Below are 114,043 nucleotides of genomic sequence, written 5' to 3' on the forward strand. Positions count from 1 at the left end.
GTCGAGGTAACATAGTGGCCGTTCGCATCGAACTCCCATTGCCGCCAGCTATAACCGCCGAGCAGGCGGAAATGATGCTCCGGCGCGGAACCGTTATAATAAAGCAGTGACTCCGCTTGCGCATCGTCATCCACCCGTGAGAGACTATAGCTTGCATCCCAGCGAAAGCCGTCCTTGGTACCTTTTAATTCTATTTCCCCGCCCCATCCCTGACTGTTGCCGACATTGGCAACACTGAACAGGACTGCCGGTGTTCCATTGAAATCCACAACGCCTGGAGAATAAAACGATTTCAGATCCTTATTCTGCTGGTAAAATACCGCAAACCTGGTCGTGGAAAAAATATCGGGGAGCTTCCTGTCATAGCCTAGTTCATAATTTTCAACGATAGTGGGTTCCAGCTTGGGATTGCCGATAATTTCAAACATGGAACCCGGTATGGGGTAATTCTCACCGATACCACTCTCGATCATACTGGGCTGCTGCACGCCGCGCCCATAGGACAAGCGAAATGTATCCATATCCGTCATCTGATATACCAGGCCGGAATTGGCGCTCAGCGTATTGATGTCGTGACCGTAATCGGCATAATTATAATAACTTCCCGGAGGCAATGTTCCCGTTTCCGTCATGTCCATATGATCGAACCGCGCCGCATTGGTCCACGATAATTTATCCGTGATCTGCCATAACCATGTTGCGCTCGGAGCATAATTATTTTCCTGCAATGCTGGCTGCTGCGCAAACACATTGTTAAAACTGTCATTCTCATAGGTCTTGTTACGATACTCAAACCCGATCCGGAATGTATGATGCGCCCCGATACTGAACTGATCCTCGATTTTGCTGACCGCCAGATTCGTGGTGAACGGCAGTTCTCCGCCCGAAAGCGGGGTCAGCAGAAAATCGTCATAGGAACGGTTAAAATAATTATCGTTCACGATCAGACCGTAAGGTGTCTGCCACTGAAACCCTCCACGCAGGGAGTAAGCGGTATAGCGGTCTGCCCCCTCCACATAAGTGGCGGAAGCATAATTCTCCCTGCTGAAGGAATAGGTAAGCTCGGTATTGAACTGCAAATCAGGAGAGACGCGGAAGGCCGAGCGGTTAGAGATATATCGCTTGGACGGGTTCAGCGGAGACTGGTCGATCACAGGGTCACCCGACCAGCTGTTAAACTCATGGGCATTATAACCGCCGACTGAAAATTTCGTCCCTCCCCATTCACCGTTACGGGTCACGGTGGCATCGCCTCCAAAAGTGCTTTCGCTACCCGCATAAACAGAAGCTACATTCTTGTGATCAAACTGCGGGCTATAGGTGACAATATTCACGACCCCGCCGGCGGCATTCGAACCAAATAGCGCTGAAGCTGGCCCTTTAACCACCTCGATCTGCCGGATGTCGTCAATATTGACCGGGATATTATTCCATACCGTACGCGAATAATCGTCCACGAATACCTGCCGCCCATCAACCAGCACGAGGAGCCGGGGCATGCTGGGCTGCTGATATCCGCGCACGCCGACATCGAACCCCGCATAACCCGTCTGCAGAATATCCATTCCCGGCACATACATGCCGATAATCTGGGGGATCTGGCGGCTCCCTGCCTGCCGTATCTGATCGGCAGTAATAATGGTCATATTGGCAGCCACATCGCTGACTCGCTGAGGGGTTCCCGTCGCGCTGGTGGTAACGGGCTCGCCCATAAGCGATTGCAGGGAACCATAATCCATCTCCTGTGCACGCGCGGCGTGACCCGATACGATCATCGCAGCCGTAACAAAAAGAGAAGCGGTAAATAATTTAAATGGGGAACAATGGTTCATATTTTCCTCGCCAACATGACAAACGCCGGGGCAAAACTGATGTGTGATGCTTCCGCCGCAACAGCGCTGTAATAGATGTCTACACGCGGTTTGGTCGCGATACCTATTACGCATTTATTCGCCTGCACGCATGTCATGTCGGCAGACATGGTCAATACGCCTGAAGAAGCAGCAGTTTTACTGATATTATTTAATGCTTCCGCTGAGAGTCCGGTCGCAAGAAAAGCTATTTTCGCAGCGGAAATGGCTTTCATGTCTCCGGCAGGTACAAGCGCGGAAACAACATTAAGCCCACCCGGTACACCGACTCCTGTCCCGATATCCTGCTGAATGATTTTTCCGTCCGCTTCGGAACTCGGATTGGACGGATCATAGACAACCGCTACCGTCACTTTCCCCTGCGGCCTGTCATTGACCAGCAGCCAGGTCTTCAACCCGGTAGAAATATCCAGCTGGTCGGTCGCATACGCTACAGAGCAAAAGGCACTAAGACAAAGAATGCCTATGAAAGCGCTCGCCAGTTTTCTGCAGATATTCCCAAAATGAAGCAAATCTATACTCCGGCATGACAAATCACCTGTATCACTACTATCTTGCAATATTAAACAATTCAAGATTGGGGTATAAAGCCACCGGATTTTAATGCGACGAAGTGGCATATATACTACAAATAGCACAAGAATTTTAAGCATCGACATTTTCTGACAAACATTTCTATACAGAAATCCAGTCTCTTTACACCTATACCGGGAAATCTACTGCAGCGTGTCGCGCAGCAAACTATAGCTTCCTAATAATTGAAATTACGTATATAATACAATCTCCAACATGGGCTTGAATATACGTGTGAGGTTCTCCGCCTTGGTAAGCATGTTATATGAAGTCTATGGATATTCTTACGCTGCTTATTTCCTGGCAACCACAAGGGAACATAATGTCCTATTGGGTAAGATTCTCACGGTCGTTAAATATTGCGCTTGTGTCCGCACTGGCCACCGCGATCGGATACGGATTATACGTTCAGCATAAGCAAACAGAGGACACGCAGAAATGGGTGGTGCATACGCATGAAGTCCGGGAGCATATTGAAAAATTTATTGAACGGGCAAACGATATATCGCTGAGTTATAGAGGTTATCTGTTAACCCATGACCGCAATTATCTCTTACGTTACGACAAAGCATTACAGGACGACAACAGCATTCTCGGTGTACGCCATCGCTCCATTATGCAGGAATGGCATATCTTGCATGAGCTGACCGATGACAATTCATACCAGCAATATAACCTGACGCGTCTGGAAAAGGCGACGCAGGATCTGATAGCCTATGCCGCCGCATCCATCATCGCATATGACAAAGACGGCCTGAAAGCGCTGAACGGTCCTCTCGATCTTGTACACGGCAAGCTGATCATGGATGCGATACGCCGTATCACCGAAGAGATGCTAATTGAGGAAGACAGGCTGCTGAAAAGACGCGTGGAAGCTGACGCGGAGGCATTAAAACATACCGAGTATATGACGCTAGGTAGCATTGGACTATTCTATGCCGGAATTACAATATTATTGCTGCTGCTCCACAAAAATATGAGCGAGTTAAAGCGCAAAGGCGACTCCTTATCGGTTATCGTCTCTGTTCAGCGTGAAGTAGCGCATCTGCATCACGATCTGCAGACCGCAATGGATATCATCACCCATCGTATGCAGGCCATCACCAATGCGGGCGGCGGCGTTATTGAAATGCTGGAAGGCGACGAAATGGTTTACCGTGCCGCAAGCGGTGTGGTTGCTCCTTATGTAGGCATGCGTATTAAAGCGCTAGGTAGCCTTTCCGGACTATGCGTACGGGAAAATACTACCCTCAGATGCGATAATACCGAAACGGACGAACGTGTTGATAAGGCTGCATGCCGCAAGCTTGGTGTTGCTTCAATGGTGGTCGTGCCCCTGACACGCGAACAGCAGGCTGTGGGTGTCTTAAAAGTTATGTCCTCGAAAGTGATGGCCTTCAATGAAGAACACGTAACGATACTGCAATTGATGGCAGGCGTGCTTTCCGCGGCACTGAGCGATGCGGTTATAAATGATCGCCTGCGCCAGAGTGAAGAAACATTCCGCGCCGCCATGGAGAGTGCTTCCATTGGAATGGCGCTCGTAAACCCCGATAATACATATAAAGCTGTGAATCCGGCACTGTGCAACCTGCTCGGTTTTACGGAAGAAGAATTCCTAAGCAGCACCGTTCAGGGATTAACGCACTCCGAAGATATAGCGGAAGACCTGGAAAAGACAAACCAGCTTCTGAAAGGAGAAATTTCAAGTTATGAAATGGAAAAACGCTATCTGCACAAGGATGGGCATCAGATATGGGGCCTGCTCAATGCATCTCTTGTACGCAAAGCTGATCATACTCCGCACTACCTCATAAAACAGGTTCAGGATATCACCGCCAAGAAGCAGTTGCTGGCCCAGTTAAACCAGTCTAATGCCCAGTTGAACAGGTTCGCCTATGTCGCCTCTCACGATATGCAGGAACCGCTGCGGATGATGTCGAATTTTGCCGCCCTGATTGAAAGCGAATACGGCAATAAGCTCGATGATGAAGGCAGGGAATACATAAAATTCATCACGGACTCCGCCACCCGCATGCAGAACATGGTTGCAGGATTGCTGGAGTATGCGCGCGTCGGCAAGGACGCCTTCAGGCCGCAGGAAATCAATGTGATGGAAGACCTTGCTTATATTCTCGGAAATCTCTCTCAGGCTATCAAGGATTGCGGCGCACACGTCACTTATGACATGCTTCCCAATATCCAGGGTAATCCTGTGCAGTTTACGAGCCTGCTACAGAATCTGATCAGCAATGGGCTGAAATATCAGGCGCCTGGCACGGCACCTGAGGTTCATATAGGCGTGGAAGATGCCGGAGACTTATGGCAGTTCTCTGTCCGCGATAACGGCATCGGCATGGAGGAAGAGCACACAGCGAAGATATTCGAACCGTTCGTCCGGCTCCATAGCTGGCAAGAATATAAAGGCACCGGTATCGGCCTTTCCGTCTGTAAGGAAATCGTGGAAAATCATGGAGGAAAAATCTGGGTGGAATCCAAACCCGGCGAAGGCAGCACTTTCTATTTCACCATTCCGAAGTGATCTCAGGAATAAACAGGGAAATGAGTTTATGAATCAGCAGGAGAATATATCAGGCAAAAATCGGGTGCTGGAGATATTACTAATTGAGGATAATCCAACCGATGCCTTGCTGACCCGCAAAACTCTCGGCGGTATAAAGCTCGCCAATAATGTCACAGTCGCCGAGGATGGCGATAAGGCGCTCAGTATCCTGCGCCGCGAAAAGCCATACGAATCATCTCCCTCACCAAATGTGATATTACTGGATTTGAACCTGCCTAAAAAAGGCGGCATTGCTATTTTACAGGAACTCAAATCCGATGAGAAATTAAGGCACATCCCTGTTATCATCCTGACCGGGTCGCATACAGAAGCAGATGTCACCAAAACCTATGATCTCTATGCAAGCGGCTATATCGTCAAGCCGATCAATCCGGAAAAATTCACAGATATGATTCGGACATTGATGTGGAACAGGACGATACAGCTTTTTGCCAACGGATAGTGATCAATATCAGGAGGTATGTTATGACCGAAAGACAGATAAGACCCCGTAAAAGACCTGCAGAGATTCTTCTGGTTGAGGACGACCAGAACGATGTGCTTTTGACGAAGAAAGCTTTTGAAGTCCTGGAAATGCCATATATTCTCACCGTGGCAAAAGATGGCGAACAGGCAATGCAGATACTGAATCAGGAAGGTATCTACAGCATGAATAATCCGCCCGATCTTATTCTGCTGGATCTGAGCCTGCCTAAAATGGGCGGCATGGACATATTAAAGCAGATCAAATCGGATCGCTATTTAAGGGATATCCCCGTGGTCATCCTGACAGGCTCGGGCGAGGAGCAGAAAATCTCGCAGGGCTATGATCTTCAGGCCAGCAGCTATATTGTCAAACCTGTAGATTTGAGCAGGCAGCGCATTATTGAAGACTTGATAAGAATAAGGCTATACGGCTCTTAACCTATTGCAAGGAGACTAAGGAATGACAAACATCGAACCAGTCGCAACCAAAGGCAGGCCTGTAGAAATATTGCTGGTGGAGGATAACCCCGGCGATATCCTGCTAACCAGGAAAGCGTTCAAAAGCGCTAAGATCGCCAATAACATCACCATCGCTGAAGATGGTAATAAAGCGCTGGCGATACTGAAACGCGAAGGAGAATATGCTTCGCTGCCGAAAATGGATATTGTATTTCTGGACCTGAATCTCCCCAAGAAAAGCGGCCAGGCGGTACTGGAAGAAATAAAGTCGGACGAGAATTTACGATCCATTCCCGTGGTGATCCTCACCAGTTCCAAGGCAGAACTCGACATCGTCAAAAGCTATAACCTGCATGCCAACAGCTATGTGGTAAAGCCGGTGAATCTGGACAAATTCGTTGAGATTGTACGCAGCCTGGAAGATTTCTGGTTCATGGTCGCCACCCTGCCGGAAAAGAATACAGGAACCGAAGGATAGAATTCATGGAAACCAGCCCCTCCTCACTGGACGCGGAACAACTCGCGAGGGAATTCAAGGAATTCACTTACATCATCTCGCACGACTTCAACGCTCCTTTGCGCGGCGTGGTCGAAATCTCCAAACTGCTCAGGGACGAATATGCCCACAAGCTGGATGAAGAAGGCAATCTCTATGTCAATATGATCCAGCAGGGTGGTGAGAAAATACAGGCCATGCTGGAAAGTCTGCTCGAATATTCACGCATTTCCACTGCTTCCCTTGCCTATTCCCCTGTAGACTGCAACGCACTCCTCGCCGCTTATAAAACAGAGCGTCAGACGCTTCTGGGCATAGAACAGGAAGTGCTTCAGAACGATTCCCTGCCTGCGATCTCAGCCGACGCAAATCAGATCGCCCGCCTTTTCCAGATACTGATTGATAACGGCTTCAAGTTCCACAAACCGGGTACCGTGCCCGAGGTAAAAATATCCGCGCAAAAGCAGGCGGATGCGTGGCAGTTCAGCGTGCAGGATAACGGTATAGGGATCGAGCCTGAATTCCAGCAGGCCGTCTTTCTGCTGTTCCGCAAGCTCCATAGCGATGCCCAGTATCCCGGCACCGGCAGCGGCTTAACCCTTGCAAAAAAGATTGTGGAAAGGCACGGTGGTAAGATATGGGTGGAATCAACCCCGGGAAAAGGAACTACATTCAAATTTACGCTACCGATGAGGATTAAGAGGTAAAAAAGTGCAGCAGAAAGTGAATCTATTACTTATCGACGATGCCCCGACCGACGCGCTGCTGGTGCAAAAAGCCCTGAACGCCATCTCGCCTGACGGATACCATATCCAGTATGCCGCTAACTTACGCGAGGCGCTGCAGTCTCTGTCCGAAAATACGTTCGACATTATTTTGCTGGACCTGCATTTGCCGGATACGATTGAATTCTCCGGCCTTTCCACCATCCAGAACGTGGCGCCCTCCACTCCGGTGATCATCCTGACATCGCTGAAGGATGAAGATATGGCCATGCGCGGAGTTGCCGGCGGCGCACAGGACTATTTGTTCAAAGATAATATTAATGGCCCTGGCATGAAGCGGGCAATCCAGTACGCCGTCCAGCGCAAACAGCTGGAAGGCAATCTGCTGACCAAGGCTAACTTCGATACGCTCACCGGGCTTGCCAACCGCTCATTCTTTGAAAACCGCCTGAATATGGCGTTGGAGAAAAGCAAGCGCCACACCGTAGGCATCGGCGTATTCTTTCTGGACCTCGACCGCTTCAAACAGGTCAACGATACGCTGGGGCATGCTGCCGGGGACGCATTGCTGAAAGCGGTCGCAGAAAGGCTCAAGGAATCCGTCCGCCCTTACGACACCGCAGCGCGCTTCGGCGGGGATGAATTCGCAGTGCTGATGGAAGATATCCCCACCCGGCAGGATTGCGCCACCGTAGCCCAGAAAATCATCCACAAAATCACCGAGCCGTTCAGCATCAATAATCAGGATGTGGAAATCGGCGTGAGTATCGGCATCGCTTTTTACATGAGCGGCGAGAACGAAGGCACTACCTGCGAACTTCTCATGCGTCAATCCGACCTGGCCATGTATGCAGCAAAGAAAGCGGCTGGTAATCTCTTCAGATTCTATAATGAGATAGAAAGCGCCGAATAATTCAGCGTGCTTTACCTTCCTGCATGGCCTTCAGCATCGCCCGCTCTCTTTTATAAAGCTCGGCAATACTCCGCTGTCCATAAGATTCTTCTGCTTTAATACATGCCGTGAGCGCTTCGATATGCACAGCCCTTTGCGCGCTCTCGTGAGTAATGCCAAGCTCCGCCAGCTTCACCCTGTCCTCTACGACAGCCAGCAGCAGGTAAGGATCTTTCGCATAAGCTGCACGTCTTTCCGCCTGCATTTCCTGTGACAGATCTTCCACCAATAGATCCACCAGCTGATCCGCACTTACTCTGGCCGCATAGGGCATTTCGAGTTTGAACAACTGAGCAATTTTGGGATATCCGCAATACTCCGCGTATTTCACGCAATCATCCAGCACCGCTAAATGGATAGATTTATGTTCACTGACTTTGGTAATACCCAGTTCCCTGCGCCGCACTTCATCCTCTGCGACCGGTAGCAGCGTTTCAGGATTGCTTACATAAGCCGCCCGTCTCTTTTCCTGCTCTTCCGCGCTGAATCCCTCCACCAGCAGCTCGATCAGCTTTCTGGTGCCGTCATTCAGACTCGCGTAATCGTTCCTATAGCTCATCCGCCAATACGCTCCTGAAACCACAGAATAGACGGATAAGCCGCAAGCCATATCCAGAAAAACCTGTTCAGACCAAACAGACACGCATTGGCAAAGTGAAAAGCTGCGGCAACAACCAAACCTGCAATAAGCGTAACATGCGTCAGCAATGTCAGGGGAAACGACAGCTCAAACAGCATGACCGCCCATGACATAACCAGCAGTAGCTTCGGCCGGTGTGCCCATCCTCGCAAAGATTCACTGACCGGATAGGCCGAGAACCGGAACACATCCTGAAGCGCTCGCCCCTTACGCCACTCGGGGTTCACAATCTTGACCCAGCCCGCAATGAAATAAGACAGCACGCATTGCAGCGCCAGATACCCAAACGCATATTCCTTCCATTGCAGCACCGGCATGAAATGGACGCATATCAGACAGAACAGAATAAGCAGGCTCATACGGTCGCTGCCGCCATTATAAGGCCCGTGAAAACGCCTGAGGATAAACAGCGCCAGCACACCGAGGCCAAGGCACATCCATGCAGGCTGAATCCCCAGCAGCAGCAACGCGCTCAAGACAATACGAAACAGAAACAACCGCCGCTCATCCTGCGGAGCATGCAGATGCTCAACACTCTGCTGCAGGAACGCCAGCGCGAGCAATATTTCCGTAATGCGGACAGCAAACGCCAGACTCATACGCCTCCGCCCGCCACCGGATAAACAGGCGAAACAAATGTCACTTCTTTCTGTAACCGCTCCCCTTCCCTGTGAATAAACACCAGCCTGAACTGCAGGCGATCCGCTTGCGTGCCGTCTTTTATGAATTGGGTTCTGATCCGATCGGCAATCGCTCGCGCACAATGCGCCTCACCGTCATGCAAAAGCCGCTCGGCACAACTGACCATAAATAACGACTCATTCCAGCGCGGATTCCAGAACAGGCGCTTTAACATGCTGCCCAAAGAAAGATAGGCAGGCCGTGGGCAAAACTCCCGCCACTCGCCAGCACCAGCCCTGAACTCAACACGCGGCGAAGCGGCAATCCTATCGAAAAAACGCCAGGAAGGGACAAGTGCGGGCAACAGTAATTTAACAGTCTCCAACATAGCTGTATTCGCCTAACAATCCGGAACAATTTCAGTGACGATTTTTATAATAGCGCTAAAATGACAGCAAACAAATTCACTTAGAAAAGATTTTTATGCCCATTGACCAGACAAAGGTTGAAGAATTAGTTGCTGCACTGGGAGGAGCAGATCGATTGAGGACCGTCGAGGAGGCCTCACGATATCTACCATCGGGCCCCTGGCGTACCCGAAATCAATTTGGTCAAATAAGTAGTGGGGATTTTAGCGGAAGGCCCTATACATTTCCTACAATGTGTCTCGTATCTGGCGATCATAATTATACCCGTCCTACATCTGGAGGAAATCCAGCTGACGAATTGGTACGCCTGGCACATCAGGCAGGATTAAGATGTGATCTGGTTTCTAAAGATATAGGGATACGCACAGCAGATGAACTATACAGAAGCGGAACTTGGCATTTATGTATTTACGGTGCAGAAGGTGAAGGTCGCGCTGCAATGGAAGCCTTTAAAGCCGCAGGCGTGGAAAGCGCCCAAACTGTTCTTGAAGGGCGCGGAAAAGCGTAACTATCCCGATTGGTGTGCCCTAGTGGACACGTTGCGAACTAGTCATTATCAGGATATCATTTCTCTGTCACCTACTCTACAGACAATACAACAATTCCTTGTAGCCTGATAATGAACGAAGAAATTAAGAACATTGAGTTATCGGTAGAACAACGGGATACAGCAGCTCTTATTAAAAACTTACTGGGTCAGACCATGGCTGATCGGTATGTAGATGTTTGTCGGTTATCTACCGGAGACCTTGAACTTCGTGTTTCTGCACCCATAGCCGCACAGACCGCTAAACTCAAAGAATACTGCCAGCGTAAGAATCTTGACATTTTAAAGGTGTTTGAAATTACCGAAAGCTCTACCGTAGGTAATAGGAAGAAATTCAAGGAAATGCTGGCCTTTGCTAAAGAAACCTACGCCAAAACACATAAACGCCTTGCCATTATTGTAGACGCAGTTGACAGACTAATGCGCAATTTCACTGAGCAGCCTGTACTCAATGACCTTATAAACCAAGATATAATAGAACTGCACTTCGCACGCACAGGAGGCATTGTGCATAAGGACTCCAACTCTAATGATAGACTTATGTGGAATATCCAGATCGTGATGGCTCAAAATTTTGTGGATTCACTCAAGGACAATGTAAAGCGCAGTATTGATTATAAAATCAAGAAAGGGGAATACATATCACAAGCACCAATAGGCTATCTAAATGTGCCTAAGCAGCAGCGGATGAAAGCGGATATTATTTTAGATGAGACACGTTGTTTTTTAATTAAGCGCCTGTTTCAAGAGTACGCTACAGGAGCTTATACGCTTGGTGATATGACTACCTTTGCTAAAAAATGGGGCATACGCAGTAAAAACGGTAATATCCTTCTTAAATCTCATATCCATCGCATTTTACAAGACCCTTTTTATATCGGACATATGACTATCAAAGGGCAAACCTACCCCCATAACTATCCGCACATTGTTGATGAAGGTACTTTCAATAAGTGCCAGCAAGTACGTGAAGCAGCCAACAAAAAACCTTTCAAATATGCAGATAAACCCTTCCTGTTTCGTGGCCTAGTTAAGTGCAAAGACTGTGGCTGCTCATATTCTAGCTATGCCAAAAAAGGCTACGTGTACCTACGACCTACCAAGTCGCAGGGTATATGCAAGTGCATCCCCATGCGTGAAGAAGTGGTTTTAAATCAGCTTACAAGCGTATTTAAGGCTATTCGTGTTCCTGAACTTTTGCTTACACAAATTGGAAAACATCTAAAAGCAACACATGCAGCCAAAGAAGCATATCAAGCTCAACTTATAGATGGTTTACGCAGGGAATATGACAGCATCAAAAACAAATTAGATCGGCTGGTTGATTTATTGATTGAACAGAGTATTACACAGAGCATATACGACACAAAAGTGCAGACACTCAAACAGCGACAACAGGAAATAGATTTTCAGCTTTCGGGCCACACCAAAGCGGATGAAAGCTTTTACTATACGCTGTCAGCCTTGCTTGAGCTAACCTCGCGTGCGTATGATGCTTTGAGCGTTCGCACATGGATCAAAAGCGTAAGCTTATAGGTTTTGTATTTGCGAACTTAGAAATACAAGGCACAACGCTCTGCTATTCCTTAAAAAAGCCCTTCGACATACTGGCAAAATTGCCTACATCTAAGGATTGGTGTGCCCGGCGCGATTCGAACGCGCGGCCTACAGCTTAGAAGGCTGTTGCTCTATCCAGCTGAGCTACGGGCACACATGAGCAGGCTGCAGTCGATTGATAGCGGTTCGCCTGCAGCGTCACAATATAAAAATATTATTCGGGAGTATTTTCCTGTGCGGCAGGCTGCGTAATGAACGCAGGCAGCACTTTGGAGGCATCTTCGCCATGGTGGGCTTCTTCGCCGCCATGACCGTCCGCCACTCTTTCCTGACCGTCTTCCGCATGGCCTTCGCCGTCCTGCTGGGACATATTGCGGTTATGAGGCTGGCGCACTTCTTCCGGCGGCAGCGACAGCAGCACGCGGTAATAATGCTCGGCATGCTGCAGATAGTTTTCGGCAAGCACGCGGTCGCCCATGGACATCGCGTCGCGCGCCATGTTCTGGTATTTCTCACGCGCCTGGGTCGCATTGCGGCGCACGCGTACTACGTTAGCAGAATCGTCATTCATGCGGTTGCCACCGCCGCCACCGAAACGGCGCGGGCGGTTGCTGCCGCCATGCCTCTGCTGGCCGCCCATGCCGCCACCCATGTTGTTCTGCCTGCGCTTATTGTTGTTGTTATGCATATTCAAAGTCCTAACTCCCTTAATGCGTTTTCCTGGCAATGACGCAACGCGGCGTCCCTGCCAGATCATTCTTGATTTCATCGACCGTCAGGCCCTGCTGTGCGAGGAACCCCGCAACCGCATCCGCCTGCCCTTGCCCCACTTCAAACAGGGCATACCCGCCGCTGTTAAGTCTATCCCCCACCTGCGCGGCAAGCGCACGGTAGGAATCCATGCCGTCCGTCCCGGAAAACAGGGCGGAGTGCGGTTCGTATTCTGCAACGTCCTGCATCAATTCCGGCAGGTCGCCGCTCGCAATGTAAGGCGGATTGGAAATAATGAGGTCGAATGTCTCGTTCACTGCGTCACACCAATTGCTTTTTGTGAAACCGGCACGGTCTGCTACTCCATGAGTTTGTGCATTATGGCTTGCCACCTGTAAAGCCGGTTCGCTGATATCCACCCCTAGTCCACGCGCCAGTGGCAATTCTTTTAATAGCGCAATAAGCAGACAGGCAGTACCAGTTCCTATGTCTAATATCCTAATATCCAGTAATGTTAACGGCTTAACCCGTTCTTGAGCTATCTTTTCAGCTCGTTTCAGCGCAGCTTCAACTAAAGTTTCGCTATCGGGTCTGGGAATAAGTGTATCACGTGTTACAGTAAAATCAAGGCTCCAGAACTCTTTTTTCCCTGTAATATACGCTATCGGTTCATATTTTCCCCGGCGTGTTATACACACGTCAAACGCCTCTTTCGCTGCTGCGTCCACAACCTTTCCGGGTTCCAGAAACAGCAGTTCGCGTCTTACTCCCATGGCATGCGAAAGCAGGATGGAAGAATCCAGCACGTAACTTTCCAGTCCGGCACCTGCAAGCCTTTGCGCCCCTGATTTTAGCAACCCGCCGATCGTGACCGGATTTTCCATTAAAAAATTATTGGCCCAGAACGTAAGCGAAGATCAGCGGAGCCACGATGGTCGCATCACTGTGGATAACGAATTTCGGAGTGTCGATCTCGAGCTTCCACCAGGTGATCTTTTCGTTGGGCAGCGCACCGGAATAACCGCCATAGCTTTCCTGCGCGTCCGTGATCTGGCAGAAATAGCCCCAAGCCGGAACGCCGCGCTCAAGGTCTTTATTCAGCATCGGCACGACGCAGATCGGGAAGTCGCCGGCAATGCCGCCGCCAATCTGGAAGAAGCCAATGCTCTTCTTGGCCGATTGTTCGGTATACCAGTAGGAGATATGCTCCATATACTGCAGGCCGCCCTTCATCACGCTGAATTCCAGCCCGGTTTTCAGGCGGTGCGCAACGAAGAAGTTGCCGAGTGTCGAGTCTTCCCAGCCCGGAACGTAAATCGGGATGTTCTTCTCCGCCGCCGCCAGCATCCAGCTGTTTTCCTTCGGGATCTGGAACAGTTTCTGGAATTCCGGGTTCAGCACAACTTTATAGAGATATTCATGCGGGAAGTAGGATTTCTTTTCCGCCTGCGCCTTTTCCCATTCCGCGATCACGAAACCGCCGACGAGGCGCATTGCTTCCTCTTCCGGAATGCAGGTATCGGTGACGCGGTTCATGTTGGTATCGCAGAGATTCTTTTCATCCTGCGGTGTCAGGTCGCGGTAGTTCGGAATGCGCTTATAATAATTGTGCGCAACAGCATTGAAGAGATCTTCTTCCAAATTCGCGCCCGTGCAGGAAATAGCAGCCACTTTGCCCTGACGGATCATTTCCGCCAGCGAAACGCCGAGTTCCGCCGTGCTCATCGCACCGGCGAGCGTCATGAACATAATTCCGCCATCTTCCAGATGCTTACGGTAAGCCGTAGCAGCCTCACGCAGCGTGGCAGCGTTGAAATGGCGGTAATTTTTATCAATAAACGCGGAAATAGCGGACATTACGGGCTCCCTTACAATAACAATGGCAATTGCCCCCTTTTAATGATTTATCGCAAAAAAGCAAGCCCGCGGTAAGCCTGATAACGCCGCATTCCCGAATTCACCTCGCATTATTTTTCTCGCCCGTAATAAAATCTTAATAAACTCATGATATATCTTCCAGAAATGAGGAAGATACCGATGAACGCTATAAGCTATACCGCCATAAAGAAGATTACCATGTCCGAAAACCAGTTCGATGCGCTGATCGGGCAGCTTAACAGGGGAAACCATGGCTTTGCCGTTTCGCAGGCCGCCATAGACGGGACGATCTTGACTGACCGCAATGGAACGGAAGCCCTCCATACGATGAAGTATCAGGAAAAAGTGATCATACATTATCTTGAAGGCGGAGCGATTGCCCGGGGAATAGCGCAGAACGAAGCGATTGCCCGAAGAAACGGCCGCACCTCACCTTATCAGCAGCCTGCGGACGCCTCTTCTCCAATCGCCAGAATCATTTTCTGGCGCATTCAGAAAGAATTGCAAAGCCTCTAAGCAGCTCCGCGCGAACGTTCACCGGTTTGCAGGCCCTGCGCCACTTTTTCCATATATTGCTTGGTCGTGAGCCATTTCTGGTCCTTGCCGATCAGCAGCGCCAGATCCTTGGTCATGAAACCTGCTTCCACTGCCCCGACCGTCGCCTTTTCCAGCCGCTCGGCAAAGGCAACCACTTCCGGTGTCCCGTCGAACTGACCGCGGTAACGCAACGCCGAAGTCCAGGCGAAGATGGAAGCAATCGGATTCGTGGAGGTTTCCTTGCCCTGCTGGTAATCACGGAAATGGCGTGTAACCGTGCCGTGAGCCGCCTCGGTTTCCACCGTCTTGCCATCCGGCGTAATCAGCACGGACGTCATCAACCCCAGCGAACCGAACCCTTGCGCCACAACATCGGATTCCACATCGCCGTCGTAATTCTTACACGCCCAGATGAAACCGCCCTCGGATTTGATCGCGAACGCAACCAGATCGTCGATCAGGCGATGTTCATAAGTAAGGCCCGCTTTCTCATATTGCTCCTTGAACTCAGTCTCATAAATCGACTGGAAGATATCCTTGAACCTGCCGTCATATTTCTTGAGGATCGTGTTCTTGGTGCAGAAATAGACCGGCAACTTAGACAGCAGCCCATAATTAAAACAGGTGCGCGCGAACCCGATGATGGATTCGTCCATATTATACATGGCCATCGCCACGCCGCGTCCCGGAAAATCAAATACATCGTATTCCGTAGGCTCGGCACCGCTGGAAGGAGTAAATTTAATGGTTACCCTGCCCGGTTCCTGCACGACGAAATCTGTCGCCTTGTACTGGTCGCCAAACGCATGACGGCCGACGATGATAGGTTTCGCCCACCCTTGCACATAACGCGGCACGTTGCGGCAGATAATCGGCTCGCGGAAAATCGTACCATCCAGCACATTGCGGATCGTGCCGTTGGGTGATTTCCACATCTGCTTGAGGCCAAATTCTTTCACGCGCGCTTCGTCCGGTGTGATAGTAGCGCATTTCACGCCCACACCGTATTCCTTGATCGCATGAGCGGCATCAAAAGTCACCTTGTCGTCCGTGCGATCACGATTCTGGATGCTCAGATCAAAATATTTCAAATCGATGTCGAGATATGGTAGGATGAGCATATCCTTGATGAATCTCCAGATGACATGCGTCATCTCATCACCGTCAATTTCCACTACCGGGGTTTTAACCTTAATTTTTGCCATGTCATTCTCTCCAGACGCTTCTTACGAAAAGGATAATAAAGAGACGGGTAACGGGTGGCAAGCAGCAAGTGCCGGAACTTATGCTGCAGCGCAAAAAGCAGGGCAGTGCGAAACTGCCGAAATAAAAACGAATTATACCACAAAAAGGACGGATTGTCACCCCGTTCCTCCCTCATCGCCATTACCGTGCGATGCATACCATCACCACTACCATTACCAGGCTTCTGCACAATATCTGTGGCTGGCGCATACGCTGCATCTGCTTGGCAATAAAGAGGAGGCAAAACGCGCCTACGATAAGGCTATTTTTCAGGACCACTTCAACGACTTAGCACTCACAGGCAGAAAACGGTTGCTGTCGGGAGATGCCGCTCTGGACAACATAACGGGCTATACGAAACATCCTCTTCTTGACGCAGATTTTTGCTCTGCAATAGGGGAACCAGCGACTCTTGAAACAGAAGCACATGACAAGGCCGCCATCTTTTTCGAAAAACAGGATTATGAACAGGCTTTAGAAATCGTGCCTGCCAATGAACATAGCAATAGCCGTTTCCTGAGAGGAAGATGCCTGATGCTGATGGGTCACCCTCAAGCAGCAGCAGAAGAATTTTCCCACGCTATCCGGCTCTCTCATATTAACCATGACGCCTATCACCGCTTCGCATCCGCACGGCACTGCGCCCGGGCGGAGCAATGGCTGGCGGCAGGAGATATTGAACTTGCCATTTCCGGCTTCACCAAAGCGCTGGATCTATTTTCCGGCAACCAGGATGCCCGCCGCCTGCGCGCGCAATGTTATCATAGCAAGAGCAATCAGAGATTAGCCGAAGCAGACGAAGCCTGCCTTTTCTAGTGATTTAACCGATAGTTCTTTCTTGTCCGCTGCTTTGTGCCGCTTTTTGCTGCCATTTGCCACCGCTGTTTTCTTGGGTGGAACCGGCCGGACCGGCCGGAATTGCCGAACCACCTGTCATTTGCAGGCCCGGGGCAGACTGGAGCAGACCACTCTCATCGTTGATATCCAGTATGCCGCTTTGTGGCGATACGCCCAGAGGAGGCGCTGTCTCTTGCTTGTCTGCTTCATTATTCTTAGATTTAATTCCGAACAAGGTTGCAGCTGACTGCAAAGGATGCCGCACCATATCAGTGGGGCGTTCTATGTCTTTACCTCTGATCCACCCAAGTGTTCCCAGCGCCAGCGCTCCTGCTGCAGCCGCAATCGCAGTATTTTTCTGCTTGAAGGCGCCCACGCCAGACTTAATTGCCTTCTGCAGAAAATTACCGTCAGCAGGCAATTGCTCCCTGCCCTTACCGGTCACCAGATTATAAAGCAACGGAACCCGTATCGCGAGATCAGCGCCTACGAAGGCAGCAATCCCGGCAACCGTCAGACGCGATCCTGTGCGTTGCTGATGCTCCTTCTGCTCCTGCCCATCTTGCCCTGCCCTGTTTTTCGGCGAAGCATTCCCTGCGGATGCTGTTTGGTTCGTGACCTCAGCCATGTTCTTTATCCTTATGAAATAGAACACAACTATAACACACAGGCATGCCCACGCGCATGAAGATTATATGACAATCACTGTCTCATTATGTGCCGCCCCGGAGCAATATGATCCCCCATATTCCAGAGGCTTACCGCAATCAGAACGAGCGCATTAGCATACATCAGTGCAATGACCCAAGGGTGCTGCACGGCAAGGTTCAGGAAACCGACCGAAGCTGCAAGCGCCACAACCGCAATACCGATGACCGCGCAGATCCTGCGCCACTGGCCACGGCGGTTGAACTGCCCGGTCAGCAGCACTCCCATCGACAGGAGCGTCAAGGCCAGCGGGAAAAGCGGCCAGCTCAACCTGTTATTGCCTTCCGCCACGAGCCTTGCGGCCTCAATACCCACTGCTCCCTTGGGATATAGCAGCTCCCACAGAAACATTTCCTCCGGCTGGCGCTCGCGTGCGCCTTCTGCCGAAGCGTAAAAACTGATATCGAGCGTATACTGGTCGAAATTCAAGAATGAAAGCTTGCCATTCTCCACTTCCTGGCGGTTGCCGTTATAAAGGATGAAGCGCGGCCCCTGCGCAGTCTGCTGAAGCTTCCCCTCTTCCGCCATCATGGTCACCGGCGGCTTTTTCGTATCGCGGCTGTCATGCACAATAATGCCATGCAGTATGCTGTTCTTATCGCGGTCGTGAATGTAAACGGTCAATCCGTCTACAGGAGTATTGAACACGTCTTCCTGCAGCAGCAGCGACGCATAATTATCGCGCAGAAAAGATTGCATATTCTTGAACTCGCGATAACTGACAGGCAGCAGGTAGAGTGAGATAAGGTAGCAGATCAGCGTAGCGACAACCGCAACATTAACCGCAGGCCGGGCAACCTGAAACCGGCTCAGCCCCGCCCCCGACAGTACCAGCAATTCGCTATCCATCATCAGGCGGTAATAGACGAACAGCACCGCGCACAATATGGCAAACGGAATGACAAACAGCATCAGCGACGGCACCAGCATCAGCGTCAGCTCGAGAAAACTAACGAACGATAAGCCTCGATCCACAATGAAATCGATAAAGCGAAGAGCTTGCGTAAGCCAGATTATGCTGGTAAGGCTCAAGGTTATAAGCGTTGCCGCCTGGGCAAGCTGTTTCATGATATAAATATTGTAACGATGCATAGGGGTTCAATATGATCACTGTCTCTTTCGCCGAACATACGACCGATAAGGAAAATGCAAAAGTAAAATCTTCATTCGATACGCTCGTAGCGCTGGTCGGCGATGGCGGTAAACTTCTGCCCGCCGCTGCTGCGCTGGATAAAATGACGGGCGGCGCGGTAAAAACGGCGGTCGCGGCAGGTAAATTCACCGGCAAGAAAGGCCAGACGCTTTCCATAGTAGCGCCTCACGGGCTGAGCGTGCAGCGTCTCGTGCTGCTGGGCATCGGCAAAGAAAAGGAATTCGACCTGCTGGCAGCTCAGTCCGCAGGCGGCAAGCTCACGGGCCATCTCAACAGCGCAGGCGTTAAGAAAGCCCGCCTGATTGTAGACGCTATCACGGGCGTCAAAATCAGCGCAGATTCCATCGCGGCTAATATCGCATACGGCGCAAAACTGCGCGCTTACAGCTTTGACAAATACCACACCACGAAGAAAGCTGAAGAAAAGCCGACGCTTGCAGCAATCGAAGTCGTGGTAAAAGACGCAAAATCTGCAGGCAAACAGTTTGATGTCTTTGAGAAAATCGTCGCAGGTGTTTTCTTCACGCGTGATCTGGTCAGCGAACCGGCAAACGTTATCTATCCTGAATCGCTGGCAGAACGCTGCAAGGAACTGACTGCGCTCGGCGTCACGGTGGAAGTATTGAGTGCCGCAATGATGAAAAAGCTCGGCATGGGCTCGCTGCTCGGCGTTGCCCAGGGCAGCGTACGCGAAGCGAAACTCGTCGTGATGCAGTGGAAAGGCGGCAGCAAGTCTGACGCTCCGCTCGCTTTCGTCGGCAAGGGCGTGACGTTCGACACGGGCGGCATCAGCATCAAACCCGCTGGCAATATGTGGGACATGAAATATGATATGGCAGGTGCAGGCGCAGTGATCGGTCTTATCAAAGCACTCGCAGGCCGCAAGGCGAAAGTGAACGCGGTTGGTGTTGTCGGCCTCGTGGAAAACATGCCGGATGGCAACGCGCAGCGCCCGGGCGACGTAGTGACTTCTATGTCCGGTCAGACGATTGAAGTGCTGAATACCGATGCGGAAGGCCGCCTCGTGCTGGCGGATGCGCTGTGGTACACACAGGAACGCTTCAATCCCGCTTTCGTGATCGACCTCGCAACGCTGACCGGTGCTATCGTTGTCGCACTCGGCACCAGCCGCGCAGGCCTCTTCTCCAACAACGACAAACTGGCCGATCAGCTTTTCGCTTCCGGTAAAAAAGCCGGGGAAGAAGTATGGCGCCTGCCGCTCGCAGATGTGTACGACAAGCAGATCAACTCCGACATCGCCGACATGCAGAATATTGGCAAAGACCGCGAAGCCGGCAGCATTACCGCCGCACAATTCCTGCAGCGCTTCATTAAAGACAAGAAAACCCCGTGGGTGCATCTGGACATCGCCGGTATGGCCTGGGCGCATGGCGATCTGGACGTCACCCCCAAAGGCGCGACCGGCTACGGCATCCGCCTGCTGAACCAGCTCGTAGCGGATTACTACGAGTAAGCTCAGAAAAGAGCGCATACAAAAAAGCCATCCCGGGAAACTGGGATGGCTTTTTCTTTTAAGATATTTTGCTAACGTCATCCCGCTGCTTGACAGCGGGATCTCATCCAACGACTGAGATGCCGTGGTCAAGCCACGGCATGACATCTGAGCATAATGATAGACTACTTGGAAGCTTTGGTAGCCGTACCGCTATTGGTCGCAAGATGTATCCGGCCTTCCTGCACTTCCACCGGCGGCCTGCCGACGGAGTAATAGTTCAGCCCTGCCCGCTTCATTTCGTCACGCTTATAGATATTGCGAAGATCAACAACAGTCGACAATTTCAGCAGGCTCTTCACCTTCTCCAAGTCAAGGCGCAGGAACTCATTCCACTCCGTCAGGATGACAAGTATATCCGCACCTTCCATGGTTTCATAGGCTTCGCTGCACCAGTCGATCTTACCTGTGAGCAGCTTTTTCGCCTCATTCATACCCTGCGGGTCATATACCCTGACCTTCGCCTGCCCGTTCAGCAGTTCGGGAATAATGACAAGGCTTGCACTGTCGCGCATATCGTCCGTGCCCGGCTTGAACGTAAGCCCCAGCACCGCAACGGTCTTATTGCGCAAGTTGCCGCCGCACGCTTCAATGATCTTTTCCGTCATGCGGTATTTGCGAAGATCGTTCGACAGCACGACCGCTTCCACAATGCGCGAGTTGATCCCTGCCGACTCCGCCATCTTCACGAGCGCCAGCGTATCTTTCGGGAAGCACGAGCCGCCGAAGCCCGGTCCCGGTTCCAGATAGCGCCTGCCGATGCGGCTGTCCATGCCCATGCCCTGCGCCACATCCACGATGTTCGCGCCGAGCCTTTCGCACAGATCCGCCATCTCGTTAACGAAAGCAATCTTCGTAGCCAGGAAGCTGTTAGCTGCGTATTTGATTAATTCCGAAGACTCAATCGAAGTAAATAGAATCGGCGTATTGGTAAGCTTAAGCGGGCGATACAATTCGGAAATAATATCTTCCGCACGTTTGCTTTCCACGCCTACGATTACGCGGTCGGGACGCATGAAATCTTCAATGGCCGAACCTTCACGCAGGAACTCAGGATTGGAAGCCACATCAAAATCGAGCGATGGATTCGCTTCGCGCATCACTTCCGCAATCTTTCTGCCCGTACCAGCCGGAACGGTGGATTTTGTCACGACGAGAATATATTTTTCACTTGAACGCGCGATCTCAGCCGCCGCTGCGAATACATAGGAAAGATCCGCATAGCCGTAGCTGTCATCATAACGCGTCGGCGTTCCCACTGCGATGAATACCACGTCCGCATCCTTGAGCGCACCTGCGAGATCGTCGCTGAAAAACAGCCTTCCCGCTTTAACGTTGGCATGCATCAGGCTGTCCAGGCCAGGCTCATAAATCGGCACCTGACCGGCATTAAGCTTTTCTATCTTGCTTTTGTCCTTATCGACGCAAGTTACGGTAAATCCGAATTCTGAAAAACATACACCCGATACAAGACCGACATAGCCGGTTCCGACACATACAATCTTCATTTTACGTCATCTCACTTGTTGAACTGTTTCAGAATCTCCAACACCTGGTCGCGCATATCATCATGGTTCAGCGCGAACGCGATGTTCGCCTCGATATAACCGACCTTATTACCGCAGTCATATCGCCTGCCGTCAAAACGATACCCAAAGAACGGCATATCCGGAATCATGGAGTTCATGGCATCCGTCAGCTGGATCTCGCCGCCGCTGCCTTTTTTCTGATTCTCCAGCACATCGAAAATACTGGGATCAAGAATGTAACGGCCAATGATCGACAGTGTGGACGGCGCATGCTTGGGGTCCGGCTTTTCCACCAGCCCCTTGGCGGTCACGAGCTTGCCTTCCGAGTGTTTGATATCGAGAATACCGTAGCTCTTAGTGTGCTCCCTTGGCACATCCATCACCGCAGCCATGTTGCCGCCTTTATATTCCTTCACCATCTGCGCAAGACAGGGCTTTTTGGCGAGCACCATATCGTCCGCCAGAATCACCGCGAACGGCTCATCGCCGATCAGCTGGCGCGCGCACCACACGGCGTGGCCAAGACCGAGCGGTTCCTGCTGACGCGTATAGGCAATGCTGCCTGCAGGCGGAAGCCAGTCGGAGGTCAGCTCCAGCTCTTTCTTCTTCTCGCGCTTGGAAAGATTGTGCTGCAATTCGTACGAATGGTCGAAATGATCTTCGATCGCGCTTTTGTTTCGCCCGGTAACGAAGACAAATTCTTCAATCCCGGCGGCAACCGCTTCTTCATAAGCATAATGGATAATAGGCTTATCCACAACCGGCAACATCTCTTTAGGCATGGACTTCGTGGCGGGCAGGAAACGCGTGCCAAGCCCCCCAACAGGAAATACGGCTTTGCGGACTCTCTTTTTCATATAAAGTACTAAATTAACGTTTAATTCTGCTTTGTGATCCAGCAGTTTTTCGGGCAGAACATACACGCACAGGCCGCACCCTGTCAAAAGGTTTGGTGACCCTGTCCTGGGACTCTAATCGAGCGATCCGGCCTTAATAGACGCCAAACAACATACTGTATAATAAAAATTTAATGAGATTAATAATTGTTAATTAACCTGCCTCATTATGACTCGTTTATATTTCTTATAAAAAAAGACATACGTTACTTAATCGGCCATCGCCGCACTTGCTTATCGCCCTCCCCCCCTGTAAACAGGATGTTGTGATTATCACAACAGTTAGATCGGCAGACAGTAAAAGGGCATAAACATGGCATTGACGGACGAACAGGCACAGGAAATCGAAGCAGTACGTGGCGAAGCAAATAAGACCTTCAGAGCAATCTCTCCCGAACTGGAAAATATACTGTATAAGCCCCTGCCCGTTCTTGATCATGGTTTCGTCCGCGTGATCGACTATATGGGCGACGATTCCGCCATCGTGCAGGCCGCCCGCGTTTCCTACGGCAAAGGTACCAAAAAGGTCAATGAAGATGCCGGCCTCATCAATTACCTGATGCGTCACCGCCATTCCACCCCATTCGAAATGTGCGAAATCAAGTTCCACATCAAACTACCCATTTTCGTGGCTCGCCAGTGGATCAGGCACCGCACCGCGAACGTAAACGAATACTCCGCGCGTTATTCCATTCTCGACCGCGAATTCTATATCCCAACACCGGACCAGCTTGCTGCCCAGTCGCAGAAGAACCGCCAGGGCCGCGGCGATCTCGTGGAAGGCGCGGAAGCGCAGCGCGTGTTCAGCCTGCTGAAAGACGATTCCGCACAGGTTTATGAGCATTACATTGAAATGCTGAACGAGAAGGAAGACGGCACACCGATTGATCCTTCCAAGAAAGGCCTCGCACGCGAACTCGCACGCATGAACCTGACACTTAATTATTATACGCAATGGTACTGGAAGGTCGACCTTCATAACCTGATGCACTTCCTGTCCTTACGCGCCGATCCGCATGCGCAGTATGAAATCCGCGTCTATGCGGAAGTGATGCTGGACGTGCTGAAACGCTGGCTGCCCACCACCTATGAAGCCTTCATGAATTACCGTGTCGGCGGGGCAAGCGTTTCCGCCAAAGGCATGGCCGCCATCCGCAAGATGCTGGCAGGCGAACAGGTCACGCAGGAATCCAGCGGCATGGGCAAAGGCGAATGGAACGAATTCCAGGCGATGATTAAGGGATAAGCGACCAGGCCGGACGTTCGGCCTGCAGTTTCACTCCTGCCGCCTCCAGCGGAGCACCGGATGCAACCGCATCCAGATTCAGCATTGCAAGCCCAATATTGCCGTTGCTGCTCGCCATCTGCCCCACTTCACGCTCGCCAGACATAATGGCAGTGTCGCGCGGTGGCAATGCAGTATCCGCCTGCACGCGGTGCACCATTTTATGCAATGTCGCGCGGTGTTTGGAGCGCGCCGTCACCTCCTGCCCCACATAGCAACCCTTGTTGAAGTCAATTGCATTGAGCTTGTCATACCCCCATTCCATCGGCAGGGAGCGGTTCTGCGTCAGATCCTTTGCTCCGTCAGGAATCGCCAGCGCTAGCCTGTATGCATGGTATGTTTCTTCATCACCCGCGACGGAAAGATTCCTGCCGAGCATACGCACTCCCATGGCCGGAAGTCTGGGATCGGCATAGATAACTTCACCCTGCCCTGCCGGTGGAGTCCCCCAGACGGCAGCCACCTGCCAATCGGAGAGCGGTGCAATCTCCACCTGTGCCCGCAATTTATACATGCTGAGACGCTTCACCAGTTCCGCTTCATACATGCGCTCAATATCGAGTAGTAACTTCCCCTCGTGCTCGATAATAAAGAAGTCATAGAGAAACTTGCCCTGCGGCGAGAGCAGCGCAGTAAAAATGGCCAGCTGCGGCGTAACCTGGCGCACATCATTCGTAATAAGTCCCTGCAGGAAATCACGCGCGTCATTTCCCGAAACCGCAATTACACTACGCCCGGCAAGCAGGGCTTGCCCTGAATCTGTCGACATAAACGCCTCCAAAGCAATGTTTGCAAAACACCATACAAAAACACCCACGGCAATGCCATGGGTGTTTTTAGAAATCAGCAGGAGACGTAAAGCCTAGTGCTTCACGTTTCTCCAGACATAACGCTTAGCCGCATAAAGTAGGCTGGTAAACACAATCAGGAAGCCCAGCACATGCAGGCCCATCTGTTTGCGCTGCTCCATTTCCGGTTCAGCAGCCCACTGCAGGAAGATAACGACATCTTTCGCCATCTGGTCAACAGTCGCAGGCGTGCCATCCTGATAGGTTACGACACCGTCAGACAGCGGAGGCGGCATGGAAATCCAATGGGTTGAGAAATACGGGTTGTAGAATTTGTTCGGCACCGGCTTTTCATCTGCGGGTGCAGGTTTACCGAATCCTGTGATCAGCGAATAAACATAGTTCGGACCGTCTTCACGCGCCTTGATAATAAGGCTCAGATCCGGCGGATAAGCACCGCCATGCGCTGCACGGGAAGCCTCTTCATTCGGATAAGGGGCGACGAAGGTATCCGATGCTTTGCCGGGACGCATGATCGCCTGCCCTTTATCGTTGAAGTCCGGCACGAGCTTGCTGGCAGCAACAGCCTTCACTTCTTCTTCGCTGAACCCCAGGTCCTGCAGGTTACGGTAAGCAAGATGGTTCATGGAATGGCAGGTGGAGCAAACCTGGCTATAGATTTGGAAGCCACGCTGCGCAGCTTTCTTGTCCACACGCCCTGTCATGCCGTCGAACGGCCATTCAAGATGCTTCGGTTCTTCGCCTTCCGTCGCCTGCGCAACAGCCCCTAAACCAAGCACAGCCGCCAGAGCGAAACCAGCCAAATGCGATACTTTCATCTTCTTCATGCTTAGTGCCCCTTTACCGATGCGTCGATGCTTTCCGGTAACGGCAGCGGTTTTTCAAACCGAGCGATTAAAGGCACAAGCACGAGGAAATGGAGATAGTAATAGATTGCAGCTGCGCGGCCGAGGATCACGTAAATCCCTTCCGGCGGTTTTCCCCCCAGATAGCCAAGCGCTACGCAATCCAGCAACAGTACCCAGAACGCCCATTTGAAAATGGGACGGTATTTGGCACTGCGCACCTTGGAGTAATCCAGCCACGGCAGGAAGAACAGCAGGATGATCGCACCGAACATCGCCAGTACGCCGCAGAGTTTATCCGGTACCGCACGCAGGATCGCATAGAATGGCAGGAAATACCATTCAGGCACAATATGTGCCGGGGTCACCATCGGGTTGGCCGGGATATAATTGTCCGGATCGCCCAAAGCGTTCGGGTGGAAGAACACAAGGTAGTTAAAGAAGATCAGGAAAACGCCAATCCCGAACAGATCCTTGATCGTATAGTAGGGATTGAATGGAACCGTATCCTTCTTGGTCTTCACGTCAACCCCAGTCGGGTTGTTGGAACCATGCTGGTGCAGCGCCCAGATATGCAGGATGATAATCCCGATCAGCACGAACGGCAGCAGGTAATGCAGCGCAAAAAAACGGTTTAGCGTCGGATTATCCACCGAGTAGCCGCCCCACAGCCAGGTCACGATGTGCGGACCAACAATCGGGAATGCGCTGAACAGGTTCGTGATCACTGTTGCACCCCAGAAGCTCATCTGCCCCCACGGCAATACATAACCCATGAAAGCAGTCGCCATCATCAGCAGCATGATGACAATACCGAGCCACCACAGCATTTCACGGGGGTATTTGTAAGATCCGTAATAGAGGTTACGGAAGATATGGATGTAAACCGTCACGAAGAACATGGACGCGCCAACCGCATGCATATAGCGCATGAGCCAGCCGTAATTGACGTTGCGCATGATGTTTTCGACGCTGTCGAACGCCATCGCACTGTGCGGCGTATAATGCATCGCAAGGAAAATCCCGGTCAGCAGCTGGATCACCAGCACCATTCCGGCCAGAGAGCCGAAGTTCCACAGATAGTTCAGGTTTTTCGGAGCCGGATAGCTGCCGAGCACGCCGTCCAGCAGCGAGAAGATCGGCAGACGAAATTCGATCCAGTTCTTGATGGTGGTGCCGATACCCTGCGCACCGTTTTGTTCACCCTGAACGGAAGATGTATTGTCGTTATGATGCATATCAGCCAATCCGTACTTTGGTAGGGGTTAGAAATGTGTATTCAGGCACGGCCAGGTTAAGCGGCGCAGGGCCTTTGCGGATGCGTCCGGCCGTATCGTACTGGGAGCCGTGGCACGGGCAGAACCAGCCGCCGAAATCCCCCTGATAAGCAATCGGAATGCAGCCCAGATGCGTGCATACGTCGATAACGATCAGCCATTCCTTATGACCCGGCTTCACACGCTCATCGTCTTTCTGGGGATCGCGCAGCGTTTCAACCGGTACCGCTTCCGCTTCCTCGATTTCTTTAGGCGTACGGTGGCGCACGAAAACCGGCTTGCCGCGCCATTTCACCTTGATGCCCTGACCAGGTTCGATGGGGGAAAGATCAACTTCGGTGGAGGAAAGCGCAAGTACGTCCGCGGAAGGATTCATGCTGTCAATGAAAGGCCAGGCAGTTGCCGCAGCGCCAATAGCGCCCATTGCGCCTGTGGTTGCAAGTACCAGGAAGTCTCTGCGAGTCGTTCCTTCTTGGGGCTGGTTTTCTTCTGCGTGATGCCCGCCGCAGCAGGTTTTGTCATTATGCATGGTCTGTACATTACACTGAGTGGTTGGTGATATGGCGGTATAACAAACTTATTGCATATTGCAAATATACAAAAATATTTTAGGGGGTGATTTTTATACAAAAAATCCGCAGCGGCGGCTTTTGGGTAACGGTCTGGCACGGTATACCAGAAACAAAAAAAAGCGGCATATTACTATGCCGCTTTTTAAGTAATTTATCGTCGTTAGTGCGCTTACGCAGCATCCTTGCGGGAATGTGCGCCGATAACGCGGGCAACCTGACCGCCCGGAGCCTGCAGAATGCTGGCGATACGGGTCGCCGGAGCATTGAGGAGGCCGATGATCTTGGCGCGCAGTTCGTCGAGCGAAGGCAGCTTTGCCAGTTCGGTGACACCTTTTGCGTCCAGCAGGGTCGCGCCGAAAGCGCCGCCCAGCATCACAAGCTTTTCATTGGCTTTCGCGAATTCGCTGAGTACTTTTGCAACAGCAACCGGATCGCTGGAATAAGCGATAGCGGTCGGACCGACGAACATGCCCGAAATCTGTTCGAACTGGGTTCCGGTCAGCGCACGTTGTGTCAGCTTGTTCTTGGTCACCTTGAAGCCTGCGCCGGTATTGCGGATCTTCACGCGCAGGTCAGTGATTTCAGCCACGGTAAGCCCTTTGTAATGCGCAACCAGCACGATGCTGGACTGGCTGATGGACTGATTGAGGCCTTCAATCAACTCTTTCTTTTCAGTACGGTTCATCTCAATTCCCCTTATTATGCAGCGGCCAGCAGGCTCGCAACATCCACTTTCACACCCGGTCCCATTGTCGTGGAAACCGATACTTTCTTAATATAGTTGCCCTTGCTGTTGGCAGGCTTTGCTTTGTTGACAGCATCGAAGAATGCTTTCAGGTTCTGCTCAATAGCCTGTTCGCTGAAGCTTGCCTTAGCAACGCCGGCATGCACGATGCCCGCTTTTTCAACGCGGAATTCAACCTGACCGCTCTTAGCGTTCTTTACAGCTTCAGCCACGTTCGGCGTAACGGTGCCGAGCTTCGGGTTCGGCATCAGGCCACGCGGACCGAGCACCTTACCGAGCTTGCCCACAACCGCCATCATGTCCGGGGTTGCAATGCAACGGTCGAAGTTCATTTCGCCTTTGAGGATCTTTTCCGCCAGGTCGTCAGCGCCAACCAGTTCAGCACCGGCTTTCACAGCGTCAGCAGCTTTATCGCCACGGGCGAATACGGCAACGCGGATCGTCTTGCCGATACCGTTGGGCATCGCTACCATGCCGCGCACCTGCTGGTCGGACTGCTTCACGTCGACACCGAGATTGATGGAAATATCCACCGTCTCGTCGAACTTCGTTTTAGCGCCCCCCTTGATCAGAGCAACAGCTTCTTTCAGCGTATAAGCCTTCGCACGGTCAACCTGCTTTGCAGCAGCAGCGTAACGCTTGCCGCCAATGGCTTTTTCTTTCTTAACTGCGGATTTTTCTTTCTTAGCCATATGCGCTCCTACGCCTCCCCTACAACTTGCAGACCCATCGCGAGTGCGGAACCGCGCAGCATGGCGCAAGCCGCTTCAACATCGTGAGCGTTCAAATCTTTCATTTTAACTTTTGCGATTTCGCGCAGCTGATCCCAGGTGATCTTGCCTACGGTCGCGCCTTTGCCCGGGGTGCTGGAACCTTTGGCAACACCGGAATATTTCTTCAGGTAGAACGATACCGGCGGCGTCTTCGTGATGAATGAAAACGTACGGTCGGCATAAGCGGTGATGATAACCGGAATCGGCGTACCGGGTTCGATACCCTGCGTTGCAGCGTTAAACGCCTTGCAGAATTCCATGATGTTCAGGCCGCGCTGACCGAGCGCCGGACCGATCGGGGGCGACGGGTTCGCCTTGCCGGCGGGAACTTGCAACTTAACATACCCAGTAATTTTCTTAGCCATAATAAACCGCTTTCACCTTAAAAAGAATGTGCGCCTTAATAGCGCAATTTTTGTTTTTTGCAAATAAAATTATAAAAACTGTCCTTACGCCACCTTCTCAACCTGCGTAAATTCCAGCTCCACGGGCGTAGAACGACCGAAGATGGACACCGCCACCTTGATACGGTTCTTTTCGTCGTCGATTTCTTCGACCACGCCAACGAACGACTCGAACGGCCCTTCCGTAACCTTGACCGACTCGCCGATTTCGTACACGACCGAGCTTTTCGGATGCTCGATACCGTCCTTCACCTGGCGGAAAATGGACTCGGCTTCCGCTTCGGAAATAGCCTGCGGCTTGCCGTTACCCCCCAGGAATCCCGTAACTTTCTGGGTATTTTTCACCAGATGCCAGGATTCATCCGTCAGTTCCATCTTGATAAGCACATAGCCCGGGAAGAATTTACGTTCCGCGCTGGTCTTCTTGCCGCGGCGGATTTCAACCACTTCCTCCGTCGGGACGATAATGTCCTCGAACATCTGGGTGATGCCACGCTGTGCCGCCTGTTCCTTGATCGAATTGGCAACCTTTTTCTCAAAACCGGAATGGGCGTGTATGATATACCAACGCATTGCCATAGTGAATAATCCTCTAATTATGCTCCAAGCCCAAGAATCGTGCGCACCGCGAAGGAAATGATGCTATCGACAAACCAGAAGAAGAACGCCGAAAGGAAGATAAGCACCAACACCATCATCGTGGATGTCGTCGTCTCCTTGCGGTCAGGCCAGACAACCTTGTTAACTTCCTGGCGGACTTCGCGTATAAACTTCGCAGGATTCATGGGAAACCTTTTATTGTGAACTTAAAGACCTACCCGTTAAGGATTAGGCCTTCTTGTCGCTCTTTACGTCCAGGAACGAGAACTTGTTGGTGAACTTCTCCATCTGGCCCGTTTTACGGATGTTTACACCGCCAACCCATGCCGGGTGCGTGAGCGGATCAACGTCCAGCGTCATCGTGTCACCGGCCTTACCCCAGGTGGAACGGGTTTCATAACGCGTGCCATCGCTCATTACAATCGTAATGGGGTGATAATCGGGGTGAATGCCTTCTTTCATAATACTTCTCCGGGAATTTATAAATACACAGGGGCATGTGTCTAACCCAAAGTTTTCCCTAAATCAAGGCTTTTTAGCGAAGTTTTTATACCAAAACAACCGGGGGTCACATCCCCCGCACAATCTCAATATGTTCCTTGGGCAGTTCGCTAAGGAAACGTGAGGGGATATTGGATTGCCACTGGTTATACATGCGGCGGCTTCCCGCAAAGCTAATGGTGCAGGTCTTGCGCGCACGCGTGATGCCGACGTAAGCGAGCCTGCGCTCTTCTTCCAGCCCTTCCCGTCCGCTCTCATCGACCGAGCGCTGATGCGGGAAAAGCCCCTCTTCCCAGCCCGGAAGGAACACATGATCGAACTCGAGCCCCTTGGCAGCATGCAGCGTCATGATGCTGACCATGTCGCCGTTGGAATCTTCAGCCATATCCATCACGAGCCCGACATGTTCCAGGAACGCCGTCAGCGTTTCAAATTCACCCATTGCCCGCACAAGCTCTTTCAGGTTTTCCAGGCGTCCTTGCGCATCCGGCGTGGTTTCCTGTTTCCACATCTGGCGGTAACCGGATTCATCCAGCACCAGATCCGTAATCTCGCCGATGGATTGCTGGCCGAGCAGCCCGCGCCAGCGATCAAACGAAGAAAGCAGCGCCGAAAGCGCAGCGGCAACCTTGCCTTTAAGCTTGCCGGATTCAATTAATCGCGCTGTCGCACGTGTCATGGAAATATTTTCAGCGCGGCCAAAACTATGGATAGCTTCCAGCGTTGCCGCCCCAATACCCCGGCGCGGCGTATTGATAATACGCTCAAACGCCAGATCATCATCCGGCTGGGAAACGATACGCAGATACGCTATCGCATCGCGAATTTCCTGGCGCTCGTAGAAACGCAAGCCACCGATCACACGATACCCAACCCCAATCAGCAGGAAGCGTTCTTCAAACGCACGCGTCTGGAAACCTGCGCGCACCAGCACCGCAATATCATTAAGGCCGCTGCCGGAGCGCTGGAAGGCTTCAGTCTCTTCTCCGACAAAACGTGCTTCCTCATCGCCATCCCAAAGTGAGCAGACGCGCACTTTGTCGCCTTCGTCATCCTCCGTCCACAAGGTCTTGCCCAGGCGGCCCGTATTATGGGCGATAAGCTGGGAAGCCGCGCCAAGTATATTGCCCGTAGAGCGGTAATTACGCTCAAGCCGCACGACGGTCGCTCCCGGGAAATCTTTTTCGAACTTCAAAATATTGCCGATTTCCGCCCCGCGCCAGCCATAGATGGATTGGTCATCATCGCCTACGCAGCAGATATTTTTATGTCCCACCGCCAGCAGCCGCAGCCACAGATATTGCGCAACATTAGTATCCTGATATTCATCCACCAATATATATTTAAAGCGCCCGGCTATCTCTTTATGAATTTCTGGATGTTCGGTGAATAATGTCAGGTTGTGCAGCAATAAATCGCCGAAATCCATAGCATTGAGCGTCTTCAGCCGGTCCTGATAAGCCCGGTACAGCAACAGCGCTTTTGCGCCGGCACCGTGCCCCACATCCGCGACGCTGATTTTCTCAGGCACAAGCCCCTGGTCTTTCCAGCTCTGAATGATCCCCAGCATCTGCTTAGCCGGATTCTGTTTCTCGTCGACTCCCAGATCGTTTGAAAGCTGCTTGATAAGACGCAGCTGATCATCTGCATTAAGGATAGTGAAACTGGAAGTGAAGCCGAGCACCTCAGCATGGCGGCGCAGGATTTTCGCTGCGATCGAGTGGAACGTACCCAGCCAGTTTAAAGAGGAAACCCGGTTCGGAACTCCGCCTTCCGTCTCCTGCGGACGGTTGCCGTGCAGCAACGCTTCCACGCGCTCGCCCATTTCACGCGCTGCCTTATTGGTAAATGTCACAGCCAGAATCTGGCCCGGCCAGGCACGACGGCTGGAAAGAATATGCGCGATGCGGGTCGTAAGCACCCGCGTCTTCCCCGTGCCTGCACCTGCCAGCACGAGAACAGGCCCTTCCGTAGCCATGACGGCAGCACGCTGTTCAGGGTTGAGTTTCGCGATAATCGGCAATGGGCCGGACGTGTCAGAGAATGATTCCAAAGTATCTTGCATAAGAAAGGCACATTAGCAACGCGAACGCCGTCACTCAAGCAAAAAGCCAGCCTTTGCCGGAAAAGCTATTTCCCCTGCCCGTAAGCCTGCGAGTCCACATGGAACCCGACGAACTTCCACACACCGTTTTCCTTGGCAAGCCGCACATGGATAGTGGCATCGCCTTTTTCAAAAATAGCCTTGGCAGAATAATGCGCCACCTCATGCCGCGCGTTACTGATGTAAACCACATCCGCTTCACCTTCCGCCCCGACAAATTCCTTCATATAGCCAAGTTTATTACGGCTCCAGTCAAAGAATTCCCGGATCTGTGCGTCCGTCGTACCGGCCTTGCGGTTCATCTCCTCACGGTCAGAACATTCGCGAAACACAGAGAAATCCCAGTTTTGCAATACCTTAGGAAGATTTTCATTTACGAAAGCCTGGCTTTCGCTGTCTATCCCGCCGCCCTTGGGCAGCAGACGGCTGGCCATAATGCCAGTCATAATAAGGATGAGTAACGCTACAGTTACCGTTATAAATAGTTTCATGCATTACCCCAGAAAGGTTAATAAACCTAGCAACGCAAAACCCATTATAAAACAGTTAATAAGATTAATCACTATATTTCATGCAACCCTACGTCGATGGCATGCATTCCAAGCAAAATATTTACCTTGGAAAATATATTTCTCTTGACACCGATTCATCTTGAAATAGAAAGGAGTATTTTGTTTAATTAAAGATGTCGCCCCCAATCCCGGCGGCAATTTTGTTAAACAACAACAGGGAGTTAATGTCATGTCAGTAGAGTCGCATATCAGAAGCCTGCAGATGAAACACGCTGAATTGGAAACCGCGCTGACGCAAGAAATAGCGCACCCGCAGGCTGATTTCTACTTGATCAAGGACATCAAGAAGCAGAAGCTCCTCATTAAAGAGGAAATTTCTCGCTTGATGCATGGGCTGGAGGTTCAGCGACAGTCCGCATCGTGAAGATGACGTCATGGTGATTTAATCACCGAAGGAAAGGCCCGCTCTAAAGCGGGCTTTTTTTTATCCTGCGCCTGAGATATAACCATCCTGATGGGAAAACTCTCTAAGACATTCTTTCAAGAGCTGCAGTCGCATTATCGCGATATAGGGATGGTCATACACTATGAAGCGATCCCGCAAGGCTCCGCAAATTCCAACTATCGCGTCCGGACCCAGACTGGAAATTATTTTCTGAAAATCATCGCCAGACAGCAGGAAGCCAATCTTGGCAGGCAACTCTCTTTCTACCGTGCTCTATCAAACTCCAACATAGAAACTATCTGCCCTATCAAGAATAAAGAGGGAGATAATGTCACCCATATCAGCGGCCAAAAAATACTGCTGTTCCCTTACATGAATATCACCGAGCCGAAAATCACACTCAGGAATGCAGAGGCATTGGGCCGACTGACTGCGGCATTGCATAACACCGCCGTTTCATCCGCATCGCAGTTAGAACAGGCAAAGTACAACAAAAAAGCCTGCCTCATTGCTCTGGAGGGGCTTAATGAAGTCAGACGCCATAAATACCTGCCTTACATCGAACATATCAGCAGCATAAAAGACAACTTGCCGAAAGGTTTCGTGTTCGACGACATTTGTCCTGATAATCTCTATGCCGATAAACATTCCATTCGCGGCTTCATCGATCCTGAGAATGCGGGCATCGGCGAATATATCTTCGATATAGCGGGAGCACTTATCATGTGCTGTTTTCCGCGTAGAAATAAATTCCAGCTGACCCGCCTTTTCTTGCAGGCATATACAAAGAAGCGGGCGCATACAAAACAGGAACATGATTTCCTGTTCGAGGCACTCATTATGGTGTGCGTATGGCTATGCCTGTTTTTTGAATCCCGCCCCTCACCTGCCGGTCATAAGAAAATAGCCGAGCGCCTTGGATATGCCGATATGCTGCTGGCTATGGGCAGGGAACGTTTTTACCGGGCAATCGGTCAGTAACAGCAAAATACCAAAAGCCGTTGCATGTGCCTGCATAATATAGCAAGATGCCCGGGAATCCTCGCAACCAATTTTGGCACATGCATCACTCACCTCTGGCAAAACTCACCCAACTTAACTGGCTTCTGACCACCTGCATCTTTCTCATGGCGCTACTGGGTTTTGCCATGATGTTTTCAGCGGCGGGCGGCCATATGGCCCCCTGGGCCTCGCACCAGATGATGCATTTCACGTTCGGCTTCATATTGATGACGGTCATTGCGGTCACACCGGTGCAGACGCTGCTGCGATATTCCTATGCCATCTACATTATTTGCCTGATCGTACTCGTGGGCATTGAAGTGGCAGGATTCATCGGCAAGGGCGCCAAGCGCTGGATCGATGTGGGAGGAGTAAACCTGCAACCTTCCGAAATCATGAAGCTCGCCGTTATCCTGGCGCTGGCACGTTATTTCCATTCCGAAAACCAGGCCGATATCAACCGTCTCGTCCATCTTGTTCCCCCGCTCCTGCTGGTGGCGGTTCCGGCCGTCTTCATTCTGCGCCAGCCCAACCTTGGAACGGCAACCATTCTTACCTTCGTCGGCGCTTCGTTATTCTATATGGCAGGTGTCAGAACACGCTATTTTCTTATTATCATTGCCGTAGGCCTGATGGCAGCGCCGGTCGGCTGGCATTTCCTGCATGACTACCAGAAACAACGCGTGATGACTTTCCTGCATCCCGAGGAAAACCCGCTCGGCGCAGGTTATAATATCATGCAGTCGATCATCGCCATCGGCTCCGGCGGCTTCTTCGGCAAAGGGTATCTGCACGGCTCGCAAGGACAGCTGAACTTCCTGCCGGAAAAACATACTGACTTTATCTTCACCATGGTCGCGGAGGAATTCGGCTTTCTGGGCTGCGTCTTCGTACTCGCCGTGTATCTCACGCTGATCGGCTACGGCATCGCCATCGGTCTGCGCAGCCGCCATACATTCGGCAGCTTCATAGCGATCGGCGTTTCTTCCATGCTGTTCGTCCATATCATCATCAACACAATGATGATCATGGGGCTCATCCCAGTGGTGGGAGTACCGCTGCCGATGCTTTCCTACGGCGGCAGCAGTATGATTTCCATCCTGATCGGATTCGGATTCATGCAGAACGCCTATATCAACCGGGATGTGAACCTGCCGCGAAGAGTGGGATTGTTATAACAATAGCGAAATAGCGCATGAAATTAGTGATTGCCATAGTGATCGGAGCGACAGCAGCAATATGCATATTCTGCATGCTCGCATGGGCAGGTATTTCCTTGCTTTCTCTTGGATTAGCTTACAGCCACCATTATGACAAAAGTGCAGGCGATGGTGTTGGTTGGATAATAGTAGTCTGCGCTCCTGTATGGATACCCCTTATACTGATCATAAGTGTAGTCGCTGGAATTAAAGTAGGACGTATAGCGGACAAAAAGATTTCCGGCCCGAATCCAGATAATACACCGTTTATTTAGCCATCAGTTCCAACACACTATTATCGCTGAACTTTATGACGCAGATAATGATCCGCCAGCACACAGGCCATCATCGCTTCCGCCACCGGCACGGCGCGAATTCCTACGCATGGATCATGACGTCCCTTAGTGACGATGTCCGTGTTATTGCCATGAATATCGATCGTCTCAACAGGTGTCAGGATGGAGCTGGTCGGCTTGATCGCAAAGCGTACCACGACCGGCTGGCCGCTGGAAATACCGCCGAGAATGCCGCCTGCATGATTGGAAAGGAATTGCACCTCACCATCCTTCATGCGCATCCGGTCGGCATTTTCCTCGCCACGCATACCGGCTACCTGCATTCCATCGCCAATCTCCACGCCCTTGACGGCGTTGATCGTCATCATCGCGCAAGCCATATCCGAATCGAGCTTGTCATAGATAGGCTCGCCGAGTCCTGCAGGCACACCCTCGGCTACAACCTCGATCATCGCACCGACAGACGAGCCGGATTTACGTACCGAATCCAGGTAGCTTTCAAACTTCGCAACCTGCTCTTTATCGGGGCACCAGAACGGGTTGTTATTCACTTCATTCCAGTCCCAGTTATCACGATTGACCTTCTCCGTGCCGATCTGGATAATCGCACCGCGGATTTTAATATTCTCAGGCAATATCTTGCGCGCAATCGCGCCGGCCGCCACACGCATGGCGGTTTCACGCGCCGAGGAGCGCCCGCCGCCACGGTAATCGCGAATACCGTATTTCTTCCAGTAAGTATAATCCGCATGGCCGGGACGGAACTTATCTTTGATTTCGCCGTAATCCTTGGATTTCTGGTCTTCGTTCTGGATCAGCAGGCTGATCGGCGTACCCGTCGTCTTCCCCTCGAACACGCCGGAAAGAATCTTCACCGTATCGCTTTCCTTCCGCTGCGTCGTAAAACGTGACTGGGCAGGCTTGCGCTTATCCAGATAATGCTGGATATCGGCTTCATTCAGATCAATCAGCGGCGGCACGCCGTCGACGACACAGCCAATAGCCTCGCCATGGCTTTCGCCCCAGGTCGTAAATGAGAAAATCTCGCCGAAACTGTTGTTACCCATAATTTCCCCAATTACACCTATCCCGAATGCTCCCGCTTGAGCGCCAGACAATAACTAGTGAGCGCCTGCGACCGCAATATCCGGCGCATCTACGCGTTTCATGCCGACCACATGGTAGCCGGAATCCACATGCAGCACTTCGCCGCTCGTGCCTGCCCCCAATTCGGACAGCAAGTAAAGCGCCGCACCGCCGACATCTGCAAGCGTCGTGTTACGCTGCAAAGGCGCATTCAGCTCGTTCCACTTCAAAATATAGCGAAAATCGCCGATGCCCGAAGCAGCCAGCGTCTTGACCGGACCGGCCGAAATGGCATTCACGCGGATATTGTCGCCGCCCAGATCCACCGCCAGATAACGCACGCTTGCTTCCAGCGCGGCTTTCGCCACGCCCATCACGTTATAATGCGGCATCACGCGCTCAGCGCCGTAATAGGTAAGTGTGAGCAGACTGCCGCCGTTTTTCATCAGCGGATAAGCACGCTTTGCCACTGCAGTGAAAGAGTAGCAGGAAATGTTCATCGTCATGGCGAAATTCGCCGGGCTCGTATCGACATATTTACCGCGCAGCTCATTCTTGTCGGAGAAACCGATCGCATGCACGACAAAGTCCAGACCGCCCCATTCCTTACCAAGCGTTTCGAACACGGAATCAATGGATTTTTCATCCGTCACATCGCATGGCATCACAAGCGTAGAACCGATGGAAGAAGCCAGCGGACGCACGCGTTTCTCAAGCGCCTCCCCCTGGAAAGTGAAAGCAAGCTCCGCACCCTGCGCCGCCAGATATTGCGAAATGCCCCAGGCGAGGGATTTGTCATTGGCAACGCCCATGATAAGTCCGCGTTTGCCCTTCATCAACGTACCGGCCGGAATAGCCGCTTCTTTTTCTTCAGTCATGTGCACTAATACCTTGTAATAGAAATTTCATTCATGTTAAAAACATCGTACGCTTCATATGTCAAGTGTTGCATTGAGCCGTTCTATGAGTTAACGACGTTTCTGCGCTTGTTTAAGGAACCCTATGAGTCACGAATACTATATCATTCATGAAAACGGCAATCAGGGCCCCTATGATCTGGTCGCGCTGGTCATTAAGATTCGCAATGGCTCGCTCAGGGCGGAAATGCACGTGCAGCGTAACGACAAATCGGATGCCTATCCGGCACAGGATTGGGAAGAGTTGCGGGAATTTTTCATCGCAAAAGCCGAACCGGAACATGTCACCAAACCTGAACCAGGCCTCAAACACCATTATACCCGCAAGCTTTCTCTGCTGGATGCATTGAAAGGCGGCATTAACTTCCTGCAGCAGAACCAGGTCTCCACGTTATTTTCAGGACTTATCATTCTGTTGATCCTGCTGGGCGCTCTGGGGGTAAGCTTTATGGTTCCGCCGGAATGGCGTGTGCCATGCTACATGATCGGATTTATCATGCTGCATTTCCTGCTGTCATGCTACCTGCTGCTGATTCTGCGCATGACGCGCGGCCAGCCCATGAACCTGCCTTATTTCGCAAAACGCATTAAGTCGCGTTTTCTCAAAATGATACGCAGCTCCATGCTGGCCTCCTTCCCGGTCATGATCGGATTCATCCTATTTATGCAGCTTGAAAACGCACTGGTCGTTTCCATCATCGGTCTGCTGATCATTATCATCCCCGGCATCTACACCATGACGATCTATTCCTTCGCGCCGCTGCTGATTGCCGATAAGGATTATAATGTGTGGGAAGCTATGGAAACCAGCCGTAGCGCTATTTTGAAAGGCGGTTCCGAAAATTGTGGCGTATACTTCTCACTTAACACGATCAATCTGATCGGCGGTTTGTTCATGCTGCTGCCAATGGCGGTTACGCTCCCCGTCACGATGAGCGCGATTTGCGAATTTTACGACGAGCTGTTCTCTTAAATCCCCATGACACGCAGCGTTACCATACTCGGCTCAACCGGCTCCATCGGAGAGAGCACTGTCCGGTTGCTCAGGCAGCACCCGGAAAAATTCAGCGTCACAGCCATTACCGCATATGATAATGTAGCCAAACTTGCCGCGCAGGCAAAGGAACTCGGCTGCAAACGTGCCGTCATCGGCAATGAAGAACGTTACGCGGAACTAAAATCAGCCCTTTCAGGCACAGGAATCGAAGCTGCAGCAGGCAGCGAGGCTGTTACGGAAGCCGCCCGTATGGATGCGGATATCGTAATCGCCGCCATTGTCGGCGCTGCCGGATTATTGCCGGCACTTGCCGCAATCGAGCGTGGCGCCACCGTGGCGCTTGCCAACAAAGAATGCCTTGTCTGTGCTGGCGATATCGTGATGGAAGCAGTGCAGAAGCATAACGCCACCTTGCTCCCGGTAGATTCCGAACATAGCGCAATCTTTCAGATACTGGATGCGAAGCAACCCGAAACGATCGACAAAATCATCGTCACCGCATCCGGCGGCCCGTTCCGCGAATATAGCTTTGAGCAGATGAAGAAGGTGACGGTAGAAGAAGCGCTGCGCCATCCCACCTGGAACATGGGTGCAAAAATCACCATCGACTCCGCCACTATGATGAACAAGGGGCTGGAGATTATCGAAGCCTGGCACTTATTCCCGGTGAAGCCTTCGCAGATCGAAGTGCTCGTCCACCCCGAATCCATTATCCATAGTATGGTCTCTTACATTGACGGCTCCGTGCTCGCGCAGCTCGGCACACCGGACATGATCACTCCCATTGCTTACGCGCTCGCCTGGCCCACGCGTATCACCAGCGGCGCAAAGCCGCTTGATCTCGCCGCCATGGGCCGCCTGAGTTTCTTCCCGCCGGACCCACAACGCTTTCCTTCTTTACGCTTAAGCCGGACAGCCATGGAAACAGGCGGTAGCGCACCCGCAGTGCTCAACGCCGCCAATGAGATTGCTGTCGCGCGCTTCCTGAAAAAAGAAGTGGCGTTTACCGATATTATCCGCATCATAGAAGCCACACTGGAACGCATGCCTGCCGTCCATCTGCATAGCATAGATGACGTTATGGCAACGGATGCGCAAGCCAGAGCGATCGCTGCAAACATATAATTGATGTAAGAGTGATGTTACCCATATTGCATTTTCTACAAACGCCCCTGTCCTTTCTGGCAGTCATATTTTTACTCGTGTTCGTGCATGAGATGGGGCACTACCTCGTCGCCAAACTCTGCGGTGTCAGGATCGAGACCTTTTCCATCGGTTTTGGCAGGGAATTATGGGGCAGAAACGACAAATCCGGAACACGCTGGCGTATAAGCGCCATACCTCTTGGCGGTTATGTAAAGATGTTCGGCGATGCTTCGGAATACAGCAGCCCTTCGGATGATGTGGATACATTGCCTGAAGCAGAAAAACGCTTCACTTTTTATCATAAATCCCTGCTCAAAAAGACCGCTATTGTTGCCGCCGGACCGATTGCCAACTTCATTCTTTCAATCGTTATCTTCACAGTCTTCATTGCCATGGTGGGCCTTTCTTCCACAGAACCTGTAGTGGGCGGAGTTGTGGAGAATTCCGCGGCGCAGGCAGCCGGGCTTCAGGCCGGAGACCGTATCATTGCTATCGATGACGAAACGGTTGACACATTTAACGACATCCCGCGCATCATATTCACTAATCTTGGAACGCCGGTCACATTGAAAATAAAGCGCTCAGATAAAACCTTCCCCCTTACCCTCACCCCTAAAATGGTGACAGAGCAGGATGCTTTGGGCAATACAGTTACGCATCCGCTCATCGGCATTAAGAGCCGTGAGATAAAAATGCAGAATGTCGGCTTACCCCGCGCCGTATGGGAGGCCACGCTCAGAACCTACAATATCTGCTCCACCAATTTGCGCGCTATCGGTCAGATCATCACAGGCAAGCGCAATTTCGGCAGCAGCGTTACCGGCCCCATAGGCATTGCAAAAATGTCCGGCGAGGCAGCCAATGAAGGCATTGGCGTACTGTTCATGCTAATGGCGTATCTGTCAGCCAATCTTGGCCTGATCAATCTTTTCCCCATTCCTGTGCTGGACGGAGGTCATCTTCTGTATTATGCGATCGAAGCCGCGCGCGGCAAACCCATGGCACGCAAGTTTCAGGAATACGGGCTAAGAGTTGGTATGGCTTTTATTGCCATGCTGATGACCTATGTCATTATCAACGATATCCATAAATGGCTGCTGACCCTGTCCAAACATAATTAATTGCATTATTCCCTTGAATAGGGCCAAACGCATACTTATATCAATTATATCACTAACAATTTGAATGCCATGACCCAATCCACCACTACCGAACTCACCCCCCGTGAAATTGTGAACGAACTTGACCGCTTCATTGTCGGACAGAATGACGCAAAACGTGCTGTTGCTATTGCGCTGCGTAATCGCTGGCGCAGACAGCAGATTGAAGGCAATCTGCGTGACGAAATCACACCGAAAAATATCCTCATGATCGGCCATACGGGCGTGGGCAAGACGGAAATCGCCCGCCGCCTCGCTAAGCTTGCTAAAGCGCCGTTTATCAAGGTGGAAGCCACAAAGTTCACGGAAGTGGGCTATGTCGGCCGCGACGTGGATTCCATTGTGCGCGACCTGATGGAAGTCGCCATCAGCATGGTGCGCGAAGCCCAGCATATTGAAGTGCGCGCGAAGGCCGAAGCGCAGACGGAAGAACGCCTGCTGAATGCATTGGTCGGTGAAACTTCCAGCGAAGATACGCGCCGTAAATTCCGTGACCGCCTGCGCGCAGGTGAACTGAAAGATAAAGAGATCGATATTGAACTCGCCGACAATGGCGGCTCATCGATCCCGAGTTTCGATATTCCAGGTGTTCCCGGCGGCCAGATGGGCGTCCTCAATATTGGGGATATCCTTGGTAAGGCCATGGGTGGGCGCACCAAGACCAAGCGCATGAAAGTATCTGACGGCGAAAAAGTGATTCTGGCGGAAGAAAGCGAAAAGCTGCTCGACCAGGAAAAAGTGATCAGGCTCGCAGTCAACGCTGTGGAAAATCATGGTATCGTCTTCATCGACGAAATCGACAAAGTCGCAGCACGTCAGGAAATGCGCGGGGCGGAAGTGAGCCGTGAAGGCGTGCAGCGCGATCTGCTGCCGCTGATCGAAGGCACAACCGTTTCCACAAAATACGGCATGGTGAAGACGGATCATATCCTCTTCATTGCCTCCGGCGCGTTCCATATGGCCAAGCCGTCCGATCTTCTCCCGGAATTGCAGGGCCGTCTGCCCATCCGCGTCGAACTGAATCCGCTGTCCGAAGACGATATGATGCGCATTCTGACCGAACCGGAAGTAAGCCTCATCAAACAATACACCGCTTTGATGGAGACGGACGGAGTTACGCTCGAATTCACAAAAGACGGCATTAAGGAACTGGCCGCACTCGCAACCAAGGTCAACCGTGAGGTCGAAAATATCGGCGCACGCCGCCTCCACACCATCATGGAGCGGCTTGTAGAAGAAATCAGTTTCGACGCGCCGGATAAAAAAGGCTCCAAGGTGAAGATCAATGCCGCTTACGTTCAGAAACATGTAAGCGATCTGGCCAAAAACACGGATCTGAGCAAATTCATCCTGTAACAGACGCAAAAAAACACCGGACTCCAAAAGGGTCCGGTGTTTATTATCATCATCTCTTCTTAACTTGCTGAAATCAGGCTGAGCAGCTTGTCAGACATCTTACCGGTCTGCACCGTAGCCGAAGAAGTCGGCTTGCCTAGCAGTAAAGCCGCAAATCCCGAACTGATCAGATCAGCTGCGCTCAGATTAGAACTGGAAGCCACGCTGTTAGCTTCCACCGTCTCGACGCTCGCCATGGCAAAATTGACCTGGCTGCTGATATTGTCAATAGTATCGCTTGCACCGTTCACTACATCCTGCGCATCGGCAATCGCACCAAGCGCAGTGCCTGCATCAAAGACCGTATTCACGCGCGGCGGCACATTACCGAACAAGCTCTTCGTCGTCAGATTCGGAATCGTGGTGGTGGTCTGCCCAGCTCCGTTCGTGCTCAAAGAGCCGGTATCGAGACTGAAGGAACCGTCAAGCAGGCTGGAGCCGTTGAAGCTCGCATTATTGGCAATATTATCGATCTGCGAATACAGCCCCTGGAATTCTGCTTCTAATGCAGTCAGCGAAGCACTGTCTCCACTGCTGCCCGCAATCTGCGCAGCGATGTCCTGCATTTGCTGCAATATCAGTGAAATCTGTTTTGCGCCGCTTTGGGCAATATTCAATCCGCTATTCGTGCTGGCAAGACTGACATAGGCATTATAAAGCCCAGAAGCAGCAACCAGCTGGCTGGAAATGTCAGGAACAATAGCGGGGGTAATTTTATTGGTAAGTCCGACAACATCGTTCACGCCTGCGAGAGAGGACGCAGCGCTGACAGATGATCCGGACAATGGGGCCTTCTGCGTCACCGCAGAGGTCACGAAAAACTGCACCGGTGTTATAGTCATACGAGTTACTCCCTGTAACAAAGCCGCGCTACTTGCGCATCTCGTCTCAAAAGAAACATACCTACATTAAAACAGCCGACCCCGTAAGATCGACGAGAACCGGATTAACCACCTTACAGTTTATAATGGCCCATCAAAAAAAGCAATTGACTTTTTGATTATAGCCGCGTTGACAGCCAGATAGCCAGTTTACTGGCGGTTTTAACCCCGAAAGACAGCGCCCCATAAAGCGGGGCTTGCTCAGCGCCATTTTCCATAGCAATATCATGATGTTCCATCTCTTCCTGGCGGAATTTCTCAATCGTGTCTCCCAGCTCCTTCTCATGATCGCCTAATCGCTCTTTTTGAGCATTATAATGATCATTAATAACCGTTTCCACGGCCACCGTGCAGGCCATGGCGGCTTTTTCCCCCAGCAGCGCGCTCGCCGCCCCCAGAGCAAAGCCCGCCACATGCCATAACGGCATTAGCGCTGTCGGACGCACGCGGCGGTCCCGAATCAGGGAATCGAACTTATCAAAATGCTGTTTTTCCTGATCTGCCATATGCTTAACCATATCGCGGCGCGCCGATCCGCGCATCACGGCCAATTGGCCGGCGTAAATCCGCATCGCGCCATATTCACCCGCATGATCCACACGGATCATGCGCTCTACATCCTGCTGCTGCGTCAAATCACCGGGAAGCCTGCGCATTATCCACCTTCTTTCGGGCCGCTGCCGCAACATAGAAAGCCAGCGCCAGTGACCATATCATATTAAGCAGCGAGAGCGTGATACCGTGAAACTCCCACTGCGGCTGATCGCAGGCAACAATAGGCGCGCTTTTAATCTTTTGCAATAAATCATCAACCGACTGCCCTGCCCCCGATGACGACGTGCACGAAGAAGGTCCCGCGATTAGGTGCTTCTCCACACCCGCATGGTAAGCCGCAACGCCGGCCCCGCTTAGGAACAGAATCATGATAAGCCAGGAAAGCTTACATTTTCTAGCAGCCGGAATGGCAATGCCCACCAGGGAAAGAACAATAACCGCAACATAAGGTATGCGCTGGATCGTGCAAAGATGGCATGGAGCCAGTCCACCCCAATACTGTACCGCCAAAGCCCCTCCCAGAGAAAGAAGGCTCGCAACCAGTGAAAAACGCAGGATGCCTGTATTCATAATAGCCACAAATAAATGATATGAAGAAACGCCGCTTCAGCCTGCCACGCGTTGCGCCCTGTCCGCTTCCACTTCTGCAAACACGCGAACCAGCGCATCCGCCAGTTCATCGATCATCGCATCCGTATGGAAAGGCCCTGGCGTCAACCGCAACCGTTCAGTACCGCGCGGCACGGTCGGGAAGTTGATAGGTTGTACATAGATAGCATGCTCGTTGAGCAGCTTGTCGGAAATGGTTTTGCAATCCACAGGATTTCCCACCATCACCGGCACAATATGCGTATCGCCCGGCAGCACATGAATACCACGCTCGATCAGCTTCTGTTTTACTTTCACAACATTACGCTGCTGCGCTTCACGCTCTGCAGAATTTTCCATCAGGTGACGAATGCTCACAATGCAGCCTGCCGCAATAGCCGGAGGAAGCGAGGTAGTAAAAATAAACCCGGGCGCAAAGCTGCGCACCATATCCACCATTTTGGCCTTGCCGGCAATATAACCGCCGACTACGCCAAATGCTTTCGCAAGCGTGCCCTGAATAATATCAACACGTGCAGATAGCCCCTCACGCTCGGAGATACCGCCGCCATGGGCGCCATACATACCCACCGCATGCACTTCGTCAAGATAAGTCAGCGCATTATATTTCTCCGCCAGATCGCAGATCTGCGCAATACGGCCCGTATCGCCGTCCATCGAATAGACCGACTCGAACGCAATGATTTTTGGGCGCTCAAATGCCACCTGTTTCAGAAGCGATTCAAGATGTTCGATATCGTTATGGCGGAAAATATGCTTCTCTGTGCGCCCCATGCGAATGCCGCTGATCATGGAAGCATGATTGCATTCATCGGAAAATACTACACAGTCCGGCATACGCGAAGCCAGCGTGCTGAGCGTCGCCTCATTCGCCGTATAACCGGAAGTAAATGCCAGTGCAGCTTCCTTGCCATGCAGCCCGGCGAGCAATTGCTCCAGCTCGACTACATAATGATGATTACCGGAAATATTGCGCGTACCGCCCGCACCTGCCCCCATGGTATCGAGTGCCGCCTTCATGGCCGCGATCACCTTAGGGTGCCGCCCCATGCCAAGATAATCATTGGAACACCATACCGTCACTGGCTGGCCGGTCGTATGGCTATGTGCACGCGGAAATTCCGCGACAGAGCGTTCAATATCGTGAAAAACCCTATACGCGCCTTCTGCCTTGAGCCGGTTGAGCGACTGGTCAAAAAAGGCATTATAATCGAAGGGATTGTTCATTTACTTATAATTATAAAACAGATTCCGCGGCTTTTCTAACACAAAATGGTAAAATTATCACTATAAATGTGAAGAATTCCGCCACTGCTCAAATCACCCCCGGCCATGCAATGTAAACACAGCCAGGAGTGAATTAGATACAATAGGTTAGGCTGCTTTCTTGGAATACATTTCCTTCATGCCTTTTTCGATATCCTGCGGCGAAACCTCGCGCACATGTGTTGCCACCGTCCAGCGGATGCCGAATTTATCCGTGAGGCACCCCATGCGGTCGCCCCAGAACATGTCCTGCACGGGAAACAGCTCGCTCATACCCGCTTTTTTCGCCTGTGCGAACTGCGCGTCCGCATCTTTGAAATACAGATAGAAGCTGGAAGCGCTGGGCACAATATTGCTGGCAGCGCAGGTTTCGGGATCGGCATCGCTCAGGAACAGCTTGGAATCCCCTATCGTGATGCAGGCATGACCGATTTTGCCATTCGGTGTATCAAGCCTGTATTCTTCTTTCGCGCCAAACGCTTGCTGGTAAAGAGCAATCGCTTCTGCCGCACCGTTAATAAGCAGGCTCGGTGTAATGGTGTGGAAACCTTCAGGAATTGCTTTCGCGGACATAATGCCTCCTAGTCAGGGTTGATGGGCCAGTCAGACTACAATCCCGCAAGTTGCAGGTCAAAGTAAAAACTATTCAACGTCTTAAAATTGCTTTCGATTGAAATCGGCTACTGTCGCCAGTATCAGCAGCGGAATAAAGATCGCCGCCTGCCCCACGAACAGCTGCAGATCCGCCGCATGGTGGACACCGGCAGTCAGCCATTCATCCTTGGCAAAGAAATCCAGCCTCGGCATGATCATGGAAATTCCTTTCAGGATATATACCACGATCGCATTGAGCCATTGCTGCTGGAACAGGAAAGTCGTTTGCGTGGTCACCACAAAGAACGCCATAATGCGTGCAAGCATATAAAATCCCATGCTGGCAAGCACGGCTGAAACACTGCTCTTTAGCGTGAATGAAGCAAACAGCGCAATTGCCACCACCAGCCAGCATTCCAGCAGCAGAGAGCCGGACCACAAGAGAAACCCTTTCCAGTTCACCACATCCTGCATGCCAAGCAGCAGGACAACCGCCGCCGCATGGATGAGTGCGACATTCGCAAACCCGACCCAATAGGCAAGGATAAGCTTCGTTCTTGTAAGAGGGCGTGAAAGAAACACATCCACTTCTCGCGTCTCAAACGCATGCTGAAGATGAGAACAGACAAATACGATCAGCCCGATGATGATCATCACGCGTGCAGCGTTACTGCTATAAACCGCTGTCAGCTCGCGTGTATTGTCAGGCGCTGTCGCGCCGAGCATATGGGCAATCACCCCGGCGGCTAATATACCCGCCAGCAGCACCCAGAACATTTTATCGCGCCAGGCTGTCAGGAATATATAGCGTATGGTCGGCAGCATAACCCCTCCGTTGATGACGCGCGCATGATAACTATAATATAGCGTCGCCGTCAATCGGTTAGGCGATATAGACCGTCTTGGCGTTCATGAATTCGCGTATGCCCAGCGCACCGAGTTCACGCCCGTAGCCGCTCTCGCCGACACCGCCGAACGGAAGATGCGGATCGGAACGCACGAACGCATTGACAAAACACTGCCCCGCATTGATCCGCGTCTTCGCCAGCTCTTCCGCTCGCCGCATGTCGGAAGTGAAAATTGCTGAGCCGAGCCCGAAGGCAGATGCATTGGCAAGCATGAACGCATCTTCTTCATCTTTAGCTTCGATAATAGCCGCCACCGGCCCAAACAGCTCTTCTTCAAATGCCGTCATTCCCGGACGGACAGCGCTTAACACCGTTGGTGGATATAAACTGCCCTTGCCCTCTGGCACCTTTCCGCCAAGCAATAGCTTCGCTCCCTGCTTCACGGATTTTTCTACTTGGCTGTGCAACGTATCGCGCAAATCTTCACGCGCCAGCGGTCCGATGCCTATTCCTTCATCGTGCGGATTGCCGCTTACTGCTTGCTTAAAATGATCCAAAAAATGACGCTCGAATTCTTCGCGCACAGAAGCCACCACAATAAACCGCTTAGCGGCGATGCAGCTCTGCCCGGCATTTATCAGACGGCTCTTCGCGCATTCGATGGCCGCCTCCTTCACATTCGCATCCGCCAGTACGACATAAGGATCGCTGCCCCCAAGCTCGAGCACGGTCTTCTTGAGCAGCGCAGCCGCTTTGCCCGCCACCGCTTTTCCAGCCTGGGTACTGCCTGTGAGCGTGACGGCGCGTACATGTTTATGCGCAATGACACTCTCCATCGCATCGCTCCCTATCAGCAATGTGGAAAAACACCCTTTCGGAAAACCTGCCTCGCGGAATATATCCTCAATCGCCAGCGCACAGCCGCAGACATTCGATGCATGTTTCAACACACCGACATTCCCCGCCATTAAATTAGGAGCCGCAAAGCGGAACACCTGCCAGAACGGAAAGTTCCACGGCATGATCGCCAGAATCACTCCCAGCGGCTGCCACGTGATAAAGCTCGACCGCGCCTCGGTTTCCACTTTCTCGTCCTTGAGCAGGACTTGCGCATGCTCAGCATAATATTCGCAGGTCGCAGCGCATTTCTCAATCTCAGCCCTGCCCTCCGCAAGCGGCTTGCCCATCTCATCCGCCATCAACGCAGCAAATTCCTCCTTACGCTTGCGCAGCACCACCGCCGCATTGCGCATATATCCTGCACGCTCATCGAACGACATGCCTTTCCATGAGAGGAAACGCGCATGCGCCTCTTCAATACATTCTGCAGCCTGTTGTGCCGTATGCGGCTCATATTCACGGATGAGTTCACCCGTCACAGGATTGATACTCTGCATCGTTCGACTCCTAAAATAGAGACTTATTTCACTAAAACGTAGGTGCCGGGCGCATCCGCCAGCGGAATATATTGCTTGGAGTTTCCACCCATGGCAGGAGGAGTCTTTTTAGCAGAAGAATGCTCTGAAAGCCAGCGTTCCCATGCTTCCCACCAGGAGCCTTCCTGCACCTTTGTCTGCTCGGCCCATTCCTGAGGCGGCAGGTAATGGATGCCATCCTTAGCCGTAGCGATCTGGTAACTGCGACCTTTATGCCCCGGCTCACTGACGATCCCCGCATTATGCCCGCCACTGGTCAGCACGAATGTCACGTCGCTGTCCACCAGCAGGTGAATTTTATAGACGGACTTCCACGGAGCCACATGATCGCGCACCGTCCCCACCGCAAATACAGGACACTGAATATCCTTCAGCGCCACCGGTTCGCCGTCTACTTCATAACGTCCTTCTGCCAGATCGTTGTTGAGGAACAGATGCCGCAGATATTCGCTATGCATGCGGTACGGCATGCGCGTCGCATCCGCATTCCACGCCATCAGATCATTCAGTCCCTGCCGCTTGCCCTGCAGGTAATCATGAACAAGCCGCGACCAGATCAAATCGTTCGAGCGCAGCATCTGGAAGGCGCCTGCCATCTGGAACTTGTCCAGATAGCCCTGCTGCCACATGACATCCTCCAGATAAGCAACCTGGCTTTCATCGATGAACAACAGTAATTCACCAGCTTCTTCAAAATCTGTCTGCGCGGCAAACAGCGTAATACTACAGATGGAATCATCGCCGCGCCGCGCAAGCGCTGCCGCCGTCATGGAAAGCAGCGTGCCGCCGATGCAATAACCCACTGCATGAATACGCTGGCCGGTAATCGTTCGCACCGCTTTGAGCGCTTCTTCCACTCCCTGATGCATATAATCTTCCATTCCCATGTCGCGGTCGCGCCCGTCCGGGTTCTTCCAGGAGATCATGAACACCGTATGACCTTTATTCACCAGATAACGCACAAGAGAGTTATTAGGAGAGAGATCCAGAATGTAGTATTTCATGATCCATGCCGGAACGATCAGCACCGGTTCCGCATATACTTCCTTCGTCGCAGGCTCATACTGGATAAGTTCCATCAGCCTGTTACGATAAATCACTTTACCCGGCGTCACGGCAACCTGCTTGCCCACCTCGAAAGCCTCCGCCCCTTCAGGCGGCAGATCCGCCATCGCCCCGGCCAAATCCTGCCATGCATAGGCCATTCCGCGCAGGAAATTCGATCCTCCTTCCTGCACCGTCGTACGTATGACTTCCGGATTCGTAAACGGATTGTTGGAAGGCGCGGCAATATCCAGCATCTGACGCGCGGCAAACGCCACCATGTTCAGATGGTGCGGTGATACGCCGCGTATATCCCGTGTCACGCCTTCCCACCAGTTTTCATACAAAAGGAAACTTTGCTGCACCACATTGAACGGCAGATGCTGCCAGGCCTCATCCAAAAACCGGCGATCGCCTGGCGCAGGCTGGGCAACGGGCTCCACTGCCTGCCCGGAGGCTGCATTGAACGCATACATGCTTAACTGTGCTGTTTTTTGCAGCATATCCTTATGCAGGGCAATCAGCTTTTCCGGCGAGAATGCCAGATGCAGCCCCCAATCCAGCCCCGCCATGGCCAGCGAAACCGGCGAGAGATTGCCCGTCATCCGCCCAATGGCTGCATGGAACAGGCGGTCCATAATATTCTCCGGCTGCTGACAAACATGCGGCTCCCTGGAAGGCGGAACCTCCCGCGACGCCGTATTATGCTCTGCCGTCTTGATCGCTGCATTCGTCATATCGCCTCATCGGATTCGGGTATATGGAAGCATTCTAATGTACCCTTCCACCATACATCGGCATTGACTATAATCAAGCCATAGCGATAAGAACAGGAAACAGCTTACTCGAAGCGGCTTCCCATGCAAGACAGTCTCACACCTGAACAACTGCTTCTGGCTTATGCAAACGGCTATTTCCCGATGGCCGACAGCAGGGACGCGCAGGAACTTTACTGGTATGCCCCCGAGGAACGGGGCATTTTGCCCCTCGAACATTTTCATATACCACGCAGCCTGAAGAAATTCATGCGCCACTGCGATTATGAAGTAACATTCGATCGCGTTTTTCCTGAAGTAATCCGCGCCTGTGCCGAAATCACCTCCCCCAAACGTAAGCAGACATGGATCAACGATCAGATCATCGCGCTTTACTGCGAACTTGCACAGCACGGATACGCGCATAGCGCGGAATGCTGGCATGAAGGAAAACTCGTCGGAGGGCTTTATGGCGTATCGCTCGGCGGAGCATTCTTCGGCGAAAGCATGTTCAGCCGAAGCGACAATGCAAGTAAAGTAGCGCTCGTGCATCTGGTGGAAAGGCTGCGCGAGCGAAACTTCATTCTGCTCGACACGCAGTATATCAACGATCATTTGCTGCAATTCGGGGCGGTCACTGTGACAAAAGCACACTATATGAAGCGTCTGGCAGAGGCGTTGAAAATTGCAACGCACTTTGCATAAAAATGCAAATTTATTAAACTAGTTATTGTCTTATCCCGTCTTGCTATCTACTATATACGGCATATTATGTAAAAAATGCCCTGACCAGAGATATGCATAAAACAGAATACAGATTTTCACTCCGGCGAATCGGCTTATCTGTAGCCTTTCTATGCAGCAGCCTTTCAGGCACCGCACTCGCGTCAGGATTGTTTGACGCAGACATTCCGCAAACATCCCCCCACCCTGCTCCGGCGCCCATCATGATGGAAAGCTTCCGCGCCGCCGGAAACATGCCCAAGGATTACCTGACGGACACAAACACGGTAGCTTATTCACTCAAGCTTGCCTATTACAGCCAGTACGCCGCAAAATTTCCCCATAAGGAAACAGCCGCGTTACGCTCCGTAAAAACGGCAGCCGCAAAACATCTGGCGGCAAAACCCGCAACGCCGCAAAAGCTTGTCGGTTGGCTGGATGACGAAACATCTGCCCCCGCACCCGCTACTCAGACAGTGGCACAGGCACAACCCGCTCCGGCAAAACCGCAATCCGCGCCTGCTCCTGCAATACAGGTAGAGTCTACGCTACCGTGGAAAACGGCACAGGCTGAAACCGCTACGACGAGCCCTGTTCAGAAGGGCGAAGCTAAAATTGTCCTGCTGAAAAACGAAAGCATCCAGAAGATGCTTAAAGACAATGAAACCCTCGCCGTTCCTCCGCTGCATGTGCCGGCATCCGCCGCAGTGCCAATGCCGGACCTTTCTCCAGCCACCGCCACCGGCGCATTGTCGGATCAGGATAAACAGATTATCGCGGGCCTCCCCGCCCAAAGACGCAAGCGTACCGTGAAACAGGCGCCGGTGCACATTGCGCATATGCAGAAGAATCCGCTCGATAATGACGTCGATGTCGAAAAACATACCGGTGTCGGCATCCAGATCAGCGTGCGCAGACCGAAAGTGAATGTGGAAGGAATGCTGGAACAGGCTTACCAGAATCTGCTGGCCGGGAACCAGGAAGGTGCCATTGAACTCTATAAAGAAGTGCTGCAGATACAGCCTAACAATAAACTCGCTTTGTTCGGTCTTGCCACGACCTATCACCGTGCAGGCCAGCCTCAGCTCGCCCGCCCGCTTTACGGGCAATTGCTCGTGATTGACCCGAATAATGTGGAAGGACTGAATAATTACCTCGTGCTCCTGGCGGACGAAGCGCCGGAAGAAGCACTGGTCGAATTGGGCAGGCTGGAAAAGACCCACCCGGATTTCAGCCCCATTCCGGCCCAGATGGCAATTATCTATGAAAAACAAGGCAATTACCCCGCCGCCGTTCAACAGATGACGACCGCTATCAACCTTGCTCCTGAAAACCTCAGATACCGCTACAATATGGCTATCATATTGGATCATAAGGGAGATTGGGAAAATGCCGCTGAATTATATAAAGAATTGCTGACGGCAAGCGAACGCGGTGAAAAAATTGCAGCGGACCCCGACGAAATTCAGCAAAGATTAACCTTTATATTGTCTAATAAGCCTAAGGGATAAGGCGGCAAGGTTCTAAAAGGACTGTGGCGCGATCCCCAGTTCTAACCCGGATTACCTTGAAAGTCAGTATCATGGAAATAACCGACCTCCTTTTCGCATCCCAGAAGAACAACGCCTCAGACTTGCATCTTTCCGTCGGCAATCCGCCTATTCTGCGCGTGAACGGCGATATGCTGCCGCTGAAAATGCCCCCGATGACGCAGGAAGAAGTGCGTCACATCATTTATTCCATCATGACCGAGCAACAGCGCTCGGATTACGAACGCGACCTTGAAGTGGACTTCGCGCTTTCCTATAGCGAAAACATGCGTTTCCGTATCAACGCTTTTAACACACTTGCGGGCCCTGCCGCCGTGCTGCGTACGATCCCTACGCGCATCTATTCGATTGAGGAACTGAATGCGCCGGAAATCCTGAAGAAAATGTGTGAGCTGCATAAAGGGCTTGTGCTCGTGACCGGACCGACCGGCTCCGGCAAATCCACGACCCTTGCCGCCATGATCAACCATATCAACCAGAGCGAAGCCAAACACATCCTGACGATTGAAGACCCGGTGGAATTCATTCACACTTCCAAGAAGTCGCTTATCAACCAGCGCGAAATCGGCGCCAGCACGAAATCCTTCGCGAAAGCATTGCGTAGCGCTTTGCGTGAAGACCCGGACGTGATTCTGGTGGGCGAGTTGCGCGACCTTGAAACCATCCAGTTGGCCATGACAGCGGCAGAAACCGGGCACTTGGTATTCGGCACGCTACACACCAACTCCGCTCCGAAAACCGTCGACCGTATTATTGACGTCTTTCCGGCAGGCGAAAAAGAAATGGTGCGCGCGATGCTTTCCGTGTCGCTCGAAGCTGTGATTACCCAGGCGCTCGTCAAACGCGCGGACGGCACAGGCCGCGTCGCCGTGCATGAAATCCTGCTGGGCACTCCTGCAATCCGCAACCTTATCCGCGAAAACAAAGTGCCGCAGATCACTTCGATGATGCAGGTCGGCAGCAAGGCCGGCATGCGCACGATGAAAGACGCAGCCTACCAGTTACTCAATGACGGCGTTATCTCGCCCGAAACTGCCAAGGGCCTGCTCGCCACGGCGGGCAATGCCGAGGGAGATGCTCTCCCCGGCGCTGCAGCTTCAGGCGGTAACGATCCATTCGGCGGACGCCCGGCCGCCTCTCCCCGGAATTCCAAATTCAATGAAAGTTTCTGATCTATGAGCACTTATACACTTGACGCGCTTCTTCATCGTTTCATTGAGCTCGACAGTGCGGATATGTATCTGACCGTAGGCAGTCCGCCGAGCGTACGCATTGCGGATAAAATCGTCCCGCTGGCGGAAGGACCGCTCACGGATGCGGACGTGGACTCCGTCCTGCGCGAGATTCTCGACGAAGACAAGCTGGACGAATTTTATTCCACCATGGAATTCAATATTCCCATCCAGCGTCAGGATGTGGGCCGTTTCCGCGTCAACGTCTTCCGCCAGCAGCAGCACACGGCCATCGTGCTGCGCCGCATCCATTCCGACATCCCTACCATCGAGTCGCTGAAATTGCCGAAAGCCTATGGCGACCTCATCATGGAAAACCGCGGCCTGATCCTGATCGTCGGCGCGACCGGCTCCGGCAAATCCAGCTCGCTCGCCGCCATGATCGGCCACCGCAACAAATACGGCTACGGCCATATACTGACAGTGGAAGACCCTATCGAGTTCATCCATCAGCCGCAGGGCTGCATCATCAACCAGCGCGATATCGGCGTGGATACCTACTCCTTCGGCATGGCGCTGAAGAACGCGCTGCGCCAGCGACCGGACGTGGTGCTGATCGGCGAAATACGCGACCGCGAAACGATGGAACATGCGCTGAACTTCTCCGAAACCGGGCATTTATGCGTCGCCACGCTGCATGCAGGCAATACCTGCCAGACGATCGAACGCGTGCTGAACTTCTTCCCAGAAGAAAAGCATAAGCAGATCAGCTATAATCTCGCCTTCAATCTGCTCGGCATTTTCTCGCAGCGCCTCGCCCTCACGCTGCAGGGCACGCGCACCGTCGCTACCGAGGTTATGCTAAACCGCGGCTTCATCCGCAGCCTCATCCAGGAAAACAAGCTCAAGGAAATACCCGACCTGCTGACCCGCAACAGCAACGAGGGCATGCATACGTTCGAGCAGTCCCTGTTCAAGCTCTATAGCGAAAATATCATCTCGGAAGAAGTCGCCCTGTCGGAATCGGATAATCCGGCCAATATGCAGCTGCTTATCCGCAAGCACCAGAGCAGCAAAGGCATGGGCGGCGGCCCGCGCCTGACCAGCAGCCCGGATTCTTCCTTCCTGCGCAAGCCCCCGCTATAAGAGATGTCATAGACATAGCCCGATTTTATGCTATAAGCGTCTCACCGCGCGATTTTGCAAGCCGGACAGGTGGCCGAGCGGTTTAAGGCAGCAGTCTTGAAAACTGCCGTGGGTGCAAGCTCACCGTGAGTTCGAATCTCACCCTGTCCGCCATTTTACCCTATATATCAATACGTTAACAGGTGTATCGCCGTGTCTGGCGCTGTTCGGGCGGTTCCTTTTAAAAAGACCGCCGGAGATATTCTGAAAGAGAGAAAAATCACCTCTATTTCTCCTGTTTATCTCCAAAGGCAACTCTGGCGGTGAGCTTACGTTTGCGGCGATGAATAAACAGCATTCCTCCTGCTACCATTAAGATTCCTGATATAGCCACTGTTATGATAATTATCGGATGACGACGACTTACTAGTTTTACCCATATATAGATGCGCCTTATATCCTGATACTTTGCCATGGTAAAATCAGGCGCAGGACAATGATGTCCATAATGAGTAGCCCAGGGAACAATGGCCCCTTTACTAATATACAGACGATATAGCTCTTGAGCACGCCCTTCGTCTACTGGTTCTATCCAACCTGTCGCATGACAAAGAACAGCTGCATAAGCTTGTGACTTGGGTGGTAACAACTCAGCAGCCTGCACAGCTGCTGCTGTGGCCACTTTACGAAAGCTGTGAGGCAAAGTGGTTTCAGCACGGCTTGCCGCCAACCGGTTACGCTCTTCCTGGCTTACGTACGGATTGCCCGATAGGTCAGCATCTGGGGCTTCCAACTGGAGCAATTCATCCCCCATCATGTCATCCCCATGCAACCGCATGATCATGGCCGCCTGATACAACGCTTCAGCTTTGCCAATGTTGGAATTAGCGGATGCTAATGCATCAAGCCACTCAGTATAGCGTTGTGCAAAATCATACTCGGTGGGACCGAAATTACTTTTCTTTTCAGGGAAGTAATCTAGTGCTTCATGGTAGCTTCCCATGCGCATTAATCTGTGCGCCGTAAGTAACTTAAGGGTTTTATCTCTAAATTGCTTATAAAATATCCGGTAGTCATACTCGTGCGAATCGGAAGCAGCCTGCGGGGCAGTCTTCTCAGTCACTTCATGCGCCTTAACAAATTGCTTCAGTTCATCAATGGTAAGAATTCTGTCGGCAACAAAATAAAAATCGCCAACATCCTGCAGAACATAAAGTTCTTCAAACGACTTCACAAACTGACCGCGCGCCAAAGCAAGTATGGCTTTTTCATGTGCCATGGCTTCATTACGTGGATCAAGCGAAGGATGCACGGTTTCCCGCTGTTGCTGTTCTGCAGCTTTTTCATACAGGCTGGCAGCTTTCTCAATGTCATTTGCATGTAAGGCTATCCGGGCTTGCGTCCATATGGAAAAGGCGGATTGCTTTTGCTGCGCGTAATGGCTGACCAGGTCAAAATTATCTATCTCAAGAGCAGCCGCAGCCAGTTGATCGGCCACATCCTTATCTTCAGCAGGAAATAACTTAAGCAGCGATGTGATGAATTCCTCCCTGCTCTCGACACCACCAGAAGAACTGCTATAGCCTTGAGTATCGCCCCAAAAGCCTGAGTGATAACCGCGGACATAGGCAATAAACATCCGCCGGATCATTTCATCCTGCGTCAATAACGTAAAATCGGAAGGCTGATTCTTGATTTCCTTGCAAAGTATATGCAGAGAATTCAGGCCCCTTTTGGAACCGGTCTGTGCCTGCATCACATAAAGCCGGACAGCTTCACGGAAATGTTCCAAACGGCCAGATTGATCCGGTTTGAATTTATCTTCTCCTAATACGCCCCCGGCTTCATCTAGGGCAAGCCGAGCCTCTTCCCCATAGCTTTCTGAGGCAAGCCCAAGTGGATCGGGTGCTCCTTTCGCAACCATATCCCGTGTCTGAATAAAGGCGTTTCTAGCCTTATCATATACACCAGATTTGGCATGAGTACGTCCCAGCATGAAAGTCGCCCAGACTTTATAAGCAGCTTCAAGATGAGAATCCTTTACTACCTGCGCCTCATTGAAATAGGTCAGAGCATGCTGAAAGTCCCCTTGCTTAAAGGCAACAGCACCCGCTGTATATGCACGCAGTGCAGATGGCAGATTCTTGCCCACGTCATAAGCTGCTTGATATGTTTTAGCATCCCTTGCCGTCTCTAGGCTGCTTATTTGCTCGGGTGTCAGATTATCATGCTCAAATTTATTCCGGGCAGTAGTATCATTTGATACAGGAGGATATGCATGATGATTCCCTTCAACAGAAGCGAATATAATGGCTGGCGTCTCAACCAGCTTCTTTACTTCAAAGCTCCAATCGTTTGCTGCAGGAGCCAACAGAATAACTTCCCGGCTATTCAAAGAAGAAGCGCGTGAACTGGGAATAAAGTTGTGGCGATGGGTATAGCTTCTTCTTTTGGTATGCCATTTACTTGCAGGCAGAGCAGCAGGTGCAGCTTCTGGGGGAGAATACGGAGCAGGAAATTCGGCTGCAGGCGCCGGATGTTCATTTTCAATAGCAGCCGGAGTCAGTGTACGCAAAGGCGGATCTGCATAAACAGACTGGCCCCAAATTGTGCTTACCATAGCGGTGAACAGGAAAATCTCAGGCAGCACCCGCTGTGATGAACGCATTCTGTATCTCAAATATTAAATAATCTCTCTACTCTAGCCATAAGTTGCTCTATTAGTCAACATACTGTTATCACATAATTAAGTTGACTTCGTCCGGACTTCGAGCAAAACTATCATAAACAGGGGAGAATCTAGGAACTTCGCAAGTTCGAATCTCTCTTGGTCCGCCATTAATTTACTCTGATGCTGGTTTCCGTTGCCGCTCTACTTACATGCTGTCATAGGGGGATTCTAACACTCTTTCAAATGATTTGCCTAGATGCATCTATTGCCACATTATCAATACACATTGCTAGTAAATCAGCTCGGCACTTTTATTTCTGCTCACAATGTACATATAGAGAATATATAACCGCAAAAGTAAGAGTGAAATATATCAACCAGAGTGGGGATATATGTCCGATATTCTTATTATTGTGGATGCTCAGAAAGGTTTTATCACGCAATGTTCATCCCATGTGCTGGAGAAACTGAATACCCTTCAGCATCAGTTTAAGCATGTCATCTTTACAAAATTTTATAACCCCGATCCATTGCCGTTTCGCAATATTCTGGATTATCAGAAACTGACGCCAGGCCATTCGGATACGGATCTGGCATTAACCGCACGCGAAGATGCTGTCATTATTGAACGTCCTCTTTACACATGCGCTACGCAGGAACTGTGCGAGTATTTAACCCGTTTGCAGGCCAGAGAAGTCTATGTATGCGGCGTCGCTACCGAAGCCTGTGTATTGAAAACCGTCATAGATCTGTTCGAGCTTAATATTCGCCCTTATGTCATTGAGGATATCTGCGCAAGTGATCAGGGCGAACATTACCACAATATAGCGATAGAGCTCATGAAGAAGCTAGTCGGCAAAGAACAAGTCATTAAAGCGGAGCAGCTCAATAACCTACTGCATATTCAAGCATCAAAAACGCTATAGCTCTTGCTCCGTCCTCACAACGAAACGGATATCTAATTTTCTCAATTCAGCCCCCAATATTAAGCTTGCCCCAGAACATAGCTGTTTTTTAATAATAGACCCGCTAAATAAACACAAACTTAACAGCACACTATATAAGAGGTACTCTAAGAACCGTATGAATTCACTATGGAATACATTTTTTAAAGCTTCGCCGTGGCAGGCCGCCGCTAAACAGGCGGATGCGAATTGGCAATTAACAATGGCGTGCTGGGAAACTATTTTTTACCGCACGCAAATGATGGGACAGGCGCTTGAGGGCAAGATTCCCTTTTCTCATCCCGAATTCACGCATATGTGGCAGGAAAAAATAATGGCTGTGGCCGAAGGCAATATGGCCGCAGCTTCCGAGATACAGAGCATGTTTCTGAAAGCGCTTGCAAACCCGGAGAAACTACCCCGGACAACGGAAAAGATGCTGGATACGGTCGTGCATCAATCTTCCAGGCTTCACAAGATTGCCTCCGCACCCATACACAGGAAAGCGAAAAGCAATGCTAAGCGCCTGCGCAAGAAATCCGTGAAGTAATATCAGGTCCTGCGCTCTTTATGCTTCTTCTTGAAGTGATGCTTCGGTTTTCCACCGTCGCCATGCTTCTTGAAAGGCGATTTGCGGTCATTATGCTTTTTGTGGACTTTGTGCGAACCGCCCTTGCCCTGTTCAGGCGTGCCCGGCGTTCCTTGTATCTGTGTCACCACAATATTCTTCTCTATCCTGCCGCCCTCGCCTATGGCTTTGAAGAAATTCTCCACACAGTCGGCAACAAGCTCCACATGGGTTTCATTCTGGTGAATCTTAATCGCGCCGATCTGCCGCTTGGTGATATTGCCCTTGCCGCAAAGCATCGGCAATATCCAGCGTGCCTCTGCCGACATGTCACGCCCGGCGGAAAGCGATATCCAGACACTGTCCTTGAAATCCTCGCGGGACGCTTTTTTGCTATCGGCAGCAGGCGCCGCATCCAGCAATTCTTCCGGAGCGGGTTTCTGGGCGTTATGCAGGCGCAGCAACGCCGCCGCAATCTGTTCGGGCCGATGGCGCGCAAGCAGTTCCGCAATCGCCGGTTTTTCTTCGTCTTTTATCTTTTCATTAAACACCGGATTCGCCAGGAAACGCTCACGGTCGCGTTCCAGAATATTTTCAATCGAAGGCGGCTTACCCCACGCTGCCTTCACCTTGGCATTCTGCAGCACGATCTCCGCGCGCCTGCGCCCGTTATGCGGGACAATCAGCACGCTGATCCCCTTGCTGCCCGCACGCCCGGTGCGACCGCTGCGGTGCAGCAGGATATCGCGGTTCTTAGGAATATCCGCATGGATCACCAGCGCCAGCCCCGGCAGGTCGATTCCTCTTGAGGCAACATCCGTTGCCACGCATACATTCGCGCGGCCATCGCGTAACGCCTGCAGCGCATGGCTGCGCTCGCTCTGGCTTAATTCTCCCGAAAGCGCAACGACGGAAAACCCGCGGTTGGTCAGGCGGCTGGTAAGGTGATTGACTTCCACGCGGGTGCCGCAGAAAATAATCGCGCTTTTCGCATCGTGATAACGCAATGTATTGATAATCGCATTTTCGCGGTCGCTCGGTGCAATGCTAAGTGCCTGATATTCAATATCCGCATGCTGTTTTTCCTCTTCCCGCGTGCTGATGCGCTTTGCGTCTTTCTGGTATTCTCTTGCCATGGTGCTGATGGCTTTGGAAACCGTCGCGGAAAACATCAGCGTGCGGCGTTCCTTCGGCGCAGTGTCGAGAATATATTGCAGCTCCTCGCGGAAGCCCATATCGAGCATTTCGTCTGCTTCGTCGAGCACCACGGCTTTCAGCTGGCTCGTATCGAACGATCCGCGCTCCACATGGTCTTTCAGACGCCCCGGCGTGCCGACCACGATATGGGGATTACGGCTCAATGCCTGTCGTTCAGCACGCATATCCATTCCGCCAACGCACGAAGCCACCGTCCCGCCGCTTGCACCGTACAGCCATTCAAGCTCACGCGTCACCTGCAGCGCCAGTTCACGTGTCGGAGCAATGACCAGCGCCAGCGGAGCCGCCACTTTGCCAAAGGACTGTTCCTTCCCTAACAGCGTCGGCGCCAGCGCTAGACCAAATGCAACCGTCTTGCCCGATCCCGTCTGCGCGGAAACCAGCAAGTCGGAGTTTTGCAGCTCCGGCGCCACCACAGCCTGTTGCACGGAAGTAAGGCTGGTATAGCCACGTTTTGCCAATGCGGCACTAAGTGCGGGAATAACGCCGGGAAATTCAGTCATATGCTCTTCTTTCTAATGTGAGGCTATCTCATACGCGCTTAAGAGGTATTCAACAACAAATAAAAGCATTAGATCCCAATCTACTACTTGTTTATCTCGCAATATCCTTCCCTGAACCGCCTTTCATAAGCGTTGCACATGCAGAACGGCATTCTGCACAGGTTGCAGGGTCCCATACACGCCACGGTGACTGTTCTCCTAAGGGCCTACCCTCATTATAGTAGATTGCAACATCCGTGGCATCGGGAGCATCCGGTTTAATCATGGCTCGTATACTATGAATATCCTGAGGATCAATCGTTTGAATTACATCAGTTGTTAAGCGTGCTGTAGAACCCGCCCCTACCATTCTTTCCGGCTGCTGCTGCGCAAACGGCACGGTTTCATCGACTACATATTTTTGCTGGAGCATGGGGCTTTGTAAAAGCAGATCCGCCTGCAATCCCCCATGATCATGGAGGCCGCATTCCTTCATCGGAGCCCAGCGATTAAAAATCAGCCTTAAATGATCGGTTTGGAGTACGTCGATCCCAAATAACGGCTCATTCGGGTTTCTGGGCCCTATTAAATCCCTTAGCTGCTCTTCGGTTAAACCCCTCATTCTTTCAAGCAATGCCTGTACCTGGGGACGGGTCGGATTCTCCAGCCTTTCCATATCGGCCATTAAGTCGGGCTCACCTGCCTGTGTCAGTAAATCCCTCAGCTTTTGGGTTTTAGCTTCATCACCATTAAACCACTGCATATATTCCTCAAAATTAGATTAAATCCGCATTTTGCAGCAATATAGCATTTCTAGTGTTAATATATTATTAATGGGATAAATCAATTTCAGGTAGCATTGCAATGAGCACCTGGCTCATATTAGGCAAAAAAATACTTGCTGCTTACCCCGCCCGCACGCGCTGCAGGAAACTATCCACCTGAGCGTTCAGGTCTTGCGCATGTTGGGTGAGTTCTCTGGATGCCACCACAATCTGCTCGGAAGCCATGCCTGCATGGTTGGAGGAAGCATGAACATCTTCCAGACTATGCGCGATGGACTGCGTGCTGGCTGCCGCCGTCTGCATGTTCTTTGCGATTTCATTCGTCGTGGCCGACTGCTCTTCCACCGCAGAAGCCACATTGGAAGTCGCCTGTGAAATCGATCCCACCGAACCGCCGATTTCCGAAAGAGCCGAAATAATATCTTGCGCGGCATGGCGCATTTCATCCACAATAACCTTGATTTCCGCAGTGGTTTTATTGGTCTTATTGGCAAGGTCCTTCACCTCCCCCGCCACCACGGCAAAACCCTTGCCCGCTTCCCCGGCACGGGCAGCCTCAATCGTTGCATTCAGCGACAGCAGGTTAACCTGCCCGGCAATCTGCGCGATCATATTCATCGCATCCGCTACCTTAACCGTCGCTTCATTCAGCGCATTGGCAGCGCGGTCGGCATTATGCGCCTTCTCCTGTGACTGGCTGACCAGCACAGTGGTCTTCTGAAGCTGGCTGGAGATTTCCTTCACAGTTGCGGAAAGCTCTTCCGCAGCCGCGGCGACGGATTGCACATTGGACGTTGCACTCGCAGCCGCGCTGCTTGCAGCGGATACCTTGACGACGCTGTCCTTCGCAGTTCCGGACATTTCCTGGGCCGATTGTGAAAACTGTGCAGCAGCTGAGGAAACGATATTCACAATGCTTTTGACGCTCTGCTCGAAATCGGTCGCCATACGTTCCTGAGTTAGCTTCTTCTCCTCCTCAAGCTCTTTCTTCTCCAGCACCCCATAAGCCAGTTTTGCCTGCAAAGCCTTCACAAGCGTGAGCGTATGCTGTAACTCATCGTCACCGACTTCGATCTGGTTATCGTATTTCCCTCCGGCAATCGAATTCAGGCTCGAATCCATATAGGTCAGGCGTGCTGTAATAACCTTGCGGATAAGCCTTGTAATGAAAAAAGCAGCTACAATAGAAACCAGTACTGTGGTTATATTGACAGCCAGCCCGACAGCCGTATCGCTTTTGGCCTGATCATACTCGCTCTTTGCCACATCCATCTGCAATTGCATGAGCTTCTGGTTAGCTACCTCAACTGCATTAAAAAGCGGATGTGCATTCGGCAGGAAGCGGGCAAGTTCTTCCTTCTTGTTAGCTCTGGCAAGCTCCAGCGCCGGCCGGAGACCGGATGCAATATACTTCTCATACTGCTCGACATATTTGGCCGCCAGCACCGTTTCTTCAGCGGTCAGATAGGTAGCCATATAATCCGCCCATACTTTTTCCATCCGGGGAATCGCTTCTTCCGTTGCCCGAATGTGCGGCGTGGGATCTTCCTGTCCGCCCGCAATGTAACTCAAATGCAGCATCGTGCTGTAAAGCGTGGTATGCACCTCCGCCAGCTGGCCTGCCGGTATGGTGCGGTCTTCATAGACGGTACGCAATGACTCAGTGGTCTTAAATTTATAATAGGTCCCGACTGCGCTCGTAATGAGAATGAACGCGCAAAGTATTCCTCCCATCGCAATAATTTTGGAACTGAACTTATCGAACCAGCGCCGGATTTGCGCGTTTCGGGAATAATCAACAATCCTACCATGCTCAATTCTTAAAGAGCCCGCTTCGTCATTCACAAAGCGCTTGTAAATTTTACTGACCGCTTCCGTAACAGAAGGGTCAGGTTTACTGCGGATTGAGATATATCCCATGATCGCATCATTCTCAACCACAGGCATGGCATTGGCATGCACCCAGTAATGATCACCATTCTTTATACGATTTTTTACATACCCGCTCCACGGCCTGCCTGCTTTCAGGTCACGCCACATATCTTCAAATGCCTGACGCGGCATATCGCTATGGCGGATAATATTATGCGGCTGGCCGAGCAGTTCTTCTTTATCGAATCCTGAAATATCGGTGAAATCTTTGTTTATAAACTTTATTTTTCCCTTTGCATCCGTACTTGATACGATAACAGAACCATCTTTCATTAAGACTTCATTTTGGGTAACCGGGCCATTATCGCGCATGAGTACTCCTGATTAACTACTGTTATTGCATAAACCAGCAATATCAGAATGGGACACCTTAAGCTTGATTCTAGTCAAACCTATCGATTGATAACAATGAGCAAATACGCTCAATACAGTTAAAAATGATGTTATGAGAACCAAATAAGGAAAATTTATCGTTGCAACTGAAAGCTGCTAGTCCGGTTTCACGTGCTTGGGTGCAATTGCGGGCCTTAGAGAAGCCGCTACTGGACCGAACGATTAGTATAAAAATCATTATTTTGCATCCAGTTGGAATAATCCTTGGATTCGTATTCAGACACAATAGATTATATTGAAACTTAATGCGCTTACCTATCATCCCCCTAGCATTTTTATGCCTTCTGTAGGCACCCTTAGCATAAGCATTTTTCCAGAAGAGGAGATCCTATGCAGCGCAGCAAAGATGAATCCGTTTCCGTGTGGCAGACCGACGAAATGCAGGAACCCGTCTTCTCCACGCTTGCGGATAATTTAACCACCGAAATATGCATCGTCGGCGCAGGCATTGCGGGCCTCACGATAGGTTATCTTTTGGCAAAAGAAGGAAAATCCGTTGTCATTCTGGATGCATGGGGACTTGCGTCCGGCGAAACCAGCCGCACCACAGCCCATTTGACCGCTGTGCTGGATGACAGGTTTTACAATCTGGAATCGCTATTTGGCGTAGAAAATAGCCGATTAGCAGCCGAAAGCCATATGGCCGCGATTAACCGCATCGAAAACATTATCAAAGCAGAAAATATCGACTGCGATTTCGAGCGTCTCGATGGTTATCTCGTGGCACTCGAGGACGACCAGAAGGATGCTTTCAATCAGGAGCATGATGCCTTAAGGCGCGCTGGCTTCGCGGATATGGATGTGCATACGCATGTTCCCGTTCCGGGCATTCAGCTATCCGCACCCACCATGCGTTTCCCTCAGCAAGGTACATTCCACGCCACAAAATACATGACCGGACTCGCAAACACTTTTCTGCGCCTCGGCGGACAGATTTATACTGGCAGTCATGTCAATGAGGTCAAAGGCGGGAAAGCAGCCTATGTAAAAACCGACAATGGAATGCAGGTGCAGGCGAGCCATGTCGTCGTTGCTACGAACACGCCTGTCAATGACTGGGTGAAAATGCATACCAAGCAGGCCGCTTACCGGACCTATGTTGTGGGTTTTGAGATTCCCAAGGATAGCTATCCCAACTTCCTGCTATGGGATATGCAGGATCCTTACCATTATGTGCGCATCGTGCGCGGCAGCACGCATGATGTGCTGATCGTCGGGGGAGAAGATCATAAAACAGGACAGGCGCAGGACCCGGCAGACCGTTACCGCCGGCTGGAGCAATGGACACAGCGCTATTTCGCAACGATTGGAGCAGTGAAATACCGCTGGTCGGGACAGGTAATGGAACCTATAGACTCGCTGGCTTTTATAGGACGCAATCCGGGGGACGAACATAATGTCTATATTGCAACCGGCGATTCCGGCAACGGCATGACGCACGGCACGATTGCAGGCATGCTAATCGCCGATCTCATTCAGGGTCGCCCGAATGCATACGAAAAATTATACGACCCGGCACGCAAAACTCTGAAAGCCGTACCATGCTTTATCAAAGAAAATGCCAATGCTGCCGAGCGCATGGTGGCTGACCGTATCAAAGGAAGCAAAGTGGAAAGCGCGCTTGCTCTTCGTTCCGGCGAAGGAGCAGTATTGCGCGACGGCACTTCGAAAATCGCGGTCTACAAGGATGAAAACGGCCAGTTGCACGAACGCTCGGCCGTCTGCCCGCACCTTGGATGTATCGTGCAGTGGAATCCGGGAGAGAAAAGCTGGGATTGCCCCTGTCATGGCTCCCGCTTCGGCATCAACGGAGAGATTCTGAACGGCCCGGCGACAAAACCGCTGGATACTCTTGAAGCAAAGAGCCCGCGCAAAGCATCTGCATAAGCTTATAGCTCTTTCTGTATCAGCTGCGTGAGAGCCTTGAGCTCCTGCATATTCAGGTCGGATACTGCAATAAAGCGCATATGGTTCTGCTGCCAGCGTATGACATTGTAACCGCGTTCAGAACCGGTTTGCGATGAAGCGCTTTCTTCCTGCACGGGAAAAATGAACACATTGATAATATGTTTGTTACGGCGATACGTGAGTGCCGCTGTGTTCTGGTGCTGCAGATAATCAAGCCTCCCACCGAGCAGCGGATAGCCTTGCGCAGCGAAATCATAAACCGGTGGTGAAAAATCGAGCTTACCCGTAAACCAGGGTTTCACCGTATGGCGATCGGAAGAGGCGACATCATTCAGATGCTCCGCCATGAGCGAGCGCACATGTTCCGAAACCGCTTCATCCATCCATGCATCCTGACTTCCCGGCGCAGCAACATAGAGAATGCTGGCAGCCGCAAGCGCCGCGGCGGAAAATGCAGGAGCAAGCCAGTGGCGTGCCTTCTCCAGCATCGCCTGCCATGTACCCTCCGAATCCGAACTCTGGGCTGCAACAGCCGCAAATACATTGCTGCTAAGCGAAGCAGGAGCCTCAAAATACTGCGCATGCGCCTTCACCCCGGAAGACAGATGCTGTATTTCCCTATATTCGTGCCTGCACGAAGAACAGGATTCCAGATGTTCGGCAACAAGCATGCTCTTCGCCGGTTCCAGTTCGTTGTCCAGATAACCATGCAGCAAACGCAAACAATCGTTACAGTTCATTTCAGTCATGGGAATACAATTTCAATAATTCCGTTTTCAGCATCTTCCGCGCACGCGCCAGCCGCGACATCACCGTTCCTATGGGAATTTCTATTACCGCAGAAATATCCTTATACGCCATCTCCTCAAGTTCTTTCAGGATAATCACTTCGCGAAACGGCAGTGCCAATGCCGCCAGCGCTTTATGCAGCAAGGCAGCATCCTGATTTCGTATTGCCGCCAATTCCGGTGTCTGCATATGCCCGAGAATATGGTCGTCTTCAGCTATTTCATCGCCGATACTCACCTCACGATACACCCCGGACTGTTTCAGCCATGTGTAACTCTGGTTACGCACAATGGCGAGCAACCATGCCCGCGCATTTCCATCCGTAAAGCGATGCATGAAACGAAATGCCCTTAAGTAACTCTCCTGCACCACATCCTGTGCGGCGCTCTCACTGCCGGTAAGCCAGCGCGCAAGATTATACGACGCGTTCATATGGGGCGCGAATAACTCGTTAAAACGTTTCACATCAGCCTTGGGGTTCATTCATCCATCTCTATAGAACTGACCTTGCGCCCGTTTTATTCCCGGATGCTAAAATTTTTTTACCGGGAATAAAAACGCATGAAGGAAAGTTATATATCCCGAATGCCATTCTCACAAGCTATTAACTTATGGAGCTTTTATGACTGATGACTCTTCTTCCGGCATAAGCCGCAGATCTTTCCTCAAATGTTCGGCATGGGCGGGAACCGGCGTAATATGGGGACTGGTGGGCGGAATCCCGCGTGCCTTCGCCCTAGACGATGCCACCAATCTTTCCGCTTCCGGGAAACTGGACAGAAACTTCCACTTCATACAGATCAGTGACAGTCATATCGGCTTTAACAAGGCGGCCAATCCCGCTCCCGTTAAAACGCTGCAGGAAGCAATCGGCAAGATCAATGCGTTTCCTATAAAACCGTCCCTGATTCTCCATACAGGCGATATAACCCATCTTTCAAAAGCTTCTGAATTCGATACCGCGGCAGAAGTGCTTAAAGCGCTACCCGCCCCCGTGCATTACGTCCCTGGGGAACATGATGTGATCGACGAAGGCGCAGGCAAGCTCTACATGGAACGCTACGGCAAAGGCACCAAAGGTCAGGGCTGGTATAGTTTTGACGATCACGGCGTTCATTTCATAGCGCTCATTAATGTCTTCAATTTCCAGAACGGACAGGAAACCAGCCTCGGAGCCGAGCAGCTAAAATGGCTGGCGGATGATCTGCGCGCCGTCAATATTAATACACCTATCGTGGTGTTCGCCCATATTCCGCTCTGGAGCATTTACAAATCGTGGGGCTGGGGCACGCAGGACGGGGAACAGGCACTCGCCCTGCTGCGGAAATACGGTTCGGTCACCATATTGAACGGCCATATTCATCAGGTGATTCAGAAAGTGGAAGGCAACATAACCTTCCACACCGCCCGTGGCACGGCCTATCCGCAGCCCGCTCCCGGCGCAGCCCCTGCCCCCGGCCCCATGCTTGTGCCTGCCGATAAGTTGCGCACCTATCTCGGCATTACGGACGTAACAACTGTGCAGGGTTCCCACGCGCTGGCACTCGTAAATTCAACATTATCGTAAGGAAAGTAACGTTTATGAAAAACTTTATACGCGCCGCCATTATAATACTCATGACCTCTTCTTCACAGGCATGGGCAAAAGACACCGTCATTGAGATCAAAAACCACCAGTTCACTCCCGCAGCGATTACCGTGACAGCAGGCACGACCGTAATCTGGATAAATAAAGACGACGATCCGCACACTGTGCTTGCGAAAGGCGGCGTGTTCCATTCCGCCGCGCTGGATACAAACGATAAATATTCTTATACTTTCACCAAACCTGGCACGTACAAATATCTCTGCACGATGCACCCGGTTATGACAGGCAGTATTATCGTGAAATAAATCAATCCAGCTTCACGCGGGCAAACAGCATGAAGGAGGCCGGGTTGCTGCCGTAATAAGGCGTAAGGCTGTCCGGTAGCGCGTACACACTACCGAGGCCGCCAAGACCGAGTTTGACATGCTCAGCCAATGGCATATCATACACATAGCCGAGGCTCAGCTTGCCGACATTGAAAGTCTCTCCGGCAAGCGGGCTGGTCTCGTCGAACAATTCGTCCTTCTGCGCCCACTCTCCACGCCCGAAGAAGGTATGCGTGTCATGCAGCTTCACAGCCGACTCCAGCAAAAGCGCATGCAAGGAATGGCCCGGACTGTTTTCATCCAGCCCCCAGGCGAACGTGGTCTGCCAGTTATTATCGTTAAACGGCAAGTTATAAGTAGCGGAAGCCGTGGTGCGATGCTGGTTGACATCAGGTTCTAACTGTTCAGGACTCTTGATATAACCGTAACTTACCTGCATCGACCAGTTAGCGGTAGGATTATAAGTCAGGCGGCCGGAATAGGAGTTTAGGCACGGCTCATCGAAATTCCAGCGGAACTGATCCGGCTCTCTGCCATTGAAAGCAGAACCTTCAAACTTCCAGTTGTTCAATATATATCCCGCTGTCACCACGCCGTAAGTGATATGGGTGGAATCCAGCCAGTGGTGTGCGATAGGCGCTTCCGGATTATCCATGCCTGAAAAACGGTGCATGAATGTCGCAGGCCCAAGCGCCGGTTCACCGGGATAACCGACATAGACAAATGCCGAGCTGTTCTCGGTAACGGGATGGCTGTATGTGGTCGAAAGCTCCATGAACAGATCATGCGGATGCTGCCGGTCGATGAGCGGCGTGTGCCCGTCACCTGTTTCGCCTGTCTGCAGCAGCAGAGGATAACCGTCCTTTCCCATCAGCGGATCGAGCGACATCATGCCGCGAAAGCCTACCGTACCGCCCGCAAGCGGATGCGAAGCCATGCCCATCAGCATGCTTTCGCTGAAACTCCTGTCCTTGCCGCGCGCACCTCCCTGATTATCATAGATAACGTCGGCATATCCATTCACCATCGTCATCCAGTCGCCATACATATTCTGGATGCCCTGCATCGGTGAGGAATCCGGCTGCCATGAAGTGCCGGAAGATTCGCGGTTCATGGGATATGCACCGTAAAAGCCATGCATGGACATGGAGTCCCCCCCCATATCCATATGCTGCATGGCATCCTGCTCTGCGGCAAGGGCTGCAAAGGGAATCATACACAAACTGATTGCTATGCTGCGAATAAAAACCATAACGCAATATCTATCAGGTGCCTGTAAATAATCCATATAGTCATCTTCTTTTTTGCATATCGCTTCGTATATCGCTCCATGCAAGCCGCAATGCATTCACAATAGCCAGCACGTCTATAGCCTCCTGCAGCAAAGCCCCTGCTACCGGAGTGATTAATCCGGCAGCGGCAAACCCCATCGCAATCAGACTGAGTCCCATGCCACCGATAGCGCTTTGCAGCACAATACGGCGCATGGCGATACTGATATGCAGCAACTCGTCCACCTTCGTCAGGGTGTTTTCCAGAATGACGGCCCCTGCCGCTTCGGATGTTACACTGCTATGCTGGCCGAAAGCAACGCCCACCGTAGCGGAAGCCAGCGCCGGGGCATCGTTGATACCGTCACCCATAAAGAAAGTGGGAGCTTTCACCGTTTCTGCACGCACGATAGCTACTTTCTGTTCCGGAGCCTGCGAAGACAGTGTTTCCTGGATACCCAGCACTCCGGCAAGATATTCCACTTCCGAAGCGCGGTCTCCGGAAAGCAGTATGATTTTGCTGAACTGGTGCGACGGCTCGAGATGACTGACAAAAGACTTGCTGTCATTTCGCGGAGCATCGCGGAAGCGAAAAGTCGCCGCATACTGACCGTCCCGAAGAATGACGCATTCCAGCCCCGCTGCCGTTGGCGGAAGCATTGACGCAATATCGGGGGCCGAACCCAGCAATTGCTTGCGATGTGTCACTCTCATTTCATGCTCCGCCACTCTTCCTGTAAGCCCCTGCCCCGGTTTTTCAGAAACACTGGTGGTCTTCAAGGCCGGAAGTTTTTCTTTCTCCGCAGCGTCCAGAATAGCTCCTGCCAGCGGATGCTTTGAATAATATTCCAGGCTCGCTGCCTGTTGCAGGATTTCGTGAGACAAAACGCCTGCTGCCGGAATAATCTCCGTCAATACCGGCTTGCCGTAGGTAAGCGTGCCGGTTTTATCGAAAATCGCCGTGCGGCAGGTAGGCAGCCGTTCCAATACGGTGGGATCTTTAATGATAATGCTCCGCTTGGCAGCAATAGAGATAGCGCTGATAAGCGTAACCGGAATGGCAATAAGCAGCGGACACGGCGTGGCAACGACCAGCACAGCGAGAAATCGTACGGAGTCGCCACTGAAATACCACGCAGCGAGCGCGGTGAGCAACGCCAGCGGTGCAAACACAGCACCAATCTGATCGCCAATTCTGCGCATGGTCGGGCGCTTCTGCTCGGCATCCTGCATGACCTGCATGATCTGCGCATAGCGGGAATCTGAAGGAAGCTTCTCCGCCCGGATAGTTATCGCCGATTCCCCGTTAATGGCACCGGATATGACTGACGCGCCGGGGGCTTTCGCTATGCGGTAGGGCTCGCCTGTGAGATAAGATTCATCCATGGAACCATTTCCCTCAACGACTGTACCGTCTACCGGTACGGTTTCATGCGGCAGCACCGTAATCTCATCACCGATGCCAATATCGGCAATCGCTATTTCTTCGAGTGTTTCGCCTTTCTTGCGGTGCGTTATAGAAGGCATACGCCCTGCAAGCGCAAGAAGGACCGAAGACGCCTTGCGCATAGCGTAATATTCCAGCGCCTGTCCCCCCGCCAGCATGATGACAATCAGCACGGCAGCGAGATATTGCCCCAGCCATACGCCCGTTGCCAGCGCCAGCGCCGCAAGCAGATCCGCCCCCAGATTACCGCGTAGCAATTTCCATAGAATCTGGAATGCTAACGGTATCCCGCCGACTGCGGCAACCACGATCAGGGGAATATCCGCTGCCTGAAAATGATATATGGAAGGCAATGCCATGTGGAGGGTGACATAATGCGCCCCTATGGCTGCCAACCCAAAAAATAATATAGTCCAGTCCCACAAAAGCACCGGTGGCGTGTAACTCTTTATATTATGTGTAGGATGCTTTTTCATATCCTGAATTCCTGCTTATTCTTTCCCTTTCAAAGGGCGTACCGGCTGCCGCAATCCATATCTATTTTTTATATGGGCTTCTGTACAGTTGCAGCCGCACTCTCTTTGAGAAGAAATTACAGTAGTTTATTAAAAATCTTCTTTGTTTGACTCTGGTCAAGTTTTTTTCATGGGAAGGGCATATGCTGTAACTTCAATCAATACAAGGAGACCCAGATCATGCATTCCGCTCACTCCTCTCTCAAGCGGGACACTTCCGCTTCTCCCGCCATGGTTTACCTCAAAACTCCACAGCCGGTTCTGGTACCGGTGGCTGGCGCACAGCCTGTTCGGCGTCCCATCCCTGCCCTCACCCGTGAGGAACAGGAAATATGCGATAAGGCGACCGACTAAGCAGTATCAACCATCTACTTGTAAACTAAGGAGACGTTTTATGAAGATTTGTACGATGACAGCATTAGCTCTTCTGCTCGGCGCATGTGCAGCCTGCACACAGCTCAGCCCGGAAGACAGGAAACTTTTGACGGAAACGCATGACCTGGCGCAGCAGGCCAAACAAGAAGCGAGCGAGGCGAAAGAATTGGCAAAGCAGGCCCAGGCCAGCGCAGCCGAATCTGCGGATGAGGCATCGCAGGCAGCAGATAGCGCCAATAATTCTGCCAAGAAAGCGGACCGTATCTTCCGTGCTGGCCAGAATAAATAAAAGTTAGTGGCGGGAACGATGCGCAATGACAACGGGAATACCGTTATGTTCCATCAGGGCGTTATCGACTTCATACCAGTCGATATCGCTCTCCCCGCCTGCTTTCTGCCGCACTGCTTTGTGCACGCCTTCCACACTGGCCGGTAGCGGGGATTCATATTCCGCAATCGTATCCAGCTGTTCCTGAGTAGGAACGACCTCAAGATAAAGCGTGTCTCCTTTCCAACCGAGCTTATAGGGCTGATCGACAATATGAACGGCGGTTCCTTCTTTGACAGCCTTGAACAGCACCTCAATGTCTTCCGGATAGAGCCGGATGCAGCCATGGCTGGAACGCACCCCGATTCCCTGCGGGCGGTTCGTACCGTGAATGCGGTAACCTTGCCAGTTGAGGTAAAGCGCGTAGGCACCGAGCGGGTTATCAGACCCCGGAGGAATCATCTTGGGCAAAGCGGGATTCTGGGCGCGCATCGATTCTGGAGGAACCCATGCAGGATTGGCCCGCTTATCTATAATCGCCGCAAGACCGACGGGTGTGCGCCATCCTTCCATCCCTATGCCGATGGGAAACGTCATGACCACGTCCGGGGAAGAAAAATAAAACAACCGGAGTTCCGGCAGGTTAATAACAATACCTCGATGCGGTGCAGCGGGCAGCACGTGCATGGTAGGCAGCACCAGTTCCGTATCTTCTTCCGGCACCCATGCATCCACATCCGGATTGGCGGCCAGCAATTCTACAATGCCGAGATCGAAATGCCTGGCCACGGAATAAAGCGTATCTTCCTGCTGTACGGTATAACGTGCGGTTTCGCCCACAGCCTCATCCTCAATGGAATAAGTGGCAGCCTGCGCGGCGCAACCGAACGCGACAGCAAATACCGATACGATCAATCTCAGTCTGAAATGCATGTTATCAGTATAGCGTTCAGAAAAGCTCCGGTATTTGACAGCAATCAAGAATCAAATACCCAATACATTTAAAATACAACCCATTATGTAATAAGGAGGAATTTATGACAAGAGTAGCACTCGTAACCGGAGGTACAACGGGCATCGGCGCAGCAACCTGCAAAGCGCTGAAGGCAGCAGGCTACAAAGTGGCGGCAAACTATGTCGCCAATGAGGAACAGGCCAGAACGTTCGGAAAAGAAAATGACATAAAGGTCTATCAATGGGATGTCACACATTATGATCAATGCGCCAAAGGGATAGAGCAGATCGGCGCTGATTTCGGAAGCCCGGTCGAAATTCTGGTTAACAATGCCGGGATTACACGCGACAACATGATGCATAAAATGACGCCCAAAGACTGGGACAGCGTTATCACTACAGATCTTTCAGCTGTTTTTTACATGAGCCGCGCCGTTATTAATTCCATGCGCGAGAAGCAATTCGGCCGCATCGTCAATATCAGCTCCGTCAATGCCCAGATGGGCCAGATCGGACAGACCAATTATTCCGCCGCCAAAGCAGGTATCATCGGCTTCAGCAAAGCGCTCGCCCGGGAAACAGCGCGCAAAGGCATTACGGTGAACGTTATCGCGCCGGGCTATACGGATACGGATATGGTGAAAACCGTACCGGAAGATGTAATGAAAAACCTGATCGCGCAGATCCCCATCGGCAGGCTTGCCAAACCGGAGGAAATTGCGCATGCCATATTATTCCTCGTATCGGATCAGTCAGCCTGCATTACCGGCGAAGTTCTCTCCGTCAACGGCGGTTATCACATGGAATAACCGATATAAACCTGCGTGGTTTTAGCAATCTGGAATGTTTTGATTCCGGTCAAGGTTCTGACCATAACGGAATATATACTCCTCCCGCAGATAACATTTCAATGTGAGGAGAAAATTATGAAACATTCAAAAATAGTGATGGCGGCTATAGGGCTATGCGCCTGTTGCGTCACCCCGGCAATGGCCGGCGAAAAAGCGGCTTCGGCTCAGAACATGCCCCAGCTGACAACCGCAGCCGACGCTGGACAATCTGAAACTCCTAAAGCAATACAGGCTCTTTTAGGCAACATCAGCGCTGCCCTGGTGTCGAGCGATTACGGCATGAACGACGATGCTATTCATTATCTCGGCAAGGCCCGTCAGAATTTAAGCGATCTGGAAAAGAATCACCCGGACCTTAAAACACTCGACCATCTTCATCTGGGCCGGATCGAATATACCGTCAGACCGCCTGCCGGAACAAAATACAAGCAATGGCACTTTGCCCTCTTTCCGTTTGAAGAAAGAGTATTTGCCGTCTCAGTGCCTGCCATAGACACAAAGAGAGAAAAACAACTCGGCATTATCCCTAAAGGTGCCGGGACGACATCCTTGCACATGGAGTGGGACAATGCCAGAATCAAAGTTGACCTTGAAAAAGCAATCAAGGAACTTTCCGACCGCAATACTGCTGAGGCAATCAAGGTACTTCAGACTATCCTGAGCACGGACATGGTCACTACCGAGATCGAGCAGAAATCGAACGATATGCTGCAGGGCGTATACGATAATATCGTACTGGCAGATGATCTGCTGCAGCAGGGAGACTACGGTTTTACACGCCTTGCCCTGGAGCATGCGCGTTCGCAGCTAAGCCACAATGCCGCAACCGTCATGCTGAAATACAACGGCCAGGAACACAGCCTGAGCACAGAGATTCAGGCAGCCGAGGCGGAACTGAAGACGGAAAGTCCTGGCATCGCTGAAAAAATAAGAGAAAAAATGCGCCAGTGGATAGATACGCTCAAAAGCTCAATGACGGCAAAGTAATCTCTTGAGGGCCAATCTTTCAACGGTCTAAAAATTGGCCCTTTCTTCTGCCGGGATCACTGCCAGGTCAATATCTCGGCAGGCTTACGCGGAACCGGTGTTGTTTCTCCGGCGGGCACGCCAAGAATAATCGGAACAACTGCCACCATATCCACCGGAATTTCCAGCTCCGCCTTCCACTGCGCGGAATTCAGCGCCGAGACAGCAAACCCGATAACGCAGCTGCCGAGTCCTTTATCGCATGCTGCCAACATCAGATTCTCGGCAGCAAGCCAGCAATCGGCCTTCACGAACGGACCATGCATTTTGCTATAGATGACAACCAGAGTACCGGCATTGTAAAATACGTTAAAATCCGGATTATTCACCATCTTCAGCGCATGCGACGCCATATGGTTCTCGACGGAAAAAGCCTCCTGCCGCACCAGTTCCTTTGCATCACGCGAAAGCCGGTCGAGCATTTCCTTATTCTGGATAACGGCAAACGCCCAGGGTTCCTCATGCATGGCGGTCGGAGCCTGCACGGCAGCGTCCAGCAACGCTTTGATTGTCTCGTGGTTAATAGCTTCCGGCGTATAATTACGCACCGCCCGGCGGTGATAAATAGCATCCGTAACACTCATAGCATGCGTTTCGGTGACGGGTTTTGTCTTAAACTTGGAAAACATAAACTTCTCCTCTCTTAATGATAAGACCAATCACTACCGCAATATAACATGGGAGAATTTGACCGCGGTCAAACCTCTTGCTCCCCTGATGCGCTACAAAGGAAATATGTTGTGCAAGACGCGCAGCAATATCCAATCATTTTTCAGGGAGCCTTTATGACAACATCCGCTCATACAAAAAAACACGCCTCCGAACACAAAAACCACGGTGCAGAAGCCAAGATCACGGAAATGCTGCAGGATGCAGAAAATAAAGCCATGGAAATAAACAGCAAAAATATGGAGAACTTTGCACAGGCTGCCAATACCTGCAGCAAAATGGCGGGCGAACTCGCTGCTGCCTGCTCCGGTAATATCAATTGCATAGCGGAAAGCAGCAGCAAGGCCTTCCGTGTCGCGCAAGAACTGAGCCGTGAACTGGCGGAAAGCTATAACCGCAGCTTCTCCAATTTGTGCGAACTATCGACCGCAGCTTTCTCTTGCCGCACGAAGGAAGATCTCTCTAAGCTCCAGCATAGGATGTTCCGCCAGACCATGGATAATTATTTCGATGTAGCAAATAAAATGCTCAGCATCACTTTCGACAGCTGCAGTGAAACGCTGGAGCCGCTCAACAAGCGCACGACAGCAGTCGCGAGACAAATCAAGGAAGCTTTGGCCGCATAACAGAAGACATTACCGTCCGGGAAGAGAATCCATAAGCACACTTCCCGGACACTATACATTTAAGGAGAATGACATGAAAGCGCTCGTCTATCGCGGCCCCGGCAAGAAAGCCCTTGAAGATATGCCCATGCCGCAAATCCAGCTGCCGTCTGACGCAGTGGTGAAAGTCACCAGAACGACGATTTGCGGCACCGATCTGCATATCCTGAAAGGCGATGTGCCGACCTGCGAACCGGGCCGCATTCTAGGCCATGAAGGAGTCGGCATTGTAGAAAAAATCGGCGCAGGCGTGACAGCTTTCAAACCGGGAGACCATGTGCTGATTTCCTGCATCACCTCCTGCGGCAAATGCGACTATTGCCGCAAAGGCATGTATTCCCATTGCACCACGGGCGGATGGATTCTCGGCCACCGCATTGACGGCACGCAGGCTGAATATATGCGCATTCCGCATGCGGATACGAGCCTTTATAAAATCCCGGCAGGGGTGGAAGAAGAAGCGCTCGTCATGCTGAGCGATATTTTCCCCACAGGATTTGAATGCGGTGTGCTGAACGGCAAGGTCAAGCCGGGCGACACGGTAGCAATCGTCGGCGCTGGTCCCATCGGGCTCGCCGCACTACTGACCGCGCAGTTTTATTCTCCTGCAAAAATCATCATGATCGACATGGATGATAACAGGCTGGAAGTATCCAGGCATCTCGGTGCCACCGACATTATCAATAGCAAGCGCATCGATCCGGTCGCTGCGATCAAGCAACTGACTAACGAGGGAGTGGATAGCGCCATAGAAGCAGTCGGTGTGCCAGCAAGCTTTGAATTATGCGAAGAAATCATCGCTCCGGGCGGCGTCATCGCCAATATCGGCGTGCACGGCGTGAAAGCGGATCTCCATCTTGAACGCCTGTGGGACAGGAACATCACCATCACGACCCGCCTTGTCGATACCGTTACCACACCGATGCTGCTTAAAACCGTGCAAGCGAAGAAAATCGATCCCAAACAATTGATTACGCACCGCTTTAAGCTTGCCAGTATTCTGGATGCTTACGAAACCTTTGGCAAAGCCGCTGCTACCAAAGCACTTAAGGTTCTGATCGAAGCCGCATAATACACGCTATTCCACGCGCATATCGCTTCTTTATTTACTTTCCGGCAGAATATTCATTTCTCTGGTGATGGAAAGGAGAACGATATGCAGGGGGATGGGTAGATATGGCGGATCATCATCACAGCGCATATGCTATTATCGTCTCGCTGGCGGCCGATTGCGTAATCGCAATCATCAAATTCGCCGCTGCCTTCTTTACCAACAGCTCCGCCCTGCTCGCGGAAGCCATTCACAGTGCACTGGACGCAGGTAATGAAGTAATCCTGTTGTATGGCAGGCACATCGCCGTGCAGCGAAGCCCGCTTTACCCGCTTGGGCGCGACCGCGAACAGTTCTTCTGGTCCTTTATTGTTTCCCTGCTGCTTTTTTCAGCAGGCGGCGTATTCAACCTGTACCAGGGTATTGAGAAATGGGCACATGGAAAGCCGCTGGAGTATCCGGCAATCGGTGTCATCGTAATAGTGCTTTCCCTGATTGCCGAGATATACGCATTGCGTGCCTGTTTTAAGCAGGTGGACCGGAAGAATCCTTACGGCTCGCTCTGGGAATGGATACGCTACACGGCAAACGCAGACCTGCTGGTGGTAACATTGACCAATGTCGCCGCTATTTTTGGGTTAATCGTTGCGTTAGTAACTTTAATCACCAACTGGATCACCGAAGATCCCCGCTGGGATGCCGCCGGATCGCTGATAATCGGCCTGCTGCTTATTGTGGCTGCCTTGCTGCTTGCGCGCGAACTCAAATCACTGCTGATAGGAGAAGCCACGCGTTTCGATTATAAGCAAGCCCTTACAAAGATTATGGAATCCATCGTGCCGGGCATGCGTATCCTGCAATTCATCGCACTGCGCCGGGGTCTTAATAAAGTATTTCTGGCATATAAGCTTCATCCCGGTCCTTATCAACGCACTCAGGATGCCATCGACATGACGAACCGCCTGGAAGATGAAGTGCGTGCCAAATTCCCCGAAGTGGCCTGGCAGTTCGTGGAGCTTGATACACGCAGTAAGCCGGATTGACTACACCCTCCCGGCTTTTCTCCGTCCCTTAATAAGCCACATGGAAACACCTGTGATCGCAAATAGCAGCGGCATGAATCCGGTGAGGAACACAAGCGTGCGCCAGAGAACGCCGAATCCTTCACTCGTATGAATCGCATGCTGCCATACGACGAACTGCTCAGCAATTGTATACTCTTGCGGGTTGCGAATCTCCATGACACGCTTCTGCCACGGATCGATAAATACCGTAATAACAGGCTCGCCTGCCCTTGCCCCCGCTTTGAGTAGGCCGACGCGGTATGGCTGATTCAGCCTTCCAGGTAAATTAATGGAAACAAGCCTGCTCTCCGGCACAGACTGTATAGCCAGCGCCGCTACTTCATCCACATTCATCGGCTCCTGATCTTCCAGAGGCTCGAGCTTCTGTGCAGGCGGCGCTTTGAAGTCACGTAAAACAGCCACGCTACCGATCATGGCATCCATTGTTTTGGGAAAGGCAAGATAAACACCGCTGAAACTCACCGTAATCAGCATCAGCACACTCCATATCCCTGCCGCCCCATGCAGATCGCGATGTAGAAGAAACCCTGGCACGCCAAGCCGGACGGTAAAAGCCCGTTTCCACTGCCCATGCCTCGGCCACCACAAAACAATACCGCTGATGCCAAACACCAGCATCGCCACACCGAACCAGCCGACAATGCTACGCCCTCCATATTCACGCAGCATCAGGTTCGTGTGCCAGTCTTCCACCGCATGCATGAATCCGGAATCTTCTTCATGTATTATTTGCAGCGATACCGGATCGACCTGTATACGCACCCGCTTCCCCTGCCTGCCATCAGAAGTTTTCTTATGCGACTGCTTGCTGAAAAAGACACTCGCATATTCGTTCGTACTCCCAGACCGGAACATAGCGGGCTCAAACTCTTCCGGCACGGCAGCGCGCGCCGCTTCTATAATCTCGCCCACACTATGCGGTGTTCCGTTGGCAAGCGTTAGGGACGGTTTATAAATGCTGCGCTCAAACACCAGCATGCTTCCGGTAAGCCCCTGCAATACCAGCGGAACGCATAGCGCAATGCCTAGCCAGAGATGAATCTTATGTAACGCATGGCGGATCATGCATCCCCCCAGCGACGCAGCAGATTATGGTAGATACCCGTTAACTGCACGCCCGCTTTATGTTCCGGCAGATCGCTCAAAATGGATTGAATTGTATTATCCAGCTGAAACAGCAGCGTGCGTTCTTCATCGCTCCTGACCATGCTTTGTATCCAGAAGAATGCCGCAATCCTTGCACCGCGCGTCACATTCGTCACATGATGTATGCTGCTCGCCGGATACAGGATCATATGACCCGCCGCAAGCTTCACACTGTGAGCGCCGTACGTATCTTCCACCACCAGCTCTCCACCGTCATACTCATCCGGCTCGCTCAGGAAAAGCGTGGCTGAAAGATCCGTGCGCACGCGGTGCGGCGTGCCTTTCACCTGTCGGATGGCATTATCGATATGCGAGCCGAAATTCTGGCCTTCGCGGTAGCAGTTGAACAAAGGTGGGAACACCTTGAGCGGCAGTGCAGCGGACATGAACAGTGGATTTCGCTCCAGCGCCGCCAGAATGACATCACCCAGTTTACGCGCAACCGGATTATCCTCCGCTAGCTGCATATTATGTTTCACCTGAGCAGACTGGTAACCGGCTGTCACCTTCCCGTCCGCCCATTCCGTCTGGCCGATCAATCTCCGGCACTCAGCCACCTGCTCTTTATTTAAGACATTGGGAATCTGTAATAACATGACATTTTTCCTAAAAACTGAAGCTGGTGGTAAGCAGTGCCGTGCGTCCCGCGCCCGGAACGATATGCGAAGGATGTATCTGGTCGTAATAATCCGTGTTCAGAAGATTCGTTATGTTAAGCTGCATATTGATATTGTCGGTAAGCGGGTATTTCGCCATGGCGTCGAATGTCACATATCCCGGCGCCACTTCCATCACATGGCTGGTGGCATTGGGCGTGGTGCTCGCATTGCGGCTGGAGATGGCGTTCATACCGCCCCCTACTTCCAGCTTGCTCGTGAGCTGGTAAGTATTCCACAGGCTGAATGTGTGCTTCGGCGCATTAGCAACAGGATTACCCTGTTCCAACAGATTGGTCGACTTCACGACCTCGCTGTCCATAAAGGCATAACCGCCAAAGATCTGCCATTTCTTTGTGATATGTCCGCTTAGGCCCACCTCAAAACCCTGCACTCTCTGCTCGCCGGAGAGAATATTCAGCAGGGGGTTATTCGGGTCCGGAGTGCGCGCATTCGTCTTATCATCCCGGAACACGGCAAAATTCGCGGAAAGCTTCTTGTCAAACAGGTCCCATTTCGTACCTGCTTCATAAGAAAGCGTTTTCTCCGGCGCTACATTGGCATTGGCTGCGGAAAGCGAAAGCTGCTCAATGGATGGATTAAATGACGTGCCAACCGCCACATAGAAACTGCCGATAGGCACAGGCTTATAAACTGTCCCGCCGCGCCAGCTTAACATATCATCTGTTCTGCTGAAGCTGGAAGCAGGCGAAACCGATTGCGAATAATCGGAATCCACATGGTCGAAACGCACCCCCCCGATAAGATCCCATTTCGGCGTGATCGCCATTGTGTCCAAGGCATAAGCAGCAACCGTATTGGCACTTGCCTTCACACGTGAGCTGACGCTCTCCGTACCGCTGAAAAGCTGGTCTTCATTCGGATTGGCAAGATTCGTCGTGGGAACGCCGCTCCATGTATAGCGCGTAGGATCCGAAGTTTCATGCGAAAGCTCCAATCCGGTCACCACGGTGTGCCTGAACTGGCCCGTGTTGAATTTACTGGTCAAATCCGTCTGGTTATCAAAGAATTGCTCGGTACTCTTCGCCGTAATTTCATTACGGGTGACGGTGACTGCCGAAGGAGGCGTATTCGGCGATGGCAGGCTGGAAATCTTCGGCTCGGTAATACGTACGTTGCGGTCATAATTAGCAATACGTACCTGATCGCGCAGCGTCAGATTATCATTAAAGTCATGCTCGAATTTTGCCGTGCCGATATCCACATCGGTCTTCAGGTAATCGGCGTTGCCATTCTTGAAGCCATAGAAATTCTTGGTATCCACCGCCGCAGGGCTGCCATAGAACCAGGGTACGCCGTAATCGGGAATGTCATCCTCCGACTGGTGAAAATAGCTGAGCGTATAACGCGTGGATGTACCAGCCCCCACTTCCACCGTAGGCGCAAAGCCGTAACGGCTGTTATGCGCGCCGTCACGACCGGCCACACCGCCATCATCCCCCATTGCATTCAGACGCACAATAACACCGTCCCCGGCATTGTGGTTGAGATCGGCAGTGACACGCTTCGTACCGTCGGTGCCGAAGGCCAGCGCACCGCGATTGAAATTGGTATGCTCCGGATCTTTGCTGACCTGGTTGACGACGCCCCCTGTCGAACCGCGCCCGAAGAGCAGAGAATCAGGCCCTTTCAGCACTTCAACGCTTTCGAGATTAAACGGATCGCGGTAATAGCTTCCAAAGTCGCGCATGCCGTCCAGATAGAAATCCGAACGCGCGGTAAATCCGCGTATGGTAAGGTTATCGCCTTGTGCCCCACCTTCACCGGCCGCAAGACTAATTCCCGGCACATTGCGCAAAGCGTCGCGCATGGTGGTCACGCCCTGATCGTCCATCAGCTTTTTGGGAACCGTTGTGATAGAAGCAGGCGTATCTTTCACGGAGGATGTGATCTTGCTCAGGGAAGGATCGGCAGTCACATATCCCTGCTGCCCGCTTTCACCCTCGACTGTCACCACCGGCATTTGCGTGACCGGAGTATTATTATCCGCTGCCGTCGCAGAAACCGCAACACCGGTCAGCATGGAAGTGATAAGCAGGAAAGAACTTATCTTATGAAAATAATAATTATTTGCATTTATAAGACGCACGGCAGGATGAGAGAGCATAATCTTTCCTTTTTATGGTTAGGGATTTTTGGGTTGGGTGACAAAGCCGATATTGCCGAGGCCAAAACGCGAGGCCAGTGCCAGCAGATGGCTTACCTTGCTGTAAGCAACGGATTCATCTGCACGGATATGCAGCGGCTGTTTTGTATCTTTTGTAGCAAGCTGTTGCAGCTGCTCTTCCAGCTGTTCAGATGTTACCGCTTTCTCATCTATATAATATTGCCCGCCTGCATTAACAGAAAGCACGACCGCTTTTTGTTCTGTTACATGCGCAGCTGCTTCATGCGGAAGCTCCAACTTGATTGTATTATTAAGCAACGGTGCTGTGACCAGGAAAATCACCACTAGCACCAGCAACACATCCACAAGCGGCGTCGCATTGATCTCCGCCAATGGCGCATGCAGATCGTCGCGATCAAAAGAACCCATCGCCATGATCAGTCCCTTACAAGCTGGATATTGTCGCCGACAAAACGCGAAGTGGAATTGCGTAGCGGAATATACACGGTCATCTGCTCGGCGATATGGCGCAAATCCTGCACATGCACGCGGTTCATCCGCACGAATGCATTATAGGCAAGCACGGCAGGAATCGCCGCAAACAAGCCGACAGCCGTCGCCACTAGCGCCTCCCCCACCGGTCCCGCTACTGCGGTTAGGCCCGCATTACCTTCAGCAGTGATCTTTGCAAGCGCTCCGGTAATTCCCCACACCGTGCCGAAGAGACCGATGAAAGGCGATGTGCTGCCGACCGAAGCCAGCATAGTGAGCCCCTTATCCAGTTGCACTTTGGCAAGATCGAGCGCCTGTATTAAATGCATGGAGAGAATGGTCTGGCGTTCTTCATGGGCATAGGATGCGATGACCGGCTTCAGCCGCTCCGCTTCATCGGTCAGCATATCGACCATACCGTTAACACGTGCAGACGTAACATGCTTCGGCCAGTCTGCCTGGGTGGTGTATTTACGGCGGAACTGCTGCAGCGCTCTGCGGTCCGCACGCAAGCTAAAACCTTTCCACAGCAAAATATACCAGCTGATGACCGACATAGCGATAAGCGCACCGAGCACGGCAATAACGACCGGGTCTCCCTGTGTAAGCGTATGTAAGATGTTCACTTGTATCTCCTCAATCCAATTTAAACTGCACCGGTACCATTACCCTTGCATCTACCGCTTCATTGCCGCGTTTTGCAGGAATGAACCGCCAGTTTCTGACCGCATCGCGCGCAGCTTCATCGAGCAGTGAAGAACCGCTTGTATGCGCAACGTTAACGCTATGGGCCGAGCCTTCTTTGGTAACAGCAACATCCAGCATCACCTGCCCCTGCACACCGCGGCGTTTTGCAGAAAGCGGATATTCAGGCGGTGGGTTTTGCAAATATGCAGCATTAAAAACCGGCTCCGTAGTCGCTGCCAGTTTATCTGTGGCATTTGCATCTTGCGGACCGGAAGTGGACGGAGCAGAAACTTTCTCCTTAATAGCTTCCACCTTCTTCTGTGGTTTCCGTTTATGTTCGGTCTTACTGCGTGCCTGCATGCCCTTGGGCTTTGGCGACGCAAGCAGCACCGGATCAACAACAGGTGTTTCTTCTTTCACTTCCACTTTTTGAATAACGGAGGGCGCTACCATGCTGACCTGGATCACCTGCTGCGGCAGGGCTGCAGTCTCAGCGGGCATCAAAGCCCATGCAGCTACACCGCCATGCAACGCAACCGCACTGGTCATTGCGATGATATGTTCCCATGATTTCCTGTCTGGCTGCATATTTTAATTAATAATAATTCTTAGTTGCATATTGGGTAGAATAAAATCCTTACCCTGTCAATGCAAATAATAATCATTATTAGTTAATGGAGATAATATGTGCTTTATAAGCAGCTAAGCAAAGATACGTTGTGTGTGAATTAATGCGCAACAAGGCCGGACAGAAAGGCAATCTGCGGCTTTACCACCATCAGATAGGAGATCCCTGCCAGAGAGAGAAATGCGATGACGGCCAGCCATTCCCAATTCCTATGCATTTGCCGAAAACGCGGCGGCAATTCCTCCCGGCTTGAAAATGCAACCTGCGCCATATCGCGCATCTTGCTTTGCTGTAACGCTCCCATGACCCAGCATACAGCGGCAAAGAGATACAGCATGACAGCAAGCACCAACCAACCTTCCGTGAAGGAGTAATCTCGCTCATGCATCATCATCATACCTGTGGCAGGCTGAATGACACCGGTCGGCAGAGTAAACATCCAGTTCATACGCACAACATTGCGCGCAGAGAAATAAATGCTGCCAGGTTCCCGGCTGCGATTCGCCATAAACAGAAAGAAAGCGCCGCCCACCGCAGTTCCGAGCAGAATAATGGAATTTAGGATATGGATCCATTCGAGTAACATGCTTTCTTATACCTTTCCTCGTTTATCTTTTGCAATCCGCAAGTCCAAAACTTCCATGCCTAACATTTTACGAAATCGTTTCCAATACTCTTCGGAGAAATATTTTATTTGTTATACAATGTATTAAGTGGAAAAATCCTATTACACCTACCACATTCACAGCAATGACTTTTACAAAAAACAAATACTTGTCCGAAAGCATGAAAAAAGATAAAATCAAGTTTTACAATACATTGGAAACTATTTATGGGCCCGGGACCCCGTAAAGGCCATTTTGTAACACAATCTTCATACAACAAGTTAACGATTTTTTGTATGATAACAGAATGCAATAGTCTCTATTGTCACAAAGGTACAAGTCTATGGGATCTCGGTATGACTGGCAGGACCCGTCCTCGCCAATCAAACAGATAGATGTTACAAAGAACGCTGGCGGATGGCTGCAGGTAGTCATTTACGCCCCCCAGAACTTCGACAGCAAATTGGCTACGCTTCCGCAATATCTGACAAAGCGCGGATACATCACTTACGGCGATACGGTAGAGGGACAGCAGGTTTATAAGATTGCAGATTTCGGCAAGAAGGAAGAACCCATCCTGGACGTATTGCGCAATGGCGGCTTCACCGCAGGCGCCCCCAAGAAATCAGATACGCCCGATCATATTCAGGAACTCACAGGCCTGGAAAAGGTGCGTCGTTACAGCGCCAACCTCAGCGGCATCTTTGGTATAGCAGGCCATGCACTGCAGATCGTATACGGTAAGTTGACCGGCGATAAAAATCGTATCACGGCCGGTGTGCTCTACGGCACTTCCAACATGCTGGGAGCAGCATTTGGCTCCGGCGCAGGCCCCATCCAGTTTTCGCGTATTACCAGCGGGCTGCATGATTTTCTGCACAAGGAAGGGCTTACCTTTACCGAACCCCTTATCAAAACACCTGAGATTACCTATCGCGAACGTACGCTGGGGCACCGTGTATGGGATATGGCAAAAACCCACCCGATCCAGGTATTAAACGCCATCGCACTTCCAGGTAACATTGCATTGCTGCGAAGCGGTCTCATGGAAGCCAGCCACCGCAAGGACATGCCCCTGCTCAAACGCCCGGGTATTGGCACTGCCGGGGCCGCTGCTGTGGCTGCGACCAGCGCCCTGATTGCCGTAGTGATACCGGAAGTTTCCGAAGAAAAACTTGACCAGTTCCGCAAGAGAAAAGGCTTCCTTAAATGCCTGAAAGACGGAGAAATCGGCGAGGCCTTCAAGATCCTGCCCGATTCCGTCTATATGTTCATTGCCCGCAAACCGCTTGCGGTGCAGGGCGCCCTGCTCTTGTCGGATAATGCCCTTATGCTTAAGGACGCTTACGAAACGTCCAAAAGCTACCAGCAGAACATCAGCAACGGCATGCATCGTGCCGAACCCCCATTAAAATGGGCAATCGCCAGCCTTTACTCCACTTCCAGCCTGTTCACCGGTATCACGACGGAAAAGCGCCACGAATATTATGAAAGCCCGCAGGCTTATGAAGGGCTATATACACAGGTTGCCAACCTTCTATTGACATCCCCCAGAGGCACCACTCCGGAAATTATCAAGCATACGGCTGCTTTTCTTGCTGCCGATCGCGATGTACGCATCCACGAAAATCAGATTGAACAAGGACTGACAGACAAAATCAGGGAACTCCAGAACAACCCCTGGATAAAATCTGCTCTAAAAGAAGTGGATACTCAGCAGGCCGCAACTCCGCAAACACCTGCCACCTCCCCGGCAGCGCCAGATGCTTCCCATCATGCGGCAGATAGCAGCACGCATCCTGCTCACCATGAAAATGCCGCCGCACCACAAAATGCACCTGAACACGCTGCTGCCGCAACTGCCTCTAAAGGCTATGTGGACAAAGTTCGCCCTCAGGCTCAGGCGACCCCCGGCATGGCGCCGAAAGCAACAAATGATTTAAAACCCCGCCCCCTGCCCACCACTCCTCCAGAGTCCTGGACCCAGAGAAGAGACTCCGAAACCGCTACAGACCCCGCACTTTCCGGGGCTTCCATACGCGCTTAACACTCCCCTAAATTTCTACTGGCAAAAATTCGTTCGTATACTATAACGGTATACCCGGCAAAAGGGTATTGTGATGTATAATATACGACTATTGCTAATGTTCGGTCTGGTTTCAGCATGTCTTTGCGATAAAGCAAAGACGGCACAGCCCCCTGTTGCTTAAGTTCAAAAGGAAATATTAATGACGAAAGACTCCAAGGATTGGTGGCGCGGCGCCGTTATCTATCAGATTTACCCCCGCAGCTTTCATGATACGAATAATGACGGTGTAGGCGATCTGCGCGGCATCACGGAAAAGATGGATTACCTGGCCCAGCTGGGCATTGACGCAATCTGGATTTCACCGTTCTTCAAATCCCCCATGAAGGATTTCGGCTACGACGTTTCCGATTATGAAGCGGTCGATCCGCTTTTCGGCACGATGGAAGATTTCGACAAAATGATCGAAACCGCCCACGCAAAAGGCATCAAGATCATGATCGACCAGGTAATCAGCCATACCTCGGATCAGCATGAATGGTTCAAGGAAAGCCGCAGCAGCAAGGATAATCCCAAGGCAGACTGGTATGTCTGGGCAGACGCAAAGCCGGATGGTACCGCTCCCAACAACTGGATGTCCTATTTCGGCGGCCCGGCTTGGCAATGGGATACCAGACGCCAGCAATATTATATGCATAACTTCCTGGCCAGCCAGCCGGACGTAAATTTCCATAATCCACAAGTGCGTCAGGCATTGCTGGATAGCGTTGAATTCTGGCTGAAAAAAGGCGTCGACGGATTCCGCCTCGACACTGTAGATATGTATTACTGCGATAAGGAACTACGTTCCAACCCGCCGCGTCCCCCCGGTGTGATCGACGGTATTCCGGAGAGCAATCCCTATTCGCGTCAGCAGCATATCTATGACCGCAGCCGCCCCGAGAATCTTACCTTCCTCGAAGATTTCCGCAAGCTCACCGACCGCTATGAGAATATCACCACTGTAGGTGAACTCGGTGCCGAAAACGCGCTCGACCTGATGGCCGATTATACCAAAAAGGATAAGCGCCTGCACATGGCTTATACTTTCCCGCTCTTAGGGGATAAATTCAGCGCTGCTCATGTGCGCCAGTCCGTTGAATATATGGAAGCCCACATCCAGGATGGCTGGGCCTGCTGGGCGTTCACCAATCACGACATCGTGCGCGTCGTGTCCCGTTGGGGCAAAGGCAAACATAATGACCGCTTTGCAAAAATGCTTATTGCGCTGATGAGCAGCCTGCGCGGCTCCGTCTGCATGTATCAGGGCGAAGAACTCGGCCTGACGGAAGCGGATGTGCCGTATGAAAAACTGCAGGATCCGTATGGCATTGAATTCTGGCCGGAATTCAAAGGCCGCGATGGTTGCCGCACCCCCATGCCCTGGCAGGCCGACAAACCTAATGCAGGTTTTTCGGTCAAAGAACCGTGGCTGCCTGTGCCGAAGGATCATCTGCCCCTGGCTGCCGACGCACAGGAAAAGAACAAGGATTCCGTGCTGAATTTTACCCGCCAGTTCTTTAAATGGCGCAAAACGCAACCTGCATTGATGAAAGGCGATATCAAGTTCTATGATGCGCCGGAACCCATCGTTGCGTTCACTCGCAACTGGGAGGGAAAAACCCTGCTTTGCGTATTCAACCTTGGATTGGAAGAACTTAGCTACAAAATTCCGCTCAGTGGCACCGTGAAACATGTGCAAATGGACGGTTTTGCTTGCATGCAAGAGAACAATATGCTTCATTTACCGCCCTATTCGGCGTTCTTTGCTACTGTGGAGTAATGGTGGAGTAAGTCGATACCGATAAAAGAGCTGGAGTGAGACCATGCATACTGCAAGCACATTGCGTATTAAGTTATCGTTATTTCTGACCTACTTCGTTTTTGCTGTCCTGATGAACAGCGTCGGGACGGTGATTCTGCAAGTCATCAATAATTACGGTGTCAGCAAGACCGATGCCAGCATTCTGGAAGCCTTCAAGGATCTGACGATTGCTTCGGTTTCGTTCCTGGTGGCATCGTTCCTCGCACGGTTTGGCTTCCGCAGGGCGATGATGGTGGGGCTGGCGATGGTAACGCTTGCAACGCTTGCCATGCCGCTGATCCCCTCTTTCTGGACCACTAAACTACTGTTCTTGTCTGTCGGCATCGCTTTTGCCCTGACGAAAGTATCCGTCTATTCCACTGTCGGCTTGATTACTGAAGATGCCAGGGAGCATGCTGGCTTCATGAACACTATCGAAGGAATCTTCATGATCGGGGTTCTTTCCGGTTATTGGCTGTTCAGCGCGTTTATTGACTCCACAAATCCGCATTCTCAAAGCTGGTTGAATGTCTACTGGATCATCGCCGCAGTCTGTGCCTTCAACATCGTAGCGCTCTATGTCTCCCCCTGCGATGAATCTAACGCCCGCGTCGATGGCTCCAAAGTTTCCGATGATTTCCGCGGCATGCTGCGCCTGATGGCACGTCCTATGGTCTATATGTTCGTGATTTCGATATTCCTTTACGTACTGATTGAGCAGAGCATCTGCACCTGGCTACCCACCTTCAATAACCAGATTTTAAAGCTTCCTTCCGCTATGAGCGTACAAATGACCAGCATCTTTGCCGCATGCCTGGCGCTGGGACGTCTGGGCGCAGGTGTAGTGATGCGCCGCATGCACTGGCATCCCGTGCTGACAGCCTGCCTGCTGGCCATGGGAGTACTGGTATTACTCACCCTTCCCCTCACGCATGGCATTACCGAGAACCCGGCTCTGACATGGTGGACTGCACCACCCGCCGCGTATATTTTCCCATTGATCGGATTGTTCATGGCACCGATTTACCCCGCTCTCAGCTCCGTGATGCTCAGCGCCCTGCCGAAACACCAGCACTCGGCTATGTGCGGCCTGATCGTAATTTTCTCGGCATTGGGCGGAACGATCGGTTCGCGTATTACCGGCTACACGTTCGACCATTTCAGTGGCCAGACGGCTTTCTATCTGTCCCTGATTCCTATGGGGATTATCATGATCTCGTTATTCTTCTTCAAGCGCGAAACCGATAAAATCATCGGCACGGAGCAGTTGGATGAAGAGCGGAAGGAAAACGCTAACTCGCTGGCCGCAGCTTAAATAGCGCGGTAAGGTGCCGCAGTCGCTTCGTCGCCTGTATTGGGAGTGCCAGCAGGCTCGATCAACAAAAGATGGGCCTCCTCTTCCGCATACGGCTGATGCTCAACTCCGCGGGGCACCACATATAATTCTCCCGGCCCCAGAACCACGTCGCGATCACGCAGGCGGATTGTAAGACGCCCTTTCAGGACAAGAAAGAAATCATCCGTATCGTCATGCTTATGCCAGACGAATTCACCGCACACTTTCACGACCATCACATTATGGCCGTTAAAGTTGCTGACCGTCCTGGGCGCCCAATGCCCTGAAAATAAGGCAAGCTTCTCCGCCAGATTAATACTGTCACTCATATGAAATCCTAGAAATGGGAAAACCGGTATATCGTCTCGGAGGCGCGAGCCTGCCCGGGGCGCAAAATCGTGGATGGGAACTGCGGCTTATTGGGGGAGTCCGGAAAATGCTGGGTCTCCAGGCACAGGCCGCTACGCTTTGTATAAGAAGTTTTCCCCGACTTGCTGGCAAAGCCTTCGCGTATATGCTGGCCCGTATAAAACTGCATGCCCGGCTCTGTCGTCAGCACTTCCAGCACGCGTCCACTTGAAGGCTCTTCCACACGCGCAGCCAGCACGGCACCGTTGCCCCCTGCAGGCTTATCCAGCACGAAATTAATATCGAACCCTCCGCCAAGCTCCATCTGCGGATGCCGCTCGCTCAACGCATCCCCTATAGGACGTATATGCCGCAGATCATAGGGAGTTCCTTCCACGGTCACGATCTCCCCTGTCGGGATCATATCCGCATTGAGCGGGGTGTAAGCTGCAGCGAATATCTGTATCCTGTGTCCGTCGACCGTACCGCACCCCTCGCCTGCAAGATTAAAATAGGTATGGTTGGTGAGGTTAAGCGGAGTCGCCTTGTCAGTGGTTGCATAATATTGAATCCGCACGGCATTATCTTCGGTCAGCGTATAGGTAACACGCACGGAGACATTACCGGGATAGCCTTCTTCTCCGTCACGCGAATCATAGGTAAAAGTGATAGTGCTATCGCTACGAGCCACCATATTCCACAGCACGCGATTAAAACCGGTATGGCCGCCATGCTGGTGATTAGGGGGTTTGTTCACAGTCAGTGCATAAGACACGCCGTCGAGCCCGAATTTTCCGCCCGCAATGCGGTTGCAGAATCGCCCGATCGTCCCTCCGAAAGAAGGATGTTCCCTGTTTTTATAATCCTGCGGATTCCTGAACCCAAGCGCTACGTCCGCCACCACGCCGTTTTTATCGGGAACACAGATGCAGGTAATCGCCGCGCCGAAATTGGTAATGCCAACCTGCATTCCGTGAGCATTCTTGAGCTCATATAAGGTAATTGTATTGTCTTCGGAAACCGCCTTCTGCACTGAACTCATAGTCCCTCTTTCCGAAATGTTCCGCTTTACCTTTTAACTGCAGCAAGCGCCTCTTTAACCAGCATGGTGATCTCGCCCCATTTCCCTTCCCGGATCGGCTGGGTGGGAACAATCCACGAACCGCCCACGCATAACACGTTAGGCTGTCCCAGATATTCATTCATATTCGCCTGCGTGATGCCGCCTGTGGGGCAGAACTTCACATTGCCGAACAGCGCAGCGAAATTCTTGAGCATCCCTACCCCACCAGCCAGCGCCGCCGGAAAGAATTTCAGGCGGTCAAAACCATGCTGCATCGCGAGCAGCGCTTCGGATGTCGTGGAGATACCCGGAATATACGGCACACCGCATTGTTTTCCCGCCGTAAGAAGCGCATCCGTAATACCGGGACTGATGATGAACTGCGCTCCCACATCCTTTACCCTGGCAAAGCCATCTGCGCTGGTAATGGTTCCCGCTCCCACCACCATATTTTTTCGCTCTTGAGCCAGCAGCTTGATCGCATCGAGCGCCGCACCCGTGCGCAGTGTCACTTCCATCGTCTTGATGCCACCTTCCGCCAGTGCATCCGCCAGCGGCAGCGCATCTTCCGCCCGCTCCAGCGTAATGACGGGAATAATCGGTCCAAGGGTAAGAATATCGTGTGCTGCGCTCATAAGCTCACTTTCGGTTATTGAGAATTGTCGCCGCACCAACAAGTGCCGTCTGAACACTGTCGGTTATCACATAAAGCGGTATCTCCGAGACATAATCCTTAAAGCGTCCTTTAGCCTCAAAACGACCGCGCAAACGGCTTTTATGCACCAGATCGCCGAGTTTCGGAACGATCCCGCCACCGATGTAAATGCCCCCCATCGCGCCGAGCTGTAATGCCCAATCTCCGGCCACAGTGCCAAGCACACCGAGGAACAGCTTCACCACTTCACCGCATGTGGATTGCGGATCTTCAATCGCCTCGATGGTAATATCGGATGCTTTGAGCGCACGCGGTTTTTCGCCCTTGATATGACTTAGCGATCGGTACAGGAACTCAATCCCCGCGCCGGAAAGTATGCGTTCGACTGAAACGCGCTCGCCATATTCCTTCCATCCAAGGCGCATGATCTCGGCTTCCACCTCATTGACCGGTGCAAAACCGATATGTCCGCCTTCACCCTGCAGCGCCGTCCACTGTTCGCCGCCCCAGATAAGCGCGGAAACGCCGAACCCGGTTCCGGCCCCCATGACACCGATCGGCATATGTTCTTTCGGACTACCACCGCCTACAGCAAAATACTGCTCTGGAGTGAGTTCAGGCACGCCCATGGCAAGCGCCGTGAAATCATTTACGAATACTACTCTCCTGAGCCCAAGCGCGTCTTTGATCGCTTTCTGCGAAAATTCCCAGTCGCAGTTCGTGAGCTTTACCGTATCGCCCGTGATAGGACACGCAAGCGCAAGGCATGCACTGTCGACCTTCGGATTACCCTGCTCCCGAAGAAACGCCTTCAGCGCATCCACTGTGCTGCCGTAATCGCTATTGATACAGTTATAAATGCTTTCGGATACGAGCTTACCGTCTTCCACAAGCGCAAAGCGCGCATTGGTTCCGCCTACATCTCCAACGAATGAAATCTGTTTATTAGTCATGACTGGTCAACACAAATGAGGCGCCGTCTTCCGCGCCGGTGACAACATGACGTGCGCCGGAAAACAGCTCACGTCCAAGCCCATGGTGATAGTGACTGATATCAGGGCTGGCGGGTTCGCGCGCGGCAAGCGTCGCTTCATCCACCTTTACTTCCAAAATTCCTTTCTCAGCATCGAGCAGGATAATATCGCCGTCGCGCACTTTTGCAAGCGGACCGCCACGCAGGCACTCCGGTACGATATGGATCGCCGCAGGCACCTTGCCTGAGGCACCGGACATACGCCCGTCCGTGACCAGCGCCACCTTGAAACCGAGTCCCTGCAGCACGCTGAGCGTCGGCGTCAGCTTATGCAGCTCCGGCATACCGTTCGCACGCGGCCCCTGGAATGCAACGACTGCAACGAAATCCCCATGCAGATCGCCTTTTTTGAATGCTTCAAGCAGCGCTTCCTGGCTAAAAAATACCCTCGCAGGTGCTTCCACTACGCGATGCTCCGGCTTTACGGCCGAAACCTTGATAACAGAACGGCCAAGATTGCCTTTTAGCACACGCAAACCGCCCTCCGGGCTGAACGGCTCATCTGCCGGGCGCAGCACATCTTTGTTGAGGCTTGTGTCATTTACCCGCTGCCATTCTATCTTATCTTCAACAAGCAGCGCTTCGGTGCGGTAATGCTCCAGCCCTTTGCCCATGACCGTCGTCACATCATCATTGAGCAGACCATTTTTCAACAGGCTGTCGATCATGAAACCGAGACCACCTGCCGCATGGAAATGGTTCACATCCGCTTCGCCGTTAGGGTAGACGCGCGCAAGCAGCGGCACCACATGCGAAAGTTCGGCGAAATCATCCCAGTCGATCACGATGCCAGCTGCACGCGCGATGGCGATCAGGTGAATCGTATGGTTCGTCGAACCGCCGGTTGCCACAAGGCCGATAATGCCGTTGACGATCGCTTTTTCGTCCAGCATCTGCGCAAGCGGCAGATACTGCCCCGCCAGTGCTGAATTCTTCATAGCCTGTACCGTCGCCGCCCTCGTGAATGCGTCGCGCAGCTTCGTGCCGGGATTCACAAACGAACTTCCGGGGAGCTGCAGCCCCATGACTTCCATGAGCATCTGGTTGCTGTTCGCTGTGCCGTAGAACGTACAGGTTCCCGGCGAATGGTAGGATTTCGCTTCCGCGTCCAGCAATTCTTCCTTGGTCGCCTTGCCCTGCGCATAAAGCTCACGCACGCGCGCTTTTTCCTTATTCGGCAGGCCCGAAGGCATTGGCCCGCCCGGCACGAACACCACTGGCAGATGGCCGAAGCTCAACGCACCGATCAAAAGCCCCGGCACGATCTTGTCGCAAATTCCCAGGCACAAAGCCGCATCGAACATATTATGCGAAAGCGCCACCGCCGTGGACATGGCTATTACGTCACGGCTGAAGAGCGAAAGTTCCATCCCCGGCTCGCCCTGCGTGACACCGTCACACATCGCAGGCACACCGCCCGCAAACTGCGCCACTGCCCCTACCCTGTGCGCTTCCTGTTTGATGATTGCGGGATACGCTTCATAAGGCTGGTGCGCCGAAAGCATGTCGTTATAGGCAGAAACAATGGCAATATTGGGCTGCTGGCCATTGCGCAGCGCTGCCTTATCTTCTGCACCGCATCCTGCAAAACCATGCGCAAGATTGCCACAGGAAAGCGTGGAGCGCTTGGGCCATTTGCCTGCCGCTTCCTGCATACGCGAAAGGTATGCTTCACGCGTCGTGCGGCTACGTTCAATGATTCTTTTGGTTACATTCAGAATTACGGGATGCGTCATAACTTCCTCTTCAAGCCGCCCAGTACACTTCGAGCGGCACCTTGTCCTGCTGTACGATAGCACGCACCGGAAGCGTGAGGCAAGAGCCGGGTTTCTGCGCTTCTTCGTACAATGTTTTCTTCTTCGCGCCGGTAATGTGCAATATCAGCTTACGGCAGTTCAGCAGCGCCGAAAGTGTCTGCGTCATACGCGGGTGCGGCGCATAGGATGGCGGGTTAATGGCAGCACAGCGATGCGGATTATTAAGCTCCAGCGCTTGTGCAAGACCTTCCGTTTCCGGGAACAGGGAAGCAGTATGCCCGTCTTCTCCCATACCCAGAATCACCACATCGTAAGGAGCCTGCATCACTGCCAGCGCCTTTTCCACCTCTGCAACACCTTCAGCAGGCGTTGCAGCCTTATTCTTAAGACTCACAAAATGCGCACCATTTGTAAGCAGCTGTTCGCGCACCATACGCTCGTTGCTGTCTGCTTCATTCGGTTCCACCCAGCGCTCATCCGCCAGCGTAATCCATATCTTATCCCACGCAAGCGCATGCTGCTTCAGCGCCGCAAAAAACGGCTTGGGCGTGCTGCCGCCGGAGACGACAAGACTTGCCTTGCCGCGCTCACGTATCGCTGATGATAGAGCCTTCGCCGTATCTTCCGCCAATTGTATAGCGGCAGCATCCGACGAGGGAAATGAATGAAACGCCATTACTTCTAAACCTATTCTGACTCTTGCCAGCGGCGTCCGTCGCGCGCCATAAGCGCACTTGCGTCCGCAGGCCCCCAGCTGCCCGCAATATAGGGCTTGGGTTTCTGGTTATTTTCTTCCCAGCCATTGAGGATGCTTTCCGCCCAAACCCATGCAGCTTCCACTTCGTCGCTGCGCATGAAGAGGGTTGGATTGCCGCGCACCACGTCCATCAGCAGACGCTCATAAGCATCCGGCGTGCGCTCCTCGAATTCTTCCGAAAGGCTCAGGTTCAGATGCACCGGCTTCAGGCGGTATCCACCCGGTCCCGGCACTTTGGTAATCACTTCAAGCTTGATGCTTTCGTCCGGCTGCAGGCGGATGATCAACTTGTTCGTATGCGGCTCAGTAGCCTGATCCGGGAAAAGCTGGTGCGGAACGGGACGGAACTGCACCACGATTTCCGAAAAACGCTCCGGCAGACGCTTGCCGGTACGCAGGTAAAACGGCACACCGGACCAGCGCCAATTATCCACATGCGCCTTAACTGCCACGAATGTTTCCGTATCGCTGCTTTTCTGACCGAGATCTTCCACATAGCCGCCGACCGGCTTTCCGCCGGAAGCGCCTGCGCGGTATTGCCCGCGGATCGTATCGCGCACAACATCCGCCTTAGTGAACAGGCGCAGCGAACGCAACACCTTCAGCTTTTCATCGCGCAGAATATCCGGCTCCAGACGCGGCGGCGGCTCCATTGCAATGAGACACAGCAGCTGCAGCAGATGGTTCTGCACCATATCGCGCAAAGCGCCGTATTTGTCATAGTAACGCGCACGGCTTTCCACACCGAGGCTTTCCGCCACCGTGATCTGCACATGGTCGATCGCCGTGCTGTTCCACACTTTTTCGAACAGATTATTGGCAAAACGCAGGATCATCAGGTTCTGCACCGTTTCCTTGCCCAGATAATGGTCGATACGGTAAACTTGTCGTTCCTCGAAATATTTCAGCACTTCATTGTTAATGGCACGGAACGATTCCAGATCGTGACCAATAGGCTTTTCCAGCACCACGCGCGCATCCGGCGTCACAAGGCCCGCATTATGCAGATTACGGCAGATTGCACCAAATACATCCGGCGGAGTCGAAAGATAGAATACCCGCACCTGATTAGCATCCTTGGCAAAAAATGCCGCCAGCTGGGCATATGCCTTGACGTCATCCGCATCTACCGCCGCGTAATGGATATGCCTGGAGAAACGGTTCCATACGCCCGCGTCGAAATCCGCGGAAGCGACATGCTCCTCGCACGCCTTCTTCACCATCTCCACATACTGGTCGAGCGCCGCGCGGCCGATACCCAGAATGCGGCTGTTTTCAGGAAGCTGGCCGTCACGGTAGCGGTAATATAGGCCCGGGAGGATTTTACGCAGCGCCAGATCGCCATTGCCGCCGAAAATAACGATATCGGTCGGGGAAAGAGGAGGTACAGAAGACATTGTTTCTATCTTAATGACAAGCTTGATTAATTTTTAAGGGACTACTTTTGTAACAGCAGCCAATGGCTTCGGTCAAGTTCCTCGATAGCCCAGCCACTACTTATCCCTTATTGAGACGCCCTAGCCCGCTTGACGGCAGGATTGCAAGCAGCTAATGCTATTGCTCATTCTATAAACCATCAGGCAGACAACATGACAAATATCACCCGTATTGGCGCTGGCCCGCGCATGAGCGAAGCCGTTATCCATGGCGACAAAATTTATACCAGCGGTGTCGTTGCGGATCTGACGATGGGTAAATCTGTCAAGGAACAGACGCAGGAAATCCTTGAACAGATTGACACATTGCTCGCTCAGGCAGGCAGCGACAAGACCCGCATCCTGAAAGCCAATATCTGGCTGACTGATATTAAAACCTTCAGCCAGATGAATGAAGCATGGGATGCATGGGCAGTTCCGGGCCAGACTCCGGCGCGCGCCACGGTAGAAGCAAAACTCGCCGAACCGGGCTATGACGTGGAAATCATGATTGAAGCTGTTCGCTAACCGTATATTTCATATAGGAAAACCATGGTCAACCTGACACAAGACCCCACAACGGTCACCCTTGAACCCGCTTTGCTTCTATATCTGGAAAAAACCGGTCCCTTTGCAATCAATGCCCCGCTCGCATGGCAGGAATTCATTCCCCTGGTGAAAGCCCATATCGATATGGGCAATATCATTGTCGGTGTGGGATTAAGCCATATCGATTCCAGCAAGAAAGGCAATGATGCCTTCGTTTATCAGGCGGGCATGCTGCTGAGAACTTCTCCGGCAACCGTGCCGGAAGGGTTGCAGCTGCGTACGCTGGCTAAAGGTAAATACGCAAGCTTCCTGCTCACCGGTTCTTATATGCAGTTGCCGCAAGCCTACCCGGCCGCCTTTGAGATTCTGGCAAAAAAGGGCTATAGCACGCGCGACGATTTCTGCATCGAGAAATACCTCACCAATGCAGAAACCACACCGGAAGCGGAACTCAAGACCGAGATTTTGATTCCGATCGTATAGATTTTATTTCTTCGCCAAAGGATGATGCTCACTCACGAGCTTCGTAAGCTTCTCCTTTTCAATATGCGTATAAATCTGCGTAGTGGAAATATCCGCATGTCCCAGCAGTTCCTGTATCACGCGTAAATCCGCTCCGCCGGAAAGCAGGTGGCTTGCGAAAGAATGGCGCAGCGTATGGGGTGAAATACTTTCGGGATCAATCCCCACTGTCACCGCCAGTTCTTTCAGCATCTGCCCGAAACGCTGGCGCGTAATATGACCTTCTTTACCGCGCGATGGAAATAACCAGGCACTGGAGATTTTTCTATTCTTAAGATCTTCAAGATGGGTATTAAGTGCTTCAAGCGCATGGTCATGCAGCGGAACAATCCGCTCTTTATCCCCTTTGCCACGCACGATCAGGAAATGCCGCCCTTCTGCCCCGGCCTTCTGCACAGCCGAAAGCGGCAGCGTCACCAGTTCCGAAACACGCAAGCCCGAAGCATAAAGCAGCTCCAGCATGGCCGTAAGCCGTTTATCCTCTGCCACTCTCGCCGCTTCAATCAGCCGGGTAATATCGTCTTGTTCCATGCTCTTAGGCAGGCTGCGCGGTTGCTTAGGCACTTCCAGCGCCGTAGCCGGATCGTCCTTGCGGACATCGTCACTATAGAGAAAATGAAAGAATTGCTTAAGGCTGGAGACGCGCCGCGCCACCGTCCGCGGAGAAAGTCCGCTTGCACTGAGCGACGCCACATAGGCTTCGAGCATTCCCCTGTCCGCTTGTGCAAAACCGGATTTACGCTTTGCTAGAAAGCCTGCCGCCTCGCGCAGGTCCCGTCCGTAAGACTCAATCGTATTACCCGCAGCCCCGCGTTCAGCTGCCATCATCTCCAGGAAAGACTCGATTAGTGCGCTGTCACTGCTTCCTTGCATATAACCGCAACTCCTCATCCTTGGTATCCAGCGCACGCGCACCTTGCCAGATCAGCTTCCAGCCGGGTCCGTGTTCGAGATGCTCCGAACGCAGCTCCACCGTAAAAAGCAGTGGCGCGGTCGCCACATCAAACTGTGGCACAATGTTCAGCCTGTGGCCAGGCATAAAATATTCAAACATCGGTCCGACACTTTCTCCCATGCGGTATTCTTCCATCTTCTCCCCCCGGTAGGGCGAGTGGTCGATAAACTCCTGCATCTGCGTGAGCACCGTACGATAGCTTCTGGTTTCATCCGTCCATGGCAGCAGCAACATCATTCCCACGATCCAGACCGATGCAACAGCAAAGAACCATATAAGAACGAGATGATTCACATCGCGCGCCCGCAGGCGGAACAAAAACAGAAAGCATACGGTCGCCAGAATAGCCACTAACACCGCTGGCCATTGGCTGTAGGGCGGCATGAAATTGACTGGGAACACTCGCGCAACCGCAGCCAGGTTATGGCCCGTCATTAGCCCACCCCATACAATCCACAGCAATATTATCGTTGCCAGAAACAGGATACGAACCATATGGTTCCACCCAGCCGTAAACCGCGCATTAAGTTTCAGCACTTCGGGAGCCGCAAGAACCGTGAAAGCCGGGATTAATGGCAGCATGTACAGGGCGCGGCTGGAAGCAGAGATTAACAGCAACAAAAGCCCCACCACTGAAAGGACGGCAGGCAACAACCATTGCGGCGCTAAAGCAAAAATCCTTTTCCTGCGCCAGTCGTGTATCCTTCGTACGGTACGTAGCAACACCAGCGGAAATACTGGAAAACAGAACCAAAATACAGAATAAAGCACGTAACCGCACTCATTATTAGCCCCAAGCCTGGAGACAGAAAAACCTACAAACCGCCCAACATTATTTTCCCAAAGCCACTGCGTAAACAGCGCAGGAGAATCGCGATACAGCAACAGCGGCCAGATTACAAAAAATGGCGAGGCCACTACGCCTGCCAGCAGGAGGGCGTTGAGTGTAGGCAACGTGCGTAACCTCTTCATCAAGACCAGCAGCACCGGCAGGCTTATCCCGAAAATGCCAAGCACAAACATGCCTTTGGAAAGGAAAGCGATTCCGGCGCCAATTCCAAGCCAGAGCCCTGCCTCCTTCCAGCGCATATTTTCACAGGCAAGAAGGCTCGCTCCGTATAATGTAACCGTAAAACCGGTAAGCAGCGCCACATCTGTAAACATATCATGCGAGTGACGGAGTACCCCGATTGTACCCAGAAATAAGAGCAGAGCGGTAATACGGAGCTCCTCTGCATGCTCCTTCCCCCTGAATAGTACTTTGCAAGTTTTCCACAGGAACCCGCATGTGACGAGCATATAAAAGAAGCTGGTCAACCGCGCGGCATTATGCAGCGCCAGCCACGGGCTCAGCGCCTTGCACAGTATAACCGCACTCCAGTAATAAAGCGGCGGCTTTTCCATGAAAGGCACGCCCGCATTGGTAGGAATCAGCCAGCTATGCGTGGTATAAAAATGATAGATAATACCGAAAGTGTAAGTCTCATCCTGTTTCCAGGGGTCATGGCCGATAATTCCCGCGAGCAGGAAAACAAGGATAAAACAGATAGTAAAAATACGCGGAAAATTTTTCACAACTTTTAGCATGAAATTAACTAATCATTAACAAAAAGTATTTACAATTATTAATAATTGAGAAATATTTCATTAATATGTTCGGTAAGTACAGGTTTTCGATAAGAAATTCAATATCAATTAGCAGACAATATATGGCGAAGACGGTCTTGACCAGCGTGTTATATGACGATAGTGTGACGGTAACGGAAAGAATATAACTTTTAGATTTGACGTTTGTTTTATATGGAAAAAATACCGATTACCGCGAAAGGCTTCCGTGAAATGGAAGCGGAATTGAAAAATCTTAAAACAGTAGAGCGTGGCAGCGTAATTAAAGCGATTGCCGAAGCCCGCGAGCATGGCGATTTGAAGGAAAATGCCGAATACGCCGCTGCGCGCGAAAGACAGAGTTTTATTGAAGGGCGCATTCTGGAATTGGAAGGCAGGATTGCCTGCGCCGAAGTGATAGAAGTGTCCAAACTGAGCGGCGAAATTGTGAAATTCGGCGCTACGGTAAAGCTGATCGACGAGGACTCCGAAGAAGAATGCATCTACCAGATCGTCGGTGAATACGAAGCAGATATTAAGAAAGCGATGTTGTCTATCACCGCCCCCATTTCGCGGGCACTGATCGGCAAGCGCAAGGGTGAATCCGTAGAAGTGACGACCCCCAAAGGAAGCAAAAGCTATGAGATTATCGAAGTTATCTTTGAAGAATAGGCGCTGGGCTCCTCCCAGAGCTTCAGTCCGTTATCTGAAGTGCTGAGGGGATAAAAGCCATGCGAATCCAGCCTTCCGACCTGCAAAAACTGACTGCAGACCCATCCGCGGATGTTCGCGTGGATGTCACGGAAAAAATCGCTTCTGGATTCAAAAACGGCGAATTCACTATCAGTGAAAAGAAAATTGCTACCGAAATCTTCCGCCTTCTCGTCAACGATATTGAAAAACGCGTACGCATCGCATTAAGCAAACAACTGGCAGACAGCATGGACGCACCGCATGACGTGGTGCTGAAGCTTGCCAATGACGTCAAGGAAGTGGCCCTCCCCGTACTCCAGCATTCTTTCGTGCTTACGGAAGGCGATCTGATCGACATTACCCACCATTCTCAGGATACGGAAGTCATGTCGGCCATCGCACGGCGCGATATCGTTTCACGGGAGTTGTCGGCAGCACTGCTGAAAAAATCAGACATGACGGTGGTGGAAACGCTCTTAAGCAATAAGAACGCCAGCATAGACGACCGTGGCCTCAATGAGATCTATACAGGCTATTCCTCCAATATCTCCATGCTGGAGCTGATGGCAAAGCGTGGCGGCATCCCGGCAACGCTTGCGGAAAAGCTGTTCGTCGTCGTATCTGACGAGGTCAAGAAGATCCTGACCAGGCAATATAATATCTCATTCCAGGTCGCAAGCGACTCCGCCCAGTATGCACGCGAGCTGGCCACGCTTGGCCTGATCGACGACTCAATGCAGAAAATGGAGATGGAAGACCTTGTCTCCCACCTCGACAAAAACGGAAGACTAAGCTTCTCGCTTATTATCCGTTCGCTCTGTCTGGGTAATATACGCTTCTTTGAGTACGCCATGGCGAAACTCGCCGGCATCTCCAACATGAATGCCCGCATCCTGATACTCGACCGCGAGAACGGTTTTGAAAAACTTTATGAGAAAACCGGCCTGCCGCCGGAAATGTTCAAAGCCATACGCTATCTGCTGACCATCGCGCTCGAGGAAACGGCGCTCGGCCGCTACCACCGCAACGATTTCCGCCAGCGCCTGGCGTCCCGCATTTCAAAGGATAGCAACGCCACCAAGATCGAATATATGGACTATATAGTCCTGCTGATTCAGAACAACATGGTTGATAATGGATAAATAGTTATGTATGCAGCAACTTATACCGCCACCGAAGCAGGGATGCTCAGCACCATGATACTCAGTGACCAGGATATAGATCGCCTGCTGAACGAACAGACCCCGTCTGTGCGTGTCGATCTGGCGGATAAAATCGCAGGCTCGCACCTGAACCGCCAGTACAGTCTCCACGATTTCGCCATCGCCGAACAGGTCATGCGTATTCTGGTTAAGGATACAGAAGTCAAGGTGCGTGAGGCACTGGCAACCCGCCTCAAGGAAAATCCTTATATCCCAAGGGACATTATTCTCGCCCTGTCGCACGATGTGGAATCCGTCGCCTTGCCCGTGCTCGAACACTCCCCGCTCCTGTCGGATGCGGAACTGATCTCCGTCATTGTAACCTGCAAGAGCGTAAGCAAGCAGTCGGCCATCGCAATGCGCAAAGCTGTCTCTAAGGATGTATCCGTCGCGCTGGTCTCCACCCATAATTCCGAAGTGGTAGAAAAACTCGCTAAAAACCACAATGCGGACATTCCTGCGGAAGCTTATCACGAAATTATACGCGACCACGGCAAGAACCAGATCATTATGAAAGCCGTGGCGGAACGCCCCAACCTGCCTGTCACGATCGTGGAAAAAGTCATTAGCATGGTGTCGGATTCGCTGGCCCGCGACATGCGTGCGAAATACGATATCGACCAGTCCGTGCTGGCGCTGGAAGCAGACAAGACACGCGAAGTCGCCACCCTGATGCTGGTGGACGGCAACGCCGAGAAGCAGGAAGTGGAAAAACTGGTCGAGCAGTTACAGGCTTACGGCAGGCTGACCCCATCCATCATCCTGACATCATTGTGCCGCGGTAACCTGTATTTCTTCGAAACCAGTCTCGCCCGCCTCTCCAGTATTCCCGTGCGTAATGCGCAGCTCCTGATCCATGACAAAGGCGGCCTCGGTTTCAAGGCGCTTTATAACAAGGCAGGCCTGCCGGACAAATTCTTCGCCGCCTGCAAAGTGCTGCTGGAAGTGGTCGCCATGATCCGGCGCGCGCAGCCTTCCCTGAAAGGAACGGATTACTCGAACCAGGTCATCCACAACCTGCTGGCCAAGACCGCCGGACAGAATGTCGACAACCTTTCCTACATTATCGCCCTGATCCGCCAGGCCGCTTAAATATTTGACACCCCCAGCGCCAGCGCCTATAAAGCTAGCCTTCGCTTATGCGGGTGTAGTTCAATGGTAGAACAGCAGCTTCCCAAGCTGCATACGTGGGTTCGATTCCCATCACCCGCTCCAGAAAACTTAATAACTTCCTGTTTCTCTTTTACCGCCCCATCCCCTCCTCCATCTGCCTTCGTGTCAGGCCAACTGCTCTGTGCGGTTGAGTCGGTGGCAAAGAACGAAATGGGGGGGGCTGCTCCGCCATGTTCAACAGTTCTAGCGTAGGCTTCTCAGGAGAATATGGCGCTACCTCATGTAATTGCTCATGATTCGGCAGCTCTGCCTTTGATGCTTCAAAAAAGCTTTGCACGGCTCGCGGCTCAATACGCCACACTTCGCCATCACGCATAAATACAACAGCATGCTCCTGTTTATATGCTTCACCTATAGCTTGAGCCAGCCATTGATTGACATTCTCGTCGCTTGCTTCTCCCCAGTAAAGATCGCTATTTAAATGTCTGGCTGAAAGGCGATCACTTCTGTTTACCAGGGCATGAACAGAATCCTGATTTACACGATAGGCTGCACCGCACGCCACGAAATGCGACTCTTCACCGGTAAGAAGTGTATTCTCAATCGCCGCAACAGCACGGTTTCCTATCTCATAACTTTGTTGTTTCTGGATATACTCCTGCCTGAGCTTCGGCAATTTATCTTCGATTCTCCTTGCGACTTCATTTGTATATGCGGTAACCACTTCATCTCCGGCCGCTAGCCTGGTGCTTATTTCGCTGTATATTTTCTTGAGCATAGCCCCATAAGCTTCATGTTCCTTACTTCCTCCTTCGCTACCCTGCCTGCGTGTTACCGCATCCACCCATGCCTGGCCCCTGCCTCCCGCCTGTCCCTGCACTACACTTACAAGCGGACAGTTAAATGGCTTAACATTCGTAGCATCGGCAAGATAATGACTGCCCCCATAACGCGTATATACAGGCTCTACTGTTCTCTTCCCTTGCCTCTTTGAATATAGCGGTTCTTCCTGCCGACCTGTGTCATCATCATAAGTATATAAGGGCCGCAGATCTGTCTGCCGCCGGAAGCTTCCGTTCTGGGCGGGAAAAGCAGCCGTTTTATAAAAAAAGTTTTCTGTTAATAGGGCCTCATCGACTGGTTCCCTTTGCATGGCCGTATCTTTTCCTAAGGCCACCACCATCCCAGGAAGGAAAGCTGACGTAAAAATCGTCTGCTCCCATACGGAGGTCGCAAAATTATCATAATGAGAAAGATCGCTCACTGTAATGCGTGTATCTTCAGCCTCAAGCCCTCTCTTCTGGAATTCCCGCCCCAATTCGATCAGGTAATCCATTATCACTGCCTGATAAGCAGGAATAGCCAGCGCGAGTCCCGGATTTACACGACCGAACTCCATTCCCGCAAGTATTTCCGTACTGGTATAGGGCTGGCTATCATGCCTTTTTCTGTCCGGCGACTTTGTATCAAAAGATAGCCTGTCATCAACATCCGCATTCACAGAAATATCATATCCCGGTATAAGCCCTCTTACATAAGGAGAATTCAAAATGGTGCCCGCTTCATAACGCTTCTGCACATACTCTTCGGCCCCTGCCATAATCAGTTTAGCCGCTTTCTTATAATTATTGAAAAAACGTAGCCGCACCTCCTCCGGAATATCATATCCCTCACGCTCTACCGTCATCTTCCCCAGTGTATAGGCCCGTTGCAGTAATTTTTCCGGCATCCACACTGCATCCGTTGGATCTATAGGGCCTTCCGCCCGCCAGCGCTCCTCCCTGGCGGCATTATACGCCTTCGCATCGGCATGTTCGGCAAACAATCCCTGATCTATTAAATGTTCCGCCATTGCACTGAAATCAAAGCCGACATCGGGCGGTGCTGCCGCATTGTACTGTCCGGGTTTAAACTCGTGATATCCCTCTACAGTATTTTCATATAGATCGTCATCTTCATCTGTACTCATTGTACACCCAGTCTATGCCATTCCCCCTTTATGATAACATCCTATATTTAACAAACTATTAACGCCTATCCGGCATGGCAAGCTTGGAAACTTATAAATTGAACAAAACCAATCATATTTATCCATAAATACATGGAATTACTCAGTAACGCTGCTCATTAGCCGGTTGCGCTGGAATAAAGCTTTTCCTGTGGCCGGATCAGATTGCTTAGCATGGCTTCCAGCCGGTCAGGGTCAAAAGGTTTGGCAATATAATCGTCCATCCCTGCCGCCAGGCAACGTTCGCAGTCACCTGCAAGCGCATGCGCGGTCATGCCGATAATGGGTAAATGAGGTAAATTCTTTTGCCGTTCATGCTCACGGATGAGTTTGGTCGCTTCCAGCCCGTTCATCCCGTGCATCTGCACATCCATTAATACAGCCGCAAAACTGCCTTCCTGTATTTTCTGAATCGCTTCGGCACCATCAGAAGCCACTTCGCAATCATAGCCGAATGTTTCCAGGAACGTTCTGGCAACCAGAACATTCGCGGGATAATCTTCCACCAGAAGAATGGTGGTTTTTACCCGTTCCACATGTGGATGAGGTATGGAGCGTGAAGATTGTTCGCGCTCTTCGGGAAGCAAAGTAGCGGCCACCTTAAGCGGCAGGCTGACTGTAAAAACGGAACCCTTCCCTAGCGTGCTTTCCACTTTTAGAGTACCGCCCATGATTTCGGTAAGCTTCTTGGTAATGGCAAGCCCGAGGCCCGTTCCCCCATATTTACGGTTGATGGAGGAATCGGCCTGCATGAATTTATCAAAAATCGCCGGCAGCTTGTCCGGCGCAATGCCGATACCGGTATCTTCAACCGCAATAGAAACGATCTGCATGTCGGATTTTGCATCCGGCAGCATAGTGATGGCAATATGCACACCGCCTTTCTCTGTAAATTTCACCGCATTGCTGCATAAATTCAGTATGATCTGGCGAATACGCGCAGAGTCGCCGATAAACGTGCGCCCCTGTACGGATTTATCGTCACTGCTGAACTCGAGATGCTTCTCCTGCGCACGCATGGAAATCATGCTCACAACCTCTTCGATGAGCTGTGCCATTGAAAAAGAAACCTGCTCAAGTTCAATCGTCTGCGCCTCGATTTTGGCCACATCGAGCAAGTCATTGATAAGCTCAAGCAGAGAATTCGCACTGGTCTGCAATGTGCTGATATATTCCTGTTGCTTTTCCGTGAGCGGTTCGCTTGAGGCAAGGATATTGGAAAGCCCGATCACCACATTCATGGGTGTACGGATTTCATGGCTCATATTCGCAAGAAATTCCGTCTTTGCCATATTCGCCGCTTCAGCCGCAGCTTCCTTCCTCTTAATCTCAACCAGATAATCGCGTAGCCGGTATTGCCGCTTGCGATCGCGCAATGCCGCCTGAACGGTGCTCACCAGTTCTGCAATCTGAACAGGACGTGCAATCATGGTCATATTGCCGATGGCCTGCAATGCCTGTGTGGTGGAAAAAGATTCTTTTCCGGCATGCGTCAATACTATCAGGGGAAAATCAGACCATGGCGGCTGATGCTTAAGCACATTCTCCAGAATATGCTCTTTATCGCCCCAAATAGCCTCTTCTGTAATAATGGCAGCATCTGCCCCCCGGGCAATGCCCTCGCACACCTGGTTTATACTCGAGCATATCTGTGTGTTAATCGATTGCCGAAGCAATATATCGGCCGTCGCGTTGGCATCCTTAGCCGTCGGAGCCAGAATCAATACGCGAAAACTTGAGGAAAAGATATTGGACCTCATGCGGTTTTCATCAGGCGCTCATCCTCCCCCACAAAGACCGGGGTCCCGGTAAGAATGCCCTGGAACTTATGCAGCTTCTCCCCTACACGCAGTCCGCCGCTCTCGATCTTAAATTCGCGGATACTGCGCTCATGTTCACCCATACGCTTCTTGAGGATCGATATAGTTTGTCTGACTTCCCCATGTGCTTCGAAATAGCGAAACAGCACGACTGAGTCAGCCAGGTAGCTGGTATCGATAGGCGTATTCATAGCGTTACCCAATAGGCCGTGCTGCGCCACCACCAGGATGGTGACAATATTCTTGTGGCCAAGATAGGTAAGCAGTTCATGCAGCTGGGCGGTCAGGAAATGTTCTTCCGGCATGGAGTTCAGGTAACCGTTCAAACTATCAATTACGACAACACGGGCAGCGGACTGTCCGTCTGCATCCTGCGTTGCCTGACGCACCGTGTGCGCGAATTCGCCGGGCGACATTTCAACGGGATCAATGGCCTGAATCGTAATATGTCCGCTTTTAACATATTTGCGTACAGGCTGACTCATGCCTTCAGCCCGCTGGATCAGCATTTCCATCCGTTCATCAAACGTAAAAATGGCAGCCCGCTCTCCTGCCTCCGCAACCGATAGTGCATATTGTACTGCCAGAGAGGATTTGCCCGAACCTGCAGGGCCTATAAGCAACATGCTTGCGCCATACTCAATCCCCCCGCCCAGCATATTATCCAGTTCGCTAATGCCACTTTTGAGATATGTTCTACCATGCGCCTGGGCATGCTCGGATGCCACCAGCCGAGGAAATATCGCGAGACCGCCCCTAACAATGTTAAAATCGTGATACCCGCCGCGGTATTTCTGCCCGCGCAATTTGGTAATACGTAAGCGGCGGCGTTCGGAACCGTATTCCGGCGAAAGCTGCTCCAGGCTGATAACACCGTGAGCAATACTCTCAAGTTGTTTATCCTCATGATTCAGCGCAGTTTTATCATCAAGAAAAAACGTTGTGCAATTACGGCCAATGAAAAACTGTTTCAATGCCAGCACCTGGCGACGGTAACGCAGCAGGTTTTGCGCTAATAACTTTACCTCCGCCAGTGAATCTATCACACAGCGTGCGGGTTTAATGGTTTCGATGCGCCCAATAATGGCTTTGGTCGTTTCGGAAAGCTCTATCTCCGATGGCTGGTACATAGTGTACTGATTTTCCGGCTGTAAGTCCGCCTCCTGCGCTATCATTTCGAAAATCTCAATACCACTCAGATCCCATCCGTGGGATTTAGCCGTTGCCATTAATTCCTGCTTGGTTTCCGACAGCGTAATGTAAAGCACCTTCTCGCCATTTTTGGCACCTTCTATTAGAAATTGCATGGCAAGTGTGGTTTTGCCGGCACCGGGTGTGCCATGAAGCAGGTAAACGCGGTTTGCCGGTAAGCCACCGCCCAATATATCATCAAGCTCCGCACTTCCGGTTCTAATATTGGTTGCATGATTATTAGGCATAATCCCTCTCTACTTTGAGTGGTCGATATTTAATACTGTTCAAAATCAATTTGTTGTATTGTACTAATATGGCATTAAGAAACAATATGGATTGTAAAACTCACATCTATTTCGGTATGATGCGGCCATGCTGGGACTGAAACATAACGTTAATTTTCTTGTCGATTACGATCCCCAATGGGAACAGGATTTTGCAGAGGAGCGCCTGCGGATTTTAAATGCTTTAGGAGAGTTGGTACTGGGTATTGAGCATTATGGTTCAACCTCAGTAAAAGGCATGCGCGCCAAACCTATTCTGGATATCATGGTGGGGGTAAACCCGTTAAGCAACTGGCAAAAATGCAAAGCCCCTCTCGAGCAGTTAGGATATGATTACGCCGAGCATGCCGGCGTGCCGGGACATCATATCTTCGGGCGCGGGCGTGATTTAAGTGAGCGAACGCATCTCATTCATATCGTGGAATTTGAGGGAGAATCCTGGCGCTCCGGCATCACACTTCGTGATGCTTTGCGCAGCAACCCCCAATTGCGGGAGGCATACATTCAGGAAAAAGAACGTGCCTGCAGGGAAGCCCCTGAAGGTAGAGCCAAATATAACCTGCAGAAAGCGGACTTCATTAGCAAAATGAAGTCAGAATTGCTAAAAACCAATAACAACGGATGATGTTCGAATGGTTTCACGACTATTTCCAGAAATCCTGTGCTTCCGTCGGCAAACTCATTAACATACGGCTAAAAGAAGCTAGCTCTACATGCTTACGTAAAGCTCTTGCCACATCCGCAATAGCCGAATCCGGCGAAAAATTATGATCCCGGCGAAATGACCGCACCTCTCTTGCCAGCGATTCACGATCCGCGAAAGGCAGCTTTTCCTCCTGTATATTCCAGCTCTCTACAAAAATAGCCCGCAAGAGAGGAGGAAGTTCGTCCGCAAAACGTAATGCGTCTGCAATATGAAGACGGCGACGGAACACATACAGCACGGCTTGCACTGTCGTATAGGTCTGATTACGTGTAGTCAGACCGGTTTCTTCTTTCGCATCCGCAAGAAATGCTTCAAATGCTTCTGATGCGTGCTGATATTCCATGGGAATCGTCATTTTCGGCCTCTCTTCTTTGGGTAATTCGCAATGTGGCAAGTGATCATATGTGAGCTTTAGCACTTCTTTGCAGGAAATCCTTCCGCAATATATGGATATTTTACGCTCCCCGCTTCAGCCTTACATTAGCTCCTAATAACAACACGGCACCATGGCAAAAGCATCGGATTCAACATTACAGGAACGCCGGGAAAAACGGCAGGCACGCAGAGCGAAACAGCATCGCGAGAACTTTATGCGCGCTGAAAAAATGCATGAATTACGCATGTCTAGTCCTCTTGCGTCAGAGCAACCTGAATTGAAGCATCGCTATTATATCGGCTGCTCCGGCTGGTATTATCAGGATTGGCGCGGCGTTTTTTATCCTGAGGAATTACCCAAAAACGAATGGTTTCATTATTATGCCAGCCATTTTGGAACCGTGGAGCTTAACGCACCGTTTTATTCCTGGCCCACCGCCGCTACCGTCAAAACATGGATCCGCCAGAATAAGCAGGAAGATTTTATCTATACCATCAAAGTCAATGAATTGATCACTCACAGCAAGGCTTTTGAAGACACACAGGAGACGATCCGGGATTTCGGCTATATTGCGGATATGCTGGGGCCGCAGATGGGCTGTTTCCTGTTCCAGCTTCCGCCCCGGTTTCAATATACACCCGAACGGTTAAAGAATATCCTGAGCCAGTTGGAACCCGGCAAACGCAATGTTATAGAATTCCGCCATGCCAGCTGGTGGAACGAAACCGTGTACAAGGCATTTCGCAAAAGCGGCGCAATTTTCTGCTCCTGCAGCGGCCCCAAACTTCCTGATGAACTTATACAGACTGCAGATGAGATTTATATCCGCTTCCACGGCACGCAAAACTGGTACCGTCATGATTATAGCCTTGAGGAGCTGAAAGTCTGGACCGACCGCATAAAAAACTGTAATCCAAAACACGCATGGATTTATTTCAACAACGACTTTTCCGGCCATGCCATCCGCAATGCGACATTGCTTATGAAGCTGTTAAAGGCGTAATCAGGTTAATCGATCATATAACGGAAAGTATAGAAATGCTTGCCGTCTTTTATATCGATCGTCATATCCCCCTTTAAACCCGCAAGTTCGCCGGTACCGGTGCCAGGCACAACAGTAATATACTGTGCAGGCGTTCCCTTATTCATGGCGGAGCTGTGCTGCAGACAGAAACTGCCTTCAATTCCCTCCACTTTTCCAGTCACCTTCTCCAGAGCAACATATCCCCCGGACTGGGTTTTCATATCCATGATCCCCATCATGGCCACGACGCTGGTGGCTTCCAGCGGTCCCGTAAATGTTTTTTCAAACGTCATCCTGCCCGCCCCGATATGCTGCAAAGTATCATCGACCGGCTGCGGAGTGGCTTTTACTTCGAAAGCCCCTTGAATCGTTTTCATTCTAACCTCACTCTATAGCTTTTGGCCGATACTGTTACGCATTGACATGTAAATTATCTATAGAATTATGATGCCAAACGTGAGTCATGAGGAACAAATGAATTCAGCCAAACCCCGTTGCGCCTGGGTACCGGATGGCAAACCCGATTATACGCATTACCATGATGCGGAATGGGGCGTGCCGGTGCATGACGACCGCCATCTGTTCGAAATGCTGTGCCTGGAAGGCGCACAGGCGGGGCTAAGCTGGTATACAATTCTGCAGCGCCGCAAGGGCTACCGCAAAGCATTCAGGAACTTCGATCCGGCCAAATGCGCACGGCTGACAGATGCAGAACTGGAACATATTCTGGCTACAGGAAACGTTATACGCAACCGCCTGAAAGTGTTCTCCGTACGCAAGAATGCCATCGCTTTTCTTGCGATCCAAAAGGAATTCGGCTCTTTCGATAGCTATCTCTGGAGCTTTGTCGGCGGAAACCCCAGAATCAACCGCCCCACAGGCCGTAATGACGTTCCTGCCAGCACAAAGGAATCGGATGCCATCTCCAAAAATCTCAAGAAACGCGGCATGAGTTTCGTGGGTTCAACAATTATCTATGCCTATATGCAGGCGGTCGGCCTCGTGAACGACCACACACAGGATTGCTTTCTTTGTCCCTGAGTAAGGATTAAGCTACAGCTTCTTCGTGGAACTGATAATTGCTGCCCATCGCCCGCTTGGCGGAGTACATTGCCGCATCCGCCCGCTGGATAAGACTATCACGCGTCTGCGGCGGCCCACCGAGCGTTGTCGCCACACCAATGCTGATGCCGACCTCCACAAGCTGCCCTGTCACCGGGAATGGCTCGGATACAAGATCGATAATCTTATTGGCGACCGCCACACAGTCATTCGGCCCTCTGACATCTTCGATCAGCACGGCAAACTCATCGCCGCCGAAACGTGCCGCCGTATCATATGGCCGCATGCACTCCCTGAGACGCTGTGCAACGCCTTTAAGAAGCGCATCCCCCGCAGCATGCCCCATCGTATCGTTAACCTGCTTGAAGCAATCCAGATCCATGAAAAATACCCCGATATGGATCGGGTGACGCCTGCTTCTGGCAAGCGCCATATCCAGACGGCTCTCAAAGGAATGGCGGTTGGCAAGCCCGGTTAGAGGGTCAAAGTGCGCTTTCCTTGCCAGCATGCCTTCCAGCTGCTTACGCTTGATCGCATATTGAATCGCGCGCCTTATATCCGTGCCGGTATTATGGGACTTGAACAGGTAATCCTGCGCCCCCGCTTCCATGCCGCGAATGGCCATTCCTTCATCATTATGCCCTGTAAGAATGACAACCGGAACATGCGGCATCATCTGCTGTATAGCCAACAGACCGCTGAACTCCACCGCATCGGGCAGATTAAGATCCAGCAGCACCACGTCATATATCCCATCTGCCAGTGCGCGCAATGTCTCCGCTATCGTGAAAACATGCTGGATTGTATAGGCATCCGGCGCAAGCGTCTGCAATGTTTTCTTAATCAGCAGAGCATCGCTCAGCGTATCTTCCACCAGCAGGAGTTTAATCGGGTGCGCTGCATTCATAAGCATTATCCTTGAGAGAGCTTTCTTATCCGGGAGTGAAGGCAGGAAGCATCCTTCCTGCCCTCATAGCCACTACTGCAGATTAGCTTCGCTTTCGATATCGATCTTCACCTG

115 protein-coding genes and 3 tRNA genes (2 of these 118 cut by a window edge) are annotated in these 114,043 nt (G+C 51.7%); 49 read left to right on the plus strand and 69 right to left on the minus strand.

Annotated features, from left to right (window positions below; genetic code table 11):
- Together VFT64_10000 and VFT64_10005 are read right to left on the minus strand one after the other, a co-directional pair.
- On the minus strand, window positions 1-1,832 hold the 5' portion of the coding sequence (locus tag VFT64_10000; GenBank protein ID HEU5048160.1) for a TonB-dependent receptor. 208 nt of this gene lie to the left of the window's left edge; 1,832 of the gene's 2,040 nt are visible here — the first part of the coding sequence; it begins with the start codon at window positions 1,830-1,832; the stop codon falls past the left edge of the window.
- Window positions 1,829-2,383 carry a hypothetical protein gene (locus VFT64_10005; protein HEU5048161.1) on the minus strand — a complete coding sequence of 185 codons (555 nt, stop codon included), beginning with the start codon at window positions 2,381-2,383 and terminating at the stop codon, window positions 1,829-1,831. Before VFT64_10005 ends, VFT64_10000 begins: the two co-directional genes overlap by 4 nt.
- Window positions 2,384-2,766: 383 nt before the next feature.
- Between VFT64_10005 and VFT64_10010 the strand changes: the two genes are divergently transcribed.
- The 6 genes from VFT64_10010 to VFT64_10035 are packed head-to-tail and all read left to right on the plus strand — an operon-like array spanning window position 2,767 to window position 8,086.
- A complete protein-coding gene (locus VFT64_10010) occupies window positions 2,767-4,986 on the plus strand; it encodes an ATP-binding protein (GenBank protein ID HEU5048162.1) in 2,220 nt (739 codons plus the stop codon).
- 28 nt (window positions 4,987-5,014) lie between these two features.
- Window positions 5,015-5,470, plus strand: a complete 456-nt coding sequence (locus VFT64_10015) for a response regulator (protein HEU5048163.1) — start codon at window positions 5,015-5,017, stop codon at window positions 5,468-5,470.
- A 23-nt stretch (window positions 5,471-5,493) separates the two neighbouring features.
- Window positions 5,494-5,931 (plus strand): response regulator, encoded by a 438-nt coding sequence (locus VFT64_10020; protein ID HEU5048164.1) that lies wholly within the window; start codon window positions 5,494-5,496, stop codon window positions 5,929-5,931.
- 22 nt (window positions 5,932-5,953) lie between these two features.
- Complete coding sequence (locus VFT64_10025; protein ID HEU5048165.1) at window positions 5,954-6,430, plus strand: response regulator; 477 nt, start codon at window positions 5,954-5,956, stop codon at window positions 6,428-6,430.
- A 5-nt stretch (window positions 6,431-6,435) separates the two neighbouring features.
- A complete protein-coding gene (locus VFT64_10030; protein ID HEU5048166.1) occupies window positions 6,436-7,155 on the plus strand; it encodes an ATP-binding protein in 720 nt (239 codons plus the stop codon).
- 16 nt (window positions 7,156-7,171) lie between these two features.
- Window positions 7,172-8,086: a GGDEF domain-containing response regulator gene (locus VFT64_10035; protein ID HEU5048167.1), complete on the plus strand. Its 915-nt coding sequence runs from the start codon at window positions 7,172-7,174 to the stop codon at window positions 8,084-8,086.
- A gap of 1 nt (window position 8,087) precedes the next feature.
- Here VFT64_10035 and VFT64_10040 read toward each other — a convergent pair whose 3' ends face one another.
- From VFT64_10040 to VFT64_10050, 3 genes are read right to left on the minus strand one after another with little or no spacing between them, the layout of a single operon-like run.
- The gene (locus tag VFT64_10040; GenBank protein HEU5048168.1) at window positions 8,088-8,684 is read right to left on the minus strand and encodes a hypothetical protein; all 597 of its coding nucleotides are present in this window, start codon (window positions 8,682-8,684) and stop codon (window positions 8,088-8,090) included.
- Window positions 8,681-9,364 carry an HTTM domain-containing protein gene (locus VFT64_10045; GenBank protein ID HEU5048169.1) on the minus strand — a complete coding sequence of 228 codons (684 nt, stop codon included), beginning with the start codon at window positions 9,362-9,364 and terminating at the stop codon, window positions 8,681-8,683. Before VFT64_10045 ends, VFT64_10040 begins: the two co-directional genes overlap by 4 nt.
- Window positions 9,361-9,774, minus strand: coding sequence for a hypothetical protein (locus VFT64_10050; GenBank protein ID HEU5048170.1), 414 nt, complete (start codon window positions 9,772-9,774; stop codon window positions 9,361-9,363). Before VFT64_10050 ends, VFT64_10045 begins: the two co-directional genes overlap by 4 nt.
- A 95-nt stretch (window positions 9,775-9,869) precedes the next feature.
- On the opposite strand from VFT64_10050, the gene VFT64_10055 reads away from it, so the two are divergent.
- Together VFT64_10055 and VFT64_10060 are read left to right on the plus strand one after the other, a co-directional pair.
- The gene (locus VFT64_10055) at window positions 9,870-10,322 is read left to right on the plus strand and encodes a hypothetical protein (GenBank protein HEU5048171.1); all 453 of its coding nucleotides are present in this window, start codon (window positions 9,870-9,872) and stop codon (window positions 10,320-10,322) included.
- A gap of 111 nt (window positions 10,323-10,433) precedes the next feature.
- The gene (locus tag VFT64_10060) at window positions 10,434-11,897 is read left to right on the plus strand and encodes a recombinase family protein (GenBank protein HEU5048172.1); all 1,464 of its coding nucleotides are present in this window, start codon (window positions 10,434-10,436) and stop codon (window positions 11,895-11,897) included.
- Between the two features lie 98 nt (window positions 11,898-11,995).
- On the opposite strand, the gene VFT64_10065 is transcribed toward VFT64_10060, so the two are convergent.
- The 4 genes from VFT64_10065 to VFT64_10080 all read right to left on the minus strand — a co-directional run bounded on the left by VFT64_10065 (window position 11,996) and on the right by VFT64_10080 (window position 14,486).
- A tRNA-Arg gene (locus VFT64_10065) sits at window positions 11,996-12,072 on the minus strand.
- A 60-nt stretch (window positions 12,073-12,132) separates the two neighbouring features.
- A complete protein-coding gene (locus VFT64_10070) occupies window positions 12,133-12,606 on the minus strand; it encodes a DUF4167 domain-containing protein (protein ID HEU5048173.1) in 474 nt (157 codons plus the stop codon).
- A gap of 19 nt (window positions 12,607-12,625) precedes the next feature.
- A complete protein-coding gene (gene prmC, locus VFT64_10075; GenBank protein HEU5048174.1) occupies window positions 12,626-13,513 on the minus strand; it encodes a peptide chain release factor N(5)-glutamine methyltransferase in 888 nt (295 codons plus the stop codon).
- 7 nt (window positions 13,514-13,520) lie between these two features.
- Window positions 13,521-14,486: a deoxyhypusine synthase family protein gene (locus tag VFT64_10080; protein HEU5048175.1), complete on the minus strand. Its 966-nt coding sequence runs from the start codon at window positions 14,484-14,486 to the stop codon at window positions 13,521-13,523.
- A 180-nt stretch (window positions 14,487-14,666) separates the two neighbouring features.
- On the opposite strand from VFT64_10080, the gene VFT64_10085 reads away from it, so the two are divergent.
- Window positions 14,667-15,023 carry a hypothetical protein gene (locus VFT64_10085; protein HEU5048176.1) on the plus strand — a complete coding sequence of 119 codons (357 nt, stop codon included), beginning with the start codon at window positions 14,667-14,669 and terminating at the stop codon, window positions 15,021-15,023.
- Here the strand turns inward: VFT64_10085 and VFT64_10090 are convergent.
- Window positions 15,020-16,249 carry an NADP-dependent isocitrate dehydrogenase gene (locus VFT64_10090; GenBank protein HEU5048177.1) on the minus strand — a complete coding sequence of 410 codons (1,230 nt, stop codon included), beginning with the start codon at window positions 16,247-16,249 and terminating at the stop codon, window positions 15,020-15,022. The genes VFT64_10085 and VFT64_10090 overlap by 4 nt on opposite strands.
- Between VFT64_10090 and VFT64_10095 the strand changes: the two genes are divergently transcribed.
- Window positions 16,248-17,105 (plus strand): hypothetical protein, encoded by an 858-nt coding sequence (locus VFT64_10095; protein HEU5048178.1) that lies wholly within the window; start codon window positions 16,248-16,250, stop codon window positions 17,103-17,105. The two genes, VFT64_10090 and VFT64_10095, sit on opposite strands and share 2 nt — an antisense overlap.
- 4 nt (window positions 17,106-17,109) lie before the next feature.
- Here VFT64_10095 and VFT64_10100 read toward each other — a convergent pair whose 3' ends face one another.
- On the minus strand, window positions 17,110-17,754 hold the full coding sequence (locus tag VFT64_10100; protein HEU5048179.1) for a hypothetical protein: 645 nt from the start codon (window positions 17,752-17,754) through the stop codon (window positions 17,110-17,112).
- Window positions 17,755-17,828: 74 nt separating this feature from the next.
- A complete protein-coding gene (locus VFT64_10105; GenBank protein HEU5048180.1) occupies window positions 17,829-18,926 on the minus strand; it encodes an LptF/LptG family permease in 1,098 nt (365 codons plus the stop codon).
- Between the two features lie 11 nt (window positions 18,927-18,937).
- Between VFT64_10105 and VFT64_10110 the strand changes: the two genes are divergently transcribed.
- Entirely contained in the window at window positions 18,938-20,461 is a 1,524-nt protein-coding gene (locus VFT64_10110) for a leucyl aminopeptidase (GenBank protein ID HEU5048181.1), read from the plus strand.
- Window positions 20,462-20,625: 164 nt separating this feature from the next.
- Here VFT64_10110 and VFT64_10115 read toward each other — a convergent pair whose 3' ends face one another.
- Window positions 20,626-22,008: a UDP-glucose/GDP-mannose dehydrogenase family protein gene (locus tag VFT64_10115; GenBank protein ID HEU5048182.1), complete on the minus strand. Its 1,383-nt coding sequence runs from the start codon at window positions 22,006-22,008 to the stop codon at window positions 20,626-20,628.
- Between the two features lie 11 nt (window positions 22,009-22,019).
- A complete protein-coding gene (gene galU, locus VFT64_10120) occupies window positions 22,020-22,886 on the minus strand; it encodes a UTP--glucose-1-phosphate uridylyltransferase GalU (protein HEU5048183.1) in 867 nt (288 codons plus the stop codon).
- A gap of 352 nt (window positions 22,887-23,238) precedes the next feature.
- On the opposite strand from galU, the gene thyX reads away from it, so the two are divergent.
- Window positions 23,239-24,171, plus strand: a complete 933-nt coding sequence (gene thyX, locus VFT64_10125) for an FAD-dependent thymidylate synthase (GenBank protein HEU5048184.1) — start codon at window positions 23,239-23,241, stop codon at window positions 24,169-24,171.
- Here thyX and VFT64_10130 read toward each other — a convergent pair.
- The 12 genes from VFT64_10130 to VFT64_10185 all read right to left on the minus strand — a co-directional run bounded on the left by VFT64_10130 (window position 24,161) and on the right by VFT64_10185 (window position 33,331).
- Window positions 24,161-24,979, minus strand: a complete 819-nt coding sequence (locus VFT64_10130) for a folate-binding protein (protein ID HEU5048185.1) — start codon at window positions 24,977-24,979, stop codon at window positions 24,161-24,163. The two genes, thyX and VFT64_10130, sit on opposite strands and share 11 nt — an antisense overlap.
- A 93-nt stretch (window positions 24,980-25,072) precedes the next feature.
- A complete protein-coding gene (locus tag VFT64_10135) occupies window positions 25,073-25,846 on the minus strand; it encodes a cytochrome c1 (protein ID HEU5048186.1) in 774 nt (257 codons plus the stop codon).
- A 2-nt stretch (window positions 25,847-25,848) separates the two neighbouring features.
- Window positions 25,849-27,102 (minus strand): cytochrome b N-terminal domain-containing protein, encoded by a 1,254-nt coding sequence (locus VFT64_10140; protein ID HEU5048187.1) that lies wholly within the window; start codon window positions 27,100-27,102, stop codon window positions 25,849-25,851.
- Between the two features lies 1 nt (window position 27,103).
- The gene (petA, locus tag VFT64_10145; GenBank protein ID HEU5048188.1) at window positions 27,104-27,670 is read right to left on the minus strand and encodes a ubiquinol-cytochrome c reductase iron-sulfur subunit; all 567 of its coding nucleotides are present in this window, start codon (window positions 27,668-27,670) and stop codon (window positions 27,104-27,106) included.
- Between the two features lie 212 nt (window positions 27,671-27,882).
- A complete protein-coding gene (rplJ, locus tag VFT64_10150; GenBank protein HEU5048189.1) occupies window positions 27,883-28,398 on the minus strand; it encodes a 50S ribosomal protein L10 in 516 nt (171 codons plus the stop codon).
- Window positions 28,399-28,412: 14 nt separating this feature from the next.
- Entirely contained in the window at window positions 28,413-29,150 is a 738-nt protein-coding gene (gene rplA / locus VFT64_10155; protein HEU5048190.1) for a 50S ribosomal protein L1, read from the minus strand.
- An 8-nt stretch (window positions 29,151-29,158) separates the two neighbouring features.
- The gene (rplK, locus tag VFT64_10160; protein HEU5048191.1) at window positions 29,159-29,596 is read right to left on the minus strand and encodes a 50S ribosomal protein L11; all 438 of its coding nucleotides are present in this window, start codon (window positions 29,594-29,596) and stop codon (window positions 29,159-29,161) included.
- An 84-nt stretch (window positions 29,597-29,680) separates the two neighbouring features.
- A complete protein-coding gene (gene nusG / locus VFT64_10165) occupies window positions 29,681-30,214 on the minus strand; it encodes a transcription termination/antitermination protein NusG (protein HEU5048192.1) in 534 nt (177 codons plus the stop codon).
- Window positions 30,215-30,231: 17 nt separating this feature from the next.
- Window positions 30,232-30,420 carry a preprotein translocase subunit SecE gene (gene secE, locus VFT64_10170; GenBank protein ID HEU5048193.1) on the minus strand — a complete coding sequence of 63 codons (189 nt, stop codon included), beginning with the start codon at window positions 30,418-30,420 and terminating at the stop codon, window positions 30,232-30,234.
- 43 nt (window positions 30,421-30,463) lie between these two features.
- Window positions 30,464-30,697, minus strand: a complete 234-nt coding sequence (gene rpmE, locus VFT64_10175; GenBank protein ID HEU5048194.1) for a 50S ribosomal protein L31 — start codon at window positions 30,695-30,697, stop codon at window positions 30,464-30,466.
- 106 nt (window positions 30,698-30,803) lie between these two features.
- Complete coding sequence (locus VFT64_10180; GenBank protein HEU5048195.1) at window positions 30,804-32,801, minus strand: UvrD-helicase domain-containing protein; 1,998 nt, start codon at window positions 32,799-32,801, stop codon at window positions 30,804-30,806.
- 65 nt (window positions 32,802-32,866) lie between these two features.
- Window positions 32,867-33,331, minus strand: a complete 465-nt coding sequence (locus VFT64_10185; GenBank protein HEU5048196.1) for a hypothetical protein — start codon at window positions 33,329-33,331, stop codon at window positions 32,867-32,869.
- 250 nt (window positions 33,332-33,581) lie between these two features.
- On the opposite strand from VFT64_10185, the gene VFT64_10190 reads away from it, so the two are divergent.
- The 4 genes from VFT64_10190 (at window position 33,582) to VFT64_10205 (ending at window position 36,273) form a co-directional block, all read left to right on the plus strand.
- Window positions 33,582-33,776: a DUF465 domain-containing protein gene (locus tag VFT64_10190; GenBank protein ID HEU5048197.1), complete on the plus strand. Its 195-nt coding sequence runs from the start codon at window positions 33,582-33,584 to the stop codon at window positions 33,774-33,776.
- Between the two features lie 90 nt (window positions 33,777-33,866).
- The gene (locus VFT64_10195) at window positions 33,867-34,778 is read left to right on the plus strand and encodes a phosphotransferase (protein ID HEU5048198.1); all 912 of its coding nucleotides are present in this window, start codon (window positions 33,867-33,869) and stop codon (window positions 34,776-34,778) included.
- Between the two features lie 80 nt (window positions 34,779-34,858).
- Window positions 34,859-35,977, plus strand: a complete 1,119-nt coding sequence (rodA, locus tag VFT64_10200; protein ID HEU5048199.1) for a rod shape-determining protein RodA — start codon at window positions 34,859-34,861, stop codon at window positions 35,975-35,977.
- 17 nt (window positions 35,978-35,994) lie between these two features.
- Entirely contained in the window at window positions 35,995-36,273 is a 279-nt protein-coding gene (locus VFT64_10205; protein HEU5048200.1) for a hypothetical protein, read from the plus strand.
- A gap of 20 nt (window positions 36,274-36,293) precedes the next feature.
- Here the strand turns inward: VFT64_10205 and aroC are convergent, their stop codons facing one another.
- Both aroC and fabI read right to left on the minus strand, forming a co-directional pair.
- Window positions 36,294-37,361 carry a chorismate synthase gene (gene aroC / locus VFT64_10210; protein HEU5048201.1) on the minus strand — a complete coding sequence of 356 codons (1,068 nt, stop codon included), beginning with the start codon at window positions 37,359-37,361 and terminating at the stop codon, window positions 36,294-36,296.
- A gap of 54 nt (window positions 37,362-37,415) precedes the next feature.
- On the minus strand, window positions 37,416-38,258 hold the full coding sequence (gene fabI, locus VFT64_10215; protein ID HEU5048202.1) for an enoyl-ACP reductase FabI: 843 nt from the start codon (window positions 38,256-38,258) through the stop codon (window positions 37,416-37,418).
- Window positions 38,259-38,382: 124 nt separating this feature from the next.
- Here fabI and VFT64_10220 point away from each other — a divergent pair, with 124 nt between their 5' ends.
- The 4 genes from VFT64_10220 (at window position 38,383) to hslU (ending at window position 42,956) form a co-directional block, all read left to right on the plus strand.
- Window positions 38,383-39,270 carry a hypothetical protein gene (locus VFT64_10220; GenBank protein HEU5048203.1) on the plus strand — a complete coding sequence of 296 codons (888 nt, stop codon included), beginning with the start codon at window positions 38,383-38,385 and terminating at the stop codon, window positions 39,268-39,270.
- A 6-nt stretch (window positions 39,271-39,276) separates the two neighbouring features.
- Window positions 39,277-40,419, plus strand: coding sequence for a 1-deoxy-D-xylulose-5-phosphate reductoisomerase (locus tag VFT64_10225; protein HEU5048204.1), 1,143 nt, complete (start codon window positions 39,277-39,279; stop codon window positions 40,417-40,419).
- Window positions 40,420-40,433: 14 nt separating this feature from the next.
- Window positions 40,434-41,561 carry an RIP metalloprotease RseP gene (gene rseP / locus VFT64_10230; protein HEU5048205.1) on the plus strand — a complete coding sequence of 376 codons (1,128 nt, stop codon included), beginning with the start codon at window positions 40,434-40,436 and terminating at the stop codon, window positions 41,559-41,561.
- 69 nt (window positions 41,562-41,630) lie between these two features.
- A complete protein-coding gene (hslU, locus tag VFT64_10235) occupies window positions 41,631-42,956 on the plus strand; it encodes an ATP-dependent protease ATPase subunit HslU (protein HEU5048206.1) in 1,326 nt (441 codons plus the stop codon).
- A 59-nt stretch (window positions 42,957-43,015) separates the two neighbouring features.
- Here the strand turns inward: hslU and VFT64_10240 are convergent, their stop codons facing one another.
- From VFT64_10240 to VFT64_10275, 8 genes are all read right to left on the minus strand, one after another.
- A complete protein-coding gene (locus VFT64_10240) occupies window positions 43,016-43,837 on the minus strand; it encodes a hypothetical protein (protein HEU5048207.1) in 822 nt (273 codons plus the stop codon).
- A gap of 158 nt (window positions 43,838-43,995) precedes the next feature.
- A complete protein-coding gene (locus VFT64_10245; protein HEU5048208.1) occupies window positions 43,996-44,532 on the minus strand; it encodes a demethoxyubiquinone hydroxylase family protein in 537 nt (178 codons plus the stop codon).
- On the minus strand, window positions 44,513-45,001 hold the full coding sequence (locus VFT64_10250) for a disulfide bond formation protein B (protein ID HEU5048209.1): 489 nt from the start codon (window positions 44,999-45,001) through the stop codon (window positions 44,513-44,515). The genes VFT64_10245 and VFT64_10250 overlap by 20 nt, the downstream gene beginning before the upstream one ends.
- Window positions 45,002-45,037: 36 nt before the next feature.
- Window positions 45,038-46,267 carry a 5-aminolevulinate synthase gene (gene hemA, locus VFT64_10255; protein ID HEU5048210.1) on the minus strand — a complete coding sequence of 410 codons (1,230 nt, stop codon included), beginning with the start codon at window positions 46,265-46,267 and terminating at the stop codon, window positions 45,038-45,040.
- A gap of 147 nt (window positions 46,268-46,414) precedes the next feature.
- Window positions 46,415-46,879, minus strand: coding sequence for a VOC family protein (locus tag VFT64_10260; GenBank protein ID HEU5048211.1), 465 nt, complete (start codon window positions 46,877-46,879; stop codon window positions 46,415-46,417).
- An 81-nt stretch (window positions 46,880-46,960) separates the two neighbouring features.
- Complete coding sequence (locus tag VFT64_10265; protein ID HEU5048212.1) at window positions 46,961-47,725, minus strand: hypothetical protein; 765 nt, start codon at window positions 47,723-47,725, stop codon at window positions 46,961-46,963.
- A gap of 58 nt (window positions 47,726-47,783) precedes the next feature.
- Window positions 47,784-49,145 (minus strand): NAD-dependent succinate-semialdehyde dehydrogenase, encoded by a 1,362-nt coding sequence (locus tag VFT64_10270; protein HEU5048213.1) that lies wholly within the window; start codon window positions 49,143-49,145, stop codon window positions 47,784-47,786.
- Window positions 49,146-49,168: 23 nt separating this feature from the next.
- A complete protein-coding gene (locus VFT64_10275) occupies window positions 49,169-50,965 on the minus strand; it encodes an alpha/beta fold hydrolase (GenBank protein HEU5048214.1) in 1,797 nt (598 codons plus the stop codon).
- Window positions 50,966-51,088: 123 nt separating this feature from the next.
- On the opposite strand from VFT64_10275, the gene aat reads away from it, so the two are divergent.
- From aat to VFT64_10300, 5 genes are all read left to right on the plus strand, one after another.
- Entirely contained in the window at window positions 51,089-51,688 is a 600-nt protein-coding gene (aat, locus tag VFT64_10280) for a leucyl/phenylalanyl-tRNA--protein transferase (protein HEU5048215.1), read from the plus strand.
- Between the two features lie 242 nt (window positions 51,689-51,930).
- The gene (locus VFT64_10285) at window positions 51,931-53,217 is read left to right on the plus strand and encodes a tetratricopeptide repeat protein (GenBank protein HEU5048216.1); all 1,287 of its coding nucleotides are present in this window, start codon (window positions 51,931-51,933) and stop codon (window positions 53,215-53,217) included.
- Window positions 53,218-53,288: 71 nt separating this feature from the next.
- Complete coding sequence (locus tag VFT64_10290) at window positions 53,289-54,428, plus strand: type IV pilus twitching motility protein PilT (GenBank protein HEU5048217.1); 1,140 nt, start codon at window positions 53,289-53,291, stop codon at window positions 54,426-54,428.
- A gap of 3 nt (window positions 54,429-54,431) precedes the next feature.
- The gene (locus VFT64_10295) at window positions 54,432-55,574 is read left to right on the plus strand and encodes a PilT/PilU family type 4a pilus ATPase (protein ID HEU5048218.1); all 1,143 of its coding nucleotides are present in this window, start codon (window positions 54,432-54,434) and stop codon (window positions 55,572-55,574) included.
- Window positions 55,575-55,637: 63 nt separating this feature from the next.
- A tRNA-Ser gene (locus VFT64_10300) sits at window positions 55,638-55,727 on the plus strand.
- 112 nt (window positions 55,728-55,839) lie between these two features.
- Here the strand turns inward: VFT64_10300 and VFT64_10305 are convergent.
- Window positions 55,840-58,221, minus strand: a complete 2,382-nt coding sequence (locus tag VFT64_10305; GenBank protein HEU5048219.1) for a hypothetical protein — start codon at window positions 58,219-58,221, stop codon at window positions 55,840-55,842.
- A gap of 395 nt (window positions 58,222-58,616) precedes the next feature.
- Between VFT64_10305 and VFT64_10310 the strand changes: the two genes are divergently transcribed.
- Window positions 58,617-59,150, plus strand: coding sequence for an isochorismatase family cysteine hydrolase (locus VFT64_10310; protein HEU5048220.1), 534 nt, complete (start codon window positions 58,617-58,619; stop codon window positions 59,148-59,150).
- A 157-nt stretch (window positions 59,151-59,307) separates the two neighbouring features.
- A complete protein-coding gene (locus VFT64_10315; GenBank protein ID HEU5048221.1) occupies window positions 59,308-59,718 on the plus strand; it encodes a hypothetical protein in 411 nt (136 codons plus the stop codon).
- Between the two features lie 2 nt (window positions 59,719-59,720).
- On the opposite strand, the gene VFT64_10320 is transcribed toward VFT64_10315, so the two are convergent.
- The 3 genes from VFT64_10320 to VFT64_10330 all read right to left on the minus strand — a co-directional run bounded on the left by VFT64_10320 (window position 59,721) and on the right by VFT64_10330 (window position 64,465).
- Window positions 59,721-61,457, minus strand: coding sequence for a DEAD/DEAH box helicase (locus VFT64_10320; GenBank protein HEU5048222.1), 1,737 nt, complete (start codon window positions 61,455-61,457; stop codon window positions 59,721-59,723).
- A gap of 91 nt (window positions 61,458-61,548) precedes the next feature.
- Complete coding sequence (locus tag VFT64_10325) at window positions 61,549-62,199, minus strand: hypothetical protein (protein HEU5048223.1); 651 nt, start codon at window positions 62,197-62,199, stop codon at window positions 61,549-61,551.
- A gap of 142 nt (window positions 62,200-62,341) precedes the next feature.
- Entirely contained in the window at window positions 62,342-64,465 is a 2,124-nt protein-coding gene (locus tag VFT64_10330; GenBank protein HEU5048224.1) for a methyl-accepting chemotaxis protein, read from the minus strand.
- Window positions 64,466-64,876: 411 nt separating this feature from the next.
- On the opposite strand from VFT64_10330, the gene VFT64_10335 reads away from it, so the two are divergent.
- Window positions 64,877-66,433 carry an FAD-dependent oxidoreductase gene (locus tag VFT64_10335; GenBank protein HEU5048225.1) on the plus strand — a complete coding sequence of 519 codons (1,557 nt, stop codon included), beginning with the start codon at window positions 64,877-64,879 and terminating at the stop codon, window positions 66,431-66,433.
- Window positions 66,434-66,435: 2 nt separating this feature from the next.
- Here the strand turns inward: VFT64_10335 and VFT64_10340 are convergent, their stop codons facing one another.
- Complete coding sequence (locus VFT64_10340; protein HEU5048226.1) at window positions 66,436-67,203, minus strand: anti-sigma factor; 768 nt, start codon at window positions 67,201-67,203, stop codon at window positions 66,436-66,438.
- Window positions 67,196-67,726, minus strand: coding sequence for a sigma-70 family RNA polymerase sigma factor (locus VFT64_10345; protein HEU5048227.1), 531 nt, complete (start codon window positions 67,724-67,726; stop codon window positions 67,196-67,198). The genes VFT64_10340 and VFT64_10345 overlap by 8 nt, the downstream gene beginning before the upstream one ends.
- Window positions 67,727-67,865: 139 nt before the next feature.
- Between VFT64_10345 and VFT64_10350 the strand changes: the two genes are divergently transcribed.
- Both VFT64_10350 and VFT64_10355 read left to right on the plus strand, forming a co-directional pair.
- A complete protein-coding gene (locus VFT64_10350; protein ID HEU5048228.1) occupies window positions 67,866-68,810 on the plus strand; it encodes a metallophosphoesterase in 945 nt (314 codons plus the stop codon).
- Window positions 68,811-68,824: 14 nt separating this feature from the next.
- Window positions 68,825-69,136 carry a cupredoxin family copper-binding protein gene (locus VFT64_10355; protein ID HEU5048229.1) on the plus strand — a complete coding sequence of 104 codons (312 nt, stop codon included), beginning with the start codon at window positions 68,825-68,827 and terminating at the stop codon, window positions 69,134-69,136.
- 1 nt (window position 69,137) lies between these two features.
- Here the strand turns inward: VFT64_10355 and VFT64_10360 are convergent, their stop codons facing one another.
- Both VFT64_10360 and VFT64_10365 read right to left on the minus strand, forming a co-directional pair.
- Window positions 69,138-70,373, minus strand: a complete 1,236-nt coding sequence (locus tag VFT64_10360; protein ID HEU5048230.1) for a hypothetical protein — start codon at window positions 70,371-70,373, stop codon at window positions 69,138-69,140.
- A 76-nt stretch (window positions 70,374-70,449) separates the two neighbouring features.
- On the minus strand, window positions 70,450-72,351 hold the full coding sequence (locus tag VFT64_10365) for a heavy metal translocating P-type ATPase (protein ID HEU5048231.1): 1,902 nt from the start codon (window positions 72,349-72,351) through the stop codon (window positions 70,450-70,452).
- Between the two features lie 219 nt (window positions 72,352-72,570).
- On the opposite strand from VFT64_10365, the gene VFT64_10370 reads away from it, so the two are divergent.
- The gene (locus tag VFT64_10370) at window positions 72,571-72,744 is read left to right on the plus strand and encodes a hypothetical protein (protein HEU5048232.1); all 174 of its coding nucleotides are present in this window, start codon (window positions 72,571-72,573) and stop codon (window positions 72,742-72,744) included.
- A gap of 40 nt (window positions 72,745-72,784) precedes the next feature.
- Entirely contained in the window at window positions 72,785-73,054 is a 270-nt protein-coding gene (locus VFT64_10375) for a hypothetical protein (protein ID HEU5048233.1), read from the plus strand.
- A 3-nt stretch (window positions 73,055-73,057) separates the two neighbouring features.
- Here VFT64_10375 and VFT64_10380 read toward each other — a convergent pair whose 3' ends face one another.
- Window positions 73,058-73,966, minus strand: a complete 909-nt coding sequence (locus VFT64_10380; GenBank protein HEU5048234.1) for a L,D-transpeptidase family protein — start codon at window positions 73,964-73,966, stop codon at window positions 73,058-73,060.
- Between the two features lie 104 nt (window positions 73,967-74,070).
- On the opposite strand from VFT64_10380, the gene phbB reads away from it, so the two are divergent.
- Both phbB and VFT64_10390 read left to right on the plus strand, forming a co-directional pair.
- Window positions 74,071-74,796, plus strand: a complete 726-nt coding sequence (gene phbB / locus VFT64_10385) for an acetoacetyl-CoA reductase (protein ID HEU5048235.1) — start codon at window positions 74,071-74,073, stop codon at window positions 74,794-74,796.
- Between the two features lie 117 nt (window positions 74,797-74,913).
- Entirely contained in the window at window positions 74,914-75,825 is a 912-nt protein-coding gene (locus VFT64_10390; protein HEU5048236.1) for a hypothetical protein, read from the plus strand.
- A 56-nt stretch (window positions 75,826-75,881) separates the two neighbouring features.
- Here VFT64_10390 and VFT64_10395 read toward each other — a convergent pair whose 3' ends face one another.
- On the minus strand, window positions 75,882-76,493 hold the full coding sequence (locus VFT64_10395) for a nitroreductase family protein (protein ID HEU5048237.1): 612 nt from the start codon (window positions 76,491-76,493) through the stop codon (window positions 75,882-75,884).
- A gap of 156 nt (window positions 76,494-76,649) precedes the next feature.
- Here VFT64_10395 and VFT64_10400 point away from each other — a divergent pair, with 156 nt between their 5' ends.
- From VFT64_10400 to VFT64_10410, 3 genes are all read left to right on the plus strand, one after another.
- Window positions 76,650-77,159 (plus strand): phasin family protein, encoded by a 510-nt coding sequence (locus tag VFT64_10400; GenBank protein HEU5048238.1) that lies wholly within the window; start codon window positions 76,650-76,652, stop codon window positions 77,157-77,159.
- 73 nt (window positions 77,160-77,232) lie between these two features.
- Window positions 77,233-78,270: a zinc-dependent alcohol dehydrogenase family protein gene (locus VFT64_10405; protein HEU5048239.1), complete on the plus strand. Its 1,038-nt coding sequence runs from the start codon at window positions 77,233-77,235 to the stop codon at window positions 78,268-78,270.
- A 104-nt stretch (window positions 78,271-78,374) separates the two neighbouring features.
- Entirely contained in the window at window positions 78,375-79,292 is a 918-nt protein-coding gene (locus tag VFT64_10410; GenBank protein HEU5048240.1) for a cation diffusion facilitator family transporter, read from the plus strand.
- Here the strand turns inward: VFT64_10410 and VFT64_10415 are convergent, their stop codons facing one another.
- The 7 genes from VFT64_10415 to VFT64_10445 form a co-directional block, all read right to left on the minus strand.
- Complete coding sequence (locus tag VFT64_10415) at window positions 79,293-80,399, minus strand: PepSY-associated TM helix domain-containing protein (GenBank protein ID HEU5048241.1); 1,107 nt, start codon at window positions 80,397-80,399, stop codon at window positions 79,293-79,295.
- Window positions 80,396-81,076 (minus strand): Fe2+-dependent dioxygenase, encoded by a 681-nt coding sequence (locus VFT64_10420; GenBank protein HEU5048242.1) that lies wholly within the window; start codon window positions 81,074-81,076, stop codon window positions 80,396-80,398. The genes VFT64_10415 and VFT64_10420 overlap by 4 nt, the downstream gene beginning before the upstream one ends.
- A 10-nt stretch (window positions 81,077-81,086) precedes the next feature.
- Complete coding sequence (locus VFT64_10425) at window positions 81,087-83,264, minus strand: TonB-dependent siderophore receptor (GenBank protein ID HEU5048243.1); 2,178 nt, start codon at window positions 83,262-83,264, stop codon at window positions 81,087-81,089.
- An 18-nt stretch (window positions 83,265-83,282) separates the two neighbouring features.
- The gene (locus VFT64_10430; protein HEU5048244.1) at window positions 83,283-83,699 is read right to left on the minus strand and encodes a biopolymer transporter ExbD; all 417 of its coding nucleotides are present in this window, start codon (window positions 83,697-83,699) and stop codon (window positions 83,283-83,285) included.
- A gap of 2 nt (window positions 83,700-83,701) precedes the next feature.
- Entirely contained in the window at window positions 83,702-84,382 is a 681-nt protein-coding gene (locus VFT64_10435) for a MotA/TolQ/ExbB proton channel family protein (GenBank protein HEU5048245.1), read from the minus strand.
- A 10-nt stretch (window positions 84,383-84,392) separates the two neighbouring features.
- Entirely contained in the window at window positions 84,393-85,031 is a 639-nt protein-coding gene (locus tag VFT64_10440; GenBank protein HEU5048246.1) for an energy transducer TonB, read from the minus strand.
- Window positions 85,032-85,171: 140 nt separating this feature from the next.
- Window positions 85,172-85,657, minus strand: a complete 486-nt coding sequence (locus tag VFT64_10445; protein ID HEU5048247.1) for a DUF2269 domain-containing protein — start codon at window positions 85,655-85,657, stop codon at window positions 85,172-85,174.
- A gap of 362 nt (window positions 85,658-86,019) precedes the next feature.
- Between VFT64_10445 and VFT64_10450 the strand changes: the two genes are divergently transcribed.
- The 3 genes from VFT64_10450 (at window position 86,020) to VFT64_10460 (ending at window position 90,860) form a co-directional block, all read left to right on the plus strand.
- The gene (locus tag VFT64_10450) at window positions 86,020-87,723 is read left to right on the plus strand and encodes a hypothetical protein (protein HEU5048248.1); all 1,704 of its coding nucleotides are present in this window, start codon (window positions 86,020-86,022) and stop codon (window positions 87,721-87,723) included.
- A gap of 181 nt (window positions 87,724-87,904) precedes the next feature.
- Window positions 87,905-89,524 carry an alpha-glucosidase gene (locus VFT64_10455; GenBank protein ID HEU5048249.1) on the plus strand — a complete coding sequence of 540 codons (1,620 nt, stop codon included), beginning with the start codon at window positions 87,905-87,907 and terminating at the stop codon, window positions 89,522-89,524.
- A gap of 43 nt (window positions 89,525-89,567) precedes the next feature.
- Window positions 89,568-90,860, plus strand: coding sequence for an MFS transporter (locus tag VFT64_10460; GenBank protein ID HEU5048250.1), 1,293 nt, complete (start codon window positions 89,568-89,570; stop codon window positions 90,858-90,860).
- Here VFT64_10460 and VFT64_10465 read toward each other — a convergent pair.
- Genes VFT64_10465 through zwf form a run of 7 tightly spaced genes read right to left on the minus strand, consistent with a single transcriptional unit; the run spans window position 90,857 to window position 97,891 of the window.
- Window positions 90,857-91,210: a cupin domain-containing protein gene (locus VFT64_10465; GenBank protein ID HEU5048251.1), complete on the minus strand. Its 354-nt coding sequence runs from the start codon at window positions 91,208-91,210 to the stop codon at window positions 90,857-90,859. The genes VFT64_10460 and VFT64_10465 overlap by 4 nt on opposite strands.
- 8 nt (window positions 91,211-91,218) lie before the next feature.
- Window positions 91,219-92,271 carry an aldose epimerase family protein gene (locus VFT64_10470; GenBank protein HEU5048252.1) on the minus strand — a complete coding sequence of 351 codons (1,053 nt, stop codon included), beginning with the start codon at window positions 92,269-92,271 and terminating at the stop codon, window positions 91,219-91,221.
- 26 nt (window positions 92,272-92,297) lie between these two features.
- Window positions 92,298-92,927, minus strand: a complete 630-nt coding sequence (locus tag VFT64_10475) for a bifunctional 4-hydroxy-2-oxoglutarate aldolase/2-dehydro-3-deoxy-phosphogluconate aldolase (protein ID HEU5048253.1) — start codon at window positions 92,925-92,927, stop codon at window positions 92,298-92,300.
- 4 nt (window positions 92,928-92,931) lie between these two features.
- Window positions 92,932-93,900 (minus strand): glucokinase, encoded by a 969-nt coding sequence (gene glk, locus VFT64_10480; protein HEU5048254.1) that lies wholly within the window; start codon window positions 93,898-93,900, stop codon window positions 92,932-92,934.
- Window positions 93,893-95,716, minus strand: a complete 1,824-nt coding sequence (gene edd, locus VFT64_10485) for a phosphogluconate dehydratase (GenBank protein HEU5048255.1) — start codon at window positions 95,714-95,716, stop codon at window positions 93,893-93,895. The genes glk and edd overlap by 8 nt, the downstream gene beginning before the upstream one ends.
- Before the next feature lie 10 nt (window positions 95,717-95,726).
- Entirely contained in the window at window positions 95,727-96,413 is a 687-nt protein-coding gene (gene pgl / locus VFT64_10490; protein HEU5048256.1) for a 6-phosphogluconolactonase, read from the minus strand.
- 11 nt (window positions 96,414-96,424) lie between these two features.
- On the minus strand, window positions 96,425-97,891 hold the full coding sequence (gene zwf, locus VFT64_10495; protein HEU5048257.1) for a glucose-6-phosphate dehydrogenase: 1,467 nt from the start codon (window positions 97,889-97,891) through the stop codon (window positions 96,425-96,427).
- Between the two features lie 192 nt (window positions 97,892-98,083).
- Here zwf and VFT64_10500 point away from each other — a divergent pair, with 192 nt between their 5' ends.
- Both VFT64_10500 and VFT64_10505 read left to right on the plus strand, forming a co-directional pair.
- Window positions 98,084-98,437 (plus strand): RidA family protein, encoded by a 354-nt coding sequence (locus VFT64_10500; protein HEU5048258.1) that lies wholly within the window; start codon window positions 98,084-98,086, stop codon window positions 98,435-98,437.
- 24 nt (window positions 98,438-98,461) lie between these two features.
- Entirely contained in the window at window positions 98,462-98,941 is a 480-nt protein-coding gene (locus VFT64_10505) for a GyrI-like domain-containing protein (protein ID HEU5048259.1), read from the plus strand.
- Window positions 98,942-98,944: 3 nt separating this feature from the next.
- Here VFT64_10505 and VFT64_10510 read toward each other — a convergent pair whose 3' ends face one another.
- Entirely contained in the window at window positions 98,945-99,853 is a 909-nt protein-coding gene (locus VFT64_10510) for a site-specific tyrosine recombinase (GenBank protein HEU5048260.1), read from the minus strand.
- A complete protein-coding gene (locus VFT64_10515) occupies window positions 99,837-101,510 on the minus strand; it encodes a hypothetical protein (protein ID HEU5048261.1) in 1,674 nt (557 codons plus the stop codon). Before VFT64_10515 ends, VFT64_10510 begins: the two co-directional genes overlap by 17 nt.
- A 225-nt stretch (window positions 101,511-101,735) precedes the next feature.
- On the opposite strand from VFT64_10515, the gene greA reads away from it, so the two are divergent.
- From greA to VFT64_10535, 4 genes are all read left to right on the plus strand, one after another.
- Window positions 101,736-102,212 (plus strand): transcription elongation factor GreA, encoded by a 477-nt coding sequence (gene greA / locus VFT64_10520; protein ID HEU5048262.1) that lies wholly within the window; start codon window positions 101,736-101,738, stop codon window positions 102,210-102,212.
- 59 nt (window positions 102,213-102,271) lie between these two features.
- On the plus strand, window positions 102,272-103,375 hold the full coding sequence (locus VFT64_10525) for a DUF2336 domain-containing protein (protein HEU5048263.1): 1,104 nt from the start codon (window positions 102,272-102,274) through the stop codon (window positions 103,373-103,375).
- Between the two features lie 6 nt (window positions 103,376-103,381).
- Window positions 103,382-104,527: a DUF2336 domain-containing protein gene (locus tag VFT64_10530; GenBank protein ID HEU5048264.1), complete on the plus strand. Its 1,146-nt coding sequence runs from the start codon at window positions 103,382-103,384 to the stop codon at window positions 104,525-104,527.
- 49 nt (window positions 104,528-104,576) lie between these two features.
- A tRNA-Gly gene (locus tag VFT64_10535) sits at window positions 104,577-104,650 on the plus strand.
- Between the two features lie 28 nt (window positions 104,651-104,678).
- On the opposite strand, the gene VFT64_10540 is transcribed toward VFT64_10535, so the two are convergent.
- The 3 genes from VFT64_10540 to VFT64_10550 form a co-directional block, all read right to left on the minus strand.
- Window positions 104,679-106,517, minus strand: a complete 1,839-nt coding sequence (locus tag VFT64_10540) for a hypothetical protein (GenBank protein ID HEU5048265.1) — start codon at window positions 106,515-106,517, stop codon at window positions 104,679-104,681.
- Window positions 106,518-106,675: 158 nt separating this feature from the next.
- Complete coding sequence (locus VFT64_10545) at window positions 106,676-108,316, minus strand: ATP-binding protein (GenBank protein HEU5048266.1); 1,641 nt, start codon at window positions 108,314-108,316, stop codon at window positions 106,676-106,678.
- Window positions 108,313-109,815: an ATPase domain-containing protein gene (locus VFT64_10550; GenBank protein HEU5048267.1), complete on the minus strand. Its 1,503-nt coding sequence runs from the start codon at window positions 109,813-109,815 to the stop codon at window positions 108,313-108,315. Before VFT64_10550 ends, VFT64_10545 begins: the two co-directional genes overlap by 4 nt.
- Window positions 109,816-109,942: 127 nt before the next feature.
- Between VFT64_10550 and VFT64_10555 the strand changes: the two genes are divergently transcribed.
- On the plus strand, window positions 109,943-110,479 hold the full coding sequence (locus tag VFT64_10555; protein ID HEU5048268.1) for a GrpB family protein: 537 nt from the start codon (window positions 109,943-109,945) through the stop codon (window positions 110,477-110,479).
- Between the two features lie 19 nt (window positions 110,480-110,498).
- Here the strand turns inward: VFT64_10555 and VFT64_10560 are convergent, their stop codons facing one another.
- Window positions 110,499-110,915 (minus strand): DUF2267 domain-containing protein, encoded by a 417-nt coding sequence (locus tag VFT64_10560; GenBank protein HEU5048269.1) that lies wholly within the window; start codon window positions 110,913-110,915, stop codon window positions 110,499-110,501.
- A gap of 151 nt (window positions 110,916-111,066) precedes the next feature.
- Between VFT64_10560 and VFT64_10565 the strand changes: the two genes are divergently transcribed.
- Entirely contained in the window at window positions 111,067-111,939 is an 873-nt protein-coding gene (locus VFT64_10565; protein HEU5048270.1) for a DUF72 domain-containing protein, read from the plus strand.
- Between the two features lie 5 nt (window positions 111,940-111,944).
- Here the strand turns inward: VFT64_10565 and VFT64_10570 are convergent, their stop codons facing one another.
- Window positions 111,945-112,337 carry a DUF3224 domain-containing protein gene (locus tag VFT64_10570; GenBank protein HEU5048271.1) on the minus strand — a complete coding sequence of 131 codons (393 nt, stop codon included), beginning with the start codon at window positions 112,335-112,337 and terminating at the stop codon, window positions 111,945-111,947.
- A 97-nt stretch (window positions 112,338-112,434) separates the two neighbouring features.
- Here VFT64_10570 and VFT64_10575 point away from each other — a divergent pair, with 97 nt between their 5' ends.
- The gene (locus tag VFT64_10575; GenBank protein HEU5048272.1) at window positions 112,435-113,001 is read left to right on the plus strand and encodes a DNA-3-methyladenine glycosylase I; all 567 of its coding nucleotides are present in this window, start codon (window positions 112,435-112,437) and stop codon (window positions 112,999-113,001) included.
- Window positions 113,002-113,008: 7 nt separating this feature from the next.
- Here the strand turns inward: VFT64_10575 and VFT64_10580 are convergent, their stop codons facing one another.
- Both VFT64_10580 and VFT64_10585 read right to left on the minus strand, forming a co-directional pair.
- Window positions 113,009-113,929, minus strand: a complete 921-nt coding sequence (locus tag VFT64_10580) for a diguanylate cyclase (GenBank protein ID HEU5048273.1) — start codon at window positions 113,927-113,929, stop codon at window positions 113,009-113,011.
- A gap of 72 nt (window positions 113,930-114,001) precedes the next feature.
- Window positions 114,002-114,043, minus strand: partial view of a YceI family protein gene (locus VFT64_10585; protein ID HEU5048274.1) — the final stretch only. It continues 540 nt past the right edge of the window; the window shows 42 of its 582 coding nt (coding positions 541-582); its start codon lies beyond the right edge, outside the window — the gene reads right to left on this strand; the stop codon is at window positions 114,002-114,004.

The organism is Rickettsiales bacterium (assembly GCA_035765535.1).
GTDB lineage: Bacteria > Pseudomonadota > Alphaproteobacteria > Rickettsiales > JABCZZ01 > JABCZZ01.

What these genes read in the sequence shown, in the direction of transcription:
- VFT64_10010 (HEU5048162.1), top strand. Translation starts at nt 2,767, where the DNA reads ATGTCCTATTGGGTAAGATTCTCACGGTCGTTAAATATTGCGCTTGTG.
- VFT64_10015 (HEU5048163.1), top strand. Translation starts at nt 5,015, where the DNA reads ATGAATCAGCAGGAGAATATATCAGGCAAAAATCGGGTGCTGGAGATA.
- VFT64_10020 (HEU5048164.1), top strand. Translation starts at nt 5,494, where the DNA reads ATGACCGAAAGACAGATAAGACCCCGTAAAAGACCTGCAGAGATTCTT.
- VFT64_10025 (HEU5048165.1), top strand. Translation starts at nt 5,954, where the DNA reads ATGACAAACATCGAACCAGTCGCAACCAAAGGCAGGCCTGTAGAAATA.
- VFT64_10030 (HEU5048166.1), top strand. Translation starts at nt 6,436, where the DNA reads ATGGAAACCAGCCCCTCCTCACTGGACGCGGAACAACTCGCGAGGGAA.
- VFT64_10040 (HEU5048168.1), bottom strand. Translation starts at nt 8,684, where the DNA reads ATGAGCTATAGGAACGATTACGCGAGTCTGAATGACGGCACCAGAAAG.
- VFT64_10045 (HEU5048169.1), bottom strand. Translation starts at nt 9,364, where the DNA reads ATGAGTCTGGCGTTTGCTGTCCGCATTACGGAAATATTGCTCGCGCTG.
- VFT64_10050 (HEU5048170.1), bottom strand. Translation starts at nt 9,774, where the DNA reads ATGTTGGAGACTGTTAAATTACTGTTGCCCGCACTTGTCCCTTCCTGG.
- VFT64_10055 (HEU5048171.1), top strand. Translation starts at nt 9,870, where the DNA reads ATGCCCATTGACCAGACAAAGGTTGAAGAATTAGTTGCTGCACTGGGA.
- VFT64_10060 (HEU5048172.1), top strand. Translation starts at nt 10,434, where the DNA reads ATGAACGAAGAAATTAAGAACATTGAGTTATCGGTAGAACAACGGGAT.
- VFT64_10070 (HEU5048173.1), bottom strand. Translation starts at nt 12,606, where the DNA reads ATGCATAACAACAACAATAAGCGCAGGCAGAACAACATGGGTGGCGGC.
- prmC (HEU5048174.1), bottom strand. Translation starts at nt 13,513, where the DNA reads ATGGAAAATCCGGTCACGATCGGCGGGTTGCTAAAATCAGGGGCGCAA.
- VFT64_10080 (HEU5048175.1), bottom strand. Translation starts at nt 14,486, where the DNA reads ATGTCCGCTATTTCCGCGTTTATTGATAAAAATTACCGCCATTTCAAC.
- VFT64_10085 (HEU5048176.1), top strand. Translation starts at nt 14,667, where the DNA reads ATGAACGCTATAAGCTATACCGCCATAAAGAAGATTACCATGTCCGAA.
- VFT64_10095 (HEU5048178.1), top strand. Translation starts at nt 16,248, where the DNA reads ATGTCATTCTCTCCAGACGCTTCTTACGAAAAGGATAATAAAGAGACG.
- VFT64_10090 (HEU5048177.1), bottom strand. Translation starts at nt 16,249, where the DNA reads ATGGCAAAAATTAAGGTTAAAACCCCGGTAGTGGAAATTGACGGTGAT.
- VFT64_10100 (HEU5048179.1), bottom strand. Translation starts at nt 17,754, where the DNA reads ATGGCTGAGGTCACGAACCAAACAGCATCCGCAGGGAATGCTTCGCCG.
- VFT64_10105 (HEU5048180.1), bottom strand. Translation starts at nt 18,926, where the DNA reads ATGCATCGTTACAATATTTATATCATGAAACAGCTTGCCCAGGCGGCA.
- VFT64_10110 (HEU5048181.1), top strand. Translation starts at nt 18,938, where the DNA reads ATGATCACTGTCTCTTTCGCCGAACATACGACCGATAAGGAAAATGCA.
- VFT64_10115 (HEU5048182.1), bottom strand. Translation starts at nt 22,008, where the DNA reads ATGAAGATTGTATGTGTCGGAACCGGCTATGTCGGTCTTGTATCGGGT.
- galU (HEU5048183.1), bottom strand. Translation starts at nt 22,886, where the DNA reads ATGAAAAAGAGAGTCCGCAAAGCCGTATTTCCTGTTGGGGGGCTTGGC.
- thyX (HEU5048184.1), top strand. Translation starts at nt 23,239, where the DNA reads ATGGCATTGACGGACGAACAGGCACAGGAAATCGAAGCAGTACGTGGC.
- VFT64_10130 (HEU5048185.1), bottom strand. Translation starts at nt 24,979, where the DNA reads ATGTCGACAGATTCAGGGCAAGCCCTGCTTGCCGGGCGTAGTGTAATT.
- VFT64_10135 (HEU5048186.1), bottom strand. Translation starts at nt 25,846, where the DNA reads ATGAAGAAGATGAAAGTATCGCATTTGGCTGGTTTCGCTCTGGCGGCT.
- VFT64_10140 (HEU5048187.1), bottom strand. Translation starts at nt 27,102, where the DNA reads ATGCATCATAACGACAATACATCTTCCGTTCAGGGTGAACAAAACGGT.
- petA (HEU5048188.1), bottom strand. Translation starts at nt 27,670, where the DNA reads ATGCATAATGACAAAACCTGCTGCGGCGGGCATCACGCAGAAGAAAAC.
- rplJ (HEU5048189.1), bottom strand. Translation starts at nt 28,398, where the DNA reads ATGAACCGTACTGAAAAGAAAGAGTTGATTGAAGGCCTCAATCAGTCC.
- rplA (HEU5048190.1), bottom strand. Translation starts at nt 29,150, where the DNA reads ATGGCTAAGAAAGAAAAATCCGCAGTTAAGAAAGAAAAAGCCATTGGC.
- rplK (HEU5048191.1), bottom strand. Translation starts at nt 29,596, where the DNA reads ATGGCTAAGAAAATTACTGGGTATGTTAAGTTGCAAGTTCCCGCCGGC.
- nusG (HEU5048192.1), bottom strand. Translation starts at nt 30,214, where the DNA reads ATGGCAATGCGTTGGTATATCATACACGCCCATTCCGGTTTTGAGAAA.
- secE (HEU5048193.1), bottom strand. Translation starts at nt 30,420, where the DNA reads ATGAATCCTGCGAAGTTTATACGCGAAGTCCGCCAGGAAGTTAACAAG.
- rpmE (HEU5048194.1), bottom strand. Translation starts at nt 30,697, where the DNA reads ATGAAAGAAGGCATTCACCCCGATTATCACCCCATTACGATTGTAATG.
- VFT64_10180 (HEU5048195.1), bottom strand. Translation starts at nt 32,801, where the DNA reads ATGCAAGATACTTTGGAATCATTCTCTGACACGTCCGGCCCATTGCCG.
- VFT64_10185 (HEU5048196.1), bottom strand. Translation starts at nt 33,331, where the DNA reads ATGAAACTATTTATAACGGTAACTGTAGCGTTACTCATCCTTATTATG.
- VFT64_10190 (HEU5048197.1), top strand. Translation starts at nt 33,582, where the DNA reads ATGTCAGTAGAGTCGCATATCAGAAGCCTGCAGATGAAACACGCTGAA.
- VFT64_10195 (HEU5048198.1), top strand. Translation starts at nt 33,867, where the DNA reads ATGGGAAAACTCTCTAAGACATTCTTTCAAGAGCTGCAGTCGCATTAT.
- rodA (HEU5048199.1), top strand. Translation starts at nt 34,859, where the DNA reads ATGCATCACTCACCTCTGGCAAAACTCACCCAACTTAACTGGCTTCTG.
- VFT64_10205 (HEU5048200.1), top strand. Translation starts at nt 35,995, where the DNA reads ATGAAATTAGTGATTGCCATAGTGATCGGAGCGACAGCAGCAATATGC.
- aroC (HEU5048201.1), bottom strand. Translation starts at nt 37,361, where the DNA reads ATGGGTAACAACAGTTTCGGCGAGATTTTCTCATTTACGACCTGGGGC.
- fabI (HEU5048202.1), bottom strand. Translation starts at nt 38,258, where the DNA reads ATGACTGAAGAAAAAGAAGCGGCTATTCCGGCCGGTACGTTGATGAAG.
- VFT64_10220 (HEU5048203.1), top strand. Translation starts at nt 38,383, where the DNA reads ATGAGTCACGAATACTATATCATTCATGAAAACGGCAATCAGGGCCCC.
- VFT64_10225 (HEU5048204.1), top strand. Translation starts at nt 39,277, where the DNA reads ATGACACGCAGCGTTACCATACTCGGCTCAACCGGCTCCATCGGAGAG.
- rseP (HEU5048205.1), top strand. Translation starts at nt 40,434, where the DNA reads ATGTTACCCATATTGCATTTTCTACAAACGCCCCTGTCCTTTCTGGCA.
- hslU (HEU5048206.1), top strand. Translation starts at nt 41,631, where the DNA reads ATGACCCAATCCACCACTACCGAACTCACCCCCCGTGAAATTGTGAAC.
- VFT64_10240 (HEU5048207.1), bottom strand. Translation starts at nt 43,837, where the DNA reads ATGACTATAACACCGGTGCAGTTTTTCGTGACCTCTGCGGTGACGCAG.
- VFT64_10245 (HEU5048208.1), bottom strand. Translation starts at nt 44,532, where the DNA reads ATGCGCAGGCTTCCCGGTGATTTGACGCAGCAGCAGGATGTAGAGCGC.
- VFT64_10250 (HEU5048209.1), bottom strand. Translation starts at nt 45,001, where the DNA reads ATGAATACAGGCATCCTGCGTTTTTCACTGGTTGCGAGCCTTCTTTCT.
- hemA (HEU5048210.1), bottom strand. Translation starts at nt 46,267, where the DNA reads ATGAACAATCCCTTCGATTATAATGCCTTTTTTGACCAGTCGCTCAAC.
- VFT64_10260 (HEU5048211.1), bottom strand. Translation starts at nt 46,879, where the DNA reads ATGTCCGCGAAAGCAATTCCTGAAGGTTTCCACACCATTACACCGAGC.
- VFT64_10265 (HEU5048212.1), bottom strand. Translation starts at nt 47,725, where the DNA reads ATGCTGCCGACCATACGCTATATATTCCTGACAGCCTGGCGCGATAAA.
- VFT64_10270 (HEU5048213.1), bottom strand. Translation starts at nt 49,145, where the DNA reads ATGCAGAGTATCAATCCTGTGACGGGTGAACTCATCCGTGAATATGAG.
- VFT64_10275 (HEU5048214.1), bottom strand. Translation starts at nt 50,965, where the DNA reads ATGACGAATGCAGCGATCAAGACGGCAGAGCATAATACGGCGTCGCGG.
- aat (HEU5048215.1), top strand. Translation starts at nt 51,089, where the DNA reads ATGCAAGACAGTCTCACACCTGAACAACTGCTTCTGGCTTATGCAAAC.
- VFT64_10285 (HEU5048216.1), top strand. Translation starts at nt 51,931, where the DNA reads ATGATGGAAAGCTTCCGCGCCGCCGGAAACATGCCCAAGGATTACCTG.
- VFT64_10290 (HEU5048217.1), top strand. Translation starts at nt 53,289, where the DNA reads ATGGAAATAACCGACCTCCTTTTCGCATCCCAGAAGAACAACGCCTCA.
- VFT64_10295 (HEU5048218.1), top strand. Translation starts at nt 54,432, where the DNA reads ATGAGCACTTATACACTTGACGCGCTTCTTCATCGTTTCATTGAGCTC.
- VFT64_10305 (HEU5048219.1), bottom strand. Translation starts at nt 58,221, where the DNA reads ATGCGTTCATCACAGCGGGTGCTGCCTGAGATTTTCCTGTTCACCGCT.
- VFT64_10310 (HEU5048220.1), top strand. Translation starts at nt 58,617, where the DNA reads ATGTCCGATATTCTTATTATTGTGGATGCTCAGAAAGGTTTTATCACG.
- VFT64_10315 (HEU5048221.1), top strand. Translation starts at nt 59,308, where the DNA reads ATGAATTCACTATGGAATACATTTTTTAAAGCTTCGCCGTGGCAGGCC.
- VFT64_10320 (HEU5048222.1), bottom strand. Translation starts at nt 61,457, where the DNA reads ATGACTGAATTTCCCGGCGTTATTCCCGCACTTAGTGCCGCATTGGCA.
- VFT64_10325 (HEU5048223.1), bottom strand. Translation starts at nt 62,199, where the DNA reads ATGCAGTGGTTTAATGGTGATGAAGCTAAAACCCAAAAGCTGAGGGAT.
- VFT64_10330 (HEU5048224.1), bottom strand. Translation starts at nt 64,465, where the DNA reads ATGCGCGATAATGGCCCGGTTACCCAAAATGAAGTCTTAATGAAAGAT.
- VFT64_10335 (HEU5048225.1), top strand. Translation starts at nt 64,877, where the DNA reads ATGCAGCGCAGCAAAGATGAATCCGTTTCCGTGTGGCAGACCGACGAA.
- VFT64_10340 (HEU5048226.1), bottom strand. Translation starts at nt 67,203, where the DNA reads ATGACTGAAATGAACTGTAACGATTGTTTGCGTTTGCTGCATGGTTAT.
- VFT64_10345 (HEU5048227.1), bottom strand. Translation starts at nt 67,726, where the DNA reads ATGAACCCCAAGGCTGATGTGAAACGTTTTAACGAGTTATTCGCGCCC.
- VFT64_10350 (HEU5048228.1), top strand. Translation starts at nt 67,866, where the DNA reads ATGACTGATGACTCTTCTTCCGGCATAAGCCGCAGATCTTTCCTCAAA.
- VFT64_10355 (HEU5048229.1), top strand. Translation starts at nt 68,825, where the DNA reads ATGAAAAACTTTATACGCGCCGCCATTATAATACTCATGACCTCTTCT.
- VFT64_10360 (HEU5048230.1), bottom strand. Translation starts at nt 70,373, where the DNA reads ATGATTCCCTTTGCAGCCCTTGCCGCAGAGCAGGATGCCATGCAGCAT.
- VFT64_10365 (HEU5048231.1), bottom strand. Translation starts at nt 72,351, where the DNA reads ATGAAAAAGCATCCTACACATAATATAAAGAGTTACACGCCACCGGTG.
- VFT64_10370 (HEU5048232.1), top strand. Translation starts at nt 72,571, where the DNA reads ATGCATTCCGCTCACTCCTCTCTCAAGCGGGACACTTCCGCTTCTCCC.
- VFT64_10375 (HEU5048233.1), top strand. Translation starts at nt 72,785, where the DNA reads ATGAAGATTTGTACGATGACAGCATTAGCTCTTCTGCTCGGCGCATGT.
- VFT64_10380 (HEU5048234.1), bottom strand. Translation starts at nt 73,966, where the DNA reads ATGCATTTCAGACTGAGATTGATCGTATCGGTATTTGCTGTCGCGTTC.
- phbB (HEU5048235.1), top strand. Translation starts at nt 74,071, where the DNA reads ATGACAAGAGTAGCACTCGTAACCGGAGGTACAACGGGCATCGGCGCA.
- VFT64_10390 (HEU5048236.1), top strand. Translation starts at nt 74,914, where the DNA reads ATGAAACATTCAAAAATAGTGATGGCGGCTATAGGGCTATGCGCCTGT.
- VFT64_10395 (HEU5048237.1), bottom strand. Translation starts at nt 76,493, where the DNA reads ATGTTTTCCAAGTTTAAGACAAAACCCGTCACCGAAACGCATGCTATG.
- VFT64_10400 (HEU5048238.1), top strand. Translation starts at nt 76,650, where the DNA reads ATGACAACATCCGCTCATACAAAAAAACACGCCTCCGAACACAAAAAC.
- VFT64_10405 (HEU5048239.1), top strand. Translation starts at nt 77,233, where the DNA reads ATGAAAGCGCTCGTCTATCGCGGCCCCGGCAAGAAAGCCCTTGAAGAT.
- VFT64_10410 (HEU5048240.1), top strand. Translation starts at nt 78,375, where the DNA reads ATGGCGGATCATCATCACAGCGCATATGCTATTATCGTCTCGCTGGCG.
- VFT64_10415 (HEU5048241.1), bottom strand. Translation starts at nt 80,399, where the DNA reads ATGATCCGCCATGCGTTACATAAGATTCATCTCTGGCTAGGCATTGCG.
- VFT64_10420 (HEU5048242.1), bottom strand. Translation starts at nt 81,076, where the DNA reads ATGTTATTACAGATTCCCAATGTCTTAAATAAAGAGCAGGTGGCTGAG.
- VFT64_10425 (HEU5048243.1), bottom strand. Translation starts at nt 83,264, where the DNA reads ATGCTCTCTCATCCTGCCGTGCGTCTTATAAATGCAAATAATTATTAT.
- VFT64_10430 (HEU5048244.1), bottom strand. Translation starts at nt 83,699, where the DNA reads ATGGCGATGGGTTCTTTTGATCGCGACGATCTGCATGCGCCATTGGCG.
- VFT64_10440 (HEU5048246.1), bottom strand. Translation starts at nt 85,031, where the DNA reads ATGCAGCCAGACAGGAAATCATGGGAACATATCATCGCAATGACCAGT.
- VFT64_10445 (HEU5048247.1), bottom strand. Translation starts at nt 85,657, where the DNA reads ATGTTACTCGAATGGATCCATATCCTAAATTCCATTATTCTGCTCGGA.
- VFT64_10450 (HEU5048248.1), top strand. Translation starts at nt 86,020, where the DNA reads ATGGGATCTCGGTATGACTGGCAGGACCCGTCCTCGCCAATCAAACAG.
- VFT64_10455 (HEU5048249.1), top strand. Translation starts at nt 87,905, where the DNA reads ATGACGAAAGACTCCAAGGATTGGTGGCGCGGCGCCGTTATCTATCAG.
- VFT64_10460 (HEU5048250.1), top strand. Translation starts at nt 89,568, where the DNA reads ATGCATACTGCAAGCACATTGCGTATTAAGTTATCGTTATTTCTGACC.
- VFT64_10465 (HEU5048251.1), bottom strand. Translation starts at nt 91,210, where the DNA reads ATGAGTGACAGTATTAATCTGGCGGAGAAGCTTGCCTTATTTTCAGGG.
- VFT64_10470 (HEU5048252.1), bottom strand. Translation starts at nt 92,271, where the DNA reads ATGAGTTCAGTGCAGAAGGCGGTTTCCGAAGACAATACAATTACCTTA.
- VFT64_10475 (HEU5048253.1), bottom strand. Translation starts at nt 92,927, where the DNA reads ATGAGCGCAGCACACGATATTCTTACCCTTGGACCGATTATTCCCGTC.
- glk (HEU5048254.1), bottom strand. Translation starts at nt 93,900, where the DNA reads ATGACTAATAAACAGATTTCATTCGTTGGAGATGTAGGCGGAACCAAT.
- edd (HEU5048255.1), bottom strand. Translation starts at nt 95,716, where the DNA reads ATGACGCATCCCGTAATTCTGAATGTAACCAAAAGAATCATTGAACGT.
- pgl (HEU5048256.1), bottom strand. Translation starts at nt 96,413, where the DNA reads ATGGCGTTTCATTCATTTCCCTCGTCGGATGCTGCCGCTATACAATTG.
- zwf (HEU5048257.1), bottom strand. Translation starts at nt 97,891, where the DNA reads ATGTCTTCTGTACCTCCTCTTTCCCCGACCGATATCGTTATTTTCGGC.
- VFT64_10500 (HEU5048258.1), top strand. Translation starts at nt 98,084, where the DNA reads ATGACAAATATCACCCGTATTGGCGCTGGCCCGCGCATGAGCGAAGCC.
- VFT64_10505 (HEU5048259.1), top strand. Translation starts at nt 98,462, where the DNA reads ATGGTCAACCTGACACAAGACCCCACAACGGTCACCCTTGAACCCGCT.
- VFT64_10510 (HEU5048260.1), bottom strand. Translation starts at nt 99,853, where the DNA reads ATGCAAGGAAGCAGTGACAGCGCACTAATCGAGTCTTTCCTGGAGATG.
- greA (HEU5048262.1), top strand. Translation starts at nt 101,736, where the DNA reads ATGGAAAAAATACCGATTACCGCGAAAGGCTTCCGTGAAATGGAAGCG.
- VFT64_10525 (HEU5048263.1), top strand. Translation starts at nt 102,272, where the DNA reads ATGCGAATCCAGCCTTCCGACCTGCAAAAACTGACTGCAGACCCATCC.
- VFT64_10530 (HEU5048264.1), top strand. Translation starts at nt 103,382, where the DNA reads ATGTATGCAGCAACTTATACCGCCACCGAAGCAGGGATGCTCAGCACC.
- VFT64_10540 (HEU5048265.1), bottom strand. Translation starts at nt 106,517, where the DNA reads ATGAGTACAGATGAAGATGACGATCTATATGAAAATACTGTAGAGGGA.
- VFT64_10545 (HEU5048266.1), bottom strand. Translation starts at nt 108,316, where the DNA reads ATGAGGTCCAATATCTTTTCCTCAAGTTTTCGCGTATTGATTCTGGCT.
- VFT64_10550 (HEU5048267.1), bottom strand. Translation starts at nt 109,815, where the DNA reads ATGCCTAATAATCATGCAACCAATATTAGAACCGGAAGTGCGGAGCTT.
- VFT64_10555 (HEU5048268.1), top strand. Translation starts at nt 109,943, where the DNA reads ATGCTGGGACTGAAACATAACGTTAATTTTCTTGTCGATTACGATCCC.
- VFT64_10560 (HEU5048269.1), bottom strand. Translation starts at nt 110,915, where the DNA reads ATGACGATTCCCATGGAATATCAGCACGCATCAGAAGCATTTGAAGCA.
- VFT64_10565 (HEU5048270.1), top strand. Translation starts at nt 111,067, where the DNA reads ATGGCAAAAGCATCGGATTCAACATTACAGGAACGCCGGGAAAAACGG.
- VFT64_10570 (HEU5048271.1), bottom strand. Translation starts at nt 112,337, where the DNA reads ATGAAAACGATTCAAGGGGCTTTCGAAGTAAAAGCCACTCCGCAGCCG.
- VFT64_10575 (HEU5048272.1), top strand. Translation starts at nt 112,435, where the DNA reads ATGAATTCAGCCAAACCCCGTTGCGCCTGGGTACCGGATGGCAAACCC.
- VFT64_10580 (HEU5048273.1), bottom strand. Translation starts at nt 113,929, where the DNA reads ATGAATGCAGCGCACCCGATTAAACTCCTGCTGGTGGAAGATACGCTG.